The following is a 115343-nucleotide window of genomic DNA, read 5'->3' as shown; positions in this document are numbered from 1 at the left end:
GCAAAGCAGAGAACCGCGTCGTCAAGATCACGAGGGACGGCGACACCCACCACATCAAGGACCTGAACGTCTCCGTCGCCCTCTCCGGCGAACTGAACGACGTCCACTACAACGGTTCGAACGCCAACTGCCTTCCGACGGACACCACGAAGAACACCTGCTTCGCGTTCGCCAAGGAATACGGCATCGAGTCGGCCGAGCAGTACGGCATCCACCTCGCCCGGCACTTCGTGGACAGTCAGCCCTCGATCCACCGCGCGCGCATCCGCATCGAGGAGTACGCCTGGGAGCGCATCGCCGGCTCCGACGGCAACTCCAGGTTCATCGGCGCCGACGAGGTCCAGCACTCCTTCGTACGCAAGGGGCAGGAGACCCGCCTCGCGCAGATCACGTACTCCGCCGAAGGTGACGGGGAGGCGAAGTTCGAAGTCCTGTCCGGGCTCAAGGACCTGACCGTGATGAACTCCACGAACTCCGAGTTCTGGGGCTTCATCAAGGACAAGTACACGACGCTCCAGGAGGACTACGACCGCATCCTCGCCACGTCCCTGTCGACGTGGTGGCGGCACAACTGGACCTCGGACGAGCAGCGCATGCCGCAGTGGGAGAAGTCCTACGAGCAGGCCAAGAAGCACATCCTGCAGGCGTTCGTGGAGACGTACTCGCTCTCGCTCCAGCAGACGCTGTACCAGATGGGTTCGCGGGTCATCAACAGCCGGAGCGAGATCGACGAGATCCGCTTCTCCGCGCCCAACAAGCACCACTTCCGGCAGGACCTCTCCGCCTTCGGCCTGGAGAACGAAGCCAAGGACGGCGCCGTGTACTACGCCGCCGACCGCCCCTACGGCCTGATCGAGGCCACCATCCTGCGCGACGGCTGCGAGCCGCACATCCCGGTCGACATGACCAACCTCTGACGCGGGGGCGCGCATCTCCGCCGACCGCGGTCGGCGGAGATGCGCCACACCGGAGGGAACAGCTAGCCATGGCAACGCCTGCAAAAGGGCCGGCAGAAGGCCCGTGTTCCACCCGGCCGGAAGGATCAGAGGTCCACCCGGTCGACCAGAAGCTCCACCCCTCGCGGCTCGTGCCGGCCGCGCTCCAGCACGTCGCCGCCATGTACGCGGGAGTGGTCACGCCCCCGCTCATCATCGGCCAGGCCGTCCACCTCGACACCGCGGGCCAGACCCGGCTCATCGCCGCGAGCCTGCTCATCGCAGGTGTGGCCACCCTCCTGCAGACCCTCGGCGTCAAGGGTTTCGTCGGCAACCGGCTGCCCTTCGTCAACGCCGCCTCCTCGGCCGGAATCGCGCCGATGCTCGCCATCGCCGAGACCAACGCCAAGGGGGACCAGCTCCCCGCCGTCTACGGTGCGGTGATGGCCGCCGGCGTCTTCTGTCTCGCCATCGGACCCTTCTTCGGCAAGCTCCTGCGCTTCTTCCCGCCGCTGGTCACAGGCGTCGTCATCACGCTCATCGGCGTGACCCTGATGCCGGTGCCGGTCGCCTGGGCACAGGGCGGCGACAAGACCGCCGCCGACTTCGGCGGCATGAAGTACCTGGCACTCGCCGCCTTCACGCTCGTGGTCATCCTGCTCATCCAGCGCTTCGGTCGCGGATTCGTCAAGCAAGTGGCCCTTCTGCTCGGCCTGTTGATCGGAACTCTGGCCGCGGTCCCGTTCGGCATGGCGGACTTCGGAGCGCTGCGCTCCGCCCCGGTCACCGCGCTGCCGACGCCCTTCGCGTTCGGCGCGCCCGAGTTCCAGCCCGCTGCGGTCATCTCGCTCTGCCTGGTGACGCTCGTCCTGATGACGGAGTCCAGCGCCGGAATGCTCGCCATCGGCGAGATCTGCGACCGCGAGACCGACGGCAGGACCATCACCCGGGGCCTGCGCACCGACGGCATCGCCACCCTGCTCGGCCCCGTCTTCGGCGGCTTTCCCACCTCCGCCTTCGCCCAGAACGTCGGCGTCGTCTCACTGACCAAGGTGCGCAGCCGCTACGTCGTCGCCGCCGCGGGAGGCGCGCTCCTGGTCCTCGGTGTCTTCCCGGTGCTCGGCGCGGTGGTCTCCACGGTGCCGATGCCCGTACTCGGCGGCGCCGGCATCGTCCTGTTCGGCTCGATCGCGGTGAGCGGCATCCGCACCCTCTCCGAGGCCGGACTCGACGACAGCTCCAACATCATCCTGGTCGCCGTGGCTCTCGGCTCGGGCATCATCCCGCTCGCCGCGCCCGAGTTCTACGCCGGATTCCCGTCCTGGGCGCAGACCGTACTGGGCTCCGGGATCAGCGCCGGAGCACTCGTCGCGGTCCTGCTCAACCTGTTCTTCCACCATCTCGGCACCCACGGCCGCACGGCCGTGGCACTCAAATCCTCCTAGGGTCCTGCCGTGCCCACACCGCCGGAAAGAGAAGGAAGCCCCATGGCAGCATCGGCAGCCCCCGACCATGTGGAACGCATCGTCATCGAGAACTGTTCGATCGCGACCGTCGACGCCGACGACACCGAGTACGCCTCGGGCCATGTCGTCGTCGCGGGCGACCGCATCGAGTCCGTCGGCGCCGGCCGGGCCCCCGAGAACCTGGCCGACGTCGTACGCCGCATCGACGGCACCGGGCACCTGGTCACCCCCGGCCTGATCAACACGCACCACCACTTCTACCAGTGGATCACCCGTGGACTGGCCACCGACCACAACCTGTTCAACTGGCTGGTCGCGCTGTACCCGACCTGGGCGCGCATCGACGAACAGATGGCCCGCGTCGCGGCACAGGGATCGCTCGCGATGATGGCCCGCGGCGGCGTCACCACCGCCATGGACCACCACTACGTGTACCCGAAGGGCTCCGGCGACCTGTCCGGCGCCATCATCGGGGCCGCCCGTGACATGGGCGTACGGTTCACCCTCGCCCGCGGGTCCATGGACCGCAGCGTCAAGGACGGCGGCCTGCCGCCGGACTTCGCGGTCGAGACCCTCGACGGCGCGCTCGCCGCCACAGAGGAGACCGTCCGCACGCACCACGACGCCTCCTTCGGGGCGATGACCCAGGTGGCCGTCGCGCCCTGCTCCCCCTTCTCCGTCTCCACCGAACTCATGAAGCAGGGCGCCGAGCTGGCGCGCCGCCTCGGAGTCAGGCTGCACACCCACGGCAGCGAGACGGTCGAGGAGGAGAAGTTCTGCCACGAGCTGTTCGGCATGGGCCCGACCGACTACTTCGAGTCGACCGGCTGGCTCGGCGAGGACGTGTGGATGGCGCACTGCGTCCACATGAACGACTCCGACATCGCCGCCTTCGCCCGCACGGGCACGGGTGTCGCGCACTGTCCGTCGTCCAACGCACGCCTCGCCGCGGGCATCGCCCGCGTCCCGGACATGCTGAGGGCCGGCGTACCCGTCGGCCTCGGCGTGGACGGCACGGCGTCCAACGAGTCCGGCGAACTGCACACGGAGCTGCGCAACGCGCTGCTCATCAACCGGCTCGGCGCCCACCGCGAGGCCGCCCTGAACGCCCGCCAGGCGCTCAGGCTCGGCACCGCCGGCGGGGCCAGGGTCCTGGGGCGCGCCACCGAGATCGGCTCCCTGGAACCCGGCAAGCTCGCCGACCTCGTCCTCTGGAAGATCGACGGCATCGGGCACTCCTCGATCGCCGACCCGGTGACCGCCATCGTCTTCGGCGCGGCGGCCCCGGTCACGCTCTCACTTGTGGGCGGAAAGCCGGTCGTCGAGGACGGACGGCTGTTGCACGCCGACGAGGACGCCATCGCCCGCGATGCGCGTCAGGAGGCGCAGCGCCTCGCGCGGATCGCCGCCGAGGGCTAAGGGGGTGGCCGCCGGATCTGCGCGGCGTCGCGGCACCTGGCACGCACGCTCGCTCCGTCACCGAAAGGACCTGGTAGCTCCGCTACGAGGACCTTCCGGCGCCTTGCGGTCGCACGCACCGGAGATCCGGCGGCTACCCCCGCCCAACGAACTCCGGTCGGGGGGGGGGACGGCCCCCGACCGGACTTGAGCAGCCGAGCGGGCTGCTCAAGTGCCGCCCCGGGTCGTGGCCCAAAGCTTCACGGTCCCGGGGCGGCCAGCACTACCTGGGCGCAGTACCCACAACCGAATACCGGCAAGTCCTTGCACGACGCACCACCTCCCTGAAGCGAGTGCCGCCCAGGCACTGGAAAACAACCGGAGGAGCCGCAGTGGCCACCAAGCCCAGGTTCACCAAGCAAGGCATCACCCCCGACGAGGAAACCGAGGGGCGGGCCGAAACCCCGGCAGGCAAGCATCCGGTCGACGAGAAGCTGCCGCCCCTGAAGATGGCGACCACCGGCCTCCAGCACGTCGCCGCCATGTACGCCGGCGTCGTCGCGCCGCCGCTGATCGTGGGCGCGGCCGTGGGCCTGTCGTCCAGGGAACTCACCTTCCTGACCGGCGCCTGTCTCTTCACCGCGGGCCTCGCCACCTTCCTCCAGACGCTCGGCATCTGGAAGATCGGTGCCCGGCTGCCGTTCGTCAACGGTGTCACCTTCGCCGGCGTCGCCCCGATGATCGCGGTCGCCAACGCGACCGACGACAAGGAGGACGCGCTCCCCGTCATTTTCGGGGCGGTGATAGTGGCCGGTGTCCTCGGGTTCATAGCAGCCCCCTTCTTCAGCAAGCTGGTGCGCTTCTTCCCGCCCGTCGTGACCGGCACGGTCATCACCCTCATCGGCGTCTCGCTGATGCCGGTCGCCTTCGGCTGGGCCCAGGGGCCCAACCCGGCGGCGAAGGACTACGGCTCGACGACCTACCTCGCCCTCGCGGGCATCACCCTTGTCGTCGTCCTCCTGCTGCGGCGCTTCACCACCGGCTTCGTGAAGCAGATCGCCGTACTCCTCGGCCTGATCATCGGCACCCTCATAGCGATCCCGTTCGGCGTCACGGACTTCAGCCCGATCGGCGACGCGGCGATCATCGGCTTCCCCACGCCGTTCCACTTCGGCGCCCCGAAGTTCGCCGCCGCGGCGATCGTCTCGCTGTGCGTCGTCATGGTCGTCTCGATGACCGAGTCCACGGCCGACATGCTGGCGCTCGGTGAGATCGTGGAGCGCCCGGCCGACGAGAAGACCATCGCGGCCGGTCTGCGCGCCGACACGCTCGGCTCGGCGATCAGCCCGATCTTCAACGGCTTCATGTGCAGCGCGTTCGCCCAGAACATCGGCCTCGTCGCGATGACGAAGATCCGCAGCCGGTACGTCGTCGCCACGGGCGGTGGCTTCCTCGTCCTCATGGGGCTGTGCCCGATGGCGGCCTCGCTGATCGCGGTCGTGCCGCGGCCCGTCCTCGGTGGCGCGGGCGTGGTGCTCTTCGGTTCGGTCGCGGCGAGCGGCATCCAGACCCTGGTCAAGGCCAACCTGGAGAAGGACAACAACGTCCTGATCGTGGCCGTGTCCCTGGCCGTCGGTCTCATCCCGATCGCCGCTCCGGAGTTCTACCACTCGTTCCCGGAGACCGCGAAGATCATCCTGGACTCGGGCATCTCGACCGGCTGCGTGGCGGCCGTGATCCTGAACCTCCTGTTCAACCACATCGGCGGCGGCCGCGACGCGGACGTCGTGACGGCGCCGATGGAACCGGGCGACGAGATCGCGTCCACCCGCGCCGGCTCCGCCCCGGCACTGCACTGACCACGCGCGTGTGAAGCGGCGGCCGTTCGCGATACGGAGGCCGCTTCACGCCGGGCGACCCGGACGGCCGGTCCCGCACGAGCCGCAGCGCGACGCGGCGGGACCGGCCTCGGCGTTCCACCACTCGGGTCAGCCGATGTGGAAGCTGTCGCCGTACACCTTCCAGTCGAGCGGCGGGTCCAGGTTCAGGTTGCCCTTCTTCAGGAAGACCCGCTGGGCGGTGTCCACCCGGCTGGTGTCCTCGTGGGCCTCCTCCTGTTTCATCGCCCAGACGCGGGCGTCGAGGAAGGCGTTGAGGTACGTGACCTCGTCGCCGCCCTGGGACGGCGGCTTCGCCTTGGACAGGGCCCGCTTGCGGATGGAGCCGAAGCCGGTGCTGTCGCCGCCGTCACCGTGCATGACGATGGCGTCGTAGTACGCGAACTGGCCCAGCGTGCCGATGCCGTCGGCCTTGCCCTGCTTGACGGCCGGCTTGAAGTACACCCGGTCCCGCTCGTCGTTCTGCGCCTGCTGGAACGCCGGGTCGGCGGCGGCCTTCACCCAGTCCTTGGTGAAGTTCGGGTCGAGACCGCTGTGCGAGGGGGTGCCATTGACCTTCCGCAGCGCGGGGAGGTACTTGGCGAGTATGTTGCCGGGCTTGCGCTCGGTGTACAGCTCGACGAGGTCGAGCATGTCGCCGGTGCCGGAGCAGAAGCCGATGATGCCCGCGGTGTAGCCGCGGTCGTCGTCGATGTCCTCGATGTACTTGTACTGGGACTTCCAGTCGAGCGAGGAGTTCTCGGCGCTGGAGACCAGTTTCATGGCGATCTCCTTCTTCGCCGGATCGTCCAGCCCGGTCGCGGCGACGGTCCTGGGGGCCGCCGCCGGATTGCCGGCAGCCTGGTGCGAGGGGGCACCGGCGTAGGCGGCGACGGGAATGGCCGTGAGGGCCAGCCCGACCGCGATGACCGTGATGCGCACGGAGCGGGTGTTGAGACGTGCGGCGCGCTTAGGGGGAGCGTGCACCAGTCCTCCAAGGGGAGTTCTTCGTTCCGACGGTCTGTTAGGAAGCTTTCCTATCAGGGTGAGGGGTGGCCGTACACCCCTCCGGCGCCGGGGAGTTGTGAAGTTCTCCTGGAACGCGGGAGGCCCCGCACCGCGCCAAAGGCGCGATGCGGGGCCCGAGTGGGGGCCGAGGTGCAGGTCGGCGGGTGGGCGGCGCGGCGGCCTCAGCAGTCGAGATAGGCCACGTGGATCCAGACGCCGGTCGGCCCGCCCCACAGGTTCCCCATGATCCAGTCGCCCTGCTTGCCGCGGGCGTCGAGGTTCTGGCCCCGGTTCACCTGGCCCAGGACCGGGTACTCGCTGCCCGGCCCGCCGCGGAAGTTCACCCCGTTGTCGTTGACGGTGCAGACCGCGGCCGGTGCCTGCACGGCCTGCACGGCGGTGGAGCTCGGCGCGGCCTGGGCGGCGGGGCTCACGGCCAGCCCGAGGCCGGCGGTCAGTACCGCCGCGGTCAGCATCAGCTTCTTCATCATATGGTTCTCTCCTCCGTATTCCGGCCCACGTCGGCGCGAGCCGTCGATCAGCCCAACGGAGCCGCCGACCGGCCGGTCACGGGTCGGGTCCGATCTGCGGGCAGGAATTGAAGGCGCAGGTCATACGGCCTGCGCACCGGCGTGCGCAGGCACCGGGGCGGACGCTTCCCGCGCCCGTCGATCATGGGTTTGAGCGGCACCGGATCCGGAAAACACAGCCGGACGCCCGCCAGGCGCCCGCCGGTGGCGGCGACCGCGGAGGCGGCGGAACGATCCGCGCCCGTGCGCCTGTAGCGTCATGGGTATGGAAGATCAGTCTGTAGTGGATGTCGGCGACGTACGGCTCGCGTACCGGACCTGGGGCGACCCCTTCGGCTCGCCCGTGGTCCTGCTGCACGGCCTCGGCGGCTCCGCCGCGAGCTGGGAGGCGGCCGCCGCCCTGCTCGGCGAGGAGTGGCGGGTGTACGCACTCGACCTGCGCGGCCACGGCGAGAGCGACTGGCCGGACGAGTACTCCTTGGAGCTGATGCGGGACGACGTCCTCGGCTTCCTGGACGAGTGCGAGCTCGACCGGGTAGGCCTGGTCGGCCACTCCATGGGCGGTGTCGTCGCCCATCTGCTCGCCCAGGAGCACGCGGACCGGGTGGAGCGGCTCGTGCTGGTGGAGACCCCGCCGCCGTTCCCGAGCGAGCCGAAGCCGGCCGCCGAGCCGGAGGGGCCGGTGGACTACGACCCGGCCGTCGTCGCTCCCATCCGGGCCGAGGTGGCCGACCCCGACCCCGAGTGGGCGGCCGGCCTCGGCGAGATCGTCGCGCCGACGCTGATGATCGCGGGCGGTCCGGAGTCCACCATGCCCCAGGGGCGCCTCCAGGAGATGGCCTCCCTGATCCCGGACTGCCGGCTGATCACGATCGGGGGCGGCCACCGGGTGCACGAGGTCCACCCCGACCAGGTCGCCCACCAGATCACGGAGTTCTTCACCAGCTGAGGAGCGGCGCCCCCGCGTACCGCTCAGTCGCCGGGCTCCCAGTCCGGGCGGCGGCCGCTCATCGCGATGGTCCGGTCGACGAGTGGCGCGTCGTCAGGGACCTTGACGGGCGGGCCGAAGATGCTGTCCGGCCGGGGGTTGCCGTCGCTGGGTGTCAGCATGGCCAGCGAGGCGCGAAGGCTCGCCTCGTCCCCCTCGTACTTCTGGCCGGTCGACCGGGCGAGGTCCCAGCCGTGGATCACCAGCTCGTCCAGCGCGACCAGCAGCGCCACCTCGCCCGGCAGATCCACGCTGCCCGCCCTGGTCATCCCTTGCCGGGCGGCAGGATCGCGCCAGGCCGTCACCAGCTCGTCCAGCAGTGGCGGCAGCGTCTCGCGCCAGTCCTCGCCGAGGACCGGAAGGCCCGCGTCCGCAGGGGTGTCGGTCGTCGGGCCGAAGTCCTTCCGCGCCGCGTCACGGAACGCCGTGCTCAGCCCGGCCACGTGGGCGAGCAGCTCACGCACGGCATACTCCGGACAGGGGGTCGGGCCGTCCAGCTGCTGATCGCCGATGCCGTCGAGCAGGGCGGCGATCTGCCGCGCGGCGGGTTCCAGGTCGATCGTGGGAGTTGTCTCCGTGTACGTGTCCATACAGTGCTGACTCCTCCGTCGCCCGGAACTCATCGCCAGGTGCCCGGGAGACTCATCGCACGACGCGTCCGCGGAGCACGATCCGGCTGGGGTGGTTCAGCGCACCGGGGTCGAGCGTCGGATCGGTGGCGTACGCGACGACATCGGCGGGTGCGCCGTCCACCAGGCCCGGCAGCCCGAGCCAGGCCCGCGCCGTCCAGGACGCGGCGCCGAGTGCGGCGTCGGCGGGAAGGCCCGCCCGTACCAGCCACTCCATCTCGCTCGCGACCGTTCCGCACGGGAAGGAGTCCGTCCCGGCCAGCACCGCCACCCCCGCTTCGTGCGCCGCGCGCACATTGTCGAGCATGGTGTCCCAGCCGGCCAGCCACAGATCACGGCGCGCGCCCGGCTCCCGTGCCCGCATCGCGTCCTCCTTCGCGCCGAACACGCTCAGCGTCGGCACGAACGCCGTTCCCTGCGCGGCCATCCGGTCCAGCAGCGCAGGGTCGAGATGCATCCCGTGCTCCAGGCTGTCGGCGCCCGCCAGTACGGCGTTGCGGGTGCCCTCGGCGGTCTGGCAGTGCACCGCAGCACAACACCCCGTATGCACAACATCATCCGACCGTACGCCACATCGGGAACCCGCCGACGGGCGACCGACGCGCGCAGGCCGCCCGCCCAGGCCGCCCGTACACATCGCCATATTGCGGAAGCTTCCGCTCCACCCTCTTGTCGGAGCCCCCCGCGCCATGCGATACAGGTCTGGACCATTGCTTCCGGACGGAAGGCATGACCGTGCAACGCCCCCACGCAACCGTCACGTCGGCCTGCTCCGCCCTGCTCCTCGCCGCGCTCACCGCCTGCGGCTCCGCTCCCCGGGCCGACACCGTCAAGCCGACGGTGCCGGGCCATGTGACGGCGCAGGCGAGCAGTGCCACCTCCGTGCACGTCATGTGGGAGCGGGCCTCCGACGACAGGGCGGTCACCGGCTACGAGGTGTACCGCGAGGGCGAGCGGGTCGAATCGGTCCCGGCCGCCAAGGTGATGACCGACGTGGACGGGCTGACCGCGTCGACCACCTACACCTTCACCGTCCGCGCGCGCGACGCCGCCGGGAACCTCTCCGCGCCGAGCGCCGCCGCCCGCGCCACCACACCCGCCCCGACCCCCGCCGACCACGAACCGCCGACCCGCCCGGTGAAGCTGCGCGGCACGGCGGACGGCAGCCGGGCGGTGAACCTCTCCTGGGGAGCCTCGACGGACGACGTCGGAGTCACCTCGTACGACATCTATCAGGAGGACTCCCGGATCCACAGCGTGCCCGGCACCCGGACCACGGCACATCTGACCGGCCTGCGCCCCGGCACCGTCTACACCTTCACCGTCCGCGCCCGCGACGCCGCCGACACCTCCTCGCCGGACACCGACGCCATCGACCTCACCACCGCCGCCGCCCCGGGCGCCCCCGCGAGCACCGCCCCCACCGACCTGCGGATCAGCAACCGCGTCCAGGGCAAGGAGTACGCCATCGACCTGGACTGGAAGCAGCCGGAGACGGGCGGTGAGATCCCCGCGTACCAACTCTTCATCGGTGGCCGCCTGACCACCACGATCGTCTGGGGCGCAACCCCGCCCAAGGGTCGGGCGAACTACCGCCTCCACGTCACGGACCCGCGCGGCACCCGCTACTCGATGAAGCTCCGCGCCAAGCTGCCCGACGGGAAGTGGGGCGACTTCTCCGCCCAGCGCAGTGTCGTCCTCGGCGACTGAGCCCCCTGCGGGCTGTCCCGGGCCGGCGGGCGGCGGCATGACGTCACGGCCGGGCCCGGTCGGTGAAGCGGACGGTCTCCACCCACCTCGGGGCTGCGGGTCGTCCGGGCCGATCAGTGCCGCGACGAGCCGGCACGAGTGCCTCGTTCCGGCCAGGGCGTGCAGCCGTCGGTGGGCTGCCCCATGCCGGCCGACTTGCCGATCCCCGGCACCGCCCCGGAGGAGCACCGACTGATGGTCCATCACCGACGGTGTCGGTGCCTCCAGTTGAGAGCCGACGGCGACTTCGGTCCGCGAGGTCCGCAGCCTGCGGTTCAGCTCGTCGGCGGCGTCCAGAGATCCCAGCGCGGCGGCCGGGCGCGGTGGTACGTGGGGTTGTTCCGGTCCGCCGGGGCGATGGTGCTCACCCGTCCTCGTCCTGTGCATCCTCTTCGTCGTCCTTCGCCCACTCGTACCACCGGTCGGCCCCCAGGCCCGGATGCTCCTTCTCCACCCGTTCCCGGAGGAACCCCAGGTCCGTCCGCCGGTACTTGCGTACCTGTCGAACGCCCAGTTCGCACCGGTCAACATGCGCTCCTGGCCCGCAGTCCGGGGCGCGATCCGCACCGGCGTGGGCCAGGCGGTGATGAAGGGCGGCGACCCCGAGTCCGTGCTCGCCTCGTTCGACGAGGCGGCCGTCAAGGCGGACATGGAGGCGGCGACCGGCTGACGGCCGCACGCCTGAGCCCCCCGGCGCTGTGCCTGCCGGGGGGCTCAGGCGTTTCGGCCCGTGCGGTACGGGCGGTGCGGTGCGGTTCAACCCAGCTGCTCGTACGCCGGCAGCGTCAGGAAGTCCGCGTAGTCCTGGTCCAGGGAGACCTGGAGCAGGAGGTCGTGGGCCTGCTGCCACTTGCCGGCGGCGAACGCCTCGTCGCCGATCTCCGCGCGGATCGCGGCCAGTTCCTCGGCCGCGACCTTGCGGGCCAGCTCCGCCGTGGCGTGCTCGCCGTTCTCGAAGACCACGTCCGCGTTGATCCACTGCCAGATCTGCGAGCGGGAGATCTCCGCGGTGGCGGCGTCCTCCATCAGGTCGAAGATGGCGACCGCGCCCATGCCGCGCAGCCAGGCCTCGATGTAGCGGATGCCGACCGCGACGGCGTTGCGCAGTCCCTCGTAGGTGGGCCTGGTGTCCAGGGTGTCGATGGCGATCAGGTCACCGGCGGCCACCGCGACGTCCTCGCGCAGGCGCTCCTTCTGGTTCGGCTTCTCGCCGAGGACCGCGTCGAAGGACGCCATGGCGATCGGGACCAGGTCAGGGTGGGCGACCCAGGAGCCGTCGAAGCCGTCTTTCGCCTCGCGGTCCTTGTCGGCCTTGACCTTCTCGAACGCGACCTTGTTGACCTCGGCGTCGCGGCGGGAAGGGATGAAGGCGGCCATGCCGCCGATGGCGTGCGCGCCGCGCTTGTGGCAGGTGCGGACGAGGAGTTCGGTGTACGCGCGCATGAACGGCGCGGTCATCGTCACCGCGTTGCGGTCCGGCAGGACGAACTTTGGGCCGCCGTCGCGGAAGTTCTTGACGATGGAGAAGAGGTAGTCCCAGCGTCCCGCGTTCAGCCCGGCGGCGTGGTCGCGGAGCTCGTAGAGGATCTCCTCCATCTCGTACGCGGCGGTGATCGTCTCGATCAGGACGGTCGCGCGGACGGTGCCCTGCGGGATGCCGATGTAGTCCTGGGCGAAGACGAAGATGTCGTTCCAGAGGCGGGCCTCCAGGTGCGACTCCGTCTTCGGGAGGTAGAAGAACGGGCCCTTGCCGAGGTCGATGAGGCGCTGGGTGTTGTGGAAGAAGTAGAGGCCGAAGTCGACCAGCGCGCCTGGCACAGGGGTGCCGTCGAACTGGAGGTGGCGCTCGTTCAGGTGCCAGCCGCGGGGGCGCATGACGACCGTGGCGAGCTCGTCGGCGGGCTTGAGGGCGTACGACTTGCCGGACTTCGGGTCCGTGAAGTCGATGGCGCGGGTGTACGCGTCGATCAGGTTGAGCTGGCCGAGGACAACGTTCTCCCACGTGGGGGCGGACGCGTCCTCGAAGTCGGCGAGCCAGACCTTCGCGCCCGAGTTCAGGGCGTTGATGGTCATCTTGCGGTCGGTCGGACCGGTGATCTCCACCCGGCGGTCGTTCAGCGCGGCCGGGGCCGGGGCGACCTTCCAGGAATCGTCCGCGCGGATCGCCGCCGTCTCGGGCAGGAAGTCCAGCGTGGAGGTGCGGGCGATCTCGGCGCGGCGCTCGCCGCGGCGGGCGAGCAGCTCGTCACGGCGGGGCGTGAACTGCCGGTGCAGCTCGGCCACGAACGCGAGGGCCGCGTCGGTCAGTACCTCTTCCTGCCGGGGCAGGGGCTCGGCATCGACGATGGCCAGCGGGGACGGCGCTGGTGCGGACATGAGCTGTCACTCCTTCAGCGGGCGGTGCGGGCGGCGTCTCACGGCCGCCGGGTCGCCTGAAATGGCACGGCGTGCCAAGGCTCCGGAATACGGGCGTGGAAGCCGTCCGCGATGCAGAGGGCTTCTGGCCAGTGGATAGTAGTTTCCTCATGGTGGAAGTTCAATGGTTTGTTGATGTCGAGATTCTCCGGGGCGACAGAACTGCCCCTATGCTGGCGCAGCGTGCCAGTCCGGTCACCCGAGGTGTTTCAGGTCCTCCACCGTGTCGATGTCGTACGCCTGAGCCACATCGGAACACTCGACGAGCGTGATCGCATCGCGGTGCGCCCGCAGATACGCCCGAGCGCCCTGGTCGCCCACCGTCCCTGTCGCGATCTCCGCCCACAGGTCCGCACCGAACAGCACCGGATGGCCGCGCTCCCCGCCGTACGCGGCGGCCGCGATCCCGGCCCGGGAGCGGTACGCCGCACGCACCCGGGCCACCGCGGCCGCGCCGATCCCCGGCTGGTCGACCAGGAGGACGAGCGCCGCGTCCGCCCCCGTGGCGGCCAGCGCCCCGAGCCCCGCCCGCAGCGAGGAGCCCATGCCCTCGGCCCATCCGGGGTTGACGGTCACCACGCAGCCGGTGAGGTCGGCCCGCTCCCGTACCCGCTCGGCCGCCGCGCCCAGGACCACGTGGACGGGGCCGCAGCCGCCGTCCCGCAGCATCCGCACCGCGTGCTCGACCAGTGGCCGGCCGTGGTGTTCGAGCAGGGCCTTGGGCCGCCCGCCGAGCCGTCGCCCGCCGCCCGCGGCGAGCAGCAGTCCGGCGACCTTCGGGCCTGGTGTTGTCGCAGTCATGCGGTCTGGATACACCGACGCGCCCCGGACGCGCACCCCTCGTGCCGCGTCGCGCACCCTGCGCACACCCTTCGCGCAAGCAAGCGGAGGCGGGTGCGGACGGCGACGGCGTCCACCGCGCGACGCGCGGATCACCCATACGGGACACCCCGAATTCGGTCCGCGGAGTGGCGCCCGATACCTGTCATGGCGTTAACTTGCGCGCACGCCCGGACACTTGACCAAGGTGTGGGGACCGGTCGGAACACTGGCACAAGGATGTGCGAGGGGGAGTGCTTTGTTGCGAAGCGTGGGGCAGACGCGGGTGACCGGCAGCGGCGAGGATCCGAGGGTGACCGAGCTGCGCACGGCCGTCTCCCGGCTCCGCCGTGAGCTGGCGGGGCATCCGCGCGACTTTCCGGACCGGGGGATCGCCGAGGAGGAGCTGGCCGCCCTGGACGCGATGGCGACGGGCGGCGTGCCCGAGATTCCGCGGCTGCGCCGTTCGCTGCTGCTGATCGCGGGGGCGATCGGCTCGGTGAGCGCGCTGGCCTCCGCGCTCAGGGACGTACGGGTCGCCGTCGATCTCTTCGGCGAGCCGCCGCGCGGCTGACCGGCGACAGGACGGCGGGCGGCGCGGTCAGCGGCGGATGAGCCTGCGGGTCGTCGCCGCCGCGACGGCCGAGGTGCGGGAGTCCACGCCGAGCTTGGCGTAGATGTGTACCAGGTGGGACTTCACCGTCGCCTGGCTGAGGAAGAGCCGCTTGCTGATCTGCAGGTTCGACAGCCCCTCGCCGACCAGTTGGAGGACCTCCAGCTCGCGCTTGGTGAGGGCCTCCGCGGGGGTCCGCATGCGGTCCATCAGACGGTGGGCGACGGCCGGTGCCAGCGCCGAGCGGCCCGCCGCCGCGGTGCGTACCGCCGCCGCCAGCTCCTCCGGCGGGGCGTCCTTGAGCAGATAGCCGGCGGCGCCGGCTTCGACGGCGGCCAGGATGTCGGCGTCCGAGTCGTACGTGGTGAGGATCAGGACGCGGGGCGCGCCCGGTTGCGCCGTGATGGCCGCGGTGGCCTGCGAGCCGTGCATGCCCGGCCCGAACTGGAGGTCCATGAGGACGACGTCGAACTCACCGGTCGCTGCGAGCTCGACGGCCCGCTCGGCCGTGGCCGCCTCGGCGACCACCCGGAAACCGGGTTCGGAGTCGAGCACGGCGCGCAGCCCCGCCCGTACCACCGGGTGGTCGTCGGCGAGCAGCAGCCTGATGGGGGTGTCGGCGGGGGTGGTCATGCGGCTTCCTGTCCTGGCCGGCCGTCGGGGATCGGGAGCGGAAGGGTCAGGGCGACGGCCGCGCCCTGACCGGGGGCCGACTCGACACTGAGCGTGCCGCCCAGCGAGCGGGCCCGCGCACGCATCGCGGGAAGCCCGAAGCCCCCGGTGTCCTGGTCCGCGACGACCGGACCGAGCCCCGGGGTGAACCCCCGGCCGTCGTCGACGACGTCCAGCGACACCGAGGTGTCCATGAAGCTGAGGGTGATCTCCGCACGCCCGGCCCCGGCGTGCCGCACCGTGTTGGCCAGCGCCGACTGGGCGGTACGCAGCAGCGCCACCTCGTACGGAGTGGGCAGCTCCACCGGCGTGCCGCTCACCGCGAACTGCACGGTGAGGCCGGGGCCGGTGGTGCGGGACGAGAGGCGTTCCAGGGCGGCCGCCAGGGAGCCGTTCTCCAGGTCCGGCGGCGACAGGGCGCGGACGAAGCGGCGGGCCTCGGCCAGGTTGTCCTGGGCGGCCTCCCGGGCCCGGCGGACATGCGCGGTGGCGGGGGCGTCGGCGGCCAGGGTCCGTTCGGCGGCGCGCAGCAGCAGCTGGATGCTGGACAGGCCTTGGGCGAGGGTGTCGTGGATCTCGCGGGCCAGCCGCTCGCGCTCGGCGAGCGTGCCCGCGGTGCGTTCCGCCTCGGCCAGCTCCGCCCGGGTCGACATCAGCTCCTCGATGAGTTCCCGGCGCCGTTCGCTCTCCCGGAACAGAGCCTCGTACCCGAGGACCGTGGCGACCGCGACGGCCGCCCCGAGCAGCGGTCCGATGAAGGTGCCCGGTGTGACGGGCTCGCCGTGCAGCACGAAGCAGGCGATGGCGGCGGCCGCGGTGACCGCGACGGCCGGCAGGGCCCAGCGGGTCGGCAGCAGGTGCAGCTGCAGGAAGTAGAGCGGGAAGGCCACCCACAGGGCCTCCGGCGACAGGACGAGCAGCGCCAGCCACACGGATCCCAGTGCCGCCAGCCACAGCGCACCCGCGCGGGTGCCGGGCTGTACGGCGGGGGCGAGCGCGCCCGCCGCGTAGACGGCGGCCATCAGGCAGCTGACCGTGACGACCGCCGTGGCGTGGGTGCCGTCGCTGACGGCCCGTACTGCCGCGAGTGCGAGCAGACCGACCAGCAGCGCGTGCAGACACAGCCGCAGTGCGGCGGCGACCGGGGGATGGGTACGGGAATCCATGACCCGTCCAGCGTAGACGGGGGGTGCCGGGGGCCGGTCAATCGAAAGGTTGATGTCGGGCCCCACCGCCGAGCGATGTTTCCGGGCGCCCAAAGGCCGAGGCTTGGAGCATGTTCGTCGCATGGAGAGATCTCCGGTTCGCCAAGGGCCGGTTCGCGCTCATGGGCACGGTCGTGGTGCTGATCACGCTGCTCGTGGGTCTGTTGTCCGGCCTCACCGCCGGTCTGGCCCGGGAGAACACCTCGGCCATCACCGGGCTGAACGCCGACCACCTCGCGTTCGCCGCCCCACCCGAGGACCGGTCCGTGTCCTTCACCGACTCGGTCGTGAAGGAGAGCGCCTGGCGGAGCTGGGCGGAGCGGCCCGGGGTGAGCGGCGCGGAGCCGCTCGGCATCCGCACCCTCAACGCCGTCGCCGGCCAGGGGGAGCGCACGGCCGCGGTGTCGGCGTTCGGTGTCCGGCCGGACGGGGACCTGGCGCCCACCGGTGGTGCCCGGGTCGGCCCGGGGAAGGTGGTGCTGTCCGAGCAGGCCGCCGACGACCTGGCGGCCGGGGCCGGTGACCGGCTGCGGCTCGGCTCCACCGAGGTCACCGTCGCGGCCGTCGCGGGGGACGCCTCGTACAGCCACACCCCGGTCGTGTGGACCTCGCTCGACGACTGGCAGCGGTTCGGCGGCGACGGCGACAGCGGGGCGCGGCATGCCACGGTGATCGCCCTGACCGCCACCGGCGGCGCCGATCTCGGCGCGGGCGACAAGGCGGCCGGCACCAGCACGCTCACCCTCGCCGACTCCCTCACCGCCATCGGCTCCTACCAGGCCGAGAACGGTTCGCTCCAGCTGATGCGCGGCTTCCTCTTCGCCATCTCCGCTCTGGTCATCGGCGCCTTCTTCACCGTCTGGACGATCCAGCGCAGCGGCGACGTCGCCGTGCTCAAGGCGCTCGGCGCCTCCACCCGGTACCTGCTGCGCGACGCGCTCGGGCAGGCCGTCGTGATGCTCGCCATCGGGACCGGCGTGGGCACCGCACTCGCCTCCGGCATCGGCGTGCTGATCAGCGGCGGGGCCGTGCCGTTCGTACTCGACGCGGCGACCGTCCTGGTCCCGGCGGCCATCATGATCGTCCTCGGTGCCCTCGGGGCGGCCCTGTCCATCCGGCGGATCACCGCCGTCGACCCGCTCACCGCACTCGGGAGTGCCCGATGACCCTCACCCTCGCCGACGTCACCCTCACCTACCCCGACGGCGACACCCGGCTCACCGCTCTCGACCGGATCTCGCTGGACGTGCCCGCCGGTTCGCTCACCGCGGTCGTGGGACCGTCCGGCTCCGGCAAGTCCAGCCTGCTCGCCGTGGCCGCGACCCTGGTCACCCCGGACACCGGCCGGGTGGTCGTCGCCGGTACGGACACCGCCGGGCTCGGCCGTGCGGATCAGGCGCGGTTGCGGCGCGAGCACATCGGCATCGTCTTCCAGCAGCCCAATCTGCTGCCCTCGCTCACGGCGGCCGAGCAGCTCCAGGTGATGACCCACCTCTCGGGCGGTCAGGTCCGCGCGGCGCGCGGCCGGGCACTGGAACTGCTGGACGCGGTCGGCCTGGCCGACCAGGCCGGACGCAGGCCCCACCAGCTGTCGGGCGGCCAGCGGCAGAGGATCAACATCGCACGGGCCCTGATGAACGACCCGGCGGTGCTGCTGGTCGACGAACCGACCAGCGCGCTCGACCATGAGCGGGGCGCGGCGGTGCTGGACCTGCTGGTCACGCTGACCCGGGAGCGGTCGACGGCGACGGTGCTGGTCACGCACGACCTGGCCCACCTGGACAAGGCGGACCGCACGGTCCGGATGGACGACGGCCGCCTGACGGTGCCGGAACCGGCCTGAGAGACAGGGGGACATACGGGGAGGGGGTGGCCGCCGGCCACCCCCTCCCCGTATGTCCCCCTGTCTCAGCCGGTGGAACCGCTGCTCGCCAGCGCGTCGGAGAGCTCCTTGGCGGCCTGCTGGAGGATCGGCACGATTCGTTCCGTCGCGGTGTCCGTCACCCGGCCCGCCGGACCGGAGATGGAGATCGCGGCCGAGGTGGGCGAGTTCGGTACCGAGACCGCCAGGCAGCGCACCCCGATCTCCTGCTCGTTGTCGTCGACCGCGTAGCCGACCCGGCGGACCTGCTCCAGCGCGTCGAGGAAGCCGTCGGGGGTGGTGATCGTCTTCTCGGTGGCGGCCGGCATGCCGGTACGGGCGAGCAGGGCCCGCACCTCCTCCGGCGGCGTGTGCGCCAGCAGCGCCTTGCCCACCCCGGTGGAGTGGGGGAGCACTCGACGGCCGACCTCGGTGAACATGCGCATCGAGTGCTTGGACGGCACCTGCGCCACGTACACGATCTCGTCGCCGTCGAGCAGCGCCATGTTCGCGGTCTCGCCGGTCTCCTCGACCAGCCGCGCGAGGTACGGGCGGGCCCAGGTGCCCAGGAGCCGGGAGGCGGACTCGCCGAGGCGGATCAGCCGGGGGCCCAGCGCGTAGCGGCGGTTGGGCTGCTGGCGGACGTATCCGCAGAGCACCAGCGTGCGCATCAGGCGGTGAATGGTGGGCAGGGGGAGTCCGCTGCTGGCGGAGAGTTCGCTCAGCCCGACCTCACCCCCCGCGTCCGCCATCCGCTCCAGCAGATCGAAGGCGCGCTCAAGGGACTGCACACCACCGCTGGTAGCGGCGGGCTTGGAGTCGGATGTGCTGGCGTGGGACGGCGGCACGTCAACGTTCCTTTCGAGGCGGAAGAGCGGGTGCCCCGCCCGGCGAGGCACCCAGCAGCCTACCGGGCGGTTCCCGATCGGCCCACTGCTCCGGGTACGCCGTCCTGGCCGGTCAGAGCCCGTTTGTCCTGGTGTCGGCAGGCGGCGGGGCAGTTCTTCGGGCCGGCGCTGGTCCTATGTTACATTCCGCTCTCCGAAAAGAGACTTCTACTTTGTGGAAATCTCCAGTTGTGGGCACTGCCTGGCCCGGCGGCCGCCCGGCGGGGGAAAGTGGGTCTTGACGGGCCCGAATCCCGAGTGAAGACTCCTTCAACAGTTCGTTGAATTCGTCAGCGTTCGAAAGTCCGAAGTGAGGAGCACGGGTGTCCGGTGCGGACGTGAAACTGGTACTGCGCTCGACGCGTGTGGTCACCCCGGACGGAACACGCGCCGCGGCGGTCGCCGTCGCCGACGGGAGGATCGACGCCGTCCTGCCGTACGACGCCGAGGTGCCGGCCGGCGCCCGGCTGGAGGACTTCGGCGACGACGTCATGCTCCCCGGGATCGTCGACACGCATGTCCATGTGAACGACCCGGGACGCACGGAGTGGGAGGGCTTCTGGACCGCCACCCGCGCGGCGGCGGCGGGCGGCATCACCACCCTGCTGGACATGCCGCTCAACTCCCTCCCGCCGACCACCACCGTCGATCACCTGCGCACCAAGCAGCGGGTGGCCGCACCCAAGGCGCACATCGACACCGGTTTCTGGGGTGGCGCGATCCCGGCCAACGTCAAGGACCTGCGACCGATGTACGAGGCCGGGGTGTTCGGCTTCAAGTGCTTCCTCTCGCCCTCCGGCGTCGAGGAGTTCCCGGAGCTCGACCAGGAGCAGCTGGCCCGGTCCATGGCCGAGATCGCCGGCTTCGGCGGACTGCTGATCGTGCACGCCGAGGACCCGCACCACCTGGCCGACGCCCCGCAGCGCGGCGGGCCCGCGTACGCCGACTTCCTCGCCTCCCGGCCCCGCGACGCCGAGAACACCGCGATCGAGGGACTGATCGCGCACGCCAGGCGGCTCGGTGCTCGCGTCCACGTCCTGCACCTGTCCTCCAGCGACGCCCTGGCGATGATCGCGGCGGCGAAGCGTGAAGGCGTACGGATCTCGGTGGAGTCCTGCCCGCACTTCCTCACCCTCACCGCCGAGGAGGTCCCGGACGGCGCCACGGAGTTCAAGTGCTGCCCGCCGATCCGCGAGGCGGCCAACCAGGACGCGCTGTGGGAGGGGCTGGCCGACGGGACGATCGACTGCATCGTCTCCGACCACTCGCCGTGCACCACCGACCTCAAGACGCCTGACTTCGGCACGGCCTGGGGCGGGATCTCCTCCCTCCAGCTCGGGCTGCCCGCCATCTGGACCGCGGCCCGCAAGCGCGGCCACTCGCTCGACGACGTCGTCCGCTGGATGTCCGCCGCCCCCGCCGAGCTGGCCGGACTGACCCGGAAGGGTGCCATCGAGGCCGGCCGGGACGCGGACTTCGCGGTGCTCGCCCCGGACGACACGTTCACCGTCGACCCCGCCGAGCTCTACCACCGCAACCAGGTCACCGCGTACGCCGGCAAGACCCTGCACGGCGTCGTGAAGTCGACCTGGCTGCGCGGGGTGCGGATCGCGGCCGAGGGCACCGTCGGCGAGCCCACCGGCCGACTCCTGGAAAGGAACCAGTGACCATGACGGAGACAGTCCGCTTCACCGGTGACGCGAACCCGTACGGCGGCGGCGACCCGTACGCCGACTACCGCACCGCCGACTTCCCTTCGCCGGCCTCGTCGACCTCGCCGACCGGCGGCTCGGCGCGGGCGTGCCTACCTGAAGGGCAACTCGGCGGGCTGGGCGAGTCTCTTCGCCCGGGACGGCGAGAGCGGCGAGTGGACCGAGGTGCTGCCCCGGACCCGGCTGCAGCCCGACACCGACCACCGCTTCGTCCTGCCACGCACATCCGGATCGACATCTTCCCGGACGGCGGGATCTCCCGGCTCCGGTTCTTCGGATCGCCGACCGAGGAGGGCGCCGCGCGGCTGGCCGCCCGCCACCGCGAACTGGGCGGCTGAGGGCTGGCCCGGGCCGGGATCCTTCGTCCTGGCCCGGGACCGGCGCCATCCGGGTGTGCCCGATGGGTCCGCTTCCGGGGCTTGTGCGACCCTTGTCGCATGATCTTCATCGCCGTCAAGTTCACCGTCCGCAGCGAAGAGCGCGACAACTGGCTCCCGGCCGTCGAGCCCTTCACCCTCGCCACCCGGCAGGAGCCGGGCAATGTGTTCTTCGAGTGGTCGTACAGCGTCGAGAACCCCGACCAGTTCGTCCTGCTGGAGGCCTTCGCCTCCCCGGAGGCCGGTGCGGCCCATGTGAAGTCCGAGCACTTCGCGGCAGCCATGGACCTGATGGCGGACCTCGTGGCCGAGACGCCGGAGATCATCAACGTGGAGGTGCCGGGCGAGGGCTGGTCCCGGATGGCGGAGGTCACCCCGCGCTCGCGGTGACGCCGCACACTTGCGATGGGGCGGGAGCGGTCAGGCCGCGTGGCCGCCGTCCACCGTCAGCTCGGTGCCGGTGATGTACGCCGCCTCGCCACCGGCCAGGTAGGCGACGAGGGAAGCCACTTCGTCCGTCGTGCCGAAGCGGTCCAGGGCGGTCGCGGAGCGCTGGCCGGCGGCGAACGGGCCGTCGGCCGGGTTGAGATCCGTGTCGACCGGACCGGGCTGCACCAGATTGACCGTGATGCCGCGCGGGCCGAGCTCGCGGGCCAGCGGCTTGGTGAGACCGGCCAGTGCCGACTTGCTCATCGCGTAGAGGGTGGAGCCGGGACCGCCCGCGTGCCGGCTCAGGGCCGTACCGATGGAGACGATGCGGCCACCGCGCTCCATCAGCCCCGCCGCCGCGCGGCAGGCCAGGAACACCGCCCGCACGTTCACCGCCAGCACCCGGTCCACGTCGGCCGGGGTGAGAGTGCCGATCGGGCCGAGCACGCCGATGCCCGCGTTGTTGACCAGGATGTCCAGCCGGCCGAGCGCGTCCGCGGCCCCGGCCACGGCCGCCGGGACCGCCTCCGGGTCGGCCGAGTCCATGCGCAGGGCGACGCCCCGCCGGCCGTACGAGCGGATCCGAGCCACGACCTCGTGGGCGGCCGCCTCGTCCTGTACGTACGTCAGCGCCACGTCGACGCCCTCCCGGGCGAGCCGCAGGGCGGTCGCGGCGCCTATCCCGCGGCTGCCACCGGTGACGAGCGCGGTGCGGGTCGTGCCTGTGATGGTGCTGGTCATGATGGGTTCCTCGCTGGTCGGTGATGTCTCGGCCGTTGCTTCGACATGGACCAGGAAAGTCCTTCCGCGCGGCTGCCACCGGCGGGAATCGGACGACTGCCCCGGGCGCCGTCCATGGCCCGACCGATGAGTTCCGGGGTGGCACTGGTCGCGAGCAGCCTCAACGCCCTCCCCGAGTACGTCGTGTCGACCACCCTGGACAAGCCCGAGTGGCACAACACGACCGTCATCTCCGCGGACGTCGCCGAGGAGATCGCCCGCCTCAAGGAGCGCACGGAGGGCGGCGAGCTCCAGATCCACGGCAGCGGCGCACTCGCCCGTTCCCTCATGGCGCACGGCCTGATCGACGAGTAGAACCTGCTGCACTTCCCGGTGGTGCTGGGCAGTGGCGCCCGCCTCTTCCCGGAGGTCGGGCAGCGCAGCGCCTTCGAGCGGACCGAGGCGCGGGAGACCCCGAGCGGAATCTCGATCCACACCCACCGGCCCACAGGCCGGGCGCGGTTCGGCACCTTCCCGCTCGATGACTGAGAGGGCTGTCGTGGGCGGGGCGACGCCGGTACGGTGATCGTTGAGCGTGTGAGCCGTCGAGGTCTCCACATCGTTCCCGCCGTGGAGAACCAGGAGAAACAGCCAGGTGTCCTCGATCACCGTGCCCACTCTCGCCCCGTCGCGCCGCGCCTGGCTCACCGATCTGCCCGTGCTGCTCGTCGCCGTCGTCTGGGGTTCGAGCTACCTGGCGGCCAAGGGCATCACCACCGCCCAGACGGTCCTGGCCGTGCTCGTGCTGCGGTTCGCCGTCGTACTGCCCGTGCTGGCCGTGGCCGGCCGGCGCAGGCTGCGGGCGCTCGGCGCGGCGCAGTGGCGGGGCGCCGGCCTGCTCGGGCTCGTCCTCAGCGCGATCTTCCTCGTGGAGACGTACGGCGTCGTGCACACCTCGGCGACCAACGCGGGGCTCATCATCAGCCTCACGATGATCTTCACCCCGCTCGCCGAGGCCGCCGTGACATGTGTCCGTCCGCCCAGGGCCTTTCTCGCCGCCGCGGCGCTCTCGGTCGCCGGAGTGGTGCTGCTGACCCAGGGCGGCGGATTCACCAGCCCCTCGGCCGGCGATCTGCTGATGCTGGTGGCCGCCCTCGCCCGCACCGTGCACGTGCTGCTGATGGCCCGCATCAAGTCGGTGCAGGGCGCCGACTCGCTCTCGCTCACCACGGTCCAGCTCGGCAGCGCGGTCGCCGTCTTCGCTCTGCTCGCGGCCGTGCCCGGTACCGGGGAGGCGCCGTGGACGGTGGCCGCGGGATTCGGCGTCCGGGAATGGGGCGGACTGCTCTTTCTCTCCGTCTTCTGCACGCTCTTCGCCTTCTTCGTGCAGATGTGGTCGGTGCGCCGCACCTCGCCGTCCCGGGTAAGTCTGCTGCTCGGCACGGAACCGCTGTGGGCCGCCGCCGTGGGCATCGCGATCGGCGGCGAGCGGCTCGGCGTGCTCGGCGCGGTGGGCGCGGTGCTCGTCCTGGCCGGCACCGCCTGGGGCCGGCGCGCGGTCACTCCGGCCGCCCCCTGAGCCGGCCGGCGGCCACCGCCGCCGCCTTGCCCGTCGCGCCGTCGGTCCGAAAGTCTCGTCCTTCGCGACTTTGGTCGCCCGGCACGCCCGTACGGCCGGGAACACCCGCCCCACCTGGGTAGTTTTGTGGCATGACGCGTACGGAATACCGCTGGTTGCTGCCGTCGGCCATGGCCGACCCCGAGCTGCCCGGCGACCGCCGCGGCCGCGCGCGACGCACCGTGCGGGACTGGGCCGTCGACCTCACCGCCTTCCTCTGCGCGGCCCTGGTCGGCATGCTCACGGTCGCGACGATCGAGGCCGACCCCACCACCCCGGACGGCGTCCTGTTCGCCGACATCGTGATCGGCACCCTGGCCTGCTGTGCCCTGTGGGTGCGGCGGCGATGGCCGCTGGGCATCGCGGTGGGCCTGGTGCTGGTCGCCGCGGTCGAGCCGGTCGCGGCGGGGGCCATGCTCGTCGCGCTGTTCGGGGTGGCCGTGCACCGCCCGTTCCGGCCCGTGGCGGCCGTCGGGGCGCTCACCCTGGCGCTCGCCCCCGTACAGCCGTATCTGCGTCCCGACCCGGGCACCTCGTTCGTGGAGGCCACGGCCATCGGGGTGCTGCTGCCCCTGCTGGTGATCAGCTGGGGCATGGTCGTACGGTCCAGGCGACAGCTCGTCGTCACCCTGCGCGAACGGGCCCACCGGGCCGAGACCGAGGCGGAGCTCCGCGCCGAGCAGGCGCAGCGGCTCGCCCGCGAGGCCATCGCCCGCGAGATGCACGATGTCCTCGCCCACCGGCTGACCCTGCTCAGCGTCCACGCCGGAGCCCTCGAATTCCGCCCCGACGCCCCGAAGGCCGAGGTGGCCCGCGCGGCCGGGGTCATCCGGGACAGCGCGCACGAGGCGCTCCAGGACCTCCGCGAGATCATCGGAGTCCTGCGCAGCCCGGGCGAAAGCGACGGCGACCGGCCGCAGCCCACCCTCGCCACGCTCGACTCGCTGATCGCCGAGTCCCGGCTGGCCGGAATGGAGGTCACCTTCGACAACCGCGTCGACGACCCCGGCACGGCCCCCGCCGCCACCGGCCGCACCGTCTACCGCATCGCCCAGGAGGCCCTGACCAACGCCCGCAAGCACGCGCCCGGCACCGAGGTCACCGTCACGGTCGCCGGAGCCCCGGGCGAAGGGCTCACCGTCGAGGTGCACAATCCGGCACCCACCGAACCCTTCGAGTGGGTCCCCGGCTCCGGCCAGGGGCTCATCGGCCTCACGGAACGCGCCACCCTGGCCGGGGGCAGCCTCGACCACGGACCGCGCCCGGACGGCGGATTCCGGATCAGCGCCTCGCTGCCGTGGCCGGCCTGACCGTCACGCGTGGTACCGGTCCCCGGCGCGAGCGGTGTCCGGCCCTGGCTACGGTGGTGCCCATGACCACCCCGACCCCGATGGACCCCTCGGCGCAGCCCATCCGGCTGATCGTCGTCGACGACGACCCGCTCGTACGGGCCGGACTCGCCCTCATGCTCGGCGGCGCCGACGACATCGAAATCGTGGGGGAGGGGGCGGACGGCACCGAGGTCGAGGAACTCGTCGGCCGGCTGCGCCCCGACGTGATGCTGATGGACATCCGGATGCCGGGCATGGACGGGCTGACCGCGACCGAGGCGCTGCGGGGCCGCCCCGGTGCCCCGCAGATCATCCTCCTGACGACGTTCCACGCCGACGAACAGGTGCTGCGGGCCATCCGCGCCGGAGCGGCCGGTTTCGTACTGAAGGACACCCCGCCGGCGCAGATCGTCGACGCGGTACGACGGGTGGCGGCGGGTGACCCGGTGCTGTCGCCCGCGGTGACGCGTCAGCTCATGGCCCGCGCGGCCGAGGCCGGGCCCCGGACCGGCCGCGACGACCGGGCGGACCGTGCCGACCGGGCACGGGCACGGATCGCGTCGCTCGCCGAGCGGGAACGCGAGGTGGCGATCGCCGTCGCCCGCGGCCGTTCCAACGCCGAGATCGCCGCGACGCTCTACCTCAGCGTGGCGACCGTGAAGACACAGGTGTCCCGGATCCTGGCCAAATTCCGCTTCAACAACCGCGTCCAGATCGCGCTGTTGGTGCACGACGCCGGGCTGCTCGACGATGACGGCACGGAGCCGGCGGCATAGGGTGAACCGGTCGGTCCGAAGCGATCGACCCGAACGAGCTGTCAGACCGTGAGGGGCGATCCCATGTCCGATGCCAGTGGCCGTGCCGAGGTCGATGTCGATCTGACCGGGATCGCGGACTTCACCGTGAACCCGTATCCGTACTACGAGAAGCTGCGAGCCGCGGGCCCGGTGCACACCGTACGCACCGACGAGTTCGAAAGCGTCTGGCTGGTGGTGGGATACGACGAGGCCCGCGCCACCCTCGCAGACCCGCGGTTCGCCAAGGACTGGCGGGGTCTGCCGGGTGCCCCCACCGAGAGTGACCCCATCTCCTTCAACATGCTGGAGCTGGACGCCCCCCATCACACCCGGCTGCGCAAGCTTGTCGTGCGGGAGTTCACCGCCCGCCGGGTCGAGGCGCTGCGCCCCCGCGTCCAGCAGATCACCGACGGGCTCCTCGACGCCATGGTGCCCGCCGGACGCGCCGATCTCGTCGACGCGCTCGCCTTCCCGCTGCCGATGACCGTGATCTGCGAGCTGATCGGTGTGCCGGACCTGGACCGCGAGGCATTCCGCGGACTCTCCAACGGTGTCATCACCCCCGCCTCGCCGCTCCAGGGGGTCGAAGCGGTGCGCGCCATGAACGAGTACCTGAGCGAACTCATCGAGGACAAGCGGTGCTCGCCCGGCGACGACCTGATGAGCGCCCTGATCCGCACGCGCGACGAGGACGGGGACGCGCTGTCGCCCGACGAACTCGTGGGGATGGCCTTCCTGTTGCTCGTCGCGGGCCATGAGACCACGGTCAACCTGATCACCAATGGCGTACGGGCGCTGCTCGGCCACCCCGCCCAGCTGGCCGCCCTGCGTGCGGACCCGGAGCTGCTGGACGGTGCGGTCGAGGAGATGCTGCGCTACGACGGGCCGGTGGAGACCGCCACGTTCCGCTATACCCGTGAGCAGGTCGAGATCGGGCGTCGGACCATCCCGGCGGGCGCCCCGGTCCTGGTGTCCCTGGCGGGCGCCGACCGGGACCACGGCCGTTACCCGGAACCGGACACCTTCGACATCCGCCGCGACGCCCGGGGCCACCTGGCATTCGGGCACGGCGCCCACTTCTGCCTGGGTGCTCCGCTGGCCCGTATGGAGGGCAGGATCGCGATCCGTACACTGCTGGAGCGCTGCCCCTCCCTCGCTCCGGACGTGGGGGCAGGGGAGTTGGACTGGATCCCCGGGATGCTGATCCGCGGGGTGCGCGGGCTGACCGTCCGCTGGTGAGACAAGGAGCCCCGAAATGAACGGACTCGACCTGGAGCTGGCGCGGAAGGTTCTCGACAGCCAGCCGTTCAGCGGTCTCGTGGGGGCGCGGATCACCGCGTTCGGGGACGGTGCCGCCACCCTGGAAGTGGACATCCGCCCCGAACTCCAGCAGCAGAACGGCTTTCTGCACGGCGGGGTCCTGGCCTACGCGGCCGACAACGCGATCACCTTCGCCGCCGGCACGACGCTCGGCCCGGCCGTGCTGACCGGTGGCTTCTCCATCCAGTACGTCCGGCCCGCCACCGGCAGCACACTCGTCGCCGACGCCGAAGTGGTGCACACCGGCCGCCGCCAGGCGGTGGTCCGCTGCGAGCTGTTCGCGGCAGGGGAGGACGGGGAGCGGACGCTCTGCGCGGTCGCGCAGGGGACCGTGCTGTCGGCCGCCCCGTCCTCCTGAACCCGGGGCCTCAGGGGGCGGGCCGCGCCGCGCCGTCGGCGATCTCCGCGATCGCCACGGGGCGCCGCTCCCGGCGGGACACCTCGCACGCCTCCGCGATCAGCAGCGCGAACCACGCCTCCCGGCCGTCGCACGGATTGGGCCGCTCGCCCCGAACCACCCTTACGAACACGTCCAGTTCGGCCTCGTACGCCGGGGCGAACCGCTCCAGGAAGCCGGGCCACGGGGAGGAAGGCGCCGGGGGGCCCTGCGGTTCGGCCGAGGTGACCGGGGTGCGGTCGTCCAGGCCGACCGTGATCTGGTCCAGCTCGCCCGCCAGTTCCATCCGTACGTCGTAACCGGCGCCGTTGCAGCGGGTGGCCGCCGCCGTGGCCAGGGTGCCGTCATCGAGGGTCAGCAGGACGGCCGCCGTGTCCACGTCGCCGGCCGCCCGGAACATCCCGGGCCCGGCATCCGACCCGGTGGCGTACACCTCCGTCACCTCACGGCCCGTCACCCACCGCAGCATGTCGAAGTCATGGACCAGACAGTCCCGGTACAGCCCCCCGGAGAGCGGGAGATACGCGGCGGGCGGCGGGGCGGGGTCCATCGTCACCGACCGCACGGTGTGCAGCCGGCCCAGCGCACCGGCCCGCACGGCGGTGCGGGCCGCCCGGTACCCCGCGTCGAACCTGCGCATGAAGCCCAGTTGGAGCATGCTCCCGGCCCGATCGACCTCGCTCAGCGCGGCCCGGGTCCCCGGCAGGTCCAGCGCGATCGGCTTCTCGCAGAACGCCGGGAGCCCGGCCCGTGCGGCCCGGCCGATCAGCTCCGCGTGCGCCGAGGTGGCCGAGGCGATCACCACGGCGTCCACCCCCGCGCCGAACACCTCGTCGGCGCTCGGGACCGCCCTCGCGCCGGTGCGGTGCGCCACCTCGGCCGCCCGTGCCCCGTCGGTGTCCGTCACCACCAGGGCGTCCACCTCGGGATGGCGGGCCAGCACGCCCGCGTGGAAGGAACCGATTCGGCCGGTGCCGATGAGTCCGATGTGCATGGACCCAACGTGCCGTCCGCCGAGTGCGCTGTCAACCATATGTCCGGACAAGGTGCCCCTTGTTCGTTGGTCATGCTGTCCGGACAACAGGACGACCGGACTTCCGGAGGTTCTGACGTGGGGGATACCCTCCACGCGTGCCCAAACCCACCACCGACCCGGCCGCGCTCGAACTCGGCGTGGACCGCTCCAGCCCGATCCCGCTCTACTTCCAGCTCGCCCAGCAGCTGGAGGCCGCCATCGAGCAGGGCAGGCTCGCCCCCGGCAGCCTCCTCGGCAACGAGATCGAGCTGGCGGCACGGCTCGGCCTGTCCCGGCCCACGGTCCGCCAGGCCATCCAGTCGCTGGTCGACAAGGGGCTGATGGTGCGCCGTCGCGGCGTCGGCACCCAGGTCGTGCACAGCAGGGTCAGGCGCCCGCTCGAACTGAGCAGCCTCTACGACGACCTGGAGGCCGCGGGCGGGCACCCCACGACCCGCGTCCTGCGCAACACCGTCGAACCCGCCGACGCGGCGGTGGCCGAAGCCCTGGCGGTCGCCGAGGGCAGCGACGTACACCTCGTCGAGCGGCTGCGGTACACGCACGGCGAGCCGCTGGCGCTCCTGCGCAACCACCTGCCGCCCGGGATCGTCGACCTGGACACCGCGCGGCTGGAGGCCACCGGCCTGTACCGGCTGATGCGCGGCGCCGGTATCACCCTGCACAGCGCCCGCCAGACCGTCGGCGCCCGGCTCGCCACCGCCGAGGAGGCGGCCGGGCTCGCCGAGGCGGAGGGGGCCGCCCTGCTGACGATGGAGCGCGTCACCTTCGACGACACCGGACGGGCGGTCGAGTTCGGCTCCCACATCTACCGGGCTTCCCGCTACACCTTCGACTTCCAGCTGCTCGTACGGTGACGACGGCCGCCCCTGCCCCGTTGACGTCCCGTACGCCCACCGCTAGAACTCCTCCAGCCGCAATCGGGCGGCCGGGAGAGAAGGCGGACCCACCATGCGTACCTCTCGCAAGGCAGCAACCCTGATCACCGTCGCGGCCCTCGGGATCGGCATCGCCGTCTCCGGCTGCAGCGGCTCCGGCGGCCGGAGCGCCGAGGAGAACCCCGCGGGCACGAGTGGCGGCGGGGCCGCAGGCACGCCCCGGATGAAGATCGCGATGGTCACGCACTCGGGGGAGGGCGACACCTTCTGGGACATCGTGCAGAGCGGCGCGAAACAGGCGGCGGCCAAGGACAACGCCGAATTCCTCTACTCGGCGAACAAGGAAGGCAAGGAACAGGCCCAGCTCGTCCAGGCCGCCATCGACCAGAAGGTCGACGGGCTGATCGTCACCCTCGCCAAACCGGAAGCCGTCAAGGACGTCGTCGCCAAGGCCGTGAAGGCCGGCATACCCGTCGTGACCATCAACTCGGGCGCGCAGTTCTCGAAGGAGATCGGCGCGCTCGGGCACATCGGGCAGGACGAGAAGGTCGCGGGCGAGGCCGTCGGCGACGAGCTCGGCGCACGGGGCCGCAAGAAGGCGCTCTGCGTCATCCACGAGCAGGGCAACGTGTCGCTGGAGGAGCGCTGCGCCGGGGTGCGCAAGACCTTCGGCGGCAAGGTCGAGAACCTGAACGTCGAAGGCACCGACATGCCGGCCACCACCTCCTCGATCGAGGCGAAGCTCCAGGCCGACAAGGACATCGACGCGGTCGTCACCCTCGGCGCCCCCTTCGCCGCCGCCTCCGTCAAGGCCAAGGACGGCTCCGGCAGCACGGCCGAGATCGACACCTTCGATCTGAACGCCGAGGTCGTCAAACGACTGAAGGCCGACGAGGTCGGCTTCGCCGTGGACCAGCAGCCCTACCTCCAGGGCTACCTCGCCGTCGACGAGCTCTGGCTGAACCGGACCAACGGCAACGTCGTCGGCGGCGGGAAGCCGGTGCTCACCGGTCCGGCGATCGTCACCGCGAAGGACGTGCCGCAGCTGGAGAAGTACACCGCGCGCGGCACCCGGTGAACCTTCCGCGCGCCGTGGCGCCCGACGGACGCCGACACACACCTCCCGCCCCTGCCGGGCGGTGCCGTCGGCCACTCGGGGATACTTGGCCAGCCGGGCCGGGTGTGCACCATCGCCGGCCACTCCAAGCAGCACAGCGAGCAGCACTAGAAGGGCACGGCGTCGTGGCAAGGGTTCGGACAGGGGTACGTGCGATGGGCGCCGTGCTTGCGGCGGTGCTCGGGGCTTCTCTCGTGGGATGCAGCAGCACCGGTGGCAAGCGGGCGGAGGAGCGCGCGGCCCGGGCCGCCGCCGAGGGCCGGGCCGCGGTGGACACACCCCGCTGGACCTTCGCGATGGTCACCCACTCGGGCGACGGCGACACCTTCTGGGACATCGTTCAGCGGGGCGCCGAGCAGGCGGCCGTCAAGGACAACATCAAGTTCCTGTACTCGCACAACGACGAGGCGCAGCAGCAGGCCCAGCTGGTGCAGGCCGCCATCGACCAGAAGGTCGACGGGCTGATCGTCACCCTCGCCAAGCCCGACGCGATGAAGGACGTGGTGACCAAGGCCGTCAAGGCCGGAATCCCGGTGATCACGGTGAACTCGGGCTCCGCGGAGTCCAAGCGGTTCGGCGCACTCACCCACATCGGCCAGGACGAGTCCATCGCGGGCGAGGCGGTCGGCGACGAGCTCAACGCGCGGGGCCGCAGGAAGGCGCTCTGCATCCTGCACGAGCAGGGCAACGTCGGCCACGAGCAGCGCTGCGCCGGAGCGAAGAAGACCTTCGACGGGCAGCTGCAGAACCTCTACGTCGAGGGCACCAACATGCCCGACGTCCAGGCGTCCATCGAGGCGAAGCTCCAGGCCGACAAGGACATCGACGCGGTCGTCACCCTCGGCGCGCCGTTCGCGGACGCCGCTGTCAAGGCGAAGAAGACCGCGGGCAGCAAGGCCGAGATCGACACCTTCGACCTGAACGCCAAGGTCGCCACGGCCCTTCAGGACAAGACCCTCGGCTTCGCCGTCGACCAGCAGCCCTACCTCCAGGGGTACGAGGCGGTCGACCTGCTCTGGCTCCACCGGTACAACGGCAACGTCCTCGGCGGTGGACGCCCGGTCCTCACCGGACCGCAGATCATCACCGCCAAGGACGCCGCCGAACTCGCCCAGTACACGAAGCGGGGGACCCGATGAGCACGACCGTCGGGCCGTCCGCCCCGGCCGGGGCCGACGAGCGGCTGCTGCGCACCTCACCGCTGCGCAGGCTGCTCGGCCGCCCCGAGCTCGGCTCGGTGGTCGGCGCCGCGGCCGTCTTCATCTTCTTCTCGATCGTCGCCGACAGCTTCCTGCGCGCATCCAGCCTGGGCACCGTGCTGTACGCGGCCTCGACGATCGGGATCATGGCCGCGCCGGTGGCGCTGCTGATGATCGGCGGCGAGTTCGACCTCTCCGCCGGTGTGCTGGTCACCAGCTCCGCGCTGATCTCGTCGATGTTCAGCTACCAGATGACGGCCAACGTGTGGGTCGGCGTCTTCGTGTCGCTGCTGGTCACCCTGGCCATCGGGGCGTTCAACGGCTTCATGCTGACCCGCACCAAGCTGCCGAGCTTCATCATCACGCTCGGCACGTTCCTGATGCTGACCGGCCTCAATCTGGGCTTCACCAAGCTGATCAGCGGGACCGTTTCCACCAAGTCCATCGGTGACATGGAGGGCTTCGACTCGGCCCGCAAGGTCTTCGCCTCGCAGTGGACCATCGGCGGCGTCGAGTTCAAGGTCACCATCCTGTGGTGGGCGGTACTCGTCGCGATCGCCACCTGGATCCTGCTCCGTACCCGCTTCGGCAACTGGATCTTCGCCGTCGGCGGCGAGGCCGACGCGGCCCGTGCGGTCGGCGTCCCGGTCGTCCGTACCAAGATCGGCCTCTATCTCGGGGTCGCCTTCGCGGCCTGGGTCTCCGGCCAGCACCTGCTGTTCTCCTTCGACGTGGTGCAGTCCGGCGAGGGCGTCGGCAACGAGCTGATCTACATCATCGCGGCCGTCATCGGCGGCTGTCTGATCACCGGCGGCTACGGCTCCGCGATCGGCTCCGCGGTCGGTGCCTTCATCTTCGGCATGACCAGCAAGGGCATCGTGTACGCGGAGTGGAACCCGGACTGGTTCAAGTTCTTCCTCGGAGCCATGCTGCTCCTGGCCACCCTGCTCAATGCATGGGTACGCAAGCGCGCGGAGGCGACGAAATGACGGCCCCCAAGGCACCGGCCGACCAGGAGGCGCCCCACCGGGCGCTCGTCGAGCTGGACCACGTCAGCAAGTTCTACGGCAACATCAAGGCCCTGACGGACGTCTCGCTGGAGGTCCACGCGGGCGAGATCTCCTGTGTGCTCGGCGACAACGGCGCCGGCAAGTCCACCCTGATCAAGATCATCGCGGGGCTGCACCGGCACGATGCCGGGTCCTTCCTCATCGAGGGCGAGGAGACCACCCTCGCCAACCCGCGCGACGCCCTGGACCGCGGCATCGCCACGGTCTACCAGGACCTGGCCGTCGTCCCCCTGATGCCGGTCTGGCGCAACTTCTTCCTCGGCTCCGAGCCGACCACCGGCGCCGGCCCCTTCAAGCGCCTCGACGTGCGGCTGATGCGCGAGACGACCCGCTCCGAGCTGCTGCGCATGGGGATCGACCTGCGCGACGTGGACCAGCCGATCGGCACCCTGTCCGGTGGTGAGCGCCAGTGCGTCGCCATCGCGCGGGCCGTCTACTTCGGCGCCAAGGTCCTCGTCCTGGACGAGCCCACCGCCGCGCTCGGCGTCAAGCAGTCCGGGGTCGTGCTGAAGTACGTCGCGGCCGCTCGCGACGCCGGTCTGGGCGTGGTTCTCATCACGCACAACCCGCACCACGCGTATCTCGTCGGGGACCGTTTCGTCCTGCTGAAGCGGGGCGCCATGTCCGGCAGCCACACCAAGGCGTCCATCACTCTGGACGAGCTGACCCGCCAGATGGCGGGCGGCAGCGAGCTGGAGGAGCTCAGCCACGAGCTGGAACGGGCCCCCGAACCGACCCACCTCGGCGGCCACCCGGCTCACGGCAAGCACGAGTAGCCCCCGGCCGGCAGCGGCCCCGTGCTCGCCGGTCCGCCGGTCCCGGTGGCCCGGCAGTGGCAGAATCGAGCCCGACGGGCGCAGTCCGCCGCCGGGAGCACCGCCCCCGGCTCCCCCAGACCCCGCAGGGACGATGAGCACGTACCGCGACTTCACGCACCGCGGCTCCGCCCGCGCCACCGTCCTGCGGACCGTGGGCACCCGGGAGCGGCGCTCGCACCTCACGGCCCCGCGGGTACCCACCGTCGGCATCGACATCGGCGGTACGAAGGTGATGGCGGGCGTCGTCGACGCCGACGGCAACATCCTGGAGCAGCTGCGCACCGAGACGCCGGACAAGTCCAAGAGCCCCAAGGTCGTCGAGGACACCATCGTCGAGCTGGTCCTGGACCTCTCCGACCGGCACGACGTGCACGCCGTCGGCATCGGCGCGGCCGGCTGGGTCGACGCTGACCGCTCCAAGGTGCTCTTCGCCCCGCACCTCGCCTGGCGCGACGAACCGCTGCGCGACGCCCTCGCCTCCCGCCTCGTCGTCCCCGTCATGGTCGACAACGACGCCAACACCGCCGCCTGGGCGGAGTGGCGCTTCGGCGCGGGGCGCGGCGAGGACCACCTCGTCATGATCACGCTCGGCACCGGCATCGGCGGCGCGATCCTGGAGGACGGTCAGGTCAAGCGCGGCAAGTACGGCGTCGCCGGTGAGTTCGGCCACATGCAGGTGGTGCCGGGCGGGCACCGCTGCCCCTGCGGGAACCGCGGCTGCTGGGAGCAGTACAGCTCGGGCAACGCCCTGGTCCGCGAGGCCAAGGAGCTGGCCGCCGCGGACTCCCCGGTGGCGCACCAGATCATCGAGCGGGTCAAGGGCAACATCCCCGACATCACCGGCCCTCTCATCACCGAACTGGCCCGCGAGGGCGACGCGATGTGCGTCGAACTGCTCCAGGACATCGGCCAGTGGCTCGGCGTCGGCATCGCCAATCTGGCCGCCGCGCTCGACCCCTCCTGCTTCGTCATCGGGGGCGGTGTCAGCGCCGCCGACGACCTGCTCATCGGCCCCGCCAGGGACGCCTTCAAACGCCATCTCACCGGCCGCGGCTACCGGCCCGAGGCCCGGATCGCCAAGGCCCAGCTGGGACCGGAGGCGGGTATGGTCGGCGCCGCGGACCTCGCCCGGCTGGTGGCCCGCAGATTCCGCCGTACCAACCGCCGCCGGGTCGAGCGGTACGAGCGGTACGCCCAGATCTACGACCAGGCCGCGAGCACCATCCGTAATACCCGCAACACCCGCACCTCCTAGGGATGCCCAGACACATGACCGCAGCCGAGCAGCCCGTCCTGCCGCGTCAGTCCACGCCGCCCGACGACGGCCGGCCGCCGCAGGACCGGCGCCGGGTGATCCGCCGCAGGCTGATCACGGCGACCATCATCGTGCTGCTCATCGGCATCCCGGCCGGCTATCTGCTGATCTCGGCCGGGCAGAGCCGCCGCGCGGGTCAGAACAAGGAGGCCGAGGCCTCCGCGCAGGGGCTCCGGGAGGGCTGGCCGTCCCGGATGCAGCGCCGGATCTTCGAGCTGCCCATGCCCGGCAACTCCCTGGACGTGCAGTACTACGAGACCAACAACTGGAAGGCCAGCCGGCTGTACGTGGAGTTCCGCACCACGTCCGCCGGGCTCGACCGCTTCCTCGGCCGGATGGGCAGCGGGCGCTCCGACCTGGAGCCCGGCAGGGTGACCATCGGCGAACGCGACCGGAAGGTCTCGGGCTGGAAGTTCGACCCCGGGACCGAGTGGGCGGGCACCAGCCACACCAACAAGGACCCGCGCCCCACCCAGGACATCATGGTGAACATGACCGACCCGATGAACCCCGTCGTGTACGTGGTCTCCGCGGCGACCCCCTGAGCGCAGGCCCTGCCCCGGCACGATCCAAACGAGAGGCCCTGGGCCGCGTCACCCGGCGGCTGCCGTCCCGGCCGGCCGTGCGCGGGCGCGCAGCGTCCCCGGCGCCAGGCTGAGCCGGGCCTCGGCCGTCTCGATGGCCACGTCGCCGTAGTCCGGGCCGTCCTGCGGCGCGTCGTCGTTGGCGTACGCCCCCAGCCCGTCGACGGTGACGAGGATGTGCAGGGCCGGCCGACGCCGCTCAGGGGCGACCGGCGCACGGGTGGATCACCGGCTTCGACCTCGACGTCAACGTCTTCGACGGTGATCCCACCGGCACCGTGTTCGCAAACCGGTTCCCCGGACGCTCGTGGTGAGCCCCCGGGCGGTCGAAGTCATCGGGCTCACCGGCCGCGAGACCTTCACCGACGCCTCGTCGGTCGAGGTCGGACCGGACGGCCGCCCGACCGGATACGTGGTCGAGCTCCAGGCGATGGACCTGGTGTTCGCCCACTACCCCGAGGTGCCGGTGGACACCGCCGCCGGGTACGTGCTCGACCAGCTCGACAGCCTCGCGCGCAGCGGGCTGACCGGGCTGCACGCGCTCGACTTCTCCGACCCGTCCGAAGCCGTGTACCGGCACATCGAGGAGGACGGCGAGCTGCCGCTGCGCATCCGCTGCTCCCCGCTGGTGCCGGCCGACTCCGCCCCCGAGGTGTGGCAGGAGATCGCCGACCAGCAGGGAATGCACGGGCGGCGCTGGCACGTCGAGGGCGCGAAGTTCATGCTCGACGGCACGGCGGACAACGGCACGGCGTGGTTCGAGCGGCCTGACACCCACGGGGAGAACCGTGAGCCGCTCTGGCGCGACCTCGACGCCTACCGGGCCGCCATGCGGTTCTTCACCGAACGCGGTATCCCGACCGCGACCCACGCCATCGGTGACCAGGCCGTGCGGTTCGCGCTCGATGTCATCGAGGAGGTCGGCCCGGCCGGCCGCGCCCCCCACCGCATCGAGCACATCGAGTCCGTCCCCGACGACCTCCTCGGACGGTTCGCCGAACTCGATGCCGTGGCGAGCCTCCAGCCCGTGCACGGCACCCGGCACACGCGTGCCGACGCCACGGACAACTGGTCGCGGCGGATCGGACCCGACCGCGTCGCCCACGGCTGGCGCACCCGCGACCTGCTGGACCACGGCGCCGTAGTGGCACTCGGCTCCGACTGGCCGATCGGCCCCGGCGATCCGCGCATCGGTCTCGCCGACTGCCAGCTGCGACGCCCGGTCGAGGAGCCGGACACCGCACCCGTCCAGCCGGGCCAGGCGATCTCCGCCCGCGAGGCCTACACCGGCATGACGGCAGCGGCCGCGTACGCCGCCGGAGCCTCGCACGAGCTCGGCCGGATCGTGCCGGGCCACCTCGCCGACCTCACCGTCTTCGCCGCGAACCCGCTCGGCCTCGCCCCCGACGCACAGCCCGGCAACCCCGTCCTCGCGACGGTCGTCGGTGGGGCGGTGCAGCTCCACCCGAACAGCAAAGAAGGAAACCAGTGACCGCCATGTCCATCCCCCGCCCCGAGAACCGTCTTCACATCGAGGCCGCGGGCAGCGATCCGTACGAGCGCGGCGTCGCCCGGGGCGGATCGTTCGCGCTGTTCGACGGGACCGACGCCGTGCTGCTCGACATGAGCCCCGAGAACGGCACGCTGCTGCGTACGAACCACTTCCTGACGCCGACGCCGGCCACCGGCGAGAAGACCTGGCTCTACCAGCCCGATTCGGGCGAGCGCTACGACTTCGTCCGCGACCGCCTCGCCCGCAGGCAGCCGACCACGGTCGACGAGCTCGCGGACTTCCTCGTCACCGGGGCGGGCGAGCCCCCGGTGACCTGCCTGCCCGACCCGGACCTGCCGCTCGGCCGGCGCTGGGCCAGCCTCGCGACCATCACCCTCGAACCCGCGACGCGCACCGCCAGGATCCTCGACGGGACGCCCGCCGACATCGGCGTACGCGACTGGCGGGTCCTCACCGCCGGCTGATCCCGGCTCGGCGCCGACGGGCGCCGACGACGAAGAGCGGGCCGGCCGGGTCCTCATGACCCGCCCGGCCCGCTCGCGTTGTACGAATGGCGTCGGCGCACCCGCAGCAGCCGCCTACCGTACGGCCAGCAGCAGACCGGCGATCTCGGTGAAGCCGCGCCGCTCGGCGTGTTCGAGGGCTGTGACGCCCTCGCCGTCCGGCAGGTACGCCGTGGCACCGGCGGTGATCAGCAGCTCGACGATCTCCTGGTGCTCGGGCCCGCCGTCGCCGAGGATGACGGCCTCCAGCAGAGCGGTCCAGCCGAGCCGGTTGACGTGGTCGATGTCGATGCCGGTCTCGCGGAGCACGGCCCGGACATAGTCGACGTGGCCGCGCTCGCTAGCGGGGATGAGGGAGGTGCCGCCGAAGCGGTTCGTCACCTTCAGGTCGGGGCCCGCCGGGAGCAGGGCGCGCATCATGGCGACGCTGCCGGTGACGCCGGTGACCAGCCAGGGGCTGTCGAGGCGGTCGTCCTGGGCGTTCGGGTCGGCGCCGGCGGCGACCAGCGCCTCGGCCACGGCCACGTGATCGGCGAGCGCGGCCAGCAGCAGGGGGGTGCGCAGATGCGCGTCGCGGGTCTCCACCGCGGCGCCCGCGGCGAGCGCGGTCCGCACGGCGTCGGCGTCACCAGCCTCGGCGGCGTGCAGCAGATCGCGGTCTAGCTCGTTCATCGTGGTGCTCCTTGAGCTCCAGGGAGTGCGGGTGCGCAGCGCGGACAGGGTCGTCGTCATCGTCGTACGCACCGCGATCCCGATCCCCGCCCTCAGGGCCGCGCGGACGCGGGCGGACGAGAGGGGCGAGCGGCGGTGCACGGTAGGGGTTCCGTGCACCGCCGGGATGAGGGCGGCCGTACCTCTCAGAGGCGTCGGCATGGCCAATGGCTACTTGGCGAGCTCGGCGACGCCGGCCTGGGCGAACTTCTCGTCCAGGTCGCCCGACGGGGCGCCGGCCACGCCGATGCCGGCGATCGGGGCACCCTTGGCCGCGACCGGGGCGCCACCGGCGAGGAAGAGGGTGCCGGGGATGTCCTTCAGGGTCGGGGCGTTGGTCAGGCGCTGGGCGAGCACGGAGGTGGGGGCGTTCCAGGAGACGGCGGTGAACGCCTTCTTCCGCGCGGCCTCGTAGGACTGCGGGCCGGCGCCGTCGCCGCGCAGGGTGACGACGGTGTTGCCGTTGCGGTCGACGACGGCGACGGAGACGCGCTGGTTCTCCTTCTCCGCGGCCTTCAGGGTGGCCTCGGCGGCCTTCGTGGCGGCGGCGATGGTCAGGTGCGTCGTCTGCATCGTGTTCTTGTTCTTCACGTCGGCCTTGGCGACCGCGGCGGCCGGGGCGGCGGCCGGCGCGGCGTTCGCCGAGACCGCGCCGAAGGCACCGGCACCCAGCGCGGCGAGGGCGACGCCGGTGGCCAGGACACGGGTCCGCTTCGAGATCTTGTTCATGGTGACTGTTCCTTTGCGGTCGTCGCTCGGGTCCGGGGCCCGGGCGCTCCCGGGGCGGGGAGACCGGGAGGACCTGTGCCGTCCGGCTCCGAGATCAATCCGGGGGCCGCGGAGGGCCTCGACCCGTCGACCCGGCGGCTCGTCGTCGGCTTCCGCCCGGAGGACCCCGGGGTCAACCGATCGGTTGACCCCGCGCGGCACGCGCGACGGGAGTGCCACGGCAGCGTACGGCGCCCCGCACTCCGCACAAGCCATAGATGTCATCGATCAACGTCATCGACATTGAGTCTTAGACTCTATAGGGGCTGGTCGTGCATGGTGGATTACGTCAGCCCAACGGGGCCGGCAGCGACCGAGAGGAGTGAGCATGTACGACCTCGCCGAAGGTGTCGGGACCTTCCAGCGCGATGTCTTCCCGGCAAAGGCGGAGCTCTTCGCCCACCTGGCCGACACCCACCGGCCGTCGACACTGTTCATCAGCTGCTCGGACGCCCGCGTGGTGCCGGAGCTGATCACCAGCAGCGAGCCGGGCGAGCTCTTCGTCGTCCGCACCGCCGGAAACCTCGTACCCGCCTACACCCCCGCACCGGACGGCATCGCGGCCAGCATCGAGTACGCGGTCGCCGTCCTGGGCGTGCAGGAGATCGTGGTGTGCGGGCATTCGGCCTGTGGCGCGATGACCGCCCTGGCCGCACGCCAGGACCTCTCCGGCGCACCCGCGGTCGCCGACTGGCTGCGCCACGCGGACGCCTCGGTCGCCCGCACCGCCGCCGACGAGCAGGACGTCCGCGCTGGTGCGCGAGAACGTGCTCGCCCGACTGGCCAACCTGGCCACCCACCCCTCGGTGGCCCGCGCAAGGGCCGCGGGCGCGGTCACCCTGCGCGGCTGGGTCTACGACATCCCCACCGGCACCGTCGAGGAACTCGACGTCACGGGCCGGCCCGCCGCCCTCGTGGCCTGACCGCCGGCCCCACAGACCTGATCCCGCCGCCCCACCGGCATCCAGGATCACTCCTCACCCCGTACCCGCCGCTCCCGCCCCCCGTTCGGCGAGCGGCAGCCACGAAAGGAAACACCCCATGGTGCACGCCCAGTTCGACCCCACCGCCCGCCAGTTGCTCGCCGTCGCCGCCGTCGAGGCCAAGCTCCGCAAGGACCTGTCGTGGCAGCAGATCGCGGACGCCGCCGGACTGTCCGTCGCGTTCGTCACCGCCGCCGTCCTCGGCCAGCACGCCCTCCCGGCCGCCTCCGCCGAGGCCGTCGCCGAGCTCCTCGGCCTGGACGAGGACGCGGCCATGCTGCTCCAGACCATCCCGACCCGCGGCTCGATCCCCGGCGGCGTCCCCACCGACCCGACCATCTACCGCTTCTACGAGATGCTCCAGGTCTACGGCACCACCCTCAAGGCCCTGGTCCACGAGCAGTTCGGCGACGGAATCATCTCCGCGATCAACTTCAAGCTCGACGTGAAGAAGGTCGCCGACCCCGAGGGCGGCGAGCGCGCCGTCATCACCCTCGACGGCAAGTACCTCCCGACCAAGCCCTTCTGACAACGCGTCAGCGCCGGAGCGAACCCCGGGCGGCCGACGGAATCTCTTCCGTCGGCCGCCCGGCGTTCTACGGACCGAGCGGTGTCGCCCTCGGGGCGCGTCCCGGTCAGGGGCGGTTGGTCAGGTAGCCGCCCATGGAGGTGAAGTAATCCGTCGCGGGCAGTTCCCGGCCGTCCTCGGTCCGTACGCGGGTGATGGCCAGGCCGTGGTTGCGGCCGGTGCGCGCGTCGGCTCCGGCGACGATCACCACGCCCTCGCCCTCGCGGTAGAAGATGCGTCCCGGCGTGCCGCCGTAACGGCCCCGGGAGACCACCGAGGCGAGGACTTCGAGCCGCTTGCCCCGGTGGAAGGTGAAGGCGCTGGGGTACGGCTCCGACTGGGCGCGGACCAGGCGTTCGAGGTCCTCGGCCGGCCAGTTCCAGTCGATGCGGATGTCATCGGCGGCGCGCTTGTGGAAGAAGCTCGCCCGGGACCGGTCCTGCTTGGTGAACTCCGTCCGCCCGGCGGCGATGAGGCCGAGCGCTCCGATGGTGACCGGGGCGATGAGGTCGACGGTCTTGTGGAAGAGGTCGGTGGCGGTGTCCGTCGGTCCGACCGCGACGGCCTCCTGCCGGACGATGTCACCGGCGTCGAGCTCGTCGTCCATCATGTGCGCGGTGACGCCCACTTCGGACTCGCCGTTCATCAGCGCCCAGATCAGCGGGGAGAAGCCGGCGTACTTCGGCAGCAGCGAGTCGTGGACGTTCAGCGTGCCGTGGCGCGGGAGGCCGAAGATGTGCGGCGGGATCCAGGTGCGCCAGTTGTTGGCGACGATGATGTCCGGACCGGCCTCCTTGAGGCGCTCGAACAGCTCGTCGTCGTCGGGACGGTTGCGGATCAGGACCGGGACGCCGTGCTCCTCGGCGAGGTCGGCCACCGAGTCGCTCCAGATCTTCTCGTACGCGTGCTCGCTCCTGGGGTGCGTCACGACCAGTTCCACACTGTGCTCGGAGTCCAGGAGGGCTTGCAGGGTGCGGTGCCCCCAGGTCTGGTAACCGAACATGACGACCCGCATGGGGCTCCTCCTCAGGGCAGGGATGGACCGGCGGCAAGTAAAGCAAGGCTTACCTTAGTTTGCAACGGGGTGGTCAGGGACTTCAGTTGATGACTCGTCAGGTACGCCTGCGACGCCGGATGCCGACTTGACCTATCGACAGCGCCATGTGATTAGCTTAGGCTCACCTAAGTTTGGTCGGGTGGCCTGTTCGGCATGCCCGCCTCTCGCATCTTTCCTACGCCTGACAGGCGGCTTTCCCGCACGATGGGAGTGACATGTCACAGGTTCTTCCTGGCGACGCACCACTGGTCCACGACCTGATCGGCATCGGCTTCGGCCCCTCCAATGTGGCGATGGCGATCGCGCTGAGTGAACACAACACCCGCGTCGACAGGCAGGAGGCGGTCACCGCTCACTTCTTCGAGCAGCAGCAGAGCTTCGGCTGGCACCGCGGCATGCTGATCGACGACGCCACCATGCAGGTGTCCTTCCTCAAGGACCTGGTGACGCTCCGGAACCCGGCCAGCGAGTACAGCTTCCTCTGCTACCTGCAGAGCAAGGGCCGGCTGATCGACTTCATCAACCACAAGAACCTTTTCCCACTGCGGGTCGAGTTCCACGACTACTTCGAGTGGGCCGCGGCCAAGGTCGACGACATGGTCTCCTACGGGCACGAGGTCGTCTCCGTCACGCCCGTCGTCCAGGACGGCGTCGTGGAGTACCTGGACGTGACCGTCCGTTCGGCACAGGGCCTCTCGGTCCACCGGGGCCGCAACCTCGTCGTCGGAACCGGGCTGCGCCCCCTCCTGCCCCAGGGTGTGGAGCGCGGCGAGCGGGTCTGGCACAACTCCGATCTGCTGCTGAAGGTCGACGGCCTCGAAGCCGCCTCGCCCTCGCGGTTCGTCGTCGTGGGCGCGGGCCAGAGCGCCGCCGAGAACGTCGCCTACCTGCACCGCCGCTTCCCCGAGGCCGAGGTGTGCGCGGTCTTCTCCCGCTACGGCTACAGCCCCGCCGACGACAGCAGCTTCGCCAACCGGATCTTCGACCCCGGCGCCGTCGACGACTACTTCGCCGCGCCCGAGAGCGTCAAGACCCGGCTGATGGCCTACCACGGCAACACCAACTACTCCGTGGTGGACATCGACCTGATCGACGACCTGTACCGGCAGATGTACCAGGAGAAGGTCCTCGGCACCGAACGGCTGCGGTTCCTCAACGTCTCCCGGGTCACCGGGGTCGAGGAGACGCCCGGCGGCGTCCGTACCACCGTGAACTCCCTCGTCACGGGCGAGGAGACGCTCCTGGACGCGGACGTCGTGGTCTTCGCCACCGGTTACAGCCCCGCCGACCCGCTCGGCCTCCTCGGAGAGGTCGCCGGCCACTGCCTGCGCGACGACGCGGGGCGGGTCCGGGTCGAGCGCGACTACCGTGTCTCGACCGGCCCCGAACTGCGCTGCGGAATCTATCTCCAGGGCGGTACGGAGCACACGCACGGCATTACGACGTCCCTGCTGTCGAACACCGCGATACGGGTCGGGGAGATCCTGGACTCGCTCCTGGACCGGAGCGTCAAGTCCGCTTCCGACGAGGCCCGTCCGGTCGCCGACGGCACCGGTACGCACGCGTGAGGTGCGGGGCGGGACGCGCGGCCCCGGCGGATCACGAGGGATGACGGACATCGAGATGCGCACGACCGCAGTTGAGCGCCCCGCACCCGGGGGCACGGACCGGGACCGTCGGCGGCGGGTCGTGGGTCTGGGTGTGCTCGTGGTCGTCCTGGTGGTCGCGGCGGCCCTGTCGTTGGCCGTCGGTGCGCGCGCGCTGAGCCCCGCCGAGGTCTGGCACGGGCTGTTCACGGCGCCCGAGGCCGACCGGCGGCTCACCGAGGTCGGGCTCATCGTTCAGACCGTGCGGGTACCCCGGACGGTGCTCGCGATCGTTGCGGGCCTCGCCCTGGGCGCCGGCGGCGCGCTGATCCAGGGGTACACCCGCAACCCCATAGCGGACACGGGACTGTTGGGAGTGAACGCCGGCGCCTCGTTCGCCGTGGTCTCGGTGGTCGCGGTGTTCGGGCTCGCGAACCCGTTCCAGTACGTCTGGTTCGCCTTCCTCGGGGCGGCGGTCGCCGGTGTCGTGGTCTTCGGCCTCGCCAGCATCGGCCGGGGCGCGGGCAACCCGCTGACGCTCGCCCTGGCCGGACAGGGGCTCACGGTCTTCCTCGCGGCGATGACCACCGCGGTCGCGCTCTCCGACCAGAAGTCGCTGAACGCGCTGCGGTTGTGGAACGCCGGCTCGGTGGCCGGTGTCGGATTCGACGTCATCCGGCCGGTCACCGTGTTCATCGCGGTCGCACTGGTGCTGGCCCTGATCACCCTGCCCGCCCTCAACCTGCTCAACCTGGGCGACGACGTGGCGCGGGGGCTGGGTGTGAACATCGCGCTGAGCCGGACCGTCGGCATCGTCGCCATCACCCTGCTGGCGGGCGCGGCCACGGCGGCGTGCGGCCCGATCGCCTTCCTCGGGCTCATGGTGGCCCATGTGGCCCGGTACCTGACCGGGCCGGACTACCGCTGGCTGGTGCCGTACGCGGGTCTGCTCGGCTCCGTCGTCCTGCTGGTCTGCGACATCGCGGGGCGCCTGGTGGTGCGTCCGGGCGAGTTGGACGCGGGTGTCGTGGTCGCCCTCCTCGGCGCCCCGTTCTTCGCGGTTCTGGTGTGGCGAGGAAAGTTCAGGAGCGCATGAACGGGACGGACATGAACCCATCGGTGGCGCCGGGCATACGGATCGGCCAGGTGTCGTTCGTATGGCGGCCCTGGCTCGTCCTGGTCACCCTGCTGCTGGCGGCGGGCGCCTTCCTGGCGCTCTGCCTCTCCATCGGCGTGGGGGACTTCGCCATCGGGCTGCCCCGGGTGATCGCCACGATCCTCGGCCGGGGCGAACAGGTCGACGAGTTCGTGATCATGGATCTGCGGATGCCGCGCGCCCTGGCCGGTCTCGTCGTGGGATTCGCGCTGGGCATGTCCGGGGCGATCACGCAGTCCGTCGCACGCAATCCGCTGGCCAGCCCGGACATTCTGGGCATCACCGGGGGAGCGGGCGCGGTCGCGGTCTTCCAGGTGACCGTATCGGGCGGGGCGGCCGCGGCGGTCACCGGCTCGGTGGGCCTGCCTGCGGCGGCGCTCGCGGGCGGGCTCGGCACGGGACTGCTGGTCTACTTCCTGGCCTGGCGGCGCGGGATCGACGGCTTCCGGCTCATTCTCATCGGCATCTCGGTGAGCGCCGTGATGGAGGCGATCACCACCTGGCTGCTGGTCTCCGCCGACATCAGGGACGTGGCCAGGGCCCAGTCGTGGCTGGTCGGTTCGCTGGACGGCCGGTCGTGGGACGAGGTCCGGGTGGCGTTCTGGTGCACGCTCGTCCTCGTGGCCGTCGTGGCCGCGGTCGCGTTCCAGTTCAGACCGATGCATCTCGGCGACGAGGTCGCAGCCGGCCTGGGTGTCCGGTACTCGCGAGTGCGGGCGGTCCTGCTGCTGTGCGCGGTCCTGCTGGCCGCACTTGCGGTGAGCGCGGCGGGCCCGGTGCCGTTCGTCGCCCTCGTGGCGCCGCAGGTGGCGATGCGTCTGGCGAGGTTCCCCACGCCGCCGATGGTGGCCTCCGGTCTGGTGGGCGCGGTGCTGCTGATCGGGTCGGACCTGGTCGCGCGCACGGCGCTGCCGATCACCCTCCCGGTCGGTGTGGTCACCGCCGCGATCGGCGGCCCGTTCCTCATCTACCTGCTGGTGCGGGCGAATCTCAGGTAGGCGGAAAGAATGCAGAACAGACCCAGACAAGGGGGGCTCGTGGCCACTCAGTTCACCACCGGGACCGGGACCGAAGCCGAAGCCGAAGCCGAAGCCGGGGCCGTGGCCGGGGAAGTGTCACGGCTGGCAGCCAGGGGCGTCACGGTCGGGTACGGCGGCCGGACGGTCATCGACGACCTCGACGTGACGATCCCCTCGGGGGTGATCACCACGATCATCGGCCCCAACGGCTGCGGCAAGTCCACCCTGTTGCGCACCCTGACCCGGCTGCTGAAGCCGTCCGGGGGGACGGTCGTGCTGGACGGCGAGGACATCGGCAGGCTCCGGACCAGGGACGTGGCCAAGAAGCTCGGTCTGCTGCCGCAGGCGCCGGTCGCCCCGGAGGGGCTGACCGTGGCCGACCTGGTCGCCAGGGGACGCCATCCGCACCAGAGCTGGCTTCGGCAGTGGTCCTCCGACGACGCCGGCGTCGTGGAACGCGCGCTGGCCATGACCGGGGTGTCCGAACTGGCCGACCGTCCGGTCGACTCGCTCTCCGGCGGACAGCGCCAGCGCGTCTGGATCTCGATGACCCTGGCCCAGGGGACCGACCTGCTGCTGCTGGACGAGCCGACCACCTATCTGGACCTGGCGCACGCGATCGACGTGCTCGATCTGGTGGACGACCTGCACGAGTCGGGGTGCACCGTGGTCATGGTGCTGCACGACCTCAATCTGGCGACGCGTTACAGCGACAACCTGATCGTGATGCGGGAGGGTTCCGTCCTGGCGCAGGGTCATCCGCGCGAGGTGATCACCGCCGAGCTGCTGTGCGAGGCGTTCGGGCTGCACGCCACGGTCATCGACGACCCGGTGGGCGACCGGCCGCTCATCGTGCCGATCGGCCGTACACACGTCCGGCTCGACCCGTAGGGCCCGGCGACCGGTGGCGTGCACCCAAGTCATGTCCGGTAAAGGAAAGTTCAAAAGTTAGGCTAGGCTGGCCTAACTTGTGCGAGATAAGGTTTGGCTGCCCTTGCGAAGAGGTGCAGTGGGCCGTGTGAAAGCAAGGGATTCCGGATGCTCCTCCATCGAACGACGCGTGTGAAGCCCTGGCGGCGGGTGGCGGCGATACTGTCCGCCGCGACGCTCGGTGTCGGCCTCCTCGCCGGGTGCGGTTCCGACTCGGCGGACAAGAAGGGCGAGGACGCCCCGGCCGCCGCCTCCGGCGCGTTCCCGGTCACCGTGGAGCACGCATTCGGGTCCACGGAGATCAGCAAGGCCCCGAAGCGTGTCGTCTCCGTGGGCTACACGGACGACCAGGCCGTTCTGGCGTTCGGCATCAAGCCGGTCGGCATGGTCGACCAGTACCCGAACCCGGCGGGCAAGTCCCCCGACATCAACACCCAGTGGCCCTGGGTCAAGGACAAGTGGGGCGACACCCGCCCCGAGGTCATCATGAACAACGGTGACTCGGGCCCCAATTACGAGAAGATCGCCTCGCTTCGGCCGGACCTGATCATCGCGGTCTACTCCGAGATCGACAAGGCCGCCTACGAGAAGCTCTCCAGGATCGCCCCGACCGTGGGCCGCACCAAGGCCGAGAAGGAGCCCTTCAGCGCGCCGTGGCAGGACAACGCGGTGCACATCGCCAAGGCGCTGGGCAAGGAGGCCGAGGGCAAGGAGCTGGTGGACGGCATCCAGGCCAAGCTCGACGCGGCCGCGAAGGCCCACCCGGAGTTCGCCAAGCAGACCGCGGTGGCGCTGTCCTGGTACAAGGACTCCGTCGCGCCGTTCACCTCCACCGACGTACGCGGCCGACTGGTCACGGGCATCGGCTTCGAGTACCGGACCGAGATCGACAAGGTCGCGGACGGCAAGTTCTTCACCGTGCTGTCCCCCGAGCGGGTCGACCTGGTCGACGCCGACCGCATCTTCGTCATCAACGACAAGGCGGACACGGACGCACTGAAGAAGTTCGAGCTGTTCACCAACCTGCCCGCCGTCAAGAACGGCAAGGTCTCGTACCTGCTGGACAGCGAGGGACCGGCAGTCGGCGCAGCCATGTCCCAGGGGACCCTGCTCTCGCTGCCGTACGCGATCGACGAGCTCGTCGAGTCGGTCAAGTAGCCATGCCGGTCCGACCGCCCCGTTCCCGGAGAGATCTGGTCTTCGTGTGAGTGCCACCGACCCCCGCGCCGCTGCCGCGACCCTGCGCACGGCGACCAGCGGCGAGGCCACCGAGTGGGCCGTGGCGCACTGCCGCCGGGCCCCGTGGCTGACCGCCTCCACCCTGCTCACCACGGTGGCCGGGGCGGCGCTCCAGGTGCTCCCCGTGCTCCTGCTGAGCCGGGTGGTCGACGGGGTGACCGAGGGCGGATCGCGCTCGGCGCTCGTCACGGTCGGGGCGGTGATGGTGGCTGCCGCGCTGCTCGGCGCGGTGGCCACAGCCGTGTCGACGTACCTGATCGGGCGGCTGGGGGCGGATCTGCTCGCCCGGCTGCGGGAAGCGGCCGTCCGCGCGGTGCTGGGGATGCCGAGCGCACGCGTCGAACAGGTGGGCCGGGGCGATGTGCTGTCCCGGGTCGGCGACGACGTCGCCGTACTGTCCAAGGGGATCAGGGTGGCCATCCCCACCGTGTTCTCGGCGGGCGTGCTGGTCGTCATCGCCACGGCCGGCATGTTCGGACTGGACTGGCGGCTCGGCCTGGCCGGCGCCGGTGCGCTGCCCGCGTACGCGCTGGCCCTGCGGTGGTACCTGCCCCGCTCCGCCCCGCTCTACCGCAAGCAGCGGGCGGCCCAGGCCGACCGCGCGCAGGCACTGATCAGCGGTCTCGACGGGATCGACACCGTACGGGCGTACCGCCTGGAGGGCGCCGTCCGGGAGAAGGTGACCGAGGAGTCGTGGCGGGTGCGCGACTACGGCGTCGAGGTGTTCCGCTTCTTCGGGCGGTTCGTCGGCCGGGAGAACCGCGCCGAGTTCATCGGGCTGGTCCTCATCATCGTGGTGGGGTACGCCCTGCTGGAGGCCGGTGCCGCCAGCCTGGGCGAGGTGTCGGCGGCCCCGCTGATGTTCCACCGGCTGTTCACCCCGCTGGGCGCCATCATGTTCACCTTCGACGAGGCGCAGAAGTCGGGCGCGAGCCTCACCCGCCTGGTCGGAGTTGTGGGGGAGCCCGCGGAGGACCGGCTGGTGGGTGACGTGTCCGTCGCCCAGGCGGACGCCGGACCCTATCCGGTGACCGTTCAGGGGCTGACCTTCAGCTATCCCGGCGTCGAGGAGCCGGTCCTGCGGGACGTGAACCTGTCCATCCCGGCCGGGAGTTCGCTCGCCCTGGTGGGGGCGACGGGCGCGGGCAAGTCGACGCTGGCCGCGCTGATCGCAGGCACCGGAACCCCGCAGGCCGGTTCGGTACGCATCGGATCCCAGGACCTGGCCGGTCTGGACGAGGCCGGGGCGCGGGCCCTGGTGAGCATCCTGACGCAGGAGACGCACGTGTTCTCGGGTCCCCTCGCCGAGGACCTGCGGCTGGCCGAGCCCGGGGCGAGCGACGAACGGCTGCTGCACGCGTTGCGCACGGTCGGTGCCGACGGGTGGGTGGAGCTGCTGCCGGAGGGGCTGAACACCATGGTCGGCGAGGGCGGCGAGCGCCTGGACGTCACCAAGGTCGCCCAGATCGCCCTGGCCCGGCTGGTGTTGGCCCGTGCCCCGGTGGTGGTGCTCGACGAGTCGACCGCGGAGGCGGGCAGCGAGGGCGCGGCGGAGCTGGAGCGGGCCGTACTGGCCGCGTGCTCGGGCCGGACCACGCTGTTCGTGGCACACCGGCTGACCCAGGCGATGGCGGCGGACCGGATCGCCGTGCTGTCCGAGGGGCGCGTGGTGGAGGAGGGAACGCACGGGGAGCTGGTGGCTCTGGGCGGCCAGTACGCCCGCCTGTGGCGGGCCTGGCGAGAGGGTAGTTAGGTAACCCTGACTTAGGTTAGGCTAACTTGCATACCCCGGAAGGATGCTGAGTCTTCGATGACGGAACCGCGCGCTCCTCACGTGCTGCTCTCTCCCGCTCGCCTGGCCGGCGTACGCCGGCGGACCGGCGACTACGGCGACCGGACCATCGCCGGAGCGTGCGCCATCGGACTGGCGTACTGGGCGACCGGCCTCGGCCCCGAGGGCCTGGATCTCACCCCCGTTACGCGGTTCACCGACGTACTCGGCTGGGTCGACAACGGCGGTGGCGGGAGCGCGGGTTGGGAGGCCGGCCCGAACGGCCGGACCATCACCGTCCCCGGCGGCGTCGCACCGTCCGACGCGCAGCTCGCCCTGGACGACCTGGCCGACTTCCCGGACCGGCCCATCGGCACCATCGGCCCGTCCGGCCCGGCGGCGAGGATCGAAGCCCTGGCCGAGTGGAACGACACCCGGGCCGACCGGGTCCGCCCGACCGTCATGGAGATGTTCCAGGAGCAGGCGCGCAGCAGGCCGGGCGCCGTCGCGATCACCGATGAGCGCCGTTCACTGACATACCGTCAAATTAGTGAATACTCCAGTCAGTTGGCGAACCATCTGATCGAACGCGGACTCACCTCCGAACAGGTCGTCGGCATTTCGCTGGGCCGCTCGGCGGAGATGGTCATCGGGCTCCTCGCCGTGCTGCGGGCGAAGGGCGCGTTCGTGCCGCTCGATCCGCAGTGGCCCGCCGCGCGCCGCGCCGTCGTTGTCGAGGACGCCCGCGCCGTGCTCCAGCTCAACGACTCCGGCGAGCACCAAGCGGGTGAACCGGACGCCGTGGCCGTCGACCTCGACGACTGGCGGTTCGGCGACCAGCCCGTTCAGGGGCCGGACGCGAGCGTCCCCGGTACGGCGTTGGCGTACGTGATCTTCACGTCCGGTTCGACCGGACGGCCCAAGGGCGCCATGATCCGGCACGAGGCGATCAGCGAGCGCCTGCTGTGGCAGGTCGACGAGATCCTGGGCTTCGGCCACGACGACGCGTCGCTGTTCAAGGCGCCGCTGTCCTTCGACATCTCCATCAACGAGATCTTCCTGCCCCTGGTCTCCGGCGGCAGGCTGGTGATCCTGCGGCCCGGCGGCGAACGCGACCCGCACCACCTGCTGAGCGTGCTCGCCGAGCACCGGGTCACCTTCACCTACCTGGTGTCGTCGATGCTGGACGTGCTGCTGGAGATCGTGGGCGACTCCGGGCGCCTGGACAGCCTGCGCCACGTGTGGTGCGGCGGCGAGGTGCTGACTCCCGAGCTGTACGAGCGGTTCCGCACCCGGCTCGACATCCCGCTGTACCACGGCTACGGACCGGCCGAGACGACCATCGGTGTCTCCCACGTCATCTACCGGGGCGAGGCCGACCGCCTGTCGACCTCGATCGGGAAGGCCAACCCCAACACCCAGCTGTACGTGCTCGACGACAAGCTGCGCCCGGTCCCGGTCGGGGTCGGCGGCGAACTGTACGCGGGCGGATTCCTCCTGGGACGCGGGTACGTCAACGCACCCGGACTGACCGCCTCCCGGTTCGTGGCGAACCCCTTCGCCGATGACGGGTCCCGGCTGTACCGGACCGGTGACCTGGCCCGGTTCGCCCCGGACGGGTCGCTGGACTTCCTCGGCCGCGCCGACAACCAGATCAAGATCCGCGGTATGCGGCTGGAGACCGAGGACGTCGAGGCCGGCCTCGCGGAGCACCCGGGGGTACGGCACAGCTGCGTCGTCGCGAAGAAGAACGCGGCGGGCGGCACCTACCTGGTGGGGTACGTGATCCCGGCCGCCGGCCACGAGGACCTGCGGGCCGACGAGGTCAGGGCCTGGGCCGCCGGGCACATGGTGGAGTACATGGTGCCCGCCCATCTCGTCGTGATGAAGGAGTTCCCGCTCACCGCGAACGGCAAGCTCGACCGGGGCGCCCTGCCGGAGCCGACGATCGGCACCGGTCCCGTCGTGGCGCCCGCCACCGAGAACGAGCGGGTGGTGTGCGCGGCCGTCGCGTCGGTGCTGCGGCTGGAACGGGCCGGTACCGACCAGGACTTCTTCCGGCTCGGCGGCGACAGCATCCTGGCGATCTCGCTGCTCGGCGCACTGCGGGACGCCGGTCTCCACGTCACCGCACGGCAGATCTTCACCCACAGCGTTCTCGGGGCACTGGCTGCGGTGGCGAGCCGTGAGGAGGTGTCCGCCGCGGACCACGGCGATGTCGCGACCGGCCCTGTCGTGGGATCGCCCATCGTGCAGTGGCTCGGCCGGACCACCGACGCCATCGACGGCTTCGTACAGTCCGTCGTGCTCAACACACCGGCACAGCTGCGTGCCGAAGCGCTCGACGAGATCCTCGCCGCGGTGCTGGAGCGGCACGACATGCTCCGCGCCAGGCTGGTGCGCGGCGAGCGGTGGAGCTTCGACATCCCCGAGGCCGGACGGGGCGCCGCCGGGTGGCAGGAGAGCGACCGGCCACTGGCGGAGTGCGTGGAGCTCGCCACCGAGGGGCTCGACCCGGAGCGCGGTGTGATGCTGCGCGCCGTGTGGCGCCGCGAGGCGCGGCAGCTCGTCCTGGTAGCCCACCACGTCGTGATCGACGGCGTGTCCTGGCGGATCCTGATGGACGACCTGGCCACGGCATGGCAGCAGTACGCCTCCGGAAATCCGGTCCGACTGCCCGCTGTGGGAACGTCGTTCAGGCGCTGGACCCAGCTGCTGGAACGTACGTCCTTCGAAGCGGACAGCGCCCACTTCGAGCGGCCGCTGCCGGGAGCGGACACGCCGCTGGGCAGGCGCCCCCTGACCGGATCCGACACCGTCGCCCGGGAACGCACGCGGACCGTCGACATCGGACCCGAGGACACGGCAGCGCTGCTCGGCACCGTTCCCGCGAGGTTCCACGCGGGCGTCAACGACGTACTGCTGACCGCGCTGGCCGTCACCCTCGCCCGGTGGCGCCGCGACCGCGGCCAGGACCAGACCTTCGCCCACATCGAGCTGGAGGGGCACGGCCGCGAGGGACGGTTCGTGGCGGACGCGGCCGGCTTCGAACCGGAACTCTCGCGGACCGTGGGCTGGTTCACCACGCTGTTCCCGGTGACCGTGAACCCCGGCACGGCAGCCGACCTCACCGCCCCCGCGTACCTGGCCGCCGCGCTCAAGGCGGTCAAGGAGGACCTCGCCCGGGTGCCCGGCAACGGCCTCCCCTACGGCGTCCTGCGCCACCTCACCGAGTCGGGGACGGCCACCCCCGCACCCCAGGTGCTCTTCAACTACCTGGGCCGATTCGACGCGGGCACCGGCGGCGACTGGCAACTCGCCGGAACCACCGGGCAGTTGGGCGAGAAGCGCGACCCGAGGATGCGCCTGCCGCGCGCCCTGGAATTCAATGCGATCGCCGAACCCGACGCGAGGGGCGATTACCGGCTGGTCACCACCATCTCCTGGCCCGAGGGGATGTTCACCGACGCGGACATCACCACCCTCGGGCAGTACTTCCGGTCCGCCCTGACCGCCCTGGCCGCGCTCGAAGAGGGCGGCCGCACCCCCAGCGACTTCCCGCTGGTACGGCTCACCCAGGCCGACGTCGACGACCTGGACGGCCCGGCGCTGCTCGACGTCCTGCCGCTGACGCCCCTGCAGGAGGGCCTGTACTTCCACTCGGTCTTCGACGACGACGCCACGGGCAGCTACGTCGAACAGCAGCTGCTGACCCTGGACGGCGACGTGGACGCCGGCCGGCTCGCGACGGCGGCCACCCGGCTGCTCACGCTGTACCCCAACCTGGCGGCCCGGTTCACCGCGCTCGCCGACGGCCGGGTCGTCTCCGTACTCGAGAGCGGCACGGCGGCGCCCTTCACCACACTGGACCGCCCCCACCTCACCGACGAGGAGATCCGCGAACACGCCGAACGCGACCGCCGCGCCGGATTCGACCTGGCCACCGGGCCGTTGATGCGGTACACGCTCATCCGGACCGGCTCCGGGCGCAAGGTGCTGGTGCAGACCGTGCACCACATCATCGCCGACGGCTGGTCCGTGCCGCCGATGCTCCGCACCCTGCTGGCCGAGTACCACGCGCCGGGCACCGTGTACCCGCTCGGCGGCCACCGCGACTACGTGAGCATGCTCGCCGGACGCGACCAGGACGAGAGCGAGCGGGTGTGGCGCGGCGAACTCGCCGGTCTGGCCGGCCCCTCGCTGGTCGCCGAAGGGCACACCCCCTCCGAACGGTTCGCCGACATCGCTGTCGAGCCCGCCGACGACCTCGACGCAGCAGTCCGGTCGGCCGGAGTACCCCTGAGCGTGGCGGTGCACGGCGCTTGGGCGGTGACGCTGGGCGGCATCCTGCACCGCAGCGACGTGGTCTTCGGATCCACCGTCTCGGGCCGTGACGCCGAGGTGCCCGGCATCGGGGACATGGTGGGCCTGTTCATCAACACGATCCCGGTGCGCGCCAGATGGACGGGAGAGACCACGGCGGCCGAGCTGCTCGCGGCGGTGAAGGAACACCAGAGCACGGTGCTGGCGCACCAGCATGTCTCGCTGGCCGGGATCGCCCGCCAGGCGGGCACCGGCCCCTTGTTCGACACCCTGGTGGTCTTCGACGTCGCGACGGACGTGGACGCACTGCGCGGGCCCGACGACACCCTGACCATCACCGGCATAGTCAACGAGGGTGCCCCGCACTATCCGTTGACGCTGGTGGCAGAGCGCACCCCCGACGGCCGGCCGCGCTTCAACCTGATCTACGACGGGGAGCTGCTGCGCCAGGCGGGCGCCGAGGCGATCCTGCGCACCTTCACCGAGACCCTCACCACCCTGCTGAACCGCCCGGACGCCCGCATCGGCGAACCGGTCCCGCCCGCCGCCCGCCGCCCGGCGCCGGTCTCCCCGGCGACCCTGGGCGAGCTGTTCGACGCCGCCGCGCGACGCGACCCGGCGGCCACCGCCGTCACCCAGTGCGCCCTGGACGGCGCCACCCGATCCCTGACCTACGGCGAACTGGCGGACACCAAGCGTGAGTTGGCCTCGGTCCTGCGCGCCGCAGGGGTCGGCCCCGGCAAGCGGGCCGCCGTCGCCGTGCCGCGCTCCGTGGAGCAGGTCGTCGCCCTGGTCGCGGTCGTCAGCGCGGGCGGCGCGTACGTGCCGTTGGACCTGGCGTACCCGGACGAGCGGCTGGAGTACATCCTCGCCGACGCCGCCCCGCAGGTCGTGCTCGTGGACCGGGACCAGCGTGACCGCTTCACCCGGCTGCTGGTCCGGGCGGGTGTTCAGGCCCGGGTGCTCGTCCAGGGGGACGAGCTGCCGCGCGACACCACCGAACCCGGCACCGGCCGGCACGACCCCGCCTACGTGATCTACACCTCCGGCTCGACCGGACGGCCCAAGGGCGTCGTCGTCCCGCACTCCGCCGTGCTGACACTCCTCGCGAACGCCGGGCCCGGCATGGAGTTCGGCCCGCACGACGTATGGGCCCAATTCCACTCCTTCTCCTTCGACTTCGCGGTCTGGGAGCTGTGGGGCGCCCTGGCGCACGGCGCGGAGCTGCTGGTGCCGGAGTACGCGCTGACCCGCTCCCCGGTCGACTTCCACCGGCTGGTCCGCGAGCGCGGGGTGACCGTGCTCAACCAGACCCCGTCGGCGTTCTACCGGTTCATCGAGGCCGACCGGAACGCCGGCGCATCCGTCACCGCGCTGCGCCGGATCATCTTCGGGGGCGAGGCGCTGGACCTCGGGCGGCTGCGCGGCTGGGTCGAGCGGCACGGCACCGAAGCGCCCGAGCTGGTCAACATGTACGGCATCACAGAGACCACCGTCCATGTCACCCACCGGGTGCTGACCGACGAGGACTTCGCCGAGGACGGCGAAGTCAGCCCGATCGGCGGTCCGATCCCCGGCCTGGTCGTCCATCTGCTCGACGACATGCTCCGGCCGGTGCCGCCGGGCCGGGTGGGCGCCATCTACGTCGCCGGGGACCAGGTGTCGCTCGGCTACCTCGGCCGGCCGGGGCTCACCGCGGGCCGGTTCGTGGCCAACCCGTTCGCGTCCGACGGCTCCCGCATGTACCACACGGGCGACCTGGCCCGTCGCACGCTCGGCGGGGAGCTGGAGTTCGCCGGCCGGGCCGACGACCAGGTGCAGCTCAAGGGATTCCGGATCGAGCTCGGCGAAGTGGAGTCCGCCGTCCGGGAACTCGACGGCGTCGTCGATGCGGCCGTCACCGTGGCGGACGGCGGCGACCACCTCGTCGCGCACGTCGTGGGCCGGGTGCCCCGTGACCTCACCGGCCGGCTGGCCGCCAAGCTGCCCGCGCACATGGTGCCGGGCAGGGTGCTGCCGGTCGACGCCCTGCCACTGACGGTCAACGGCAAGCTGGACCGCGAGGCCCTGGCCGAACGCGCCGCCGAGGACGGGGCGGCGGTTGCCGCGCGGGGCACCGGCCTGGTCGCCACCGCCGACACCATCCCGGTGGCCGCGAGCGACTCGGCGCTGACCGCACTGGTCGGCATCTTCGCCGAGACGCTGCCCGGCGTCGCCGTGGACGCCGACACCGACTTCTTCGGCGCCGGGGGCGACAGCATCGTCGCCATCACCGTGATCAACCGGGCCAGGGCGCTCGGCCTGCCGATCGCACCCCGGGACGTGTTCCTGCTGAAGACCCCGCGTGCCCTCGCCGGCCACCTGGGCAAGCGCTCCCCGCAGCCCGTCGCGTCCGAGCCGTCCCGCCGCGAGGACGGCCCGCTGCCGGCCACGCCGATCATCCTGCGCCGGCGCGAACTGGGCGGGTCGCTCGCCCGGTTCGCCCAGGCCAGGGCGGTGGCGGTGGCCGAGGGCATCGGCCTCGCCGACATCCGGCGCGCCGTGAAGGCCGTCGTCGCCGCGCACCCGGTGCTCCGGCTGCGGTTGAGTACCGAGCACGGTGTCTGGGCGCTGCGCACCGAACCCGTCCGCGAGGTCAGCGTCGTACCGTCGGACGCCGCCCGAGCGACGGCCGCGGCGGACGAGGCCGCCGGCCGGCTCGATCCCGGAGCCGGGGACGTCATCGCGTTCTCCTGGCTGCCGGCGAGCCGGACCCTGGTCGTCACCGTGCACCACCTCGCCGTGGACGCGGTGTCCTGGCTGATCCTCCTCGACGACCTGGCCGCCGCGATGAGCGGTACGCCCCTGGCTCCGCCGACCACGTCGTACGCCGAGTACGCCGAGGCGCTGGCGGGGCGGTCCGCCCAGGAGACCGACGGCCTCGGGCACTGGATCACCACGCTCGGGGCGCCCGCGCCGCTGCCCGTGGCCCGGGGCCTGCGCTATACCACGGTCGTACTCGCCGCCGAGGTGAGCGACCTGGTGACCCGCACCGCCCCCGCCGCACTCGGCGTGGGCCTCACCGAACTGCTCTGCGGCGCTCTGCGCACCGCGCTGACCCGCGTCCAGCCCGCCCCCACCGATCTCGCGATCGACCTGGAGCGCCACGGCCGGGTCCCGGCCCTGGCGCACCACGACTACTCCCGTACCGTCGGCTGGTTCACCGCCATCGCACCGGTGCGGCTCACCGCGCACACCGACCCCGTCGCGGCGGCGCGCGAGGTCGCCGAACGCCAGCCGGACGAGTCCGGGCACGTCGCCTACGGCCGGCTCAGGTACCTCAACCCGCAGACGGCCCCGCTGCTGACCGCCCGCCCGCAGGTGCTGTTCAACTACCTCGGCCGCGGCGGCGAGTCCCAGGCCCTGCGCCTCACCGGCGGCGAACACGACAGCCCGTATGCCGTCGAGGTCAACGCCTGGACCGACGACACCACCGGAAGCCTGCACGCGCAGTTCACCCTCGCCGAGGGCATACCCGACGAGATCTCCGGACACTGGCTCGCCGCACTGGAGCACATCGCGGACGCGTCCGCCACGGCCGAGCGCACGGCACCGGTCACCCCGCTCCAACGGGGCCTGTTCTTCCAGGCCCAGATGGCGGGCACGGCCGGACAGTACGTCGCACAGAGCTGGTTCACCTTCGACCGGCGCCTGGACGCCGACGCGCTGGCCGAGGCGATGGCGTACGTGATCGCGCGCCACCCGGTCGTGGGCGCCGGCTTCACCACCGACGACGACGGGAACCCGGTCCAGGTCCTGGGGGCGGGCCGCCGGGTGGACGTCCGTACGGTCACCGCGGCCAGTGAGGCGGAGGCCGAGGAACTGCGCACCCGGGACCGCGAGTCGGGCTTCGACCCGGGCGAGCCGCCGCTGATCCGGCTGACCGTGGTGCGGCTGCCGGACGGCCGGGACGGCCTGCTGCTCAGCTACCACCTGCTGCTCTGGGACGGCTGGTCCCGCGAGATCGTGCTGCGGGACCTGTTCGAGGCGTACGAGGCCGTCCTGGCGGGCGAACCGCCGGTCCTGGCCCCCGCCGTGCCGGGCTTCGAGGAGTACGCCCGGACGCTCGCCGCGAAGGACCCCGAGGCGGCGAACCGCTTCTGGGCGGAGCACCTGGCGGGGCTGCCCGGTCCGACGCTGCTCGCCGGCCCCGCCCCGGTCCTCTCGGACGAGCTGCCGCACGCCCTCACGCACACGATGTCCGCCGAACTCTCCGACCTGCTGCGGGAGGCGGCCAGGGCACACGGCGTCACCCTGAACTCGGTGCTCACCGGCGCCTTCGGCCTGCTGCTCGGCGCCCGCACGGGCCGCGCCGACGCGGTGTTCGGGGTGACCGTCTCGGGCCGGGAGGGCGAGGGCCACGAGGGCATCGTCGGTGTGCTGCTCAACACGGTGCCCATGTGGACCCGGGCCCGGCCCGACGACACGGTCGGCGGGTATTTGTCGGCCGTACAGGCGGCCCGGGTCGAGGAGATGGACCACGAGCACCTGGGGCTCGGCGAGATCCAGCGTGCCGCCGGCCACGACGCCCTGTTCGACAACCTGTTCGTGCTCCAGAACTTCCTGGACCTCGACGCGTTCGCCGAGATGAACGCTAGGCACGGCATCACCTCCGTGCGGGCCGACGACTCCACGCACTACCCGTTCACCTGGGTCGTCACGCCCGGCGACCGGTTCACGGTCAAGCTGGAGCACCGCGACGGCGACCTCGCGGGTGCCCGCCGCCTCCTAGGCGACTACCTCCGCGTACTGGAGGACCTCGCCCGGTCGACGGGACGGGTCGGCGCCCTGCGGGGGCTCGCCCCGGACCCCGGGCCCGCCGAACGCACCGACATCGGCACGGACACCGTCGTCGACCGCTTCGACCGGGCGGCAGACCGCGATCCCGGCCGGCTCGCGCTCGTCGCCCACGGGTCGACCATGACTTTCGCCCAACTCCAGTGCCGGAGCCGGGCGTTGGCGGGCGTGCTCGCCCAGCGCGGCATCGGGCCGGAGAAGGCCGTCGGCCTCGCGGTCCCGCGCTCTCTCGACTCGATCGTGGCGCTCTTCGCCGTACTGCGCGTCGGCGCCGCCTACGTACCGCTGGAACTGGACCACCCGGACGAGCGGATCGCGGCGATCGTCGCGGACGCCCGGCCCGAGGTGATCCTCACCGTCAGCGCCGTGTCGCACCGGCTGAGCGGCGAGCTCATCGAGCTGGACCGCCCGCTGCCCGCTGCCGATCCGTACGTGACGTTCGCGCCGGACGACCCGGACCGCCTGCGCCACCCCGCGTACACGATCTACACCTCCGGCTCGACCGGGAAGCCCAAGGGCGTGGTGACCGAGTACGCCGGGCTCACCAACATGCTGATCAACCACCAGCGGCGGATCTTCGAACCGGTCCTCGCCGGCCACGGCCACCGGGTCTTCCGCATCGCGCACACCGTGTCGTTCGCCTTCGACATGTCGTGGGAGGAACTGCTGTGGCTCGCCGACGGCCACGAGGTCCACATCTGCGACGAGGAACTGCGTCGCGACGCCCCCAGACTGGTCGAGTACTGCGGTGAGCACGCGATCGACGTCATCAACGTGACCCCGACCTACGCCCAGCAACTGGTGGCCGAGGGCCTGCTCGACGACCCGGGACGGCGGCCGGCGCTGGTGCTGCTGGGCGGCGAAGCTGTCACCCCGACGCTCTGGCAGCGGCTCGCCGAGACCGAGGGAACGGCCGGCTACAACCTGTACGGGCCCACCGAGTACACCATCAACACCCTCGGTACCGGCACCTTCGAGTGCCAGGACCCGGTGGTGGGCGTTGCGATCGACAACACCGAGGTGTACGTACTGGACCCGTGGCTGCGCCCGCTGCCCGACGGGGTCCCCGGCGAGCTGTACGTATCGGGCATCGGCATCGCGCGCGGCTACCTCGGGCAGAGCGCCCAGACCGCGCACCGCTTCGTCGCCTGCCCGTTCGGCGCCCCCGGCGAGCGCATGTACCGCACCGGGGACCTGGTGATCCGCCGTCCCGACGGGAACCTGACGTACCTGGGCCGCACCGACCAGCAGGTCAAGATCCGCGGACACCGGGTCGAACTCGGAGAGGTCGAGGCCGTGTTCGCGGCGCACCCGGCGGTGCGGTTCGCCGCCGCGGTGGCCCAGCCCGACCCGCAGGTCGACGGCGCGTACCGGCTGGCCGCCTATCTCGTACTCGACGGCGCCGACCTGGCGCAGGTCGCCGCCGAAGTGGGCGCCGGCCTGCCGGACTTCCTGCGCCCGACGCACTACGCCCGGGTCAACGGCATCCCGCTGACCGTGAACGGGAAGGCCGACACCAAGGCGCTGCCGGAGGCCAGGCCGCTCGGCGCGCTGACCACGGCGGGCGAACGCCGCCCGGCGACCGGGACCGAGACCGTGGTGTGCGAGTACTTCGCCGAGGCACTCGACCTGGACGACGACGAGGTGAGCGCGGTGAGCGACTTCGTGTCGCTCGGCGGTCACTCCATGCTGGCGGTGCGGCTGACCGGGCTGCTCCGCCGCGAGTACGGCCCTGTGATCACGATCCGTGATCTGTTCACCCTGCGAACCCCCGAAGCGATTGCGCGCCACCTCGATGACAACTCCTGACACACGGCGCCTCCGGCCGGGGGACCAGATCCTGCGGACCGCGCTCGGCCGCAACGTCGGCGCCATGGTCCGGGGCACCATCCTCATGGGCCTGTACCAGGCAGGGGAGACGGCCTTCCCCATCGCGCTCGGCCTGATTGTCGAGCACACCATGCAGGACCGGAGCCCGGCCGCGCTCGGCCTGTCGATCGGCGCGCTGGCCGTGATCATCACGACGGTCTCGCTGTCGTGGCGCTTCGGGATGCGCGTCCTGCAGAAGGCCAACACGACCGAGGCGCACCGCTGGCGGGTGCAGGTGGCCGCCTGCGGGCTCCAGCCGGTGGCCAGGGACATCGACCTGAAGTCCGGCGAGGTGCTGACCGTCGCCACCGAGGACGCCGACCAGAGCGCCGACATCATCGAGGTGGTGCCGCTGCTGATCAGCTCCCTGGCCGCGGTGGTGGTCGCGGCGCTCGCGCTGGGTCTGGCCGACTTCCGGCTCGGCCTGCTGGTGCTCGTGGGGACCGTCGCGATCCTCTCGGTCCTCGCCGTGATGTCCAAGCGGATCGGCGCCAGTACCCGTGAACAGCAGGCCCGGGTGGCGCGGGCGGGCGCGAAGGTCGCCGACCTGATCACCGGCCTGCGCCCGCTGCACGGCTTCGGCGGCAACCACGCGGCGTTCGGCTCCTACCGGAAGGTCAGCAGGGACGCGCGGCACCAGGCGATCACCGTCGCCCGGGTGAACGGCGCGTACGCGGGCACCGCACTGGCGCTCAACGCGGTGCTCGCCGCCGCCGTGTCCCTGACGGCGGGCTGGCTGGCGTTCGACGGCCGGATCACCATCGGGGAACTCGTCATGGCCGTGGGCCTCGCGCAGTTCATCATCGAACCGCTCAAGATGTTCTCGGAGATGCCCAAGTACGTGATGATGGCGCGCGCCTCGGCCGAGCGGATGGCACTGGTCCTGTCCGCGCAGCCGGTGACGGCTCCCGGGACGCGACGCCCTGCGGCGGGCTGCGGTCTGGCGGTGGACGGCGTCCGGTACGGGGCGCTGCGCGGGCTGGAGTTCGAGGTGGCCGCCGGGGAGTTCGTGGCGATCGCCGCGTACCGGCCGCGCGCGGCGGCCGACCTCGCCTCACTTCTCGCGGTGAAGGTCGCGCCCGAGGCGTACGCGGGAGTGGTGCGGGTCGGCGGACAGGCGCTGGCGGACCTGTCGGTCGAGGCGGTCCGCGAGCACATGCTGGTGAACCCGTACGACGGGGAGATCTTCGCGGGCACGCTCCGCACGAACATCGACCCTTCGGGAACGAGCCGGACGATCGCCGAGGCCGTCGAGGCGTCCATGCTGACCGATGTCGTCGCCCTCCACCGCGACGGGCTCGACTACGCGGTCCGCGACCGCGGGGCGAACCTCTCCGGGGGCCAGCGGCAGCGGCTGTCCCTGGCCCGCGCCCTGGCCGCCGATTCCGACGTGCTGGTCCTGCACAACCCGACGACGGCGGTGGACGCCGTCACCGAGCAGCTCATCGCCCGCAACGTCGCGAAGCTGCGCCGGGGCCGCACCACGGTCGTGATCACCAGCAGTCCGGCCCTTCTGGACGCCGCCGACCGGGTGCTCGTCCTGGACGACGGCGTCATCACCGCCCAGGACACCCACCGCAACCTCCTGGCCGGCGACGAGAACTACTGCCTGGCCGTGGCCCGTTGAGAAGGCGGTGCCGGGGGCCTTTCAGAGCAGGGCCCAGGCGACGTCCCTGAGCAGGGCGTGGCGCCAGCCCGCCCGGTCGTGATCCGAGGCCGACCGCGACACCCGTACCGTCGCGCCGGCCTGTTCGGTCAGTGCCTCCGTCAGTTCGCAGTGCGGCAGCATCCGCGTCTCGTGCTCCCCGACATCGAACGCGCAGCGCAGACCGGACAGGTCGGGGCCGCGCCGCAGCCGCGCGGCGACGGCGCCGCCGACCGGACCGCCCAACGGGTCCGGCAGGTCCTCGGCCCCAGGCGACCACCAGAAGGACGGCGACTGACAGGCGACCCGCGAGACCAGGTCCGGGAACTCCAGCGCCGCGTACAGTGCGCTCAGCCCGCCCAGACTCTGCCCCGCGACCACCAGCCGGCCGGCGTCGGCGGGCACGCCGGACTCCGCGACCAGCGGCAGGAGTTCGTGCCGGACCGCCTCCCACAGCTCGGGCCTGCACCCGAACTCGGCCCGCCGGTCCTTGGCCGGAAGGAAGACCAGGGTGACGGGCGGCATCTCGCCGCAGGCGGCGGCCGAGTCGAACGCGGTCATCGCCGGGTGCAGATGCAGCCAGTCGTCCCCGTCGAGCAACAGGACCACCGGCCCGCCGCCGCCCACCGGGTGGACGCGCACGGTGCGCCGCCCGCCGAGCCGCTCGCTCGCCCAGCGGATCCGGGTGTGCGGGAGCGGCAGCACGTCGTCGGCGCCGACGACGGGCCAGTGCGGCTGGGCCGGGGCGTCCGGGGTCGCGGCGATGGACCGGTCGGCGCCCGCACCGGCCGGGTTGTACGGATCGGCACAGGCCGCGCCGCCCGCGAGGAACCGGTAGGTCACCCGCAGCCGCGCAGGCATGCGCACTTCGGCGTACCAGCAGTCGGTATCGGCCCACCGGCGCAGGGGGATCGGCTGCGACCAGCTCTCGAAGTCGATCAGCGCCTCGGACCCGCGCCACAGGAACAGGGCCCGCCAGCCGCCGTCACCGGCGGGCACGGGCACCGGTGTCCGTACCGCCGCCCAGAACTCGTCGGTGCCGGGCCTGCCGTGCAGTCCGAACCCGGCGAAGGCGTCGCCCCCGTCCTCGTCGCGGTCCCGCTCGGTCACCGGGCGCATCGACATCTCCTTGTGAGAGGAAAGGGGAAGAGGTTAGGCTCACCATGCATTAGGTGAGCCTAACCTAATATTCCTGCTCGCCTCAGCTCCGATCCAACCCGCACCCGCGCCCTGACGCACACTCACGACGCCGCCGTCATCGGCCCGTCGGCCCCGAGGAGGCACCGACACATGAGCACCAACCCCTTCGACGACCCCGAAGGCCGCTTCCTGGTCCTGGTGAACGACGAGGGACAGCACTCGCTCTGGCCGTCCTTCGCGGAGGTACCCGGCGGATGGACGATCGCCCTCGACGAGAACAGCCGCGATGCCTGCCTGGACTACGTCGAGACCCACTGGACCGACCTGCGCCCCCGGTCCCTCGCGGCGGCCACCGACTGACCCCGAAGCCTTGATCACTGCCACGCCGCGCCCGGCTCCGCTGCCGCCCGCGCCCTCCGCGCCGACGCACTCCGTGCGCCCCGCCCGCCCCCAGGACGCCGCCGCACTCGCCGGGCTGTCCCGGCCCTTCGTGCGCTCGGGGGCGCTGCGGGAGCGGCCCGTCTCGCTCTACGCCGCCCACGCGGCCGACTTCCTCTTGGCGCAGGCTCCCGGATCCCCGCTCGAAGGCTGCGTCGGCCTGCGGGTGTACCCGGCGGGTCCGGGGGAGGACCGCGGGGCCGTGGGTGTCGTGTACAACTTCTGCGTCGCCGGGCACCGGCAGGGGTTCGGCGTGGGAGCCGGGCTCCTGCGCGCCCTGCTGGCCACGGCGCGCGCCCGGTCGCTGGACACCCTGTTCACGGCGACGACCGGCGGTGGTGACCTGTTCCTCCGGTACGGCTTCGCGTCCACGACCACGCGTCCGGCGCCTACGTCCTGGGTGGAGTCCCTGGACCCCCGGCGTGACGCGCGGATCCTCGCGAAGATCCTCTGACCGCCCCGCGCGCATGCGCACCGATGGCGGCCCACGCGCAGGTGAACCGATGGCCGTTCCGAGGGTGTCCGACGCGGTCAGGCGGTGCCGCTGCCGTGCTCCGGGCCATCGCCGGGAACCACGGTTGTGCCGGGGCCGGCCCCGCCGAGGACACCGTGGAGCACGGCGTGCGGCACGCGGCCGTCGAGTACCTGCGCCCGGCCCACGCCGCCGCGGACGGCCCGCAGGCAGCCCTCCATCTTCGGCGCCATCCCGCCGGCCAGCCCCGGCAGCAGCCCCTCCAGCGCGTCGGCGGTCAACCGGCCGATCACCTCGGTGCTGTGCGGCCAGTCCGCGTACAGCCCCGCCACATCGGTGAGCATCACCAGCCGCTCGGCGTCGAGCGCCACGGCGAGGGCGGACGCCGCGAGGTCGGCGTTGACGTTGTAGACCTGTCCGTCCTCGCCGCGCGCCACGGGGGAGACCACCGGGATGTGCCCCTGCTCCAGGAGCGCGCCCACCATGCCCGGGTTCACGTCCACGATGTCACCGACCAGACCGATGTCCACCTCCCGGCCGTCCACCCGGGCCGGTCGCCGTACCGCCGTCATGGTGTGCGCGTCCTCGCCCGTCATGCCCACGGCGAAGGGTCCATGGGCGTTGATGTGACCGACCAGCTCCCGCTGGACCCGGCCGCTCAGCACCATGCGCACCACTTCCATGGTCTCCGGGGTGGTCACCCGCAGCCCCGCCTCGAAGCGGGTCTCCAGGCCGAGGCGGTCGAGCATCGAGCTGATCTGCGGCCCGCCCCCGTGCACGACGACCGGGCGCAGCCCCGTGTGCCACAGCTCCACGACATCGCGGGCGAACGTCCGTTGCAGTTCCGGGTCCACCATGGCATTGCCGCCGAACTTGACGACGACCGTGCCGCCCCGCGGTTCCTCCGGCCGGTGAAGCTGCCTGGCGGACGGATGCGCGTCCGCGCGCTCCGTGACGACCGGTCCCATGTCTGCCCCCACCCTGGTCGTTCGTCCGAGCCACTCCTGATGTCCAATTAGCTTAGCCTAACCTAAATTAACATCGAGGGTGCGTGAATGCGGGGCGGTGGAGTCCTGTAACTCGCGGCAGAGCAGGGCGTCGGGCGTCTTCCCCATGGCTCACGCGCCGGTGAAGCCGCTTCCGGCCGGCGGTGCGCCAGTCCCCGCCGTCGAGGATGCCGGCGCGCTTGTCGTCGGTGTCGTGGCGGAGCGGGCGACACACTGAGGGCTTTCGGGCGATGGCCGCAAGTGGCTTTCCCTGGAGGCCGGTTGAAAACACATCGCCACGGTCGGCGGAATCACAGCCATCCGTTGCGCTGCGCCTGCAAGGCCATCTGGAAGCGGTTCGCGGCGCCCAGCCGGGCCATCAGGACCTGGAGGCGGCGGAAGAGCGTGCGGCGGCTGATACCCAGTTCCCGGGCGATCACGTCGTCGCCGGCGCCGCCCGCAAGGAGCCACAGCAGACGGCGGTCGGCGGGTTGCAGGCCGCCCGGACGAGTGGTGCGGCCGTGGAACGGCAGCGCGTTGTGCCAGGACTGCTCGAACAGCGCCATGAGTGCGGAGAGCAGCCCGCACGGCTGGACGATCAGCATGGTGTTGTGTACGTCCGCCTCCTGGATCGACAGGGACACCAGTGCGTACGCCTCGTCGATGATCACGAGCTTGACCGGCACCGACGGCAGCACCCGGGCTCGCTCGCCGGCCCTGATGCACGGTTCGATGGCATCCTTCAGACGGCCCGGATGCTCCAGCGACTCCCGCGAGTACACGACCCGCTGCGTCACCCCCCTGGCGAGGGTGGCCAGCGCGTCGTCCGTGGCCCCGGGCAGGGGGAAGTACGGCGGTGACTCCAGCTGCCGGATCTGCTCGCGGGCGCTCGCCCAGGCCTGACGCATCCGGGGGCCGATGGCCTCGCCGGTGACGACCTCCACGAGATCGTCGTTGTACGCGGCGAGCCGCTGCCGCCGGAACGACTCGAACGCGCCCCCGACGGTGATGCGCGACTCCTCGACCTCGGCCGCACGGTGCCGGGCGAGGACCTCCAGCCCGGCGGCCGGCGGAACCGGGGCCACCACGTCCTCGCCCTCCTCGGCGGCACTGGCCAGACCGGCATCGACCAGTGCCCCGTACGCGGCGGCCAGGTCCGCACCGTCCAGACCGGCCGCTTCTGCGATCGCTCTCAGCGGCGCGGGGGCCAGTTCGAGCAGTGCCAGATAGACCCGGCCCGCCTCGTGCCCGATGCCCAGCAGCCGAAGCGCCTCGCCGAGTCTCGCGTTCCTCATGCGCCCCATTATCGACGCCTCCGGGCCGGCGGATGTGGCAGATCCGTGCCAGTGGCACTCCTGGGCACCACACGCGCGCGGTGCGGGATACCGTCCTGGAGCCGCCGACGACCGGCGGCGACGAGGGCGCCGGGTGCCACCGCGAGCAGGGCCGTCGGTACGGCCGCGCTCCACCCCTCGCCGGCGAGGAACCCACCGAGGAACCCGCACGAGGAACTCATCGAGAGGAAGGCGTACGCCGTGGCCAAGGGGCGAAAGAACGGTCTCTACTCAGGGATCTCCGAGGAACTGTCCGCTCTGATGCGGACGGGCTGGGCGGACACCGAGCGGCACGACCTGCGGCTCGACGAGCAGGCCCCGTACGCGGCCCGCCGCCGCGCCGCGCTCTCCGCGCGCTTCCCGGGCGAGCGCCTCGTGATCCCTTCCGGGAACCTCAAGACCCGTTCGAACGACGACACCTACCCGTTCCGCCCGTACACGGGTTACGTACACATGACCGGTGACCAGGCCCGGGACGGTGCTCTCGTCCTCGAACCCCGCGCGGACGGCGGCCATGACGCCTACTGCTACCAGCTGCCGCGGGACAGCAGGAACAACGACGAGTTCTGGACGGGCTCCACGGCCGAGCTGTGGATGGGCAGGCGCCGCTCCCTGGCCGAGTCGGAGCTGGTGCTCGGCCTGCCCTGCCGGGACGTCCGCACGGCGGCCGCCGACCTCGCCGCCCCCTCCGGTGCGCCGACCCGGATCGTCCGGGGCATCGACCCGTCCCTGGAGGGCGCCGTGACCACCGACGAGGAGCGCGACGCCGAACTCGAAGAGGCGCTCGGAGACCTCCGCCTCGTCAAGGACGACTGGGAGATCGGAGAGCTCCGCAAGGCCGTCGACTCCACGGTACGCGGATTCACCGACGCGATCGGTGAGCTCTCCGGCGCGGTGGAGACGTCCGAGCGGTGGATCGAGGGCACCTTCTTCCGCCGCGCCCGCCTCGAGGGCAACGCGGTCGGCTACGGCTCGATCTGCGCCGCGGGCGAGCACGCCACGATCATGCACTGGACGGACAACGACGGTCCGGTGCGCCCGGGGGAGCTGCTCCTGTTCGACGCGGGTGTGGAGACGCACACCCTCTACACCGCCGACGTCACCCGCACCCTGCCGATCAGCGGCATCTTCACTCCTGTGCAGCGCAAGGTCTACGACGCGGTGTACGAGGCCCAGGAAGCCGGCATGGCGGCTGTCAAGCCGGGCGCCGCGTACCGGGACTTCCACGAGGCCTCCCAGCGCCACCTGGCGGTACGACTGGTCGAGTGGGGCTTCATCGAGGGCCCCGCCGACCGCGCGTACGAGCTCGGCCTCCAGCGCCGCTTCACGATGGCCGGCACCGGCCACATGCTCGGCCTGGACGTCCACGACTGTGCGCAGGCCCGCAACGAGGAGTACGTCGAGGGCGTGCTGGAGCCGGGCATGGTGCTCACCGTCGAGCCCGGCCTGTACTTCCAGCCGGACGACCTCACCGTGCCCGAGGAGTGGCGCGGCATCGGCGTCCGGATCGAGGACGACCTGGTCGTCACCGAAGACGGCCACGAGAACCTGTCGGCCGGACTGCCCAGGTCGGCGGACGAGGTCGAGGAGTGGATGGCCCGGGTCGCGGGCTGAACGGTTCGGGGCGGTGAACGCGTGAACCGGGTGCACCTCATGCCCAGAGCCGTTCACCGAGGGTCCCGGGGGATCCGGCACCGGGCAGGACGTAGGCCACGGCCGAGGCCCGGTGCTGGAGGAACGGGTTGAGCGCGTCGCGGGCGGCCAGCCGGTTCTGGACGCGGGTGAACTGGGCGGCGTCGCGCATGAAGGCACAGAAGAGGAGGCCGCGGTCGCCCGGTCCGTCGTCGTAGCTGTAACTGCGGCGGAGCATACGGGCGCCGCCGTCGAAGCGGGGGCTGGCGAGGCGCACGTGGGCGGTGGCGGGGATGACATAGGAGCCGTCCGGGTTCTTGGCGTAGATGTCCGGCTCGTCGCGCTCGGCGGTGCCGGTGAGGGCGACTCCGTCACGGGCGCGGCGGCCGATCACCCGGTCGCGCCGGTCCTCGGAGAGGGCCGCGAAGCCGGAGACGTCCATGTGGATCCGGCGGTAGACCAGAACGGTGCCGTCCCCGTGGGCTCCGGGCGGGCCCCAGACCCACTGCTCGGCCGCCGGGTGATCGGGGTTGGCGGTGCCGTCCTTGGAACCGAACAGGTTGCGCGGGGTGGTGCCCGGGGGAGTGTGGGGCAGGAAGCCGGACTGGGTCCAGCGCGGCACCGCACCGGCGGCCTGCGCGGCACTGCCGACGAGTTCGGCGACGACGGTGAGCGTCCAGCGGTCGGCCGCGCTCACCTGGACCAGGACGTCGCCGTTGCTGCGGCGCGGGTCGAGGCGGTCGCCGGGGAACGGCGGTAACTCCGCCAGCGAGGCGGGGACATCGAGGTCCAGCCGGGCGGCGAGGGCGGGGCCGATGGCGACCAGGGAGGCGAGCCGGGTCGTGCCACCGCCTTGGAGCCGTGGGTCCGGCGGGGAGTCGGCGGCCGCGGTGGCGAGCGTGTTGCTCAGTGCACCGAGGACGCTGCGGAGAACCTTCCGGTCGGCGGCGGCCGAGGTCCGGGGGAGGTCGAAGGAGAGCAGGTGCGTCGCCGGCTGCTGCGGCGCCGTGACACCTGCCTGCCGGGCGCCGTGGAAGGGGATCGCGGCCTCGGCCGGCGGGGGACCGGCAGTCGCCCGGCCCGCTGCCCGGTCGTCCCGCAACAGTTCGTCGGCCGCCGCACCGGCCCCGGCGGCGAGCACCGCCCCGGCTGCGAGCAGTGCTCGACGCCGCCCGAAAGCGGTGGCCGCGGGCCGGGGTGGATCCTGGGCTTTTCCCTGTTCGGTGGGCATGGGGCTATTGGAGACGATAAAACATCTTCCATGCAAACCCTGTCTGCAGAACGCCTGTTGAACCGCTCGACAGTCCCGAGGGCGGTGTTCAGGGCGATGTCGCGTCTGTCGGTGATGCTCGTCCCGCTCGCGCTGGCGGCCACCGCATGCTCCGGTGCGGGGCCGACATCCACCGATGCGCGCCATCCAGCAGGGAGTGTGCTGCGCGTTCCGCAGGATTACCGCTCGGTGCAGCAGGCGGTTGACGCCGCCCGCGCGGGTGAGACGGTACTGATCGGCGAGGGCGTGTACCGGGAGAGCGTGCGCGTCACCAAGCCCCGAGTGGTGCTGCGCGGAACGGACCGCAACAAGGTGGTCTTCGACGGCGGTGTACGGCTGGCCAACGGCATCACCGTGACCGGTGCCGGTTCGGTGGTGGAGAACCTCACTGTGCACGGCTACCTCGCCAACGGCGTGCTGTTCACCGGCGTCACCGACGAGCGGTTGCAGCAGCGCGGCGCGGGCGGCTCCGCCTACGACCCGCTGGACACCACCCGTTTCCCTCCCGTACGCGGCTTCAGGGCGACCAGGGTCACGGCGTACAACAACGGCCTGTACGGCATCTACGCCTTTGACGCGCGCGACGGTGTGATCGAGGAGTCCTACGCCTCCGGGCACGCCGACTCAGGCATCTACGTCGGCCAGTGCAAGCCCTGCTCCACCGTCGTCCGCGGCAACACCGTGGAACGCAACGCGGTCGGCATCGAACTGACCAATGCCTCGGACGGCCTGCATGTGCTGGGTAATCGCGTCGCCCGCAACCGGGTCGGCGTCACCGTCAACTCCAACGACCTGGAAGCCCTTGCCCCTCAGCGCGGCGCGGTGATCGCGGGCAACGTGGTGGCCGACAACAACGCCGCCGACACGCCCGAGCAGGCGGACGGGGGCTTCGGTATCGGTATCGGCATCGGCGGCGGCACCGCGAACCGCGTCCAGCGCAACCTGATCCGGGGCAACCGGGCCGCCGGAGTGGTCGTCACCGACCCGCCGGGACACCCGGCGAGCGGCAATCGCGTCGAGGGCAACCGCGCCACCGGCAACGGCATCGACCTCGTACTGGCCTCGGTCGACCCCAAGAACTGTTTCGCGGACAACCGGCCCGGCACCCAGAGCCCCAACAGGCTGGAGAAACAGGCGAGTTGCGCAACGAAGGGGCGGGGTGCGCTGCCCACCGGCCGGACCGCGTCGGTGCAGGCGCCGCCCGGCGTCCCGTTCAACAAGGTACCCGCCCCGACCGCCCAGCCGTCCATGCCGGACCCGACTGCCCCGGGCCGCCCGGCGACCGGTCTGCCCGGGGCCGTCGACGAGGCCGCGTATCCGCTCCCGAAGGACGTGGACGCCGTTCCGCGTTCACGCTGAGCGCGGCGGCGCGGTCGACCACGGCACAGGACGGCCGCCGGCACCGCGATGTCAGCCGGTGGCCCACGGCGCCTCGGGGAGCTTCGCGCGGGCCTCGCGCCCGGCGAACTCCACGGTGGTCGGCGTCCCCAGGCCCGGCATCCGCATCGTCACCCGCCGCAGACCGCCGTCACCGTCGACCCAGTAGGTCAGCGGCGACCGTCCGCCGCCGGAACCCGCACCGGGCGTGGCGCCCTGGGCGCGCGGCCCGGCGAACCGGTCGTAGCCGCGGCCGTCGATGCGATCACGGCCCAGCCATCGGGCCCCGGACTGGGCGAGCAGCATCGGGTTGTCCGGGCGGTCCGCACCGAGCCCGATCAGCAACTGGAGCCCGGCGTCCAGGGGATCGGTCGTGTAGGAACGCGAGGACCAGCCCGAGCGCGGAATGTGCTCGGCCTGCTGCCAGGGCGGTCCGCTGTCGTCCTTGGGCACGGGGGCCAGGCCGAGGCCGCCGGTGTCCCAGACGATCAGCCCGTGGTCGAGCTGCCCGGTGGCGGTGCCGGAGGGACCAGAAGATCCAGTGGCTCCGGTGACCTGGTAGCTCCCCACGGCGCGATGGGTCCGGTAGTCCACAACGCCCTTGACCCGCACCGTCACTTCGCCGCCCTCGGCGGCGGTCAGCGTCACCGCCACCGGGCTGGCCTGGTACAGATTCAGCCGCGACAGCGCCAGTCTGGACGCTTCGTCCGTCGTCACCGGCCGCTCGGCGGCGGTGTCGTCGTCGGAGTGGGTCCGGTAGGCGGCCAGGCCGCCCACTGCGGTGCCGCACACCGCGATCGCGATCAGTGTTCTCAGCCAGAGGGCCCGACGCGGCGTAGGGCCGTCCGTCTTCCTCTTCCGAGCCTTCCGAGCCATGCGGTCGCCTTCTCTCATCGGTCGGTCGCGCAGGAGGGCGGGTCCGCGAACCGCTGGTTCGCGAACCCGCCCGAGTCGGACAAGATGCCCTAGCAGTGCTGTGCTTTTCGCCTGCGCACCACCACGACCAGTGCCGCACCGAGGGCGGTGAGCACGGCGCAGCCGGCCAGCGCCAGCGATACCGCCTGGCTCATGCCGGTGGCCGCCATACCACCCGAGTGGGATGCGGGGCCGGGGTTGTTGCCCGGACCCTGCGGCGGGGCCGGTTCACCCGGTTTGCCCGGGGCCGGCTCGGTCGGTTTCGGCGTCGGCTCGGTGCCGGGAATCCGTCGGTTGACCGCTGTCACCGAGACCCCGTCGTCAAGGTTCTCGGAGGTCAGCACGAGCGGCCCGAACACGTCCTCGTCCGGTGCGGCGTAACCCGCGGGCGGGGCGATCTCCTGCCAGTAGTACGTACCCGGCGCGCCGCTGCCGAGGCAGTTGCCGTCGGCCCTCGTCACGCAGGGCTCGCCGACCTTGGTGTCCGGCTCCTCGCCCGTGGTCTGCAGTTCTTCGGAGCCGTTCGTCTCCTTCCACAACTGGAATTTCGCCCCGGCCAACGCCTTGCCGTCCTGGTCGTGCTTGACCAGGCGCAGCACGCCTTCCTGCTGCCGGAAGCCGAAGTCGTAGGTGTGGTCGTTCTCCCCGGGCCCGCCGGTGGTCAGCGCGCGCTCCGGGAAGCGCGCGTTGCGCGGGACAATGCCCTTGGAGTCGACGAAGTGGTTGTCGCCGACATCCGCTTTCGTGGGCACCCACTGGTGGAGCGGACCGCCCTCGGCGTAGTCGGCCGGTTTGTCGAGGCGGATGGTGTACTTGGTCTTCGGCTGGAGACCACCGGTGACATTGGAGTCATCGAAGTAGTACTCGCCGCGCGCCGTTGTCGTGGTCGTTCCCACGAGCTTGCCCGACTCGTCGTACAGGTTGACGGTCGCGCCCACGACCGGGCGCTGGCCCGGTTTCTGGACTCCCGTGCGCTCGGGGTCGTACCAGACCCGGTTGCCGATCTGGAGCGGGGCCTGGTCGCAGAGCACCTCCAGGTCGCCCATCGAGGCGCCCTTGCCGAACGGGGCCACAGTACCCGCCGGGTTGAGGCGCAGGCCGAACTTCGGGTCCTGCTTGCCGTCGCGCTGGAGGAACGACGTGCCGTACCCGAGGGCGGTGTGGTTGGGGTCGAAAGCGGAGACCGCGATGGTGTTCTCGACCTTGGAGAGCGCCATGCCGGCGAACGCCGTGTTGCGGTGACCACCCCAGCTGGTGTCGAAGAAACGGGTGCCCCGGGGGGAGAGCCCGCAGCCGTTGTTGGTGTCCATCACATACATGCCGTCCGCCTGGCAGGCCTTGTTCAGGTCACCGCCCGACATGACGACGGCGGCGGAGCCCGGCGTGGGACCGGCCGGCGCGCGGTCGCCGAAGCGGTCGCGGAAGGCCAGCAGCATCGAGCCGTCGGACTCGAAGCCGATCTCGCCCAACTCCGGTTCGGGGTTGGCGATGGTGGAGTTGCCGCACGGACGGCCGTTCTGCGAGTCCGGGTAGGTGTTCGTCCACGGGAACCAGCCCGCGCCGTCGCACGGGCCACCGCCGACCGTGGACTGGCGCGGGTAGTCCAGCGGCTGGTCCAGCACCGGCTTCCGGAACGCTCCGGTGGCGAGGTCGAACGGCATGACCACCGCGCGCAGGTCCGACACCTTCCCGGTGGACTCGCCGGAGCACACTCCGCCGAGGTAGCCGACGCCGTCATGCAGGCCGAGGCCGAACGGGCGCCAGTCCACCGCCGTCGGACAGCCCGGGTCCGGGATGGCGTAGGCGGCCTCGGGCTCCGCTGCCGTCGCCGCCGTGGCGTCATAGCGGTAGAGCTTGCGGTTGTTGAGGTTGACGACGAACAGGTCCTTGCCGTCATCGGTGATCTTGATGCCGCCGAGGCTCTGCTTGCCGGGCACGGGGAGGAAGGCGTCGTCCGTGCCCTGGCCGTGCTCCGCCGCCCCCGCGTCCGGGACGACGGTGAATCGGGTGGTCTTCTTCTTCGCGAGGTCGGTCACGTAGATGCCCCCGGCGCCGCCCGGACCGTAGTCCGTGGTGCGCTTGGCGAGCGCCGAGGAGAACACCCGCTTGTCGGCCTTGTTCCAGGCGATGCCGAACAGTGTGCCGGTCTCGGCGTCGTTGGCGATGTTCGTGACGTTGACGTCGACGCCGTCCTGGCCGCGTGCGTCGTAGGGGAAGGAGACCAGCGTGCGCTGGGACCCTCCCTCGCGTGTGGCGGGCTGACAGGTCGTCACCAGCGGTGCGTTCTTCTGGCAGTAGTCACCCGGATTCCACAGCCCGGTGGTGTACGCCACGTTCTTGCCGTCGGAGAGGTCGACGAACTCCTCATTACTGCTCAGCTGGTTGGGTGCGCCGTCCAGTCCCTGGCGCGAGGCGAAGGCCGGGAACAGCGCACCCGGCTTCGGATTCACCACCTGCACCCGGTACTTGCCGCCACTGGGCCCGTCCGCCGCCGGGGTGAGCGTCACGGTGCCGTCGGCCGCCGTGACCCCCTCGATGCCGGCCCCGGCGTCGTCGGTGAGGGTCACCCTGACGCCCGCGATGCCCGGTTCGAGCGCGGGGGTCCACACTCCGGTGTTGTCCACGGCCCGGATCACCCGGACCGTCACCGCCCCGTCCCCCGCCTGTGAGTGCGCCACGGGCGCCGCGGCTAACGAGCCGGTGCCGATTCCGAGGGCGAGCGCGGCCAGAGAGCCGGCGGTACGGCGACCGGGCATGCCCGACCTCCGCCGACGCGTCCTGGGCGCGGCTCCCTTCACTTCTTCATTCGTTGATTTCATCTCCTGCTCTCAGTGTTCAGAAGGACCTGAGGCCCTGCCAGTGAGGGAATACATAGAGATGCGGAGAACCGCCTTTACGAGGATCTTAGAAGGGCTTTGGGCAAGATCACGGAGGAATGGTGAACTCGTCCGCCGCTGAATCTTCATGCAGTCACCACCGGTCGCGTCGCGGGCAGGGTGCCGAAGCGGTGAGCGAAATTCGTACTCCTGTCTCATTGGCCACTGTGGTGCCGACGCTGTCCTGGTTCCGGCCGGGCTCGCAGGGTGCACGCGCCGTAGCGGCCAGGTGCGCAGCCCTTCGCCCGGGAGAATCCCCAGCGCTTGCGAGGCCTCCGTAATGCTTCCCGTTCCGCCCCGGGCGGCTTGAATGCGTGCGGGACTTCACTGCACTTTCGGCCACTGGACGGTCTGTCCGTGCAAGGGGACACCAGGTCATTTCGAGGCAGCGCCCAATGAATCCGGTCCAGCCGGCAGCGCACGTGTCCGCGAGGACGTGTCCGGGGGAAGACGGCGACACCCCGGCGACGTGAGATCTCGTGCGCTATGGGAGCGTGAGCGGGTGAGTGAGACGACGACTGAAACCCTGCAGTACCGCTTTGACGGGCCGGACGACGCGCCGATCCTGGTCCTGGGGCCCTCCCTCGGCACCTCGTGGCACATGTGGGACCGGCAGATACCGGAGCTCACCCAGCACTGGCGGGTCTTCCGCTACGACCTCCCGGGCCACGGCGGCGCCCCCGCCCACCCCGCCATCGCCATCGCCGACCTCTCCGACCGGCTGCTCGCCACCCTCGACGGTCTCGGCGTCCAGCGCTTCGGGTACGCGGGCTGCTCCATCGGCGGTGCGATCGGCGCCGACCTCGCGCTGCGCCACCCGCAGCGGGTCGCCTCGCTGGCCCTGGTCGCCGCCTCGCCCAGGTTCGGCAGCGCCGACGAGTTCCGCCAGCGCGGTGTGGTCGTGCGCACCAACGGTCTGGAGCCGATGGCCCGCACCTCGCCCGAGCGCTGGTTCACCCCCGGGTTCGCCGCCGCCCAGCCGGCCATCGTCGACTGGGCCGTCCAGATGGTCCGCACGACCGACCCCGGCTGCTACATCGCCGCCTGCGAGGCCCTCGCCGCCTTCGACGTGCGCGGCGAGCTCGGCCGCATCGGCGTCCCGACCCTCGTCCTCGTCGGCGCCGAGGACCGGGTCACCGGACCGGGCGACGCCCGCATCCTGGTCGCCGGCATACCGGACGCCCGGCTCGCCCTCGTACCCGGCGCCTCCCATCTCGCCCCGGTCGAGCAGCCCGGAGCCGTCACCGATCTGCTGCTCACCCATTTCTCCTCGGCCTGGCAGGACACCCTCGCCGCCATCCCCGCTCCGTCCGTCATCCCGCAGCTCTCCGCGCCCGTGCTGCCCGTCGCGGAGATCACCGCCGCCACGCCGCAACCCGACCCCGGGACCACCGGACGCGTCGACCCGCACGAGCGCGGCATGAAGGTGCGCCGCGAAGTGCTGGGCGACGCCCACGTGGACCAGGCCATGGCCGCCTCCGACGACTTCACCGAGGACTTCCAGGAACTGGTCACCCGCTACGCGTGGGGCGAGGTGTGGACCCGGGAGGGGCTGGACCGCCGGACCCGCAGCTGTGTCACGCTCACCGCGCTGGTCGCCTCCGGCCGCCTGGAGAGCCTGGCCGCGCACGTCCGGGCCGCCCTGCGCAACGGCCTCACCCCGGCCGAGATCAAGGAGGTGCTGATGCAGACCGCCGTGTACTGCGGGGTGCCCGCCGCCGGCGCCGCCTTCACCGTCGCGCACACCGTGATTCAGGAAGAAACGCGGCTCCGCCCGTAGCAGTATGGGGCCCATGAACGCCGCGAATCCCATGAACGTGACACTGACCAAGAAGACGCACTCCTGCATCCGGCTGGAGAAGGACGGGCGGACGCTCGTCATCGACCCGGGCGGCCTCTCGGAGGAGGACGCGGCAGTGGGCGCCGACGCGATGCTGGTGACGCACGAGCACTTCGACCACTTCGACGAGGGACGGCTGCGCGCCGGTATGGAGGCCGACCCGGCCGCCGAGATCTGGACCCTGCGCAGCGTCGCCGACCGGCTCACGGCCGCCTTCCCCGGCCGCGTCCACACCGTCGGCCACGGCGACACCTTCACCGCGGCGGGCTTCGACGTACAGGTGCACGGTGAGCTGCACGCGGTGATCCACCCGGACATCCCGAGGATCACCAACATCGGCTTCCTGGTGGACGGTTCGCTCTTCCACCCGGGCGACGCGCTCACCGTCCCCGACCGGCCGGTCGACACCCTGATGCTCCCGGTGATGGCCCCCTGGAACAAGATCTCAGAGGTCATCGACTACGTACGCGAGGTCAATCCGCGCCGCGCCATCGACATCCACGACGCGCTGCTCGCCGATCTCGCCCGCCCGGTCTACGACAACCAGATCGGCAGCCTCGGCGGCGCGGACCACAGCCGGCTGGTCCCGGGGGACTCGACCGGACTGTGACCGGTGCCGGTCCGTCGGCTGTCAGTGCCAGCGGCTAGGTTTACGTACATGCGCATCGCCACCTGGAACGTCAATTCGATCACCGCCCGGCTCCCTAGGCTGCTGGCCTGGCTGGAGAGCACCGGCACGGATGTGCTGTGCATCCAGGAGACCAAGTGCGCCGCCGAACAGTTCCCGGCGGACGCGCTCCGCGAGCTCGGTTACGAGTCCGCGGTCAACGCCACCGGGAGGTGGAACGGCGTGGCGCTCGTCTCCCGCGTCGGCCTGTCCGACGTCGTCCCGGGACTGCCGGACGGCCCGGACTACGAGGGGGCGCAGGAGCCGCGGGCGATCTCCGCGACCTGTGGCCCGGTCCGGGTCTGGTCGGTCTACGTGCCCAACGGCCGCGAGGTCGAGCACGCGCACTATGCGTACAAGTTGCGCTGGTTCGAGGCCCTGCAGAAGGCGGTCGCCGCGGACGCCGCGGGCTCGCAGCCGTTCGCGGTGCTGGGCGACTTCAACGTGGCCCCGACCGACGAGGACGTCTGGGACCCGGCCCTGTTCGAGGGCGCCACGCATGTCACCCCCGCCGAGCGCGCCGCCCTCGCCGCGCTGCGCGAGGGCGGGCTGTCGGACGTCATGCCGCGCCCGCTCAAGTACGACCGCCCGTACACCTTCTGGGACTACCGGGAGCTGCGCTTCCCGAAGAACAAGGGCATGCGCATCGACCTGGTCTACGGAAACGCGCCCTTCGTCGCGGCGGTCGAGGACAGCTATGTGGACCGCGAGGAGCGCAAGGGCAAGGGCGCGTCCGACCATGCCCCGGTGGTCGTGGACCTCAGTATCTGAGGATCCGTTGTCAGTGGTGGCCGCTAGCGTGGTTCCTGTCCTTATTCCGCTTGCTGGCTGCTTGCTGTGAACAGGACGGCCCCGCCCGTTCAGCGCCGGGCGGGGCCCCATCCACCGCCGCCGGTCAGGCGGTGGCGGTGCGGCGCATACCCAGTGACGCCCCGGCGGTGCCCAGCGCCAGGACCATCAGCAGGGCGCTCACCCACAGCGGCGACCGGAAGCCGAACCCCGCCCCGATCGCCAGCCCGCCCAGCCAGGGGCCGAGTGCGCCACCCACATTGAACGCGGCCGTGGCGAACGAGCCGGACAGCGTCGGTGCGTCGGCCGCCAGCCGGAACACCCACGAGATCAGCGCGGTCCCGGTACCGAACGCCAGCATCCCCTGGACGAGGACGAGCGCCACCGTCGCGAACGGGCTGCCCGCCATCAGCGCGAACCCGGCCCAACCGACCGCCAGCGCCACCAGACCGGTCGCGGTGAAGGCGACCGGCCGCAGATCGACGAGCCGGCCCGCGGCCGTGACGCCGATGAACGAGCCCAGCCCGAACAGCGCCAGCAGACCGGGCACCCAGGCGGCGGCGAGCCCGGTGACACGGGTGGCGAGCGGCTCGACGTAGGAGAACGCGCAGAACGTCGCCCCCTGCACCAGGGCGCTGGTCAGCAGGGTCAGCAGCAGCCGCGGACCGGTCAGGGTCCGCAGCTCGACGCTCGCAGGGGCGGGGGCGGACTCGGGACGCCCCGCCGGAACGGTCCTGGCGATCACGAGGACGGCCGGGACGGACACCAGGGCCACGGCCCAGAACGCCGACCGCCACCCCCAGTGCCCGCCCAGCGCCGCACCGGCGGGCACCCCGGCGACACAGGCGATGGTGACGCCCCCGACCACCACCGAGGTGGCGCGGGCGCGGGCCTCGGGCCCGACCATGGAGACCGCGGTCACCAGGGCCACTGCCCAGAAGCCCGCGTTGGCCAGCGCCCCGACGACCCGCGTCGCGAGGAGCAGCCCGTAACCGGGTGTGAGCGCGCCGATGACATGGACGGCGCTGAAGACACAGAGGAAGAACACCAGGGCGCGGCGGCGTGGCCAGTTCCGGCTGAAGAGCGCCATCAGCGGCGCCCCGACGATCATCCCGATCGCGAAGGCCGAGGTCAGCAGCCCCGCGGCGGGAATGGAGACGTGCAGGTCGGCGGCGATGTCCGAGACCAGCCCGGACAGCATGAATTCGGATGTGCCCTGGGCGAAGACGGCGAGCCCGAGCGCGTAGACGACGAATGGCATGAAGGAACCCCATGGATGACTGACGGATGGACCAGGCAAGGGGTGTGGGCCCGCACCCGCCCGTCATGACAGGCGGCGACGCGGAAGAACGTCCGGGGTACTCAGGGACGTGACCGGCAACGCGGCATGTGCCGGAGCCGGAGGAGCCGCGCGCGGTGCACCGGGAGCGGTTCACGAGCGCGCAGGGAGGAGCGCAGCCCACACAGTGGCGGTCCTTGCGGCGGCGGCCGGTGAGAATCGCCCCCGGCCGGTACTCGGCGTCACTGGAGCGATTCGACGGCGGTTCAGCCACCGGAGGACCGGTGGCTAACCTCTGTCGGACTCGGGGCTGGACATGATCGCGAAGCTACCAGCCCGGATCGCCTCGCCTCCACCCCTTTTCCCGCCGGAACCGTGCGACGGTGGTACTCGGCGCGTGCGGAGGCGCGCGAGCTGGCGCCTGCTTCGGATTCAGTACTCGAACGACAGGCCGCGTGCCCTGTGGTGCGTACCACAGGAGGGATGCGACCCTGAGTGGTATGAACATCCCTTTCTTGGGCAACTGGCGTAAGCGTCACGAAGGTGCGCGGGGGGCGGGGCTCGCCGCCGCGGTCGCGGCCGATCCCGACGGTGTGGCCGAGCTCCTCGCCGAATGCGAGCTGCTGCGTGTCCGAGCGGGGCAGCGCGGGCTCGAACTCGACGACAGCCCGGCGTCGTTGGCGGCCCTGGACCAGTTGCCGCCGCGCTGGCGGGACGACCCCGAGGAGCTGCCCTGGCTGGGCAACGACGCGGGGCTGTACCTCGGGACGGTCCTGGTGCGGAACGTCCCCGGCGCGGTCTGGAGCATCCGGCCGGGCGGGCAGCCCGTGGTGCGGCTCGCCTCCGGGCGGGAGATCGACGTGGTCGAGGCCGGGCTGGACTGGGCGATGGCGGGCAGTCCCGAGCTCTCCCAGGCCTATTCGGAGTCGGCTGAGAAGTAAGAGCTCCCATGACAATCGAATAAGAAGCCTTATGCCCCATTTGTGCGTGTCGGCGGCGAAGTCCCTTTTCAGGCTGGATAGTTTGCGCTGACCTCGACACAGCGAAAAGTGGGTAGGGCAGCGTATGGCCGTCGATCCGTTGATCGAGCTGCGGGACGTCAACAAGTACTACGGACAGTTGCACGTACTGCAGAACATCAATCTCACCGTCGGCCGCGGGGAGGTGGTGGTGGTCATCGGCCCCTCCGGCTCCGGCAAATCGACCCTCTGCCGGACCATCAACCGGCTGGAGACGATCGAGTCCGGCCATATCGCGATCGACGGCAGACCTCTCCCCGAGGAGGGCAAGGGGCTGGCCCAGCTCCGGGCCGAAGTGGGCATGGTCTTCCAGTCGTTCAACCTGTTCGCGCACCGCACGGTGCTGGCCAATGTCTCGCTCGCCCAGCTCAAGGTCCGCAAGCGGAAGAAGGACGAGGCGGACCGGCGCTCCCGTGAACTGCTGGAGCGGGTCGGACTGGCCTCGCAGGCCGACAAGTTCCCCGCCCAGCTCTCCGGCGGCCAGCAGCAGCGTGTAGCCATCGCCCGTGCCCTCGCCATGGACCCCAAGGCACTGCTCTTCGACGAACCCACCTCGGCGCTCGACCCGGAGATGATCAACGAGGTGCTGGAGGTCATGCAGCAACTCGCCCGGGACGGCATGACGATGGTCGTGGTCACCCACGAGATGGGCTTCGCCCGCTCAGCCGCGAACCGCGTGGTCTTCATGGCCGACGGACGCATCGTCGAGGACCGCTCTCCCGACGCGTTCTTCACCGCTCCCGAGAGCGACCGCGCCAAGGACTTCCTGTCCAAGATCCTCAAGCACTGACGGGAGGCTCCGTGTTGCGTTCGAGAAGAGTTCTGGCCGTCTGCGCCGGCCTCCTGCTGGCCGTGCTCGCCGCCGCCTGCGGCAAGGAGGGCAGCCCGCCGGTGAAAGGCCCCAAACCCGAGCAACTGCCGGTCTACAAGGTCGACACCGCCTTCCGGCTGCCCGCCTCGCCGACCTGGACGAAGGCGAAGAAGCGCGGCTACCTCCGGGTCGGGGCCAAGGAGGACCAGCCCTACCTGGGCGAGAAGGACCCGGCCACCGGCGTCTACTCCGGCTTCGACATCGAGATCGCCAAGATGATGGCGGCCTCGCTCGGCTTCGACCCGAAGACGATCCACTTCAAGACCATCGCCTCCGCCAACCGCGAGACGGCGCTGCAGAACGGGCAGATCGACTACTACGTCGGCACCTACACCATCAACGACATGCGCAAGAAGCTCGTCGGCTTCGCCGGTCCCTACTTCATGGCCGGACAGGGCCTCCTCGTCCGCACCGACGAGCACGACATCAACGGCCCGCAGGACCTGGCCGGCAAGACGGTCTGCTCGGCCGCCGGGTCGACCCCGTACCAGCGCATCGCCGCCGACTACCCGAAGGCGATCCTGGTGGCCTACGACACCTATTCGATCTGCGTCGACAACCTGCTGACCTACCAGGTGGACGCCGTCACCACCGACGACGCCATCCTGTTGGGCTTCGCGGCCAAGGCGCCCAAGGAGATGAAGGTCGTGGGCAAGCCGTTCTCCCAGGAGCCGTACGGCATCGGCGTCCCGCGCAGCGACAACGCGTTGCGGTTCGCCCTGAACGACGCCCTGGAGGCGAACGAGAAGAACGGCAACTGGAAGAAGGCGTTCGAGGCCACGCTCGGTCTGTCCGGGGTGCCCGCGCCGACGCCGCCGCCCATCGACCGCTACCCGGCCACCTGAGAGGGCGGGCGTCGACCATGGACGTACTCACCGAGAATTTCTCGCTCTACGGCAAGGGTTTCCTGGGCACGGTCGAACTGACCGTCTACTCCTCGATCCTGGCCCTGGTCCTCGGCTTCATCATGGCCTCCTTCCGGGTGGCCCCCGTCGGCTCGCTGCGGGTGCTCGGCACGGTCTGGGTGACGGTGCTGCGCAACACCCCACTGACCCTGCTCTTCTTCGCGGTGCTGCTCGGACTGCCGCGCTTCGGCCTGGTCCTCCCCTTCCAGCTCTTCGCGGTCCTCGCGCTCGGCTGCTACACCTCCGCGTTCATCTGCGAGGTGCTGCGCTCGGGCATCAACACCGTGCCGACGGGGCAGGGTGAGGCGGCCCGCAGCCTCGGCATGACGTTCGGCCAGACGCTGAACACCGTGGTGCTGCCCCAGGCCTTCCGGTCGGTGATCCCGCCGGTCGGCTCCACGCTCATCGCCCTCGCCAAGAACTCGGCGATCGCCGGAGCGTTCAGCGTCACCGAACTGCTCGGCACCTACAAGACCCTCAACGAGCTGGGATACAGCATCATCTGGACCTTCGTCTGGATCGCCGTCGGCTACCTGATCATCACCCTGTCCATCAGTGCGCTCTTCAACGTGATGGAGAAGCGCTGGGGAGTCGCCCGATGACCACCCGCACCGCGCCGTCCGCCACCGCGCTCTACGACATCCCGGGCCCGGCGACCCGCAAGCGCCATCTTCTGTACGGGATCGTCTCGACGGCCCTGATCCTCGCCCTGCTGGGCTGGGTCGTCTATCTGCTCTTCGACACCGAGCAGTTCACCAGCGCCAAGTGGTCGCCCTTCACGTACAAGGGAATTCAGGAACTGCTGCTGCGCGGACTGGGCAACACCCTCAAGGCGTTCGCGTACGCTGCGGTGCTCTCGCTCCTGCTCGGCGCGGTCCTCGCCGTGGGCCGGCTCTCCGACCACCGGCCGGTGCGCTGGATCGCGACACTGCTGGTGGAGTTCTTCCGGGCCATGCCCGTACTGGTGATGATCTTCTTCATCTTCGTGGCGCTGAAGGTGCAGCCGCTGCCCGCCCTGGTCACCGGTCTGACCCTGTACAACGGCTCGGTGCTCGCCGAGGTGTTCCGCACCGGGATCGTCTCGGTGGAGCGCGGCCAGTCCGAGGCGGCTTACGCCCTGGGGCTGCGCAAGACACAGGTCACCACGTTCGTACTGGCCCCGCAGGCGGTGCGCGCCATGCTGCCCACCATCATCAGCCAACTGGTCGTGGCGCTGAAGGACACCTCGCTCGGCTTTCTGATCACCTACGAGGAGTTCCTCCACGCGGGCAAGCTCATCGCGTCCAACCTCGACTACGATCTTCCCTTCATCCCGGTGGTGATGGTGATCTCGCCGATCTACATCGGGATGTGCATGCTGCTCTCCTGGTTCGCGACCTGGGTGGCCAAGCGGGAACGGCGCAATCCGAAGATGAAGGCCGTGAAGATCGCACCGGCCGAACCAGGAACGCTGCTGCCGGGAGTGCAGTAGCCGGGGCCGCCGCCAAGCGGTTCCAGCAGAGCGGTGCCCACCCGGCAGCAGTCGGTGATCACTTCTCGCGCAACGGCACGGACACGTACGACGGGTCCGCCGGGCACGAGGAGAAGGTCAGCTGCGATCCGGTCGGGTCGTGCTCGATGCAGAGGGGGTCGACGGTGTCGACCACCAGGGTGAGACGGCGACCGGCCGGAACGTCGTAGGCGGCGGAGACAGCTCCGGGCCCACGGGGAACGGCCGGTCCGGCGTCGGCCCGTGGAAGGTATAGGGGGCGTTGCTGACCAGCTTGCCGAGTCCGAGCGGCCCTTCGTCGTGGAGATACGCGACGAAGGTGCCGCTCCCCTTGTTCGGGCCCACCGTGCCGCAGACCTGCTGCTCCACCGGATGCTTCCCGGACTGCCAGACGCCCGCGAAGGCACGGGGGAGCAGAGCGAGGGAGGCGATCGGCGGCAGCCTGTAACCGGCCATCACACAGCCGGAGTCGGCGAGCTGCGTCTGCGTGAAGTGTCCGACCTGCGTCAGGCACCAACTGGTGGGCAGCACGCTACAGCGCGCTCTTCGCCTGCCAGTCTGCCCACGACACGTTCCACGCCCCGTACCCGTTGCCCTCCGCGACCGTGCCCTTGGCGTCCGCGCCGGTGATCTCGAACGGGTCACCGACCCGCACCTGCCCGTACAGCGCGCCGGCGTCGGCGTCGCTCATCCCGACACAGCCCGAACTGCGGTTGGCCAATCCGAAGTAGCCCGCGTTCCACGGCGCCGCGTGGGCGTACATCCCCGACCAGGTCAGCCGCATCGACGAGTCGACCATCTTGTCGTAGGCGTCACCGAGGCCGACCGTCTCGGAGCGCATGTTGATCGTGCCCTCCTTCGACATCAGCACGGCCGTCCCGCGCCAGGACGCCTTCTCGCCGCCGGGGGTGCCGGCCGACATGGGCACGTCCATGACGGTCTTCCCGTCCCGCTTCAGCGCCAGCCGGTGGCGGTCCAGGTCGACCTTGACCACCTGGCCGACGCCGATCGTGAAGGTGGTCCGGTAGTCGCGCACGAACCAGCCGCCGGACGGGCCCGAGTCGATGCCGTTGAGATCGGCGTCGAGCGTGACCTTCGTACCGGACTTCCAGTACTCCTTGGGCCGCCAGTCGACGCGGTCCTTGCCGGAATAGTCCTGCAGCCAGCCCCAGGAGCCCTCGGTGTTGTTCGAGGTGGAGACCTTCAGCGCCTTCTCCACTGCCACCCTGTCCTTCACCGGGTTGTCGAAGACCACGGACAGCGGCTGGGCGACGCCGACGGTGGTGTTCTTGCCGGGTGCCAGCGTCAGCTTGTTGACCTTGTCGGCGGCGGCGGTCGTGAAGCCGGCCCTGCCACTGCCACCCTCGGTGTTCTTCGCCAGGACGTCGTACGTGGTGCCGGGGGCGGCCGCCCGGACCGACGTCCACGTCCTGCCGTCGGCGGATATCCGGCCGGTGAGCGCCTCGCCCCCGTCCGCGCGCACCGTGACCGACTTGAGCTCTCCGGTGCCGAGCGTCACCTTCACCGGCGTGCCCGGGGCGGCCTGGGCGCCCCGCAGGTTCACCGAGATCCTGGCCTCCGAGGACGCTGCCGCGCCGCTCTTGTCCGACTCCGAGTCCGAGGTGGCGGCACCGGAGCAGGCGGTGAGCATGGCGCCGAGCGCCGCGGTACCGGCGACCAGGGGGAGCCGGACCGGGCGGCCGGACGGAGCGGTGCGGCGTACGGGCCCACGTGCAGCGATCAACGGAAAAACCTCCAAGGCATTGCTTCTCGCCGAGGGAGAGGGGCACATCCGGTGTCAGGTTCCGCAAATCACCCGAAAACCGAAAATGCCCTGTGTGACATGCGCCTCGGCACAGCGGTCGCCGTCCGTTCGCATGCGTCGTCGTCGGCTCCACCGCGGATTGCCGTGGGGTCCGGTGCGATACCCGGCGCGGGGTACCCTCCACCCCTTGACCCCGACGACCGCGAGTGGGAGACATCGGTGGGCAGAACAGCGAACAACACGTCGTACCGGGCGCAACTGGCCCGCCGGTGACCGCCGCCGAAACGACAACCACGACGGTCGCGGACCACAGACCCCGCTCGGTGCTGCACAACGGCGCCGTCATGGCGGCCGGCTCCGTCGTCTCCCGGGTGACCGGCTTCATACGCTCGGCGGTCGTCGTCGCCGCACTCGGCACCGGGCTCCAGGCCGACGGCTACAACGTCGCCAACACCGTGCCCAACATCCTCTACACCCTGCTCATCGGCGGCGCGCTCAACGCCGTCTTCGTCCCCGAACTGGTCCGTGCGGCGAAGAACCACGCCGACGGCGGAGCCGCGTACACCGACCGGCTGCTCACCGTCTGCACCATCGGCCTGATCGCCCTCACCGGCCTCACGGTCCTCGCCGCCCCGTGGATCGTCTCGGTCTACGCCCCCGGCTACCACGGCCGACAGGCGGAACTGACCGTCGCCCTGGCCCGCTACTGTCTGCCGCAGATCCTCTTCTACGGACTGTTCACCCTTCTCGGACAAGTGCTGAACGCCCGGGGCCGGTTCGGCGCGATGATGTGGACACCGGTCCTCAACAACGTTGTGATCATCGGTGTGTTCGGGCTCCATCTGAGCATCGCGGCGGGCTCCGACGGCTCGCTGACCGCGGATCAGGCCCGGCTGCTCGGCTGGGGCACGACGGCCGGGATCGTCATCCAGACGCTCGCCCTGGTGCCCGCGCTGCGCGCTGCGGAATTCCGCTGGCGGCCCAGGTTCGACTGGCGGGGCAGCGGCCTCACCCGGCCGCTGCGCGCGGCCGGCTGGCTGGTCACGCTCGTGCTGACCAACCAGATCGCCTACTGGGTGGTGACCCGGCTCTCCACCACCGTCGGCCAGCGCGCCGACGACATGGAGCTGTCGGGCGGCGTCGGCTACACCCCGTACAGCTACGCCTTTCAGCTGTGGGTCGTCCCGCACGGCATCGTGACCGTCTCGCTCGTCACCGCGCTGATGCCCCGGATGAGCCGGGCGGCGGCCGACGGCGACCTGCCCGGCCTGCGGCGCGACGTCTCGTACGCCCTGCGCACCTCGGCGGCGGCCGTGGTGCCCGCGGTGGCTCTGCTGTTCGCGCTGGCGCCGTGGGTGATGGGAGCGGTGTACGGGTACGGGCGCACGGACGACGCGGACATCGACGCGATGGCGGTCATGCTGATGGCGTTCGCGCCCGGACTCATCGCCTACTCGGGGCAGTACGTGCTCTCCCGGGCGTTCTACGCGATGGGCGACACCCGCACACCGTTCTTCCTCAACCTGGTGATCGCGGCGCTCAACGCCGGGCTCTCGGCCGCCGCGTATCTGTTGCTGCCGGTCCGCTGGGCCGTCACTGGGATGGCCGGGGCCTACTCGGTCGCGCTGTTCGCCGGTTTCGCCGCCACCGCGTACGTGCTGCACCGCAGGGTCGGCGGCGGCGCGGCGGCACCGCTGCGCTCGCCCGCCCTGTGGGCGCAGTCCCGGCTGGTGGTGGCGGCTGTGCCCGCCGGTCTGCTCGGGTTCTGCGCTGCGCGGGCCTGCGCGGGGTACGGGGACTTCGTGGCGGTGGGAGTGGGCGCCCTCGTGCTGCTGCTCACCGTGGCGTTGCTGGCGCGTCCCCTCCGGCTGCGGGAGGTCAGCGCCGTGCTGGCGGCGGGGAAGCGGCGGCTGCGGCGGGCCTGAGCGCGGCGGCGAGGAGCTCAGCCGGTTGCCCGGTGCGAGTTGCGGGGGGCCGGCACGGGGGTCTGTGCTGCGCGGGTCACGTCGGCGACGAGTTCCACCACATCAGGGCCGTACGCCTGCGAGTTGACCACCTTCAGGAGCAGGCAGAAGGTGTTGTTGCCGTGTTTGCGGGCCAGCTTCTCGTGGTGGCGGGCCAGATAGCGGGAGGCGGCCTGGTTGGTGATCGCCTGCTGTCCGCAGAACAGGAAGACCGGCCGGGCATGCTGACCGGCCGTCAGCCTGGCGAGAATTACGTACTCGGCGACGCCTTTCTCGACCCGGTAGCGCTCGGAACCGATCTGGAAGGCGTTGCGGTCCGGGCCGGGTTCCGGGTCGGTGTTCACCTTCACCCCGGGCAGCAGGGAGTGGAGGTGGGCGGCCATCCGGCGGTTGGACACCGGCCCGCCGACACAGAACTCGGTGCGCTCGCCTATGCCCTGCTGTGCGATGTCGTGGGACAGGATCTGCGCGTGTGCCGAGCAGTCCTTGACCAGCGCGGAGAGTTCGAGCAGGGCGAAGACGTCGTGGCGGTGGACCGAGCCGTCGCCGCTCGCGTCGCGGTTGACGACGAGCAGGCACTCGGAATTGCCCGGCAGGCCGAAGAAGGCCTGCTTGCGGCGGAGTTTGCGGCGCCAGAGACAGGTGCGGGCGATCCAGCCCAGGGAGGCGCTGATGCCGGCGGCTATCACTCCCAGCAGGACATTGCGTACGTCGTCAGTCATGGGCCGGCATGTTAGCGGGCATTAGGGCCCGGCTTCACGGCGGACCTGACGGGGTGGGCGGCGCGGCGTTACCCTGCGCGGACGATCCAGTACTGGAGGTGCGCATGCGACGTTCCGTTGCGCGGAATGTGTCGTTGTCGGCTGTTCTCGCCGCTGTCGTCACCATAGGGGCGGCGGCCCCGTCCTCGTCCGCGCCGCCGTCGGCCCCACCGCCCAAGTCGCCCGTCGCGGTGGGCTACGGAGGGGCGGTCGCCAGTGTCGACGCGGATGCGTCGGCCGCCGGTATCGAGGTGCTCCGCAAGGGCGGCAACGCGGTGGACGCCGCGGTGGCGACCGCGGCCGCGCTCGGTGTGACCGAGCCCTACTCGGCGGGCGTCGGCGGGGGTGGCTACTTCGTCTACTACGACGCCAGGAGAGGCGCCGTGGAGACGATCGACGGTCGGGAGACCGCGCCGCGCAGCGCGGACTCCTCGCTGTTCCTGGAGAACGGCAAACCGCTCGCCTTCGATCAGGCCGTCACCAGCGGTCTGGCCGTCGGCACCCCGGGCACCCCGGCCACCTGGGACACCGCGCTCGACGCCTGGGGCAGCAAGTCGCTGCGGCAGGTGCTGAAGCCGGCCGAGCGGCTCGCCAGGGACGGCTTCGTCGTCGACAGCACCTTCCGCTCGCAGACCGAAGGCAACCAGACCAGGTTCGCCGACTTCCCGGCGACCCGGGAGCTCTTCCTGCCCGGCGGCCAACTGCCGGTGGTCGGATCCGTGTTCAAGAACCCGGACCTGGCACGTACTTACGAAGAGGTGGGGCGCAAGGGCGTCGACGAGCTGTACCGGGGCGAGCTGGCCGACGACATCGTACGGACGGTCCGCAACCCGCCCGTCGACCCGGCGGCCACCCGGGTGGTGCGGCCCGGCGACCTCACCGCGAAGGACCTGCGGTCCTACCGGGCGCTGCGGCAGGCGCCGACGAGGACCGGCTACCGCGGTCTCGACGTGTACGGCATGGCACCCTCCTCGTCCGGCGGCACCAGCGTCGGTGAGGCGCTCAACATCCTTGAGTCCACCGACCTTTCGAAGGCGAGCGAGGCGCGGTATCTGCACCGCTACATCGAGGCGAGCCGGATAGCCTTCGCGGACCGCGGTCGCTGGGTGGGCGACCCGGCGTTCGAGGACGTTCCGACGCGGCAGCTGCTCGACCAGCGGTTCGCCGACTCGCGGGAGTGCCTGATCAAGGACGACGCGGTGCTGACCAGCCCGCTCGCTCCGGGCGACCCGCATCACCCGGCCGACTGCGAGGCGGGGGGAACGGCCGCGCCGACGACGTACGAGGGAGAGAACACCACTCATCTGACCGCGGCCGACAAGTGGGGCAATGTCGTCGCGTACACCCTGACGATCGAGCAGACCGGCGGCAGTGGGATCACCGTGCCGGGGCGTGGCTTCCTGCTCAACAACGAGCTGACGGACTTCTCGTTCGCGCCCGCCAACCCCGCCGTCCACGACCCGAACCTGCCCGGTCCGGGCAAGCGCCCGCGCTCGTCCATCTCGCCGACGATCGTGCTGAAGCACGGCGAGCCGGTGCTGGCGCTGGGGTCGCCCGGTGGTGCCACGATCATCACGACCGTGCTCCAGTCGCTCATCGGAACGGTCGACCGTGGGCTCCCGCTGGTCGACGCCATCGCGGCGCCGCGCGCCAGCCAGCGCAACTCGGCGACGACGGAGCTCGAACCGGGGCTGTGGAACAGCCCGGTCCGGGCGGAACTGGAGTCGCTGGGGCACGCCTTCAAGCTCAATCCGGAGATCGGGGCGGGGACAGGTGTGCAGCGGCTGCCGGACGGGCGGTGGCTGGCGGCCGCGGAGAAGGTGCGCCGGGGCGGTGGCTCGGCGATGGTCGTGCGGCCGAGCGAACGCCCGTGACGGTTGACGGCCTTCGAGCGCAATCGGTGACGAGACGTCAATAGTGGGCTGTGTGGGGCTGGTTCCTGGTGAGCTTTCACCTGGAACGAGCCCCGCGGTCTTGACGGAGGTGGCCGCCCGGGGCCATGTTGTGCGCGTCGGTAAGGAAAGTTTCCTAATGGAAGGGCACCCCCCACTGTGCGTACCCGAACGCTAGCCCTCGCCGCCGCCTCCGGCGCCGCCCTGCTCGCGACCGTCACCCTGACCCCGGCAGCCCACGCCGGGTCGGCCCCGGCCGGAACGGACCTCAAGGAGGGCTCGGTCAGCGCGGCGGAACTGCTGGCCAAGGTCACCTCGTGTTCGCAGATATCCAACGGCAAGTACCGTACCGACGAGGAGACTTCGGCGACCATTGCGGTCTGCGGCAAGAACGGAGCCGTGTTCTGGAAGGCCGACATGGACATCGACTGCGACGGCGAGATCACCGCCGCCTGCAACGAGGACACCGACCCCTGGTTCCAGAACGGGACGGCGTTCGAGACATCCGCCGGAAAACCCCTGAACGCCGAGAAGCTGCCGTACGTCGTCGTACCGAGCGTCAGCAGCATCTGGAACTACGGCGATGCGGGAATCAAGGGCGGTGGCGTCGTCGCCGTCATCTACAACAACAAGGTCGAGTACGCGGTCGTCGGCGACACCGGCCCCAACAAGATCATCGGCGAGGCGTCGTACGCCACCGCCAAGGCCCTCGGCATCGATCCGGATCCGGAGACCGGCGGTGCGGAGTCCGGCGTCACGTACATCCTGTTCAAGAACTCAAAGGTGTCTCCGATCGAGAGCCACAGTGCCGCCGTCACCGCGGGTGACGCCCTCGCCAAGCAGTTCATCCAGAACAACTAGGGTCTTTCCCGGGTCGGAGGCGGTCACAGCGCGGTAAGGATGCGCGGACCGTCGTCGGTGATCGCCACCGTGTGCTCGGCGTGTGCGGCACGGCTGCCGTCGGACGTGCGCAGCGTCCAGCCGTCGCGGTCCGGGTGGAAGGCGTCGTTGCCGCCGCCGATCAGCATGGGCTCGATCGCCAGCACCATCCCGTGCCGCAACGGCATGCCGCGACCCGGTCGTCCCTCGTTGGGGACGGCCGGGTCTTCGTGCATCGACCGGCCGATGCCATGGCCCCCGAACCCCTCCGGAATGCCGTATCCCGCGCCGCGGCAGACCGTGCCGATCGCATGCGCGATGTCGCCGATCCGATTACCGACCACCGCCGCGGCGATGCCTGCCTCCAGCGCCTCGAAGGCCGTCTCGACGAGCCGGGTGTCGGCGGGCCGGGCGCGCCCGACGACGAAGCTGACCGCCGAGTCGCCGGCCCAGCCGTGCAGCGTCGCACCCGCGTCGATGCTCACCAGGTCGCCGTCGCGCAGCCGCTGGTCGGTCGGGATGCCGTGCACGATCGCGTCGTTGACCGAAGCGCAGATCACGGCGGGGAACGGGGTGGGCGCGAAATGCGGCCGGTAGTTCAGGAACGGCGACCCGGCGCCTGCGTCACGCAGCACGACGCGGGCCACCTCGTCCAGTTCGCGCAGCGAGACGCCGACCTCCGCCGCTTCCCGTACGGCGGTCAGCAACTGGGCCACGACCCGGCCGGTCTCGCGCATCGCTTCGATGGATGTGTCTGTCTTGAGCTTCACCATGCCAATTACTATACCGGTCGCAGCGGTATTAGAATGACGGCATGGTACGAACGCCCCTGACCCCGGAAGAGCGCCGCCGCGGCGAGCGCCTCGGCGTGCTGCTGCGTGAGGCACGCGGCGGGCGCAGCATGGTCGAAATCGCGGCGAGCGCCGGAATCTCCGCCGAGACGCTGCGCAAGATCGAGACGGGTCGCGCCCCCACCCCCGCCTTCTTCACGGTCGCCGCCCTGGCCGGGGTGCTCGGACTCTCGATGGACGAGATCCTCGCCCGCTGCGCTCCGGAGCCGGACGTGGTGCCGCTGGCGGGGTAGTGGCGGCCCCGACGGTGCGCGGGGCCGTGCTTCGACCGCAGCGCGGTCGAAAGGCGCGCGTAGCCGTGCCGTGACGCGGCTGATGTCGAATGCCTGTGGACCGGAAGGCTCCGGCCGGCGTCGGCGACGGCAGAGGTGACGGCGTGTCAAAATGATGGGGAAGTAAGGGAGTTCTCTCGCTGTCTACGGGGACTCGTGATACTGCTGGGGGCCGCCCGGGGAGATCGCCGACGCGGCGGTGGCCATGGAGTGAGCGGGCCGGGGGCAGGCGGAAGCGTTGCTGGACGCCTTCGTCCGCGTACGGACTCCGCAGGACGTGGCGCGGGTCGCGGCGGGCGATCCGCACCGGCTCGTACCGCGACTGCTGGTCGTGGCCCGGGCGGTCTCGCCCGCCAGGGAAAGGCATGTCGTCCACGCCCTGCGGGTGGCGGGCGTCGCGGGGCGCCCTGAGCGGGTGTGCCGTGAGCGGTTGTCCCGAGACGCCCGGCGGGCTCGCGGCCCCGGCTACTCGGATACCGACGGGTAGAACCGCCGGGCCCAGCGACGGAACGGGCCGATCGGGCCGTCGCCGGGGGCGAGCCGCGGTGGCTGCTGGTACTGCTTGTGGTTCCAGATCGGGAAGTCCGCGGCGGTGAACTCGCAACTGGACCGGAAGACGGCGCGGTCCAGGACCCTGGCCGCGGTCCGGCTCACCGCACGGGCGAGCGGGGCCGGCAGCCGGGACGGCTCGGCGAACGCGATGCGGTTGCGCTGCCGGAACTGCATCCGGTTGGGCGCGATGGCCGTCGGCAGCACCATCGTGCACATCCGCAGGCCCAGCCGGGGAGTGTGGACATCGGCGTGCAGACAGCCGAGTCCGTACCCGTCCACTTCCACGTCGACGACGAAGCCGCCCAGGAGCGGCGCCGACTCGTGGGCCCGCATGGACACGTGGAACGAGGCGTCGTCGTAGACCACGGGCCCGCCGATCTCAGCCTTCGTCCAGCCGTGCAGGGTGGCGAAATGCCCGAGGTCCACCGAGTTCTCGATGACTTCCTGGACATTGCCGGCCAGCTCCCAGGCGGCGCTGCGGGCGGGCCGGTGACCGATCTCGTGCCAGACGGGAATGGTCCAGTCCGGAGCCCGGCCGTCATGATGCCGCCAGACGAACACCGCGCCGTTGACCTCCAGGACCGGCAGCTGCGACAACGGCGACTTCGGCGGCTTCGTGTCGTAGCCGGTGCGCACGCACGTGCCGTCCGGGCCGAACGCGAAGAAGTGGAAGGGGCAGACGAGATCGTCCCCGTCGACCCTGGCCAGTCCCAGATGGGCGCCCAGGTGCGGGCAGTACGGACGGATGGCGCGGACCGCCCCCGTACCGAGCCGGTACAGCACCACGTCCTGGCCCGCCAGGGGCCGGGTGAGCACCGTGCCCGGCCGCAGCTCCTCGGAGAACGCCAGCGCGGACCAGCCGCTCGGACAGGGCAGGGCGGGCGCGCCCGCGGCGTCGGCCGGTGTCGGCCCTTCGCTGATGGCGCGCCCGTACTCGCGTGACAGTCCCACTGCTTACCCTCCCGGAATCGGTCCCTGGAGACTGCCCAGGCCGTTCCAAGATCCTCAGCAAATGCCTCATATCACCCGAACGGGAACAAATTCGGCGGGAGTTGACGCAAGGTGGGGCCAGAGACCTTAGCGGGCCCGCTGCTCGTAACCCACGAGCCTGACGCAGACGGCGAGCCCCGCGATCGCCTGCTCCAGCTCCGCGAGCCCCGGGTAGCTGGGCGCGATCCGGATGACGGCGTCGCGCGGGTCGTCGCCGTACGGGTGGGTGGCGCCGGCCGGGGTCAGCACGATGCCAGCCTCGGCGGCGCGGCGCACGACCTCCTTGGCGCAGCCGTCCGGCACCTCCAGGGTGACGAAGTACCCGCCCTTGGGCGAGGTCCAGGTCGCGAGCCCGGTCCCGCCGAGCTCGGCGTCCAGGATCCGGGCCACCACCTCGAACTTGGGCTGGAGCAGGGCGCGCTGGCGCTCCATGTGGCCCCGCACCCCGTCGGCGTCCCGCAGGAACATGACGTGCCGCAGCTGGTTCACCTTGTCCGGGCCGATCGAACGCTTGGCGTTGTTGCCGAGCAGCCACTGGAGGTTCGCGGGCGAGGAGCCGAAGAACGCGACGCCCGCGCCCGCCGCGGTGATCTTCGACGTGGAGCCGAACACGAACGCCCGGTCAGGGTTCCCGGCCTCGGCGCAGGCGCCGAGCAGATCGGCGATCTCGACGGGCTCGTCGGTGAGGTGGTGGGCGGCGTAGGCGTTGTCCCAGAAGATCCGGAAGTCGGGGGCGGCGGTGTCCATGGCGGCGAGCCGGGCCACGGTCGCGTCGCTGTAGCAGACGCCGTCCGGGTTGCTGTACTTCGGCACGCACCAGATGCCCTTGATCGCCGGGTCCTCGGCGACGAGCCGTTCCACGGTCTCCATGTCCGGGCCGTCGGGGGTCATCGGGACCGGGACCATGTCGATCCCGAACCGCTCGCAGAGGGCGAAGTGCCGGTCGTAGCCGGGCACCGGACACAGGAACGCGACCCGCTCCTGGTCCACCCAGCGCGACTCCGCGCCCGGCACCACGCTCAGCAGGGCGTGCACCAGGCAGTCGTGCATCAGCTCAAGGCTGGAGTTCCCGGCCGCGAGGAGCTGGCCGGCCGGCACCTGGAGCACCCCGGCGAAGATCTCCCGGAGTTCGGGCAGCCCCTGGAGCCCGCCGTAGTTGCGTACGTCCACGCCGTCGGCGGAGGTGTGCCGCCCGCCCGGCAGGCTCAGCAGGTCCTCGGAGAGGTCGAGCTGCTCGGGAGCCGGCTTGCCCCGGGTGAGGTCGAGCGAGAGTCCGAGTCCCGCCAGGTCCTGGTAGTCCTGACGGGCCCGGTCGAGGAGCCCGGACAGGGCGTCGGGGCTCAGCTCGGTGGTCATGGTGTTTCCTCTCGCAGGTGCCACTGTGATGGGGGCGCCTGCCGAGAATACAAACCGGCGCGGAGCGCCGGTGCGCCGGAGTCCTCGCCCGCCGTTGGCCGCCCCGCCGCCCGACCGGCTGAACGTGTGGACCGCACGGGTGTGAAACGTGATCGACTCAGCCGGTTCACGGCGATGGTCTTGCCCCGCTGTGTGACGGGGCTTACGTTCTCCTCTACGCACGTGTCTACGGGCGTAGAAACGCGTTGAGGCTCTCTGACGCCGCGTCGAAGGAGCAGCTCTTGTCCCAAGTCGTACGCGCCGCACTTGTCCAGGCGACCTGGACCGGCGACACCGAATCCATGATCGCCAAGCATGAGGAACACGCGCGCGAGGCCGCCCGGCAGGGCGCGAAGATCATCGGCTTCCAGGAGGTGTTCAACGCCCCCTACTTCTGCCAGGTGCAGGAACCCGAGCACTACCGCTGGGCCGAGCCCGTCCCGGACGGCCCGACCGTCCGCCGGATGCAGGAACTCGCCCGCGATACCGGCATGGTGATCGTCGTGCCGGTCTTCGAGGTCGAGCAGTCCGGCTTCTACTACAACACCGCCGCCGTGATCGACGCCGACGGTTCCTATCTCGGCAAGTACCGCAAGCATCACATCCCCCAGGTCAAGGGGTTCTGGGAGAAGTACTACTTCAAGCCCGGAAACGTGGGCTGGCCGGTTTTCGACACCGCCGTCGGCAAGGTCGGCGTCTATATCTGCTACGACCGGCACTTCCCCGAGGGATGGCGCCAACTCGGTCTCAACGGAGCTCAGTTGGTCTACAACCCGTCCGCCACCTCGCGCGGCCTCTCCGGCTACCTCTGGCAGCTGGAACAGCCCGCGTCGGCCGTCGCGAACGAGTACTTCGTCGCCGCGATCAACCGCGTCGGCCAGGAGGAGTACGGCGACAACGACTTCTACGGAACCAGTTACTTCGTCGACCCGCGAGGGCAGTTCGTCGGTGAGGTCGCCAGCGACAAGGAGGAGGAACTCCTCGTCCGCGACCTCGACTTCGGCCTCATCGACGAGGTCAGGCAGCAGTGGGCGTTCTACCGGGACCGCCGCCCCGACGCGTACGAAGGACTGGTGGAACCGTGAGCAGCCTGCACCAGCGGCATCTCGCCGTCAGCCCCGAGTGGCTGGCGCTCTATTACAAGCAGCCCCTGGAGATCACCCACGGCGAGGGCCGCCACGTCTGGGACGCCAACGGCAGGCGCTACCTCGACTTCTTCGGCGGCATCCTCACCACCATGACCGCCCACGCCCTGCCCGAGGTGACCAAGGCGGTCAGCGAGCAGGCCGGCCGGATCATCCACTCGTCCACGCTCTACCTCAACCGTCCGATGGTCGAGCTGGCCGAACGGGTCGCCACGCTCTCCGGCATCCCGGACGCCCGGGTCTTCTTCACCACCTCCGGCACCGAGGCCAATGACACGGCGCTGTTGCTCGCCACCACGTACCGCAGGTCGAACCAGGTCCTCGCGATGCGCAACAGCTACCACGGCCGGTCGTTCTCCGCCGTCGGGATCACCGGCAACAACGCCTGGTCGCCGACCAGCCTGTCACCGTTGCAGACGCTGTACGTGCACGGCGGCGTCCGCACCCGGGGGCCGTACGAGCACCTGAGCGACGCGGAGTTCATCAAGGTATGCGTCGCCGACCTGGAGGACCTGCTCGGGCACACCCGCACACCGGCCGCCCTGATCGCCGAACCCATCCAGGGCGTCGGAGGGTTCACCTCACCGCCCGACGGGCTGTACGCGGCATTCCGCCGGGTCCTGGACCGGCACGGCGTCCTGTGGATCTCCGACGAGGTGCAGACCGGCTGGGGCCGGACCGGCGAGCACTTCTGGGGCTGGCAGGCGCACGGTGAGAACGGTCCGCCGGACATCCTCACCTTCGCCAAGGGCATCGGCAACGGCATGTCGATCGGCGGCGTCGTGGCCCGTGCCGAGGTCATGAACTGCCTGGACTCCAACTCCATTTCGACGTTCGGCGGTTCCCCGGTCACCATGGCGGCCGGTCTCGCCAACCTCTCCTACCTCCTCGAACACGACCTGCAGGGCAATGCCCGGCGCGTCGGCGGTCTGCTGATCGAGCGGCTGCGGGCGGTCGGCGCGGGTTCGAGCTGCGTGCGGGAGGTGCGCGGCCGGGGCCTGATGATCGGCATCGAGCTGGTGAAACCGGGCACCGACGAGGCGAACCCGGAGGCCGCCTCGGCCGTGCTCGAAGCGGCCCGCGAGGGCGGTCTGCTCATCGGCAAGGGCGGCGGCCACAACACCAGTGTGCTGCGGATCGCGCCACCGCTCTCGCTGACCATCCCGGAGGCGGAGGAGGGCGCGAAGATCCTGGCCGAGGCCCTTCGCTCGGTGGACTGAGCGACGGGGGTGCGGGCGGCGGCCCGGCCGGCGGCTTTGCGGTCTGGCCGCCGTCGCACCTTCGGAGCAGCCCAGGAGCACCACCATGTCCGAGAACACCCACTGCCCCGTCCACCGCCCGGCCTGCCGGCGGGTGCGCGCGTCGGCCGGGGCCGTGTCCGGCGCGCACGTGACGGCCGGGCCCCGGCCGGTGGTTCCGGGGCCCGGCGGGTCGGTCAGCCCCGGTGGCCGGTGGGGCGGGTGAGGTCCAGGGAGCGGACCGCGTCGAGCTCGCCGTAGTACGCGAGCTGCTGGTGGCGCACATCGGTGACGGTCAGTGTGGCCTCGGTGATGCCCCGGCCCACCGTGGCCTTGAAGCGGACCGATCCGTCCTTCTTCGTGGTGCCGGTCAGCCTGTGCACCTTGCCGTCGGCCGTCAGCTCGGCCGTGACCGCCGCCCCCTTCACCGGCTTGCCCTGAGCGGTCCTCACCACGCCATTCGCGGTGACCTTCCAGGCCGATTCGGAGCCGGGCCTGCCGAGCAGCACGGTGTCGGCCTCCAGCGAGGCGACGGCGAGATCCGAGGGCGGGTGGGGCTGGCCGAAGGCGACCTGGTCGACGGTCCAGAAGGCGCTGTTGGTGCCGGTGTAGCGGAAGCTCAGCCGGGCCGTCCTCGCACCGTCCGGAACGGCCAGCTCAAGCCGCTCGACGGTGTTGCGGTCGGCCCGGTAGGACTTCACGAGCTGCGGCGTGCCGCCGTCGTACGAGACATGGACGTCACCCGTCTGAGGGCCGTCGACCCGGTAGTTCGTCGCGTACGACACGATCGCCTTCGCCGCGCCGTTGAGCTTGTAGGCGGGGCTGACCAGGGTGGAGTCGAACTGTCCGGCACCGTGTGCCTTGTCGTCCCACTCGTCGGAGTCGGCGACCGCGAACACGTCGCGGGCGCGGACGTTCGTCTCGCGGCCCTGGCCGCGCTCGGCGTTGGTCCAGAACTCGTCCGTGGCGAAGGACCAGCCGCGCCACTCGGTGACGCCACCGGCCGGCATCTTCGAGTTGTCGATCGACCAGCCCTCGGGCGCGGTGTTCGTCCACCCCTTGGCGTCGGCCGGGAGCTTGGTCTCGTCGACGGGGGCGCGCAGCGAGGGGCGCAGCGCGTCGAAGGCGTCCGGCTCCGGCTCGGCGAGCGAGATGCCGTCGAGGTTCCAGGCCGGGTCGGTGGCGACGCCTTCGTGGCGCAGCACGGTGGGCGCGATGTCGGTGATCTCGACGTCGTCGCGTACCGAGCCGGGGCGGATGCCCTTGCCCTGGGCGATCACGAACGTGCCGCGCTCCAGCGGGGTGTTGCCGCCGTGCCCGCCGGTGGGGGTGTGGCCGTGGTCGGCGGTGAGGACTGCCAGCCAGTCCTCCTTCGCGTACGTCGGACGCGAGGTCACCGCGTCGAGCAGGCGGCCGATCTGGCCGTCGGCGGTGTTGAGGGCCTTCAGGTAGGCGTCGCTCGCGGAGCCGGTGCTGTGGCCGGCGCCGTCGACCTCGTCGAGGTGGACGAAGGTGGAGTCGGGGTTGCCGTGCGCGAGGTAGTCGGCGGCCTTGGCCGTGGTGCCCTCGTCGTTGCCGCCCGCGATCCGCAGATCGGTCCTCGCACCGAAGACGATCTGGGGGATCGGGCTCCAGGTGCCGACGACCAGGGTGGACGTGGCCGGGTCGGCGGTCTCCAGCCGGGTCGCGTAGTCCGGGTACCGGCCGTAGTTCGGGGCCGTGAAGTTGTTGTCCTTCACGTTGTGCTTGTCGGGCCAGACGCCGGTGGCGACGGACGACCAGCCGGCGCCGGAGACGGTCGGGGCCATCGGGTCGGCGTACAGATTGCTCCGGGCGGTCAGGCCCTTGGCCATCAGGTGCCGGATGTGCGGTACGCCGGCGCGCGAGAAGGCGTCGAAGGTGGCACCGTCGATGCCTATGACCAGGGTCTTCGCCTGCTTGGTGCCGGACGGCAGACCGGCGTACGGGGCAGCGGCCGGCGCCTGGGACCCCTGGGCGTGGGCGGTGGTCGTGGCGAGCGGCAGTGCGACGGCGGCGACGGCCAGCACCGTACGCGCGGAGCGCGACAGGGACACGTGATCCTCCGGGATCGGTCGTTGGACACCGGACCACGGGGGCGTCCGGTGATGTGTCCGAGGCTCGCCGTCGGTGGTGATCGGATCACGCCACGTACGGGACGGGCGCATGAACCGTACTCAACATTTGGACCAGACCCGTAATCATTCCGTTATTCGTGGTGGTCGTGGTCATCGCGGCGCCTGTGGGCCGGTGGAGTGCCGGGTGAATGAAACAGAAACGTCTTCAGCGGTTAGCGGCAGCGGTATTGCCACAGTGGGTAACCCACTTCTACGTTCTTCATCACGCACCTTGTCTACGTGCGTAGACCCATTCCGCCACGAGTGAGGAGGGGTACATGAGCCGCACCGTCATCCACGGTGGTCTCGTCATCACCGCGACCGACGAACTGCATGCCGACGTACTCATCGAGGGCGGCCGCATCGTGGCCCTCGCGGCGCACGACAGCGACGCGGCCGAGAGCTGGAGTGCCGACCGCAGCATCGACGCCACCGGCAAATACGTCATCCCGGGCGGTGTCGATGCGCACACCCACATGGAGATGCCGTTCGGCGGCACCTACGCCGCCGACACCTTCGAGACCGGAACCCGGGCGGCCGCCTGGGGCGGCACCACCACGATCGTCGACTTCGCCATCCAGTCCGTGGGCCGCGCGGTCCGCGAAGGCCTCGACGCCTGGTACGCGAAGGCCGACGGCAATTGCGCCATCGACTACGCCTTCCACATGATCCTCTCCGACGTGAACGAGTCCTCGCTCAAGGAGATGGACCTGCTGGTCTCGGAGGGGGTCACCTCCTTCAAGCTGTTCATGGCGTATCCAGGCGTCTTCTACAGCGACGACGGCCAGATCCTGCGCGCCATGCAACGGGCCTCCCACAACGGCGGCCTGATCATGATGCACGCGGAGAACGGCATCGCCATCGACGTGCTCGTCGAACAGGCCCTCGCCGAGGGCCGCACCGATCCGCGCTACCACGGTGACGTGCGCAAGGTTGCGCTGGAGGCCGAGGCCACCCACCGTGCCATCCAGCTCGCGCGAGTCGCCGGATCGCCGCTGTACGTCGTGCACGTCTCCGCGGACGAGGCGGTCGCCGAGGTCGCCGCCGCCCGCCACAAGGGACTTCCCGTCTTCGGTGAGACCTGCCCGCAGTACCTCTTCCTCTCCACCGACAACCTCGCCGAGCCGGACTTCGAGGGCGCCAAGTACGTCTGCTCCACCCCGCTGCGGCCCAGGGAACACCAGGAGGCGCTCTGGCGGGGGCTCAGGAACAATGAACTCCAGGTCGTCTCCACCGACCACTGCCCCTTCTGCTTCTCGGGCCAGAAGGAGATGGGCCGGGGCGACTTCTCGAAGATCCCCAACGGCATGCCCGGCGTGGAGAACCGGATGGACCTCCTCCACCAGGCGGTTCTGGACGGTCGCATCTCGCGCCGCCGCTGGATCGAGATCGCCTGCGCCTCCCCGGCCCGGATGTTCGGCCTCTACCCGAAGAAGGGCACCATCGCCCCGGGCGCCGACGCCGATGTCGTCATCTACGACCCGGCGGCCGAGCAGACCATCTCCGCCGAGACCCACCACATGAACGTCGACTACTCGGCGTACGAGGGAAAGCGGATCACCGGCCAGGTCGAAACGGTCCTCTCGCGCGGTGAAGTCGTCATCGACGCAAGGAAGTTCACCGGCCGGGCCGGACACGGCATGTACACCCCGCGAGCCACCTGTCAGTACTTGGACTAGGAGCACCCGTCATGGAATTCGGACTCGTCCTCCAGACCGATCCGCCCGCCTCGGCCGTCGTCGGCCTGATGCGCCGCGCCGAACGCAACGGCTTCCGCTACGGCTGGACCTTCGACTCGACGGTGCTCTGGCAGGAACCGTTCGTCATCTACAGCCAGATCCTCGAACACACCGAACACCTCATGGTCGGACCCATGGTCACCAACCCCGGCACCCGCACCTGGGAGGTGACCGCCTCCACCTTCGCCACCCTCAACGACATGTTCGGCAACCGCACCGTCTGCGGCATCGGCCGGGGCGACTCGGCGATGCGCGTCGCCGGCCGCAGACCCAACACGCTGGCCCGCCTCGGCGAGGCCATCGATGTCATCCGCGACCTCGCCGAGGGGCGCGAGGCGACCGTCGACGGGCAGCCGGTCCAGATCCCGTGGGTGAAGGACGGCAGACTGCCCGTCTGGATGGGTGCGTACGGCCCGAAGGCGCTCGCCCTGGCCGGACAGAAGGCCGACGGCTTCATCCTCCAGCTCGCCGACCCGTTCCTCACCGAGTGGATGATCAAGGCGGTACGGGACGCGGCGGCCGAGGCCGGCCGTGCCCCGGACTCCGTGACGATCTGCGTCGCCGCCCCCGCCTACGTGGGCGACGACCTCGACCACGCCCGCGAGCAGTGCCGCTGGTTCGGCGGCATGGTCGGCAACCACGTCGCGGACCTCGTCTCCCGGTACGGGGCGCACTCCGGGCTCGTCCCCGAGGCCCTGACCGAGTACATCGCCGGGCGGACCGGCTACGACTACAGCCACCACGGCCGGGCCGGGAACCCCGACACCACCTTCGTGCCGGACGAGATCGTCGACCGGTTCTGCCTGCTGGGCCCTGCCGAGGCGCACATCGAGAAGCTGCGGGCCCTGCGTGACCTGGGAGTCGACCAGTTCGCCGTATACAACATGCACGATGCGCGGGAGGCGACGATCGACGCCTACGGTGCGCGGATCATCCCCGCCCTGTCCGACTGACCCGCGCCTCTCCCGCTCTCCGGCTGTCCCGCTCCGGCGTACTCCCCATGGCTGTCCGCACCCCCGTCCCCGACCGCCGCTTCCCGCTGCTTCTCGCCGTTCCTCGCCGTTCTCGCACTCCGCCCCGCACGGCACCGTTCCCGAGCGAAGGGTCCAGCCGCCATGACATCGTCCGTCCCACCGGTATCACCCGTTCCACCGCAGGACCCGATACCCGACCCCTCGGGCCGCGTCGAACTCGCGCCCGGCGCCGTTCCCACCGACAACCGGTTCGTCAACGAGGACCTGTTGCCCGTGCCGCTGGAACGGCGCCGCTGGACGACGTACAACTTCACCGCGCTCTGGGTGGGCATGGCCCACAACATTCCGTCCTGGCTGCTCGCCTCCGGCCTGGTGGCCCTCGGCATGGACTGGAAACAGGCCGTGTTCACCATCGCGCTGGCCAACCTGATCGTGCTCGGCCCCATGCTGCTCACCGGGCACGCCGGACCCAAGTACGGGATCCCCTTCCCGGTGCTGGCCCGCGCCTCCTTCGGGCTGCGCGGCGCCAATCTGCCCGCCCTGATCCGGGCCGCGGTGGCCTGTGCCTGGTTCGGCATCCAGACCTGGATCGGCGGCGTCGGCATCTTCACCCTGCTGGGTAAGATCTTCGGCGGCTGGGCGAAGGCGTCCGAGATCGGCGGCCAGCCGTGGACGCTCTGGCTCTGCTTCGTCCTCTTCTGGGCGCTCGAACTCGCCATCATCTACCGGGGGATGGATGCCCTGCGGCGGTTCGAGAACTGGGCGGCACCCTTCGTCATCGTCGGTGCCGTCGTGCTGCTGGTCTGGATAGCCGTCAAGGCCGGCGGCTTCGGCCCGCTGCTCGACCAGCCATCGAAACTCGGCTGGGGCAAGGAATTCTGGCCTGTCTTCTTCCCCTCGCTGATGGGCATGATCGCCTTCTGGGCCACACTCTCGCTGAACATCCCCGACTTCACCCGCTTCGGGGCCGGCCAACGTGCCCAGATCCGGGGCCAGTCGCTCGGCCTGCCGACCACGATGACGCTGTTCGCCCTGCTCTCGGTCCTGGTCACCTCCGGATCCCAGGCGGTGTACGGGGAAGCCATCTGGGACCCGGTCCAGCTGGTGGCGCGGACCGACAACGTCTTCGGGCTGCTCTACGCCCTGGTGACGGTGCTGGTCGCGACGGTCTCCGTGAACATCGCGGCCAACGTCGTGTCACCCGCCTATGACCTCGCGAACCTCGCGCCCCGGTTCATCAACTTCCGTACCGGCGCACTGATCACGGGCGTCGTCGGCGTCCTCATCATGCCGTGGAAGCTCACCGAGACCCCCGAGCTGTACATCTTCACCTGGCTCGGGCTGGTCGGCGGACTGCTCGGCACGGTCGCGGGCATCCTGATCGCCGACTACTGGATCGTCCGCCGCACCGTGCTCGACCTCGCGGACCTCTACCGCCCCGGTGGCCGCTACTGGTACACGAACGGCTGGAACTGGCGGGCGGTCGTGGCGTTCGCCGTCGGCGGCGTCCTCGCGATCGGGGGCTCCCACTCCGCCCCCGGGGCGGGCCCGTTCCCGGCCGACGGCCTGATCCCGTTCCTGAAACCGCTCTCGGACTACGGCTGGGCGGTCGGGCTCGCCTCGTCGCTCGTGCTGTACGTGGTGCTCAGCGGGCGGTCCGGCGTCACACCGGCGAGGACGTACGGCCCAGCAGGGCGCTGATGTCGTACGTCTGGTCCGGCGGCGGCGTGGTCGTGGGCACCGGCTTGTCGAAGGCCGAGAAGCCCACGACCGCGTCCGCCCCGCGGCCCTGAACGGTGATCTTCAGGGGGTACGGCTTGCCGGTGGCCGCGACGTACGTGGTCACCGTCCGGTCGTCCCGCACCCTGGTCACCGGCACCACCGGAGCCCCGTCGAGCGTGGTCTTGTGGCCCTTGTTCAGCGTGCCCCGGTCGTTGTCCGCGTTGTCGCTGATCAGCTTCCGGAACGTGTCCAGATCGCAGCCGTTCGCCAGATCGCGCAGCCGCGGGTCGTCGGCCGAGCCCTTCATGTAGCGCCCGTTCAGGATCGCGGCGAAGGCCGAACCACCGCCCGGGACCTGGTTCTTCCAGAAGTTCGCATCCGGCTTGACCCAGACTTCGTCACCGCGCTTCACGATCCGGACCGATCCCTGGCTGTGGCCCAGATCCACCGATCCGTTGCAGTTGCCGTCCCGGTCCAGGGTGAGCTCCAGAGTCATCGGCGGGGTGTCGTCCCCCAGCTCGCCGCGGGCGCTCAGGTGCAGGGAGTGGGTGCTCAGGAGGGCCTCACGCGAGCGGTCCGCGATCTGCTGCGCGGAAAGCTTGTCGATGCCGTTGTCCGCCTGTGCCGCGCCGCTGCCCAGGACGCTTCCGCCGGTGATTCCCAGCACGACGACCGCCGCCCAGGCGGCCCGGCGTGTGCCCCTGTGTCGACCGGTCACGTCGCCTCCCTGGTAGTGCCCATAGGGCCCGTACAGGTGCCATCCGATTGCCGTACGACCCTTCCGAGCGTACGCCGGGGCGGACGCGGTTGCGCGGCGGAGCGCACTCCCGAGGACGCATACGACACATACACAGTGTGAGGTTTTGCCTCGCTTTGAGCCATGGAGTGGTGGGCCGCGCACTGTGCCGGCATCGGCGAGATCACCGTCCAGCCGCAGGCCGCGCAGGCCGCACCGGCACATCCGCCGGTGCGGCCGCTGCGGCGCCCCGGGCCACCGCGGTGCTACGGAACGCTCTGCCCCAGCAGTCGTGGCAGCGCGGTGGCCAGCCGCTCCCGCAGATGGTCCGGTCCGCCTTCCACCCACGGATGCCCGGCGTGGAACGCGGACCAGTCCACCAACCAGTCCAGCACCGCCCCGGGCGTGAATCCCGGCGCGTGCGGCCCCAGGACCGTGCGCAGCAGGCGGGGCGACAGACGGGTCGCGTGGTGCTCCGCGAGCAGTACCGCGTCGTACAGGTCCTTGGCCCCCGACCGGCCCTCCGCCTCCTGGTCCTCGGCGAGCCACAGCAGCTTCCAGGCGAGCGAGAGCCCCGGGCTCGCGGTGCGGACGGGTGTCGGGGGCCCGCCGTCGCCGCGCGGGCAGGCCGTCCACCCCGGAGCCTGGGGGAGCCGTTCGTCCTGGGCGAAGTCCATTCGCAACTCGCCCGGCGGCAGCCCGTTGGCCTCCCAGGGGACGACGACACGCACCCCCGGCGTCTCGTACGTCCGGTACATCCATGTGCCGTCCGGCTTCACCCGGAGCGGATCGATGCGAATCCCCTCGGACAATTGCGGGCCGGCTGCCAGTGCGGCCACGACCTCCGCGGCGGGGGAGGCCGGGGGATCCTTCTCCTCGGCCTCGATCCAGTGCAGCCCCTCCGGCGCCGGCACCGGCCGGGCACCGCCGGTGTCATGGCACTCGCCGTCCGTCGGCAGCTCGGGAGCGGCCGCGCCGTGCGCGGCCTCCGGCCACTGCTGGACGGCCTCTGTCGAGTTGACGTAAGGGTACGGATCGAGGCCGTCGACGAAGTCGTCCTCCGACGGCTCCAGCACGATCCAGTCCAGGTCGGCCGGCTCCCGCGCGGCCGCGCCCACCCAGGCCTGGAGCGGGACGCTGCCGCGCAGGACCAGACCGTCGCCCCAGGCCGACTCGGCGATCACGCGCAGCAGATGGTCCTGGACGGTACGCCGGGCGGCCCGCCAACGCGGCGCGAGCGACGGGTCGTCGTACTCCGGCTCCCCGGGGAAGGGGCGGTCGTCCGCGCTCACAGGGAGACCCCGGCCCGCACGTCCAGCCAGCCCGCGTCCACCGCCGGATGGTCGTCGTGCACCACGAACTCCTCCTCGATCTCCAGCACTTCGAGTCCGGCGGCGGCCAGCCCGCCCAGCAGCGCGTCGAGCTCCGCCCTCGCCTCCGCACGGCCCACCGCGTGGCAGCGCTGTGTGACGAACCGCTCGTGGCGTCCTGGACCGGTCGTGCGGCGGGCATTGCGCGACAGGCGCGCGCCGTGCCGCCCGGCCACCGCCCGTGCGACGGCGAGCTGCGGCTCACCGGTCAGCAGCAGCTTGACATGATGCTCGAAGTGGCAGTCGGGAGAGAGCGCGGCGGCCTCGTCGGCCGTCCGCGGTATGTCCTCGTTCCACGGAGCGGCCTCGATCTTCACGCGTATGACGGCGAAACCCGCGGCGCGCAGCTCGGCCGACCGGAGCCCGGCGGCGGCCCGCTGACCGGAGAGCGATCCCCGTCCCCGTTCTGTCAGCATGGGCTGATCGGGCGTGGCACCCCGGTCCAGGAGGATACGGGTGAGCTTCAGGCCGTTGAGCTCCGCCCAGCACCCCAGCCGGTCGGCCTCCCGCGCGTCCCGCGTCCCGTCGTCGGCGCGGGGATCGAGACGCACCGTCAGATGCGTCTCGAACTCGCCCTCGAACTGCGCTTCCACGGCGCCCTCCAGCAGTACTTTCTCGCTGTCCTCTTCCGCTGCAGAACGTAGCAAGCGGCACTGACACTCCCCGGATGCGACCGGGCACTCCCCGAGCGCGCGTGGGACGTGCCTCGGCCCGCTTTCCACCGAACGGTTGAGCGGAGTGCTCATTCCTCATTACCCTCCGGTAAGTTCGTTCGGGAGTACCAGGCGCGTGGTGCACCGGCCCTGTGCGGGTGTCCTCAGACACGAGGAAGGCGGTCAGCCCATGTCCTCAACGGAAGCGGTGGAAACCACCGGACCGGCCGGACCGGCCGGACTGGCCGACAGCGCACGGGAGCTGGCCGAGGGCCGCACCACCTCGGCCGAGCAGGTGTCCGCGGCGCTGCGCCGCATCGAAGGGAGCCAGGCCACCCTCAACGCCTTCCGGCACCTGCGTGCCGAGGCCGCGCTCGCCGAGGCCGCCGAGGCCGACCGCCGGCTCGCGGCGGGGGAGCGGCTGCCGCTGCTCGGCGTACCGGTCGCCGTCAAGGACGACACGGACGTCGCCGGGATGCCGACCTACTTCGGCTGCGACGGCGATCTGCCGGCCGCGACCACGGACAGCGAGGCCGTGCGCCGACTGCGGGCTGCCGGGGCGGTGATCGTCGGGAAGACCAACTCCTGCGAGCTGGGTCAGTGGCCGTTCACCGAGGGCCCCGCCTTCGGTGCCACCCGCAACCCGTGGCACACCGGCCACACACCCGGCGGCTCGTCCGGTGGCTCCGCCGCCGCGGTCGCGGCCGGTCTGGTGCCCGCCGCGCTCGGCTCGGACGGCGCGGGGTCCGTACGCATCCCGGCGGCCTGGACCCATCTCGTCGGTATCAAACCCCAGCGCGGCCGGATCTCCGGTCACCCGCACACCGACGCCTTTCAGGGCCTGACCGTCAACGGACCGCTGGCCAGGACCGTCGCCGACGCCGCACTGCTGCTCGACGCGGTCGCCGGTGCCCACCCCGACGACCAGCACCGGCCGCCGCCCGTCGCCGCCGCGGCCGCCGCCCGCCGCGACCCCGGCCGGCTGCGTATCGCCCTCGCCTGGCGCCCCCCGCTCACCCTCACCGGCTCCGCACCACACCCCGATGTGCGCCGGGCCGTCCTCGAACTGGCCGAGGCCCTCGCCCGCCTGGGACACGACGTCGAGGAGGCCAGGCCACGGTACGGGCTGATCGGCCTCGGGTTCGTCCCCCGCGCCACCGCGGGGATCGCCGAACTCGCCGCCCGCCACCCCGACCCCGCACTCCTCGACCCGCGCACCCGCAGCGCGCTGCGCACCGGCACCCGGCTCGGCGGCCGGGTGGTGCGGGCCGCCAGGGAGCGCGAGGTGCGCCAGCACCGCAGGATCGGCGGGTTCTTCCGCCCGTCCCGCGCCGGCGCCGGGTACGACGTGCTGCTCACCCCGACGACGGCCCTGCCGCCGCCACCGATCGGCCGTTTCGACGGGCTGAGCGCCTGGCGCACCGATCTGGCGATGACCGAGGCATGCCCGTACGCCTGGCCCTGGAACGTGCTGGGCTGGCCCGGCATCAACGTCCCGGCCGGGTTCACCGCCGACGGGCTGCCCGTAGGGGCACAGCTGCTCGGCCCGTCCCGCAGCGAGGTACGCCTGATCTCCCTCGCCGCCCAGCTGGAGGCCGACCGGCGCTGGTACGAACACCGGCCCCCGGCCCCGTCCGCCCGGTCCGGGCCGGGCACGGTGCTCTGACCGCCTCCCGCCCCCGCCCGGCCGCGGCCCTCCCCGTCGTCGCTCGCACCTGAGCGCGGGAGGCGGGATCATGGACAAGGAGCGGATGGGTGGTGTCAGGTATGGCGTGTGCAGGCCCGAAGCCGGAGCCCGGCGAACCCTCGCCGCCCCGCACACCCCGGCACTCCCACGACACGGCGAACGACGCGACCGCGGTGGTCGCCGGCAGCGGAACCGTCGTCGGCTGGACGCACAGCGCGCAGGAACTGCTGGGCTACCGGGCCGCCGAGGTGGTCGGGCGGTCCGCCGGCTTCCTGCTCGCCATGCCCGAGGATCCGGTACGGGTGGCGGGGATCGCCGAGCGCTGCCGGGCCGGCGTGGGATGGCGCGGCGTCGCGCACGTGCGGCGGCGCGACGGCAGCCGGATCGAGGTGGACCTGCGGGTCTCGGCCGCGTTTCACCTGGATGGCCGTGAGTGCTTCCTGGTCTCCGGAAGCGAACGACGGCCGGAGTGGATGATCGGGCAGTCCGTGCTGGACGCCTTCCTGTCCGGTTCACCGATCGGCGTGGCGGTGATGGACCCGGATCTGCGCTACGTCTGGATGAACGACACCCTGGAACGTTTCGGCGGCGTCCCGCGCGAACAACGGGTGGGCCACCGGCTCAGCGAGGTGCTCCCGGGGCTGGAGACCGAGGCCATCGAGACGCTGATGCGCGGTGTGCTGGACACCGGGGTTCCGGTCATCGACTACGAGTACCTGGGCTGGACCTGGGCCGATCCGCGCCGCCAACGCGCCTACTCCACGTCGTACCTCCCGCTGACCGACAACGAAGGCGTGGTCACCGGCCTCTGCTACATGGTCCTGGACGTCACCGACCGGTGGAACGCCCAGCAGCGCCTGGCCCTGGTCAACGACGCCGGAGCCAGCATCGGTTCCACCCTGGACGTGATGCGCACGGCTCAGGAACTGGCCGACTTCGCGGTGCCGCGATTCGCCGACTTCGTGATGGTCGACCTGCTGGAGCCGGTCGCCAGCCCCGGCGCGCCCGGCCCGTGGCCGCTGGGCACGGGGCTGTCCGGTCAGGAGCTGGTCCGCTCGGGTGCCTTCAGCTCTGCCCGGCCGAGGATGCGCCGTGCCGGGATGAGCTCGGTGCGCGAGGGCTGTCCGGAGGCGATCCGCCGGGTCGGGGACCCGGTGGACTTCGTGCCCCCGCCCCACGACATGCGGTACCTCATCGACGGCGAACCCCTTCTCATCCCGGTCCTCGATCCCGACGACCATCTGTGGACGGCCGAACAGCCCGCCAGGTCGGCGAGCATCCGCGAGTACGGACTCCATTCCGTCATCTGCGTACCCATGCGGGCCCGTGACACCGTGCTCGGACTGACCACCTTCGTACGGTCGTTGAATCCCGCATCCTTCGAACCGGAGGATGTACTTCCGGCGCGCGAGATGGTGGCGAGGGCCGCCGTATGCGTGGACAACGCCCGCCGCTACACCCATGAGCACGCTGCCGCGCTGACCCTCCAGCGCAGCCTGCTCCCGCACACACTGCCCGGCGGAATGACCCTGGACGTGGCTTCCTCCTACCTCCCGGCGGACGCCAAGGACGGTGTCGGCGGCGACTGGTTCGACGTGATCCCGCTGTCCGGCGCCCGGGTCGCCCTCGTCGTCGGCGACGTCGTCGGCCACGGCATCGCCGCCGCGGCCACCATGGGCCGGCTTCGCACCGCGGTGCACACCCTCGCCGACATGGACCTGCCGCCCGACGAACTCCTCGCCCACCTCGACGACCTCGTGCTCCGGCTGAGCGACGAGGAAACCGAGAGCGGGGAGCAGGGCACACCCGTACTCGGCGCCACCTGCCTCTACGCGGTCTACGACCCGGTCACCCAGCGCTGCACCATGGCACGCGCCGGTCACCCGCCACCCGTCGTCGTAGCCCCGGACGGCCGCATCACCTTCCTCGAACTGCCCGCAGGGCCGCCCCTGGGCCTGGGCGGGCTGCCCTTCGAGACGGCCGAGACCGAACTGCCCGAGGGAAGCCTGATCGGCCTCTACACCAACGGCCTGATCGAAGGCAGGGACCAGGACCCCGAACTCGGCATGTCCCGCCTCGGCGGCGCCCTGGCACAGCGCGGACTCTCGCTCGACGCCCTGTGCGCGGCGGTCGTGGAACAGCTGGTCCCGGTGCCCCAGCCCGACGACGTGGCCCTGCTGCTCGCCCGGACCCACGAGCTGAGCGCGGATCACATCGCCTCCTGGGAAGTGCCCGCCGAGCCGGCCGTCGTCGCCGGTGTCCGGGCCTGGACCGCCCGCCAGCTGAGCGCCTGGGGTCTGGAGGAGCTGGAGATGACGACCGAGTTGATCGTCAGCGAACTGGTCACCAACGCGGTGCGCTACGCCAGCGGGCCGATCCGGATCCGGCTGCTGCGCCAGTCCGTCCTGATCTGCGAGGTCGCCGACACCAGCAACACCTCGCCCAGGCTCAGGCACGCCCGTACCACGGACGAGGGCGGCCGCGGGCTCTTCCTCGTCGCCCAGCTCACCCGGCGCTGGGGCACCCGCTACACGGCCGAAGGCAAGATCATCTGGACCGAGCAGGAACTGCCGACGCCGGGTGCCTGACACCGCGACCGGCCTCACGGCACCCGACCGGTCTCACGGCACCCGGGCGGTCCATTCCTCGGTGCCGAATTTCGTCCGCACCAGCTCCTGCGCACGGGCCATCTCCTGCGCTGTGACCGCACCCGTGGCCAGCCCGTAGCGGTCGCGGAAGGAGGCGATCATGTTCTCGATCACCTGCTCCCGGGCGAGGCCGGTCTGACGGCGGAGCGGGTCGACGCGCTTCTTGGCGCTCTTGGTGCCCTTGTCGGACATCTTCTCCTTGCCGATCCGCAGCACCTCCAGCATCTTGTCCGCGTCGATGTCGTACGACATCGTCACGTGGTGCAGGACGGCTCCAGGGCCACCGTCGGGGCCGACGATCCGCTTCTGGGCGGCGCCGGCGATCTTTCCGGCCTCGGTGGCGATGTCGTTGAGCGGCTGGTACCAGGCCTTGATGTCCATGTCGCCGAGCGCGCCCAGCACCCAGTCGTCGAGGTAGGCGTAGCTGTCGGCGAACGACAGCCCGGAGACCAGCGACTCCGGCACGGACAGGGAGTAGGTGATCGTGCTCATGGGCTCCACGAACATGGCCCCGCCGCCGGAAATACGGCGCACCACGGTCATGCCGTGCTTCGCCGCCCCATCAGGATCCACCTCGTTGCGCAGCGACTGGAAGCTGCCGATGACCACGGCGGGCGAGGCCCATTCCCAGACCCGCAGCGTGGGAGCCCGCCGTCCGGCGGCCACCTCGGTGGTGAGGACCTCGTCCAGTGCCATGTGCAGGGCCGGGTGTTGCGGTTCGGTGTGCACCAACTGCCAGTCGTAGTCGCTCCACTCGGTCGCACGGGCCAGCGCTCGCCGAACAGCGATGCCGACGCCCTCCGCGGTCAGTCCGAGCATGACGGTCGACTCCGGCAGACCCGCCGTGATCCGGGCCGCCAGCCCTGCGGCGTCCGTCGAGGACGGGGCACCCTCCAGGGCCCTGTTGATCGAGAGGATCGCCTCGTCGGGCTCCAGGAAGAAGTCCCCGGCGACGCGCACGTTGCGCAGTACGCCTTCCTCGACGTCCAGATCCACGACGACAAGCTTGCCGCCGGGCACCTTGTACTCGCCATGCACGGTTTCGTTCCCTTCCGGTGTGCGGCGTGGCCCCTGCGTCTGTTGCTCCGACATGGGGCAGAAGCGCACATACTGTGCACCGCACTTTAGACCTTGCCCTGCCGGCATGCCGCGGCCCCCGGCACCCTTTCCGGAGCGGGCGAGCCAGGGGAGCCGGAACCGGCCGGCCCACCGCCCGTCCGTCTCTAGCCTTCTGCCTCCCGCCTCCCGCCTCCCGTCCTAAGACCACCGTAAGTCGGCCTTTAGACACGCTCCGCACGATGACGCCGGGAGCCCATGAACATCTGAGGAAGGACCGCGATGGAGATCCCGGACATCCATATACGCTCGGTCGGAAGCGCTCTTCCCGGCCCGCCATCGACAACTCCGCCCTGGCCCGCCGCTTCGGCATGGACGCGCTGTGGGAGCAGTGGGTGGACGCGTTCATCGGCACCCGCTCCCGGCATCTGGCGATCGACCTGGACTCCGGTGAACTCGCGGTCTCCCTCGCGGAGCTGGCAGCGGAGGCGGGCAGCCGCGCGCTGGCCGCGGCCGGTCTTGAGCCCGGTGAGATCGATGTGCTGGTCATGGGAACCGCCACCCCCGACCAGCTGATGCCGGCCACCGTCAATCTCGTCGCCGACCGCCTAGGCATCAACGACGTACCGACCTATCAGCTGCAGTCCGGCTGTTGTGGCGCCGTGCAGGCACTGGACGTCGGCCGTCGGATGCTGCAGTCGGCCGGGCACACCAACGCACTGGTGCTCGGCGGTGATGTGTGTGCCCAGTTCTTCGACCTGGACGCCGACCTGATGAGCCTGCGGCCGGAGGAGCTCGTGAACGCGGTGCTCTTCGGGGACGGTGCCGGGGCGGCCGTGCTCACCACCGAGCCGGCCCCGGGGCGTCCCGTCATCCGCAGGGTGCTCAACCGGCTCATCGGGCTCGGGCAGCAGCCGGGACAGGTCCTGCGCTGGTACGGACCGGCTCAGGGCAAGCCCCCCGAGGGGGCCGGGGTCGCCGAGGACTACAAGGCGATCGAGGAGCGGGTGCCCACGAAGCCGGCTGGACGGGGCGGGACGAGGACGGCTACCGCACCAAGGACGGCGGGCTCGGACAAGTCCCCCGGTGAGTATCTCGGGGCGGCCTCCTGGCCTCCCGCCGGTACCACCGAGGTGCCGGTCGAGGAGCTCTACGCCCAAGGGAGGGTGGGGCTTGCGGACGGACAGCAGTCGGCGCCGCGGGAGCGGGGTAGCGGCCATCGGGCCACACTCTGCGAGTGTGGCAGCTCCGTCCGCCCTTACCCCCGAGGTAATCGACGCCCCGTCAGCGACCTGACAGTCTGGGGCACATGAGGCCCACGGACACCGCCGACGCCACCCGTGCCACCGTTCAGAAGTTTCTCGGCCTCCGCATCGCGGGGGACACCGAAGGGCTCACCGCGCTCTTCGCCGACGACGTCGACTGGCTGCTCGCCGAGAACCCCGCGGTGCCCTGGATCCGACCCCGCTCCACTGCCGCCGAATGCGCCGCCCAGTTCGTGGAGTTGGCCGATCACACCGTGCCGGAGGACGCCCGTGCGTCCATCGACACCTTACTCGTCGACGGAACCGACGCCGTCCTGATGGGGCATCTCGCGGGGACCGTCCGTGCGACCGGAAAGTCCTTCGAGGGCCCCTTCGCGCTGCGCCTCACCGCCGAGGGCGGCCGGATCACCCGGCTCCATCTGTACGAGAACAGCCTGTCGATCTCGCAGGCGTGCACGCTCTGATGGGGCCGGGCGCCGGCCGGACCGGCGGTCCTATCTGCCCCGGGGCTGCTGCCCCGTATCCGGTTCCGGGGATCCGGCGTCCTGACGGCCGACGGTCTCGCCGCGGATGACGCGGGGCGCCCCCGCCTCACCTTCGGCGCCCTTCGTCCCCTTCATGGCCTTCGCCTCGGCCTTGAGGATGCGGGCCGACTTGCCCGCGGAACGGGCCAGATCGGGGAGGCGCTTGGCGCCCAGAAGGACTATCACCACGATCAGGATGATCGCGATCTCGCTGATTCCGAACATCAGTCGTCACCACCCTCGTCATCGCCGTCGTCGTTGTCGCCCTCGAAGAAGTCCCCGGCCTCGTCCACGACTTCGGCGGCGACCATGCCCCCGACGACGCCGACCGCGAGCCCGGCCGCACCCACCGCGACGGCCGTTCCCAGGCCCGGTCCGGAGCGGTGACCGTCGTGGTGATGCCGGTCCTCGTGGTGCCCGTGACCGTTGCCGTGGTGCCCGGCGTACGGGTCACCGTGCCCGTACGCGGAACCCGCCGCGTACGCCGACCGGTGCTCGATCAGCTGCTGGAGCCAGCCTTCGACGAGCGCCCGCCAGTCCTGATGGTCGATTCCGTCGTGCGCGACCGTGAACCGGGTGAGAGCGTCGTGCCCGTCGGAGAACAGCCCGCCGCGCCTGTCCGCCTCCAGGACCACCTCCATGCCGCCCGCGGTGGCGAGGAAGGTCACCTCGATCTCGTCGACCGCGTGCGCGTAATGCGGCGGCGGGGTCAGCTCGATCTCCTGGTAGAAGGGGAGTTGCTGGCCGGTGCCGCCGATGCGGCCGTACTCCAGATCCGCGGACCGGAAACCGGAGCCGAGCTGTCCGAACGCCTCGAGGATCGCCTCCTGCACCGGCAGTGGGCTCACGGCGAGCCGGTCGAGATCACCGTTGTCCTTGGCCCCGGAGACCGACAGCTCCGTGTGCACGCCGAGCACGATGCCGAGGCTCTGCCCGTACAGCTCGGTGATCGGCGTCTCCCACGGCACCGTGACCGTGAACGGAAGGCTGAGCAGCTCACCCTCGGCCAGCCGGAAGCCGCCGCCGACGATGAAACGCTCGAAGGCCACTACGCGCTCGTCCTCTCCCTCCTCGTGCTCTGCCTCCACCTGCGCGACGAGCTCCAGCGCGATGTGGTCGATGTCGAAGTCGGCGCTGCCACCCTTCAGATGGACCTGGCCGGACAGGGGGCCGCCGGGAGCGATCGCCCCGGTGGTGAGGACGGTGTCGACGGTTGGGCCGCCCACACCGAGCGAGCCGAGCAGTCGTTTGAACACCATGGCGGCGTCCACTCCCTTACGTGCGTACGAGGGTACGAGGGAGCACGGGAAACACCGAGGGGGCTCCCGTGCTCTACAGACGTGTAGAGCATAAAGCTGGTCGCCGGGCTTCCGGAGCAGGGAGGGCCCGGTGGGCGGGAAAGTCCGAAAAGGATCGCTCAGACGGTCCGGGCAGCCGCTTGACGAGCGCGTTTTGCCATGCTTTTACTCTGGCCGCGCTGGCGCTCGCGGCAGCAGGCGAAAAACGGTCCGGGGCCGTGGGGGGGGGGGGGGCCACACCGCCCCCGCCCCGGGGGTGGGGGGGTTTGGGGGTTGGGGGCGCTGAGGA

At 71.2% G+C, this 115343-nt stretch carries 96 protein-coding genes and 3 pseudogenes (1 of these 99 running past the window's edge); 65 read left to right on the top strand and 34 right to left on the bottom strand.

Annotation, left to right across the window (positions count from 1 at the left end; translation table 11 throughout):
• The 4 genes from pucL to ACIRJP_RS28230 all read left to right on the top strand — a co-directional run.
• On the top strand, nt 1–917 hold the 3' portion of the coding sequence (gene pucL / locus ACIRJP_RS28245) for a factor-independent urate hydroxylase (RefSeq protein WP_404179821.1). 55 nt of this gene lie to the left of the window's left edge; the window shows 917 of its 972 coding nt (coding positions 56–972); the start codon falls outside the window, past its left edge; the stop codon is at nt 915–917.
• A gap of 68 nt (nt 918–985) precedes the next feature.
• A complete protein-coding gene (locus ACIRJP_RS28240; protein WP_404179818.1) occupies nt 986–2380 on the top strand; it encodes a nucleobase:cation symporter-2 family protein in 1395 nt (464 codons plus the stop codon).
• 42 nt (nt 2381–2422) lie between these two features.
• The gene (locus tag ACIRJP_RS28235) at nt 2423–3820 is read left to right on the top strand and encodes an 8-oxoguanine deaminase (RefSeq protein WP_404179815.1); all 1398 of its coding nucleotides are present in this window, start codon (nt 2423–2425) and stop codon (nt 3818–3820) included.
• A gap of 371 nt (nt 3821–4191) precedes the next feature.
• On the top strand, nt 4192–5658 hold the full coding sequence (locus ACIRJP_RS28230) for a nucleobase:cation symporter-2 family protein (RefSeq protein WP_404179812.1): 1467 nt from the start codon (nt 4192–4194) through the stop codon (nt 5656–5658).
• Between the two features lie 129 nt (nt 5659–5787).
• Here ACIRJP_RS28230 and ACIRJP_RS28225 read toward each other — a convergent pair whose 3' ends face one another.
• The gene (locus ACIRJP_RS28225; RefSeq protein ID WP_404179809.1) at nt 5788–6663 is read right to left on the bottom strand and encodes a chitosanase; all 876 of its coding nucleotides are present in this window, start codon (nt 6661–6663) and stop codon (nt 5788–5790) included.
• A 203-nt stretch (nt 6664–6866) separates the two neighbouring features.
• On the bottom strand, nt 6867–7175 hold the full coding sequence (locus tag ACIRJP_RS28220) for an SH3 domain-containing protein (protein WP_404179806.1): 309 nt from the start codon (nt 7173–7175) through the stop codon (nt 6867–6869).
• Between the two features lie 304 nt (nt 7176–7479).
• Here ACIRJP_RS28220 and ACIRJP_RS28215 point away from each other — a divergent pair, with 304 nt between their 5' ends.
• Entirely contained in the window at nt 7480–8163 is a 684-nt protein-coding gene (locus tag ACIRJP_RS28215) for an alpha/beta fold hydrolase (RefSeq protein WP_404179803.1), read from the top strand.
• Between the two features lie 23 nt (nt 8164–8186).
• Here ACIRJP_RS28215 and ACIRJP_RS28210 read toward each other — a convergent pair whose 3' ends face one another.
• Both ACIRJP_RS28210 and ACIRJP_RS28205 read right to left on the bottom strand, forming a co-directional pair.
• Entirely contained in the window at nt 8187–8792 is a 606-nt protein-coding gene (locus tag ACIRJP_RS28210; RefSeq protein WP_404179801.1) for a TIGR03086 family metal-binding protein, read from the bottom strand.
• A gap of 52 nt (nt 8793–8844) precedes the next feature.
• Nucleotides 8845–9357, bottom strand: a complete 513-nt coding sequence (locus ACIRJP_RS28205; RefSeq protein WP_404179798.1) for an amidohydrolase family protein — start codon at nt 9355–9357, stop codon at nt 8845–8847.
• 203 nt (nt 9358–9560) lie between these two features.
• Between ACIRJP_RS28205 and ACIRJP_RS28200 the strand changes: the two genes are divergently transcribed.
• Both ACIRJP_RS28200 and ACIRJP_RS28195 read left to right on the top strand, forming a co-directional pair.
• The gene (locus ACIRJP_RS28200; RefSeq protein WP_404179795.1) at nt 9561–10541 is read left to right on the top strand and encodes a fibronectin type III domain-containing protein; all 981 of its coding nucleotides are present in this window, start codon (nt 9561–9563) and stop codon (nt 10539–10541) included.
• Between the two features lie 478 nt (nt 10542–11019).
• Entirely contained in the window at nt 11020–11250 is a 231-nt protein-coding gene (locus ACIRJP_RS28195) for a hypothetical protein (RefSeq protein WP_404179792.1), read from the top strand.
• An 86-nt stretch (nt 11251–11336) separates the two neighbouring features.
• Here the strand turns inward: ACIRJP_RS28195 and aceB are convergent, their stop codons facing one another.
• Together aceB and ACIRJP_RS28185 are read right to left on the bottom strand one after the other, a co-directional pair.
• The gene (aceB, locus tag ACIRJP_RS28190) at nt 11337–12956 is read right to left on the bottom strand and encodes a malate synthase A (protein WP_404179789.1); all 1620 of its coding nucleotides are present in this window, start codon (nt 12954–12956) and stop codon (nt 11337–11339) included.
• A gap of 234 nt (nt 12957–13190) precedes the next feature.
• Nucleotides 13191–13796 carry an NTP transferase domain-containing protein gene (locus ACIRJP_RS28185; protein WP_404179786.1) on the bottom strand — a complete coding sequence of 202 codons (606 nt, stop codon included), beginning with the start codon at nt 13794–13796 and terminating at the stop codon, nt 13191–13193.
• A 289-nt stretch (nt 13797–14085) separates the two neighbouring features.
• Here ACIRJP_RS28185 and ACIRJP_RS28180 point away from each other — a divergent pair, with 289 nt between their 5' ends.
• Nucleotides 14086–14388 (top strand): DUF5955 family protein, encoded by a 303-nt coding sequence (locus ACIRJP_RS28180; protein ID WP_404179783.1) that lies wholly within the window; start codon nt 14086–14088, stop codon nt 14386–14388.
• Between the two features lie 27 nt (nt 14389–14415).
• On the opposite strand, the gene ACIRJP_RS28175 is transcribed toward ACIRJP_RS28180, so the two are convergent.
• On the bottom strand, nt 14416–15060 hold the full coding sequence (locus ACIRJP_RS28175; RefSeq protein ID WP_404179780.1) for a response regulator: 645 nt from the start codon (nt 15058–15060) through the stop codon (nt 14416–14418).
• On the bottom strand, nt 15057–16265 hold the full coding sequence (locus ACIRJP_RS28170) for a sensor histidine kinase (protein ID WP_404179777.1): 1209 nt from the start codon (nt 16263–16265) through the stop codon (nt 15057–15059). Before ACIRJP_RS28170 ends, ACIRJP_RS28175 begins: the two co-directional genes overlap by 4 nt.
• A gap of 110 nt (nt 16266–16375) precedes the next feature.
• Between ACIRJP_RS28170 and ACIRJP_RS28165 the strand changes: the two genes are divergently transcribed.
• Both ACIRJP_RS28165 and ACIRJP_RS28160 read left to right on the top strand, forming a co-directional pair.
• The gene (locus ACIRJP_RS28165; RefSeq protein ID WP_404179774.1) at nt 16376–17470 is read left to right on the top strand and encodes an ABC transporter permease; all 1095 of its coding nucleotides are present in this window, start codon (nt 16376–16378) and stop codon (nt 17468–17470) included.
• On the top strand, nt 17467–18147 hold the full coding sequence (locus ACIRJP_RS28160; RefSeq protein WP_376424974.1) for an ABC transporter ATP-binding protein: 681 nt from the start codon (nt 17467–17469) through the stop codon (nt 18145–18147). Before ACIRJP_RS28165 ends, ACIRJP_RS28160 begins: the two co-directional genes overlap by 4 nt.
• A 65-nt stretch (nt 18148–18212) precedes the next feature.
• Here ACIRJP_RS28160 and ACIRJP_RS28155 read toward each other — a convergent pair whose 3' ends face one another.
• Entirely contained in the window at nt 18213–19013 is an 801-nt protein-coding gene (locus ACIRJP_RS28155) for an IclR family transcriptional regulator (RefSeq protein ID WP_351252794.1), read from the bottom strand.
• A gap of 362 nt (nt 19014–19375) precedes the next feature.
• On the opposite strand from ACIRJP_RS28155, the gene allB reads away from it, so the two are divergent.
• The 3 genes and pseudogenes from allB (at nt 19376) to ACIRJP_RS28140 (ending at nt 21531) form a co-directional block, all read left to right on the top strand.
• On the top strand, nt 19376–20719 hold the full coding sequence (gene allB / locus ACIRJP_RS28150) for an allantoinase AllB (RefSeq protein WP_404179770.1): 1344 nt from the start codon (nt 19376–19378) through the stop codon (nt 20717–20719).
• A gap of 135 nt (nt 20720–20854) precedes the next feature.
• Nucleotides 20855–21102: pseudogene (locus ACIRJP_RS28145) on the top strand (allantoicase); the annotation flags it as partial.
• Between the two features lie 99 nt (nt 21103–21201).
• Nucleotides 21202–21531: a putative quinol monooxygenase gene (locus tag ACIRJP_RS28140; protein ID WP_266728648.1), complete on the top strand. Its 330-nt coding sequence runs from the start codon at nt 21202–21204 to the stop codon at nt 21529–21531.
• A gap of 30 nt (nt 21532–21561) precedes the next feature.
• Here the strand turns inward: ACIRJP_RS28140 and ACIRJP_RS28135 are convergent, their stop codons facing one another.
• A complete protein-coding gene (locus ACIRJP_RS28135) occupies nt 21562–22311 on the bottom strand; it encodes an SDR family NAD(P)-dependent oxidoreductase (RefSeq protein ID WP_404179767.1) in 750 nt (249 codons plus the stop codon).
• 126 nt (nt 22312–22437) lie between these two features.
• Here ACIRJP_RS28135 and ACIRJP_RS28130 point away from each other — a divergent pair, with 126 nt between their 5' ends.
• From ACIRJP_RS28130 to ACIRJP_RS28100, 7 genes are all read left to right on the top strand, one after another.
• Complete coding sequence (locus tag ACIRJP_RS28130; RefSeq protein ID WP_404179764.1) at nt 22438–22665, top strand: dihydrofolate reductase family protein; 228 nt, start codon at nt 22438–22440, stop codon at nt 22663–22665.
• An 18-nt stretch (nt 22666–22683) separates the two neighbouring features.
• Complete coding sequence (locus tag ACIRJP_RS28125) at nt 22684–22839, top strand: hypothetical protein (protein ID WP_404179762.1); 156 nt, start codon at nt 22684–22686, stop codon at nt 22837–22839.
• A 106-nt stretch (nt 22840–22945) separates the two neighbouring features.
• Nucleotides 22946–23869 (top strand): DMT family transporter, encoded by a 924-nt coding sequence (locus ACIRJP_RS28120; protein WP_404179759.1) that lies wholly within the window; start codon nt 22946–22948, stop codon nt 23867–23869.
• Nucleotides 23870–24000: 131 nt separating this feature from the next.
• Nucleotides 24001–25218, top strand: coding sequence for a sensor histidine kinase (locus ACIRJP_RS28115; RefSeq protein ID WP_404179756.1), 1218 nt, complete (start codon nt 24001–24003; stop codon nt 25216–25218).
• A 62-nt stretch (nt 25219–25280) separates the two neighbouring features.
• The gene (locus tag ACIRJP_RS28110) at nt 25281–26015 is read left to right on the top strand and encodes a response regulator (RefSeq protein ID WP_404179753.1); all 735 of its coding nucleotides are present in this window, start codon (nt 25281–25283) and stop codon (nt 26013–26015) included.
• A 63-nt stretch (nt 26016–26078) separates the two neighbouring features.
• Entirely contained in the window at nt 26079–27275 is a 1197-nt protein-coding gene (locus ACIRJP_RS28105) for a cytochrome P450 (RefSeq protein ID WP_404179750.1), read from the top strand.
• A 16-nt stretch (nt 27276–27291) separates the two neighbouring features.
• Nucleotides 27292–27714 (top strand): PaaI family thioesterase, encoded by a 423-nt coding sequence (locus ACIRJP_RS28100; RefSeq protein ID WP_376317205.1) that lies wholly within the window; start codon nt 27292–27294, stop codon nt 27712–27714.
• A gap of 10 nt (nt 27715–27724) precedes the next feature.
• Here the strand turns inward: ACIRJP_RS28100 and ACIRJP_RS28095 are convergent, their stop codons facing one another.
• The gene (locus ACIRJP_RS28095; protein ID WP_404179746.1) at nt 27725–28747 is read right to left on the bottom strand and encodes a Gfo/Idh/MocA family oxidoreductase; all 1023 of its coding nucleotides are present in this window, start codon (nt 28745–28747) and stop codon (nt 27725–27727) included.
• A gap of 137 nt (nt 28748–28884) precedes the next feature.
• Between ACIRJP_RS28095 and ACIRJP_RS28090 the strand changes: the two genes are divergently transcribed.
• The 9 genes from ACIRJP_RS28090 (at nt 28885) to ACIRJP_RS28050 (ending at nt 37744) form a co-directional block, all read left to right on the top strand.
• A complete protein-coding gene (locus ACIRJP_RS28090; RefSeq protein ID WP_404179743.1) occupies nt 28885–29643 on the top strand; it encodes a GntR family transcriptional regulator in 759 nt (252 codons plus the stop codon).
• Between the two features lie 94 nt (nt 29644–29737).
• Nucleotides 29738–30742, top strand: coding sequence for a sugar ABC transporter substrate-binding protein (locus ACIRJP_RS28085; RefSeq protein ID WP_404179740.1), 1005 nt, complete (start codon nt 29738–29740; stop codon nt 30740–30742).
• A 194-nt stretch (nt 30743–30936) separates the two neighbouring features.
• Nucleotides 30937–31920 carry a sugar ABC transporter substrate-binding protein gene (locus ACIRJP_RS28080; protein ID WP_404179737.1) on the top strand — a complete coding sequence of 328 codons (984 nt, stop codon included), beginning with the start codon at nt 30937–30939 and terminating at the stop codon, nt 31918–31920.
• Nucleotides 31917–32969: an ABC transporter permease gene (locus ACIRJP_RS28075; protein WP_404179734.1), complete on the top strand. Its 1053-nt coding sequence runs from the start codon at nt 31917–31919 to the stop codon at nt 32967–32969. Before ACIRJP_RS28080 ends, ACIRJP_RS28075 begins: the two co-directional genes overlap by 4 nt.
• Entirely contained in the window at nt 32966–33826 is an 861-nt protein-coding gene (locus ACIRJP_RS28070; RefSeq protein ID WP_404179731.1) for an ATP-binding cassette domain-containing protein, read from the top strand. The genes ACIRJP_RS28075 and ACIRJP_RS28070 overlap by 4 nt, the downstream gene beginning before the upstream one ends.
• 133 nt (nt 33827–33959) lie before the next feature.
• Complete coding sequence (locus ACIRJP_RS28065) at nt 33960–35123, top strand: ROK family glucokinase (RefSeq protein ID WP_351252811.1); 1164 nt, start codon at nt 33960–33962, stop codon at nt 35121–35123.
• A 14-nt stretch (nt 35124–35137) separates the two neighbouring features.
• Nucleotides 35138–35728, top strand: a complete 591-nt coding sequence (locus ACIRJP_RS28060) for a hypothetical protein (RefSeq protein WP_404179728.1) — start codon at nt 35138–35140, stop codon at nt 35726–35728.
• A gap of 349 nt (nt 35729–36077) precedes the next feature.
• Nucleotides 36078–37259 (top strand): amidohydrolase, encoded by a 1182-nt coding sequence (locus ACIRJP_RS28055; protein WP_404179725.1) that lies wholly within the window; start codon nt 36078–36080, stop codon nt 37257–37259.
• A 5-nt stretch (nt 37260–37264) separates the two neighbouring features.
• Complete coding sequence (locus ACIRJP_RS28050) at nt 37265–37744, top strand: hypothetical protein (RefSeq protein WP_404179722.1); 480 nt, start codon at nt 37265–37267, stop codon at nt 37742–37744.
• 114 nt (nt 37745–37858) lie between these two features.
• Here ACIRJP_RS28050 and ACIRJP_RS28045 read toward each other — a convergent pair whose 3' ends face one another.
• On the bottom strand, nt 37859–38455 hold the full coding sequence (locus tag ACIRJP_RS28045; protein ID WP_404179719.1) for an ankyrin repeat domain-containing protein: 597 nt from the start codon (nt 38453–38455) through the stop codon (nt 37859–37861).
• Nucleotides 38456–38665: 210 nt separating this feature from the next.
• Nucleotides 38666–39223: a heme-binding protein gene (locus tag ACIRJP_RS28040; protein WP_404179716.1), complete on the bottom strand. Its 558-nt coding sequence runs from the start codon at nt 39221–39223 to the stop codon at nt 38666–38668.
• Between the two features lie 367 nt (nt 39224–39590).
• Here ACIRJP_RS28040 and ACIRJP_RS28035 point away from each other — a divergent pair.
• Nucleotides 39591–40185: pseudogene (locus ACIRJP_RS28035) on the top strand (carbonic anhydrase).
• Nucleotides 40186–40303: 118 nt separating this feature from the next.
• Complete coding sequence (gene cynS, locus ACIRJP_RS28030; protein WP_404179713.1) at nt 40304–40774, top strand: cyanase; 471 nt, start codon at nt 40304–40306, stop codon at nt 40772–40774.
• Nucleotides 40775–40880: 106 nt separating this feature from the next.
• Here the strand turns inward: cynS and ACIRJP_RS28025 are convergent, their stop codons facing one another.
• On the bottom strand, nt 40881–41828 hold the full coding sequence (locus ACIRJP_RS28025; RefSeq protein ID WP_404179710.1) for a methionyl-tRNA formyltransferase: 948 nt from the start codon (nt 41826–41828) through the stop codon (nt 40881–40883).
• A 257-nt stretch (nt 41829–42085) separates the two neighbouring features.
• On the opposite strand from ACIRJP_RS28025, the gene ACIRJP_RS28020 reads away from it, so the two are divergent.
• From ACIRJP_RS28020 to ACIRJP_RS27985, 8 genes are all read left to right on the top strand, one after another.
• On the top strand, nt 42086–43438 hold the full coding sequence (locus ACIRJP_RS28020) for a lysine N(6)-hydroxylase/L-ornithine N(5)-oxygenase family protein (protein ID WP_404179707.1): 1353 nt from the start codon (nt 42086–42088) through the stop codon (nt 43436–43438).
• Nucleotides 43439–43493: 55 nt separating this feature from the next.
• The gene (locus ACIRJP_RS28015) at nt 43494–44552 is read left to right on the top strand and encodes a FecCD family ABC transporter permease (RefSeq protein WP_404179842.1); all 1059 of its coding nucleotides are present in this window, start codon (nt 43494–43496) and stop codon (nt 44550–44552) included.
• Nucleotides 44549–45610: a FecCD family ABC transporter permease gene (locus ACIRJP_RS28010; RefSeq protein ID WP_404179704.1), complete on the top strand. Its 1062-nt coding sequence runs from the start codon at nt 44549–44551 to the stop codon at nt 45608–45610. Before ACIRJP_RS28015 ends, ACIRJP_RS28010 begins: the two co-directional genes overlap by 4 nt.
• Nucleotides 45611–45649: 39 nt before the next feature.
• Nucleotides 45650–46522, top strand: coding sequence for an ABC transporter ATP-binding protein (locus tag ACIRJP_RS28005; protein WP_404179701.1), 873 nt, complete (start codon nt 45650–45652; stop codon nt 46520–46522).
• A gap of 147 nt (nt 46523–46669) precedes the next feature.
• Nucleotides 46670–47719, top strand: a complete 1050-nt coding sequence (locus ACIRJP_RS28000; RefSeq protein WP_404179699.1) for an iron-siderophore ABC transporter substrate-binding protein — start codon at nt 46670–46672, stop codon at nt 47717–47719.
• Between the two features lie 46 nt (nt 47720–47765).
• Nucleotides 47766–49553: an ABC transporter ATP-binding protein gene (locus ACIRJP_RS27995; RefSeq protein ID WP_404179696.1), complete on the top strand. Its 1788-nt coding sequence runs from the start codon at nt 47766–47768 to the stop codon at nt 49551–49553.
• A gap of 57 nt (nt 49554–49610) precedes the next feature.
• Nucleotides 49611–60539 (top strand): amino acid adenylation domain-containing protein, encoded by a 10929-nt coding sequence (locus tag ACIRJP_RS27990; protein WP_404179693.1) that lies wholly within the window; start codon nt 49611–49613, stop codon nt 60537–60539.
• Nucleotides 60526–62226, top strand: coding sequence for an ABC transporter ATP-binding protein (locus ACIRJP_RS27985; RefSeq protein ID WP_404179690.1), 1701 nt, complete (start codon nt 60526–60528; stop codon nt 62224–62226). Before ACIRJP_RS27990 ends, ACIRJP_RS27985 begins: the two co-directional genes overlap by 14 nt.
• A 21-nt stretch (nt 62227–62247) precedes the next feature.
• Here ACIRJP_RS27985 and ACIRJP_RS27980 read toward each other — a convergent pair whose 3' ends face one another.
• Nucleotides 62248–63363, bottom strand: a complete 1116-nt coding sequence (locus ACIRJP_RS27980) for an alpha/beta hydrolase-fold protein (protein WP_404179687.1) — start codon at nt 63361–63363, stop codon at nt 62248–62250.
• Nucleotides 63364–63534: 171 nt separating this feature from the next.
• On the opposite strand from ACIRJP_RS27980, the gene ACIRJP_RS27975 reads away from it, so the two are divergent.
• Complete coding sequence (locus ACIRJP_RS27975) at nt 63535–63744, top strand: MbtH family protein (protein ID WP_404179684.1); 210 nt, start codon at nt 63535–63537, stop codon at nt 63742–63744.
• 10 nt (nt 63745–63754) lie between these two features.
• Nucleotides 63755–64276, top strand: a complete 522-nt coding sequence (locus ACIRJP_RS27970) for a GNAT family N-acetyltransferase (protein ID WP_404179681.1) — start codon at nt 63755–63757, stop codon at nt 64274–64276.
• Nucleotides 64277–64353: 77 nt separating this feature from the next.
• Here the strand turns inward: ACIRJP_RS27970 and argB are convergent, their stop codons facing one another.
• Nucleotides 64354–65262, bottom strand: coding sequence for an acetylglutamate kinase (argB, locus tag ACIRJP_RS27965; protein ID WP_404179678.1), 909 nt, complete (start codon nt 65260–65262; stop codon nt 64354–64356).
• A 329-nt stretch (nt 65263–65591) separates the two neighbouring features.
• Nucleotides 65592–66575 (bottom strand): LuxR family transcriptional regulator, encoded by a 984-nt coding sequence (locus ACIRJP_RS27960; protein ID WP_404179675.1) that lies wholly within the window; start codon nt 66573–66575, stop codon nt 65592–65594.
• A 240-nt stretch (nt 66576–66815) separates the two neighbouring features.
• On the opposite strand from ACIRJP_RS27960, the gene ACIRJP_RS27955 reads away from it, so the two are divergent.
• Nucleotides 66816–68228: an aminopeptidase P family protein gene (locus ACIRJP_RS27955; protein WP_404179672.1), complete on the top strand. Its 1413-nt coding sequence runs from the start codon at nt 66816–66818 to the stop codon at nt 68226–68228.
• 37 nt (nt 68229–68265) lie between these two features.
• Here ACIRJP_RS27955 and ACIRJP_RS27950 read toward each other — a convergent pair whose 3' ends face one another.
• The gene (locus ACIRJP_RS27950; protein ID WP_404179669.1) at nt 68266–69477 is read right to left on the bottom strand and encodes a Dyp-type peroxidase; all 1212 of its coding nucleotides are present in this window, start codon (nt 69475–69477) and stop codon (nt 68266–68268) included.
• Nucleotides 69478–69573: 96 nt separating this feature from the next.
• On the opposite strand from ACIRJP_RS27950, the gene ACIRJP_RS27945 reads away from it, so the two are divergent.
• Nucleotides 69574–70875 carry a right-handed parallel beta-helix repeat-containing protein gene (locus tag ACIRJP_RS27945; protein WP_404179666.1) on the top strand — a complete coding sequence of 434 codons (1302 nt, stop codon included), beginning with the start codon at nt 69574–69576 and terminating at the stop codon, nt 70873–70875.
• Nucleotides 70876–70926: 51 nt separating this feature from the next.
• Here the strand turns inward: ACIRJP_RS27945 and ACIRJP_RS27940 are convergent, their stop codons facing one another.
• The gene (locus ACIRJP_RS27940; RefSeq protein WP_404179663.1) at nt 70927–71769 is read right to left on the bottom strand and encodes a hypothetical protein; all 843 of its coding nucleotides are present in this window, start codon (nt 71767–71769) and stop codon (nt 70927–70929) included.
• Between the two features lie 89 nt (nt 71770–71858).
• Nucleotides 71859–74564 (bottom strand): SdrD B-like domain-containing protein, encoded by a 2706-nt coding sequence (locus tag ACIRJP_RS27935; protein WP_404179660.1) that lies wholly within the window; start codon nt 74562–74564, stop codon nt 71859–71861.
• Nucleotides 74565–75186: 622 nt separating this feature from the next.
• Here ACIRJP_RS27935 and pcaC point away from each other — a divergent pair.
• Genes pcaC through ACIRJP_RS27920 form a run of 3 tightly spaced genes read left to right on the top strand, consistent with a single transcriptional unit; the run spans nt 75187 to nt 77962 of the window.
• Entirely contained in the window at nt 75187–76464 is a 1278-nt protein-coding gene (gene pcaC, locus ACIRJP_RS27930) for a 4-carboxymuconolactone decarboxylase (protein WP_404179657.1), read from the top strand.
• A gap of 13 nt (nt 76465–76477) precedes the next feature.
• Complete coding sequence (locus tag ACIRJP_RS27925; protein WP_404179654.1) at nt 76478–77134, top strand: MBL fold metallo-hydrolase; 657 nt, start codon at nt 76478–76480, stop codon at nt 77132–77134.
• 48 nt (nt 77135–77182) lie between these two features.
• Nucleotides 77183–77962 carry an exodeoxyribonuclease III gene (locus ACIRJP_RS27920; protein WP_404179651.1) on the top strand — a complete coding sequence of 260 codons (780 nt, stop codon included), beginning with the start codon at nt 77183–77185 and terminating at the stop codon, nt 77960–77962.
• Nucleotides 77963–78086: 124 nt separating this feature from the next.
• Here the strand turns inward: ACIRJP_RS27920 and ACIRJP_RS27915 are convergent, their stop codons facing one another.
• Complete coding sequence (locus ACIRJP_RS27915; RefSeq protein ID WP_404179648.1) at nt 78087–79241, bottom strand: Cmx/CmrA family chloramphenicol efflux MFS transporter; 1155 nt, start codon at nt 79239–79241, stop codon at nt 78087–78089.
• A 518-nt stretch (nt 79242–79759) separates the two neighbouring features.
• On the opposite strand from ACIRJP_RS27915, the gene ACIRJP_RS27910 reads away from it, so the two are divergent.
• The 5 genes from ACIRJP_RS27910 to ACIRJP_RS27890 all read left to right on the top strand — a co-directional run bounded on the left by ACIRJP_RS27910 (nt 79760) and on the right by ACIRJP_RS27890 (nt 83525).
• Nucleotides 79760–80200 carry a DUF6278 family protein gene (locus ACIRJP_RS27910; protein WP_404179645.1) on the top strand — a complete coding sequence of 147 codons (441 nt, stop codon included), beginning with the start codon at nt 79760–79762 and terminating at the stop codon, nt 80198–80200.
• A gap of 124 nt (nt 80201–80324) precedes the next feature.
• Entirely contained in the window at nt 80325–81068 is a 744-nt protein-coding gene (locus ACIRJP_RS27905) for an amino acid ABC transporter ATP-binding protein (protein WP_404179642.1), read from the top strand.
• Nucleotides 81069–81082: 14 nt separating this feature from the next.
• Nucleotides 81083–81994 carry a glutamate ABC transporter substrate-binding protein gene (locus ACIRJP_RS27900; RefSeq protein WP_404179839.1) on the top strand — a complete coding sequence of 304 codons (912 nt, stop codon included), beginning with the start codon at nt 81083–81085 and terminating at the stop codon, nt 81992–81994.
• 17 nt (nt 81995–82011) lie between these two features.
• Nucleotides 82012–82656: an amino acid ABC transporter permease gene (locus tag ACIRJP_RS27895; RefSeq protein ID WP_404179639.1), complete on the top strand. Its 645-nt coding sequence runs from the start codon at nt 82012–82014 to the stop codon at nt 82654–82656.
• Nucleotides 82653–83525 (top strand): amino acid ABC transporter permease, encoded by an 873-nt coding sequence (locus ACIRJP_RS27890; protein ID WP_404179636.1) that lies wholly within the window; start codon nt 82653–82655, stop codon nt 83523–83525. The genes ACIRJP_RS27895 and ACIRJP_RS27890 overlap by 4 nt, the downstream gene beginning before the upstream one ends.
• Nucleotides 83526–83583: 58 nt before the next feature.
• On the opposite strand, the pseudogene ACIRJP_RS27885 reads toward ACIRJP_RS27890, so the two are convergent.
• Nucleotides 83584–83987, bottom strand: a pseudogene (locus ACIRJP_RS27885) (acyl esterase); the annotation flags it as partial.
• Nucleotides 83988–84075: 88 nt separating this feature from the next.
• Complete coding sequence (locus tag ACIRJP_RS27880) at nt 84076–85335, bottom strand: Ig-like domain-containing protein (RefSeq protein WP_404179633.1); 1260 nt, start codon at nt 85333–85335, stop codon at nt 84076–84078.
• 242 nt (nt 85336–85577) lie between these two features.
• Between ACIRJP_RS27880 and murJ the strand changes: the two genes are divergently transcribed.
• Nucleotides 85578–87233: a murein biosynthesis integral membrane protein MurJ gene (gene murJ / locus ACIRJP_RS27875; protein ID WP_404179630.1), complete on the top strand. Its 1656-nt coding sequence runs from the start codon at nt 85578–85580 to the stop codon at nt 87231–87233.
• Between the two features lie 17 nt (nt 87234–87250).
• Here murJ and ACIRJP_RS27870 read toward each other — a convergent pair whose 3' ends face one another.
• Complete coding sequence (locus ACIRJP_RS27870; RefSeq protein ID WP_404179628.1) at nt 87251–87994, bottom strand: hypothetical protein; 744 nt, start codon at nt 87992–87994, stop codon at nt 87251–87253.
• 104 nt (nt 87995–88098) lie between these two features.
• Between ACIRJP_RS27870 and ggt the strand changes: the two genes are divergently transcribed.
• Both ggt and ACIRJP_RS27860 read left to right on the top strand, forming a co-directional pair.
• On the top strand, nt 88099–89907 hold the full coding sequence (gene ggt / locus ACIRJP_RS27865; RefSeq protein ID WP_404179625.1) for a gamma-glutamyltransferase: 1809 nt from the start codon (nt 88099–88101) through the stop codon (nt 89905–89907).
• Between the two features lie 177 nt (nt 89908–90084).
• A complete protein-coding gene (locus tag ACIRJP_RS27860) occupies nt 90085–90786 on the top strand; it encodes a glycoside hydrolase family 75 protein (protein WP_404179622.1) in 702 nt (233 codons plus the stop codon).
• A gap of 23 nt (nt 90787–90809) precedes the next feature.
• Here ACIRJP_RS27860 and map read toward each other — a convergent pair whose 3' ends face one another.
• Nucleotides 90810–91577 carry a type I methionyl aminopeptidase gene (map, locus tag ACIRJP_RS27855; RefSeq protein WP_404179619.1) on the bottom strand — a complete coding sequence of 256 codons (768 nt, stop codon included), beginning with the start codon at nt 91575–91577 and terminating at the stop codon, nt 90810–90812.
• Nucleotides 91578–91618: 41 nt separating this feature from the next.
• Here map and ACIRJP_RS27850 point away from each other — a divergent pair, with 41 nt between their 5' ends.
• A complete protein-coding gene (locus ACIRJP_RS27850) occupies nt 91619–91888 on the top strand; it encodes a helix-turn-helix domain-containing protein (RefSeq protein ID WP_404179616.1) in 270 nt (89 codons plus the stop codon).
• Between the two features lie 277 nt (nt 91889–92165).
• On the top strand, nt 92166–92414 hold the full coding sequence (locus tag ACIRJP_RS27845) for a hypothetical protein (RefSeq protein ID WP_404179613.1): 249 nt from the start codon (nt 92166–92168) through the stop codon (nt 92412–92414).
• Here the strand turns inward: ACIRJP_RS27845 and ACIRJP_RS27840 are convergent.
• Together ACIRJP_RS27840 and ACIRJP_RS27835 are read right to left on the bottom strand one after the other, a co-directional pair.
• On the bottom strand, nt 92393–93430 hold the full coding sequence (locus tag ACIRJP_RS27840; RefSeq protein ID WP_404179610.1) for a Rieske 2Fe-2S domain-containing protein: 1038 nt from the start codon (nt 93428–93430) through the stop codon (nt 92393–92395). The genes ACIRJP_RS27845 and ACIRJP_RS27840 overlap by 22 nt on opposite strands.
• A gap of 126 nt (nt 93431–93556) precedes the next feature.
• Nucleotides 93557–94825 carry an aminotransferase gene (locus ACIRJP_RS27835; protein WP_404179607.1) on the bottom strand — a complete coding sequence of 423 codons (1269 nt, stop codon included), beginning with the start codon at nt 94823–94825 and terminating at the stop codon, nt 93557–93559.
• Nucleotides 94826–95106: 281 nt separating this feature from the next.
• Here ACIRJP_RS27835 and ACIRJP_RS27830 point away from each other — a divergent pair, with 281 nt between their 5' ends.
• Both ACIRJP_RS27830 and ACIRJP_RS27825 read left to right on the top strand, forming a co-directional pair.
• On the top strand, nt 95107–95949 hold the full coding sequence (locus ACIRJP_RS27830) for a nitrilase-related carbon-nitrogen hydrolase (RefSeq protein WP_404179604.1): 843 nt from the start codon (nt 95107–95109) through the stop codon (nt 95947–95949).
• Entirely contained in the window at nt 95946–97229 is a 1284-nt protein-coding gene (locus ACIRJP_RS27825) for an aspartate aminotransferase family protein (RefSeq protein WP_404179601.1), read from the top strand. Before ACIRJP_RS27830 ends, ACIRJP_RS27825 begins: the two co-directional genes overlap by 4 nt.
• Before the next feature lie 215 nt (nt 97230–97444).
• Here ACIRJP_RS27825 and ACIRJP_RS27820 read toward each other — a convergent pair whose 3' ends face one another.
• Nucleotides 97445–99322 carry an alkaline phosphatase family protein gene (locus tag ACIRJP_RS27820; protein ID WP_404179598.1) on the bottom strand — a complete coding sequence of 626 codons (1878 nt, stop codon included), beginning with the start codon at nt 99320–99322 and terminating at the stop codon, nt 97445–97447.
• 338 nt (nt 99323–99660) lie between these two features.
• Here ACIRJP_RS27820 and hydA point away from each other — a divergent pair, with 338 nt between their 5' ends.
• The 3 genes from hydA (at nt 99661) to ACIRJP_RS27805 (ending at nt 103796) form a co-directional block, all read left to right on the top strand.
• Nucleotides 99661–101061, top strand: a complete 1401-nt coding sequence (gene hydA, locus ACIRJP_RS27815) for a dihydropyrimidinase (protein WP_404179595.1) — start codon at nt 99661–99663, stop codon at nt 101059–101061.
• An 11-nt stretch (nt 101062–101072) separates the two neighbouring features.
• Nucleotides 101073–102074 (top strand): TIGR03842 family LLM class F420-dependent oxidoreductase, encoded by a 1002-nt coding sequence (locus ACIRJP_RS27810; protein ID WP_404179592.1) that lies wholly within the window; start codon nt 101073–101075, stop codon nt 102072–102074.
• A gap of 162 nt (nt 102075–102236) precedes the next feature.
• Entirely contained in the window at nt 102237–103796 is a 1560-nt protein-coding gene (locus tag ACIRJP_RS27805; RefSeq protein WP_404179589.1) for an NCS1 family nucleobase:cation symporter-1, read from the top strand.
• Here ACIRJP_RS27805 and ACIRJP_RS27800 read toward each other — a convergent pair.
• The 3 genes from ACIRJP_RS27800 to ACIRJP_RS27790 form a co-directional block, all read right to left on the bottom strand.
• Entirely contained in the window at nt 103759–104535 is a 777-nt protein-coding gene (locus ACIRJP_RS27800) for a hypothetical protein (RefSeq protein WP_404179586.1), read from the bottom strand. The two genes, ACIRJP_RS27805 and ACIRJP_RS27800, sit on opposite strands and share 38 nt — an antisense overlap.
• A 284-nt stretch (nt 104536–104819) precedes the next feature.
• The gene (locus tag ACIRJP_RS27795) at nt 104820–105845 is read right to left on the bottom strand and encodes a nucleotidyl transferase AbiEii/AbiGii toxin family protein (protein ID WP_404179583.1); all 1026 of its coding nucleotides are present in this window, start codon (nt 105843–105845) and stop codon (nt 104820–104822) included.
• Complete coding sequence (locus ACIRJP_RS27790; protein ID WP_404179581.1) at nt 105842–106570, bottom strand: hypothetical protein; 729 nt, start codon at nt 106568–106570, stop codon at nt 105842–105844. The genes ACIRJP_RS27795 and ACIRJP_RS27790 overlap by 4 nt, the downstream gene beginning before the upstream one ends.
• Nucleotides 106571–106766: 196 nt before the next feature.
• Here ACIRJP_RS27790 and ACIRJP_RS27785 point away from each other — a divergent pair, with 196 nt between their 5' ends.
• Nucleotides 106767–108242: an amidase gene (locus ACIRJP_RS27785; RefSeq protein ID WP_404179578.1), complete on the top strand. Its 1476-nt coding sequence runs from the start codon at nt 106767–106769 to the stop codon at nt 108240–108242.
• A gap of 101 nt (nt 108243–108343) precedes the next feature.
• Nucleotides 108344–110851, top strand: a complete 2508-nt coding sequence (locus tag ACIRJP_RS27780; RefSeq protein ID WP_404179836.1) for a SpoIIE family protein phosphatase — start codon at nt 108344–108346, stop codon at nt 110849–110851.
• A 33-nt stretch (nt 110852–110884) separates the two neighbouring features.
• On the opposite strand, the gene ACIRJP_RS27775 is transcribed toward ACIRJP_RS27780, so the two are convergent.
• Complete coding sequence (locus ACIRJP_RS27775; protein ID WP_404179575.1) at nt 110885–111949, bottom strand: biotin/lipoate A/B protein ligase family protein; 1065 nt, start codon at nt 111947–111949, stop codon at nt 110885–110887.
• Nucleotides 111950–112209: 260 nt separating this feature from the next.
• On the opposite strand from ACIRJP_RS27775, the gene ACIRJP_RS27770 reads away from it, so the two are divergent.
• The gene (locus ACIRJP_RS27770) at nt 112210–113280 is read left to right on the top strand and encodes a 3-oxoacyl-ACP synthase III family protein (protein ID WP_404179572.1); all 1071 of its coding nucleotides are present in this window, start codon (nt 112210–112212) and stop codon (nt 113278–113280) included.
• Nucleotides 113277–113696, top strand: a complete 420-nt coding sequence (locus ACIRJP_RS27765; protein WP_404179569.1) for a nuclear transport factor 2 family protein — start codon at nt 113277–113279, stop codon at nt 113694–113696. Before ACIRJP_RS27770 ends, ACIRJP_RS27765 begins: the two co-directional genes overlap by 4 nt.
• A gap of 30 nt (nt 113697–113726) precedes the next feature.
• On the opposite strand, the gene ACIRJP_RS27760 is transcribed toward ACIRJP_RS27765, so the two are convergent.
• Nucleotides 113727–113981, bottom strand: coding sequence for a twin-arginine translocase TatA/TatE family subunit (locus ACIRJP_RS27760; protein WP_404179566.1), 255 nt, complete (start codon nt 113979–113981; stop codon nt 113727–113729).
• Entirely contained in the window at nt 113981–115015 is a 1035-nt protein-coding gene (locus ACIRJP_RS27755; RefSeq protein ID WP_404179563.1) for a sporulation protein, read from the bottom strand. Before ACIRJP_RS27755 ends, ACIRJP_RS27760 begins: the two co-directional genes overlap by 1 nt.
• Nucleotides 115016–115343: the final 328 nt, after the last annotated feature.

Source organism: Streptomyces sp. NPDC102437, assembly GCF_044765565.1.
GTDB lineage: Bacteria > Actinomycetota > Actinomycetes > Streptomycetales > Streptomycetaceae > Streptomyces.
The sequence above is the reverse complement of the archived record's forward strand: the minus strand, read 5'-3'. Positions and strand labels throughout refer to the sequence as shown.

Excerpts from the sequence above, each read along its gene's own strand:
- ACIRJP_RS28065 (WP_351252811.1), top strand. The coding sequence starts at position 33,960 with ATGAGCACGTACCGCGACTTCACGCACCGCGGCTCCGCCCGCGCCACC.
- ACIRJP_RS27870 (WP_404179628.1), bottom strand. The coding sequence starts at position 87,994 with ATGACTGACGACGTACGCAATGTCCTGCTGGGAGTGATAGCCGCCGGC.
- hydA (WP_404179595.1), top strand. The coding sequence starts at position 99,661 with ATGAGCCGCACCGTCATCCACGGTGGTCTCGTCATCACCGCGACCGAC.
- ACIRJP_RS28075 (WP_404179734.1), top strand. The coding sequence starts at position 31,917 with ATGAGCACGACCGTCGGGCCGTCCGCCCCGGCCGGGGCCGACGAGCGG.
- ACIRJP_RS28060 (WP_404179728.1), top strand. The coding sequence starts at position 35,138 with ATGACCGCAGCCGAGCAGCCCGTCCTGCCGCGTCAGTCCACGCCGCCC.
- ACIRJP_RS28185 (WP_404179786.1), bottom strand. The coding sequence starts at position 13,796 with ATGACTGCGACAACACCAGGCCCGAAGGTCGCCGGACTGCTGCTCGCC.
- ACIRJP_RS27975 (WP_404179684.1), top strand. The coding sequence starts at position 63,535 with ATGAGCACCAACCCCTTCGACGACCCCGAAGGCCGCTTCCTGGTCCTG.
- ACIRJP_RS27850 (WP_404179616.1), top strand. The coding sequence starts at position 91,619 with ATGGTACGAACGCCCCTGACCCCGGAAGAGCGCCGCCGCGGCGAGCGC.
- ACIRJP_RS28140 (WP_266728648.1), top strand. The coding sequence starts at position 21,202 with ATGATCTTCATCGCCGTCAAGTTCACCGTCCGCAGCGAAGAGCGCGAC.
- ACIRJP_RS27780 (WP_404179836.1), top strand. The coding sequence starts at position 108,344 with ATGGCGTGTGCAGGCCCGAAGCCGGAGCCCGGCGAACCCTCGCCGCCC.
- ACIRJP_RS27835 (WP_404179607.1), bottom strand. The coding sequence starts at position 94,825 with ATGACCACCGAGCTGAGCCCCGACGCCCTGTCCGGGCTCCTCGACCGG.
- argB (WP_404179678.1), bottom strand. The coding sequence starts at position 65,262 with ATGGGACCGGTCGTCACGGAGCGCGCGGACGCGCATCCGTCCGCCAGG.
- ACIRJP_RS28070 (WP_404179731.1), top strand. The coding sequence starts at position 32,966 with ATGACGGCCCCCAAGGCACCGGCCGACCAGGAGGCGCCCCACCGGGCG.
- ACIRJP_RS28095 (WP_404179746.1), bottom strand. The coding sequence starts at position 28,747 with ATGCACATCGGACTCATCGGCACCGGCCGAATCGGTTCCTTCCACGCG.
- ACIRJP_RS27935 (WP_404179660.1), bottom strand. The coding sequence starts at position 74,564 with ATGCCCGGTCGCCGTACCGCCGGCTCTCTGGCCGCGCTCGCCCTCGGA.
- ACIRJP_RS28130 (WP_404179764.1), top strand. The coding sequence starts at position 22,438 with ATGAGTTCCGGGGTGGCACTGGTCGCGAGCAGCCTCAACGCCCTCCCC.
- ACIRJP_RS28080 (WP_404179737.1), top strand. The coding sequence starts at position 30,937 with ATGGGCGCCGTGCTTGCGGCGGTGCTCGGGGCTTCTCTCGTGGGATGC.
- ACIRJP_RS27765 (WP_404179569.1), top strand. The coding sequence starts at position 113,277 with ATGAGGCCCACGGACACCGCCGACGCCACCCGTGCCACCGTTCAGAAG.
- ACIRJP_RS27755 (WP_404179563.1), bottom strand. The coding sequence starts at position 115,015 with ATGGTGTTCAAACGACTGCTCGGCTCGCTCGGTGTGGGCGGCCCAACC.
- ACIRJP_RS28015 (WP_404179842.1), top strand. The coding sequence starts at position 43,494 with ATGCGCACGACCGCAGTTGAGCGCCCCGCACCCGGGGGCACGGACCGG.
- ACIRJP_RS27980 (WP_404179687.1), bottom strand. The coding sequence starts at position 63,363 with ATGCGCCCGGTGACCGAGCGGGACCGCGACGAGGACGGGGGCGACGCC.
- ACIRJP_RS28195 (WP_404179792.1), top strand. The coding sequence starts at position 11,020 with ATGCTCCTTCTCCACCCGTTCCCGGAGGAACCCCAGGTCCGTCCGCCG.
- ACIRJP_RS27925 (WP_404179654.1), top strand. The coding sequence starts at position 76,478 with ATGAACGCCGCGAATCCCATGAACGTGACACTGACCAAGAAGACGCAC.
- ACIRJP_RS27920 (WP_404179651.1), top strand. The coding sequence starts at position 77,183 with ATGCGCATCGCCACCTGGAACGTCAATTCGATCACCGCCCGGCTCCCT.
- ACIRJP_RS28165 (WP_404179774.1), top strand. The coding sequence starts at position 16,376 with ATGTTCGTCGCATGGAGAGATCTCCGGTTCGCCAAGGGCCGGTTCGCG.
- ACIRJP_RS27890 (WP_404179636.1), top strand. The coding sequence starts at position 82,653 with ATGACCACCCGCACCGCGCCGTCCGCCACCGCGCTCTACGACATCCCG.
- ACIRJP_RS27985 (WP_404179690.1), top strand. The coding sequence starts at position 60,526 with ATGACAACTCCTGACACACGGCGCCTCCGGCCGGGGGACCAGATCCTG.
- ACIRJP_RS28235 (WP_404179815.1), top strand. The coding sequence starts at position 2,423 with ATGGCAGCATCGGCAGCCCCCGACCATGTGGAACGCATCGTCATCGAG.
- ACIRJP_RS28220 (WP_404179806.1), bottom strand. The coding sequence starts at position 7,175 with ATGATGAAGAAGCTGATGCTGACCGCGGCGGTACTGACCGCCGGCCTC.
- ACIRJP_RS28160 (WP_376424974.1), top strand. The coding sequence starts at position 17,467 with ATGACCCTCACCCTCGCCGACGTCACCCTCACCTACCCCGACGGCGAC.
- ACIRJP_RS27945 (WP_404179666.1), top strand. The coding sequence starts at position 69,574 with ATGTCGCGTCTGTCGGTGATGCTCGTCCCGCTCGCGCTGGCGGCCACC.
- ACIRJP_RS27810 (WP_404179592.1), top strand. The coding sequence starts at position 101,073 with ATGGAATTCGGACTCGTCCTCCAGACCGATCCGCCCGCCTCGGCCGTC.
- ACIRJP_RS27915 (WP_404179648.1), bottom strand. The coding sequence starts at position 79,241 with ATGCCATTCGTCGTCTACGCGCTCGGGCTCGCCGTCTTCGCCCAGGGC.
- ACIRJP_RS28110 (WP_404179753.1), top strand. The coding sequence starts at position 25,281 with ATGACCACCCCGACCCCGATGGACCCCTCGGCGCAGCCCATCCGGCTG.
- aceB (WP_404179789.1), bottom strand. The coding sequence starts at position 12,956 with ATGTCCGCACCAGCGCCGTCCCCGCTGGCCATCGTCGATGCCGAGCCC.
- ACIRJP_RS27785 (WP_404179578.1), top strand. The coding sequence starts at position 106,767 with ATGTCCTCAACGGAAGCGGTGGAAACCACCGGACCGGCCGGACCGGCC.
- ACIRJP_RS28210 (WP_404179801.1), bottom strand. The coding sequence starts at position 8,792 with ATGGACACGTACACGGAGACAACTCCCACGATCGACCTGGAACCCGCC.
- ACIRJP_RS28085 (WP_404179740.1), top strand. The coding sequence starts at position 29,738 with ATGCGTACCTCTCGCAAGGCAGCAACCCTGATCACCGTCGCGGCCCTC.
- ACIRJP_RS28240 (WP_404179818.1), top strand. The coding sequence starts at position 986 with ATGGCAACGCCTGCAAAAGGGCCGGCAGAAGGCCCGTGTTCCACCCGG.
- ACIRJP_RS28175 (WP_404179780.1), bottom strand. The coding sequence starts at position 15,060 with ATGACCACCCCCGCCGACACCCCCATCAGGCTGCTGCTCGCCGACGAC.
- ACIRJP_RS28200 (WP_404179795.1), top strand. The coding sequence starts at position 9,561 with ATGACCGTGCAACGCCCCCACGCAACCGTCACGTCGGCCTGCTCCGCC.
- ACIRJP_RS28135 (WP_404179767.1), bottom strand. The coding sequence starts at position 22,311 with ATGACCAGCACCATCACAGGCACGACCCGCACCGCGCTCGTCACCGGT.
- ACIRJP_RS28215 (WP_404179803.1), top strand. The coding sequence starts at position 7,480 with ATGGAAGATCAGTCTGTAGTGGATGTCGGCGACGTACGGCTCGCGTAC.
- ACIRJP_RS28025 (WP_404179710.1), bottom strand. The coding sequence starts at position 41,828 with ATGCGGGTCGTCATGTTCGGTTACCAGACCTGGGGGCACCGCACCCTG.
- ACIRJP_RS28115 (WP_404179756.1), top strand. The coding sequence starts at position 24,001 with ATGACGCGTACGGAATACCGCTGGTTGCTGCCGTCGGCCATGGCCGAC.
- ACIRJP_RS27880 (WP_404179633.1), bottom strand. The coding sequence starts at position 85,335 with ATGTGCCCCTCTCCCTCGGCGAGAAGCAATGCCTTGGAGGTTTTTCCG.
- ACIRJP_RS27770 (WP_404179572.1), top strand. The coding sequence starts at position 112,210 with ATGACGCCGGGAGCCCATGAACATCTGAGGAAGGACCGCGATGGAGAT.
- ACIRJP_RS27905 (WP_404179642.1), top strand. The coding sequence starts at position 80,325 with ATGGCCGTCGATCCGTTGATCGAGCTGCGGGACGTCAACAAGTACTAC.
- ACIRJP_RS27895 (WP_404179639.1), top strand. The coding sequence starts at position 82,012 with ATGGACGTACTCACCGAGAATTTCTCGCTCTACGGCAAGGGTTTCCTG.
- ggt (WP_404179625.1), top strand. The coding sequence starts at position 88,099 with ATGCGACGTTCCGTTGCGCGGAATGTGTCGTTGTCGGCTGTTCTCGCC.
- ACIRJP_RS27940 (WP_404179663.1), bottom strand. The coding sequence starts at position 71,769 with ATGGCTCGGAAGGCTCGGAAGAGGAAGACGGACGGCCCTACGCCGCGT.
- ACIRJP_RS28020 (WP_404179707.1), top strand. The coding sequence starts at position 42,086 with ATGTCACAGGTTCTTCCTGGCGACGCACCACTGGTCCACGACCTGATC.
- ACIRJP_RS27805 (WP_404179589.1), top strand. The coding sequence starts at position 102,237 with ATGACATCGTCCGTCCCACCGGTATCACCCGTTCCACCGCAGGACCCG.
- ACIRJP_RS28045 (WP_404179719.1), bottom strand. The coding sequence starts at position 38,455 with ATGAACGAGCTAGACCGCGATCTGCTGCACGCCGCCGAGGCTGGTGAC.
- ACIRJP_RS28105 (WP_404179750.1), top strand. The coding sequence starts at position 26,079 with ATGTCCGATGCCAGTGGCCGTGCCGAGGTCGATGTCGATCTGACCGGG.
- cynS (WP_404179713.1), top strand. The coding sequence starts at position 40,304 with ATGGTGCACGCCCAGTTCGACCCCACCGCCCGCCAGTTGCTCGCCGTC.
- ACIRJP_RS27960 (WP_404179675.1), bottom strand. The coding sequence starts at position 66,575 with ATGAGGAACGCGAGACTCGGCGAGGCGCTTCGGCTGCTGGGCATCGGG.
- ACIRJP_RS28000 (WP_404179699.1), top strand. The coding sequence starts at position 46,670 with ATGCTCCTCCATCGAACGACGCGTGTGAAGCCCTGGCGGCGGGTGGCG.
- ACIRJP_RS27990 (WP_404179693.1), top strand. The coding sequence starts at position 49,611 with ATGACGGAACCGCGCGCTCCTCACGTGCTGCTCTCTCCCGCTCGCCTG.
- ACIRJP_RS28170 (WP_404179777.1), bottom strand. The coding sequence starts at position 16,265 with ATGGATTCCCGTACCCATCCCCCGGTCGCCGCCGCACTGCGGCTGTGT.
- map (WP_404179619.1), bottom strand. The coding sequence starts at position 91,577 with ATGGTGAAGCTCAAGACAGACACATCCATCGAAGCGATGCGCGAGACC.
- ACIRJP_RS28100 (WP_376317205.1), top strand. The coding sequence starts at position 27,292 with ATGAACGGACTCGACCTGGAGCTGGCGCGGAAGGTTCTCGACAGCCAG.
- ACIRJP_RS28010 (WP_404179704.1), top strand. The coding sequence starts at position 44,549 with ATGAACGGGACGGACATGAACCCATCGGTGGCGCCGGGCATACGGATC.
- ACIRJP_RS28040 (WP_404179716.1), bottom strand. The coding sequence starts at position 39,223 with ATGAACAAGATCTCGAAGCGGACCCGTGTCCTGGCCACCGGCGTCGCC.
- ACIRJP_RS27760 (WP_404179566.1), bottom strand. The coding sequence starts at position 113,981 with ATGTTCGGAATCAGCGAGATCGCGATCATCCTGATCGTGGTGATAGTC.
- ACIRJP_RS27950 (WP_404179669.1), bottom strand. The coding sequence starts at position 69,477 with ATGCCCACCGAACAGGGAAAAGCCCAGGATCCACCCCGGCCCGCGGCC.
- ACIRJP_RS28050 (WP_404179722.1), top strand. The coding sequence starts at position 37,265 with ATGTCCATCCCCCGCCCCGAGAACCGTCTTCACATCGAGGCCGCGGGC.
- ACIRJP_RS27910 (WP_404179645.1), top strand. The coding sequence starts at position 79,760 with ATGAACATCCCTTTCTTGGGCAACTGGCGTAAGCGTCACGAAGGTGCG.